Origin of the sequence: Winogradskyella vincentii (assembly GCF_020166345.1) — a bacterium.
In the GTDB taxonomy this organism is placed as follows: Bacteria; Bacteroidota; Bacteroidia; order Flavobacteriales; family Flavobacteriaceae; genus Winogradskyella; species Winogradskyella vincentii.
The window spans coordinates 346029-461371 of record NZ_JAIUJS010000001.1 but is presented as its reverse complement, the minus strand read 5'-3'; the positions used below and the strand labels follow the sequence as shown (position 1 = coordinate 461371).

General features: G+C 33.6%; 92 protein-coding genes and 1 tRNA gene (2 of these 93 cut by a window edge). 45 read left to right on the top strand and 48 right to left on the bottom strand.

The features are described 5' to 3' along the window. Nucleotides 1-619, top strand: the final stretch of a protein-coding gene (gene gltB / locus LBV24_RS02130; RefSeq protein ID WP_224476939.1) for a glutamate synthase large subunit. The gene continues 3881 nt to the left of window position 1, outside the view; 619 of the gene's 4500 nt are visible here — the last part of the coding sequence; the start codon falls outside the window, past its left edge; it ends in the stop codon at nucleotides 617-619. A 4-nt stretch (nucleotides 620-623) separates the two neighbouring features. Continuing rightward, complete coding sequence (locus LBV24_RS02125) at nucleotides 624-2090, top strand: glutamate synthase subunit beta (protein WP_224476938.1); 1467 nt, start codon at nucleotides 624-626, stop codon at nucleotides 2088-2090. A 106-nt stretch (nucleotides 2091-2196) separates the two neighbouring features. Here the strand turns inward: LBV24_RS02125 and argH are convergent, their stop codons facing one another. The 15 genes from argH to ilvD all read right to left on the bottom strand — a co-directional run bounded on the left by argH (nucleotide 2197) and on the right by ilvD (nucleotide 19773). Beyond that, nucleotides 2197-3471 carry an argininosuccinate lyase gene (argH, locus tag LBV24_RS02120; protein WP_224476937.1) on the bottom strand — a complete coding sequence of 425 codons (1275 nt, stop codon included), beginning with the start codon at nucleotides 3469-3471 and terminating at the stop codon, nucleotides 2197-2199. Beyond that, nucleotides 3468-4529, bottom strand: coding sequence for a M20 family metallo-hydrolase (locus LBV24_RS02115; RefSeq protein WP_224476936.1), 1062 nt, complete (start codon nucleotides 4527-4529; stop codon nucleotides 3468-3470). Before LBV24_RS02115 ends, argH begins: the two co-directional genes overlap by 4 nt. Beyond that, the gene (gene argB, locus LBV24_RS02110; protein WP_224476935.1) at nucleotides 4526-5302 is read right to left on the bottom strand and encodes an acetylglutamate kinase; all 777 of its coding nucleotides are present in this window, start codon (nucleotides 5300-5302) and stop codon (nucleotides 4526-4528) included. Before argB ends, LBV24_RS02115 begins: the two co-directional genes overlap by 4 nt. Continuing rightward, nucleotides 5302-6237 carry an N-acetylornithine carbamoyltransferase gene (locus LBV24_RS02105; protein WP_224476934.1) on the bottom strand — a complete coding sequence of 312 codons (936 nt, stop codon included), beginning with the start codon at nucleotides 6235-6237 and terminating at the stop codon, nucleotides 5302-5304. Before LBV24_RS02105 ends, argB begins: the two co-directional genes overlap by 1 nt. A gap of 1 nt (nucleotide 6238) precedes the next feature. Continuing rightward, on the bottom strand, nucleotides 6239-7366 hold the full coding sequence (locus LBV24_RS02100) for an aspartate aminotransferase family protein (RefSeq protein ID WP_224476933.1): 1128 nt from the start codon (nucleotides 7364-7366) through the stop codon (nucleotides 6239-6241). Continuing rightward, entirely contained in the window at nucleotides 7363-8163 is an 801-nt protein-coding gene (proC, locus tag LBV24_RS02095; RefSeq protein WP_224476932.1) for a pyrroline-5-carboxylate reductase, read from the bottom strand. The genes LBV24_RS02100 and proC overlap by 4 nt, the downstream gene beginning before the upstream one ends. A gap of 11 nt (nucleotides 8164-8174) precedes the next feature. Beyond that, the gene (argC, locus tag LBV24_RS02090) at nucleotides 8175-9152 is read right to left on the bottom strand and encodes an N-acetyl-gamma-glutamyl-phosphate reductase (protein ID WP_224476931.1); all 978 of its coding nucleotides are present in this window, start codon (nucleotides 9150-9152) and stop codon (nucleotides 8175-8177) included. Next, nucleotides 9149-10333 (bottom strand): argininosuccinate synthase, encoded by a 1185-nt coding sequence (locus LBV24_RS02085; protein ID WP_224476930.1) that lies wholly within the window; start codon nucleotides 10331-10333, stop codon nucleotides 9149-9151. The genes argC and LBV24_RS02085 overlap by 4 nt, the downstream gene beginning before the upstream one ends. Beyond that, nucleotides 10330-10953: a GNAT family N-acetyltransferase gene (locus LBV24_RS02080; protein WP_224476929.1), complete on the bottom strand. Its 624-nt coding sequence runs from the start codon at nucleotides 10951-10953 to the stop codon at nucleotides 10330-10332. The genes LBV24_RS02085 and LBV24_RS02080 overlap by 4 nt, the downstream gene beginning before the upstream one ends. Before the next feature lie 426 nt (nucleotides 10954-11379). Beyond that, on the bottom strand, nucleotides 11380-12957 hold the full coding sequence (locus LBV24_RS02075) for an NADP-dependent glyceraldehyde-3-phosphate dehydrogenase (protein WP_224476928.1): 1578 nt from the start codon (nucleotides 12955-12957) through the stop codon (nucleotides 11380-11382). A gap of 11 nt (nucleotides 12958-12968) precedes the next feature. Further along, nucleotides 12969-14237, bottom strand: a complete 1269-nt coding sequence (gene ilvA / locus LBV24_RS02070; RefSeq protein ID WP_224476927.1) for a threonine ammonia-lyase — start codon at nucleotides 14235-14237, stop codon at nucleotides 12969-12971. Between the two features lie 29 nt (nucleotides 14238-14266). After that, nucleotides 14267-15766: a ketol-acid reductoisomerase gene (gene ilvC / locus LBV24_RS02065; protein WP_224476926.1), complete on the bottom strand. Its 1500-nt coding sequence runs from the start codon at nucleotides 15764-15766 to the stop codon at nucleotides 14267-14269. Between the two features lie 12 nt (nucleotides 15767-15778). Then, nucleotides 15779-16309 (bottom strand): acetolactate synthase small subunit, encoded by a 531-nt coding sequence (gene ilvN / locus LBV24_RS02060; RefSeq protein WP_224476925.1) that lies wholly within the window; start codon nucleotides 16307-16309, stop codon nucleotides 15779-15781. A gap of 2 nt (nucleotides 16310-16311) precedes the next feature. Then, nucleotides 16312-18048 carry a biosynthetic-type acetolactate synthase large subunit gene (gene ilvB, locus LBV24_RS02055; protein ID WP_224476924.1) on the bottom strand — a complete coding sequence of 579 codons (1737 nt, stop codon included), beginning with the start codon at nucleotides 18046-18048 and terminating at the stop codon, nucleotides 16312-16314. A 45-nt stretch (nucleotides 18049-18093) separates the two neighbouring features. Next, nucleotides 18094-19773, bottom strand: a complete 1680-nt coding sequence (gene ilvD, locus LBV24_RS02050) for a dihydroxy-acid dehydratase (RefSeq protein ID WP_224476923.1) — start codon at nucleotides 19771-19773, stop codon at nucleotides 18094-18096. Between the two features lie 317 nt (nucleotides 19774-20090). On the opposite strand from ilvD, the gene LBV24_RS02045 reads away from it, so the two are divergent. From LBV24_RS02045 to LBV24_RS02035, 3 genes are read left to right on the top strand one after another with little or no spacing between them, the layout of a single operon-like run. After that, nucleotides 20091-21416: a sugar porter family MFS transporter gene (locus LBV24_RS02045; protein WP_224476922.1), complete on the top strand. Its 1326-nt coding sequence runs from the start codon at nucleotides 20091-20093 to the stop codon at nucleotides 21414-21416. Then, entirely contained in the window at nucleotides 21406-23022 is a 1617-nt protein-coding gene (locus tag LBV24_RS02040) for a glycoside hydrolase family 32 protein (RefSeq protein WP_224476921.1), read from the top strand. Before LBV24_RS02045 ends, LBV24_RS02040 begins: the two co-directional genes overlap by 11 nt. A 5-nt stretch (nucleotides 23023-23027) precedes the next feature. Continuing rightward, the gene (locus tag LBV24_RS02035; protein ID WP_224476920.1) at nucleotides 23028-23909 is read left to right on the top strand and encodes a carbohydrate kinase family protein; all 882 of its coding nucleotides are present in this window, start codon (nucleotides 23028-23030) and stop codon (nucleotides 23907-23909) included. 4 nt (nucleotides 23910-23913) lie between these two features. Here the strand turns inward: LBV24_RS02035 and LBV24_RS02030 are convergent, their stop codons facing one another. Then, nucleotides 23914-24933, bottom strand: a complete 1020-nt coding sequence (locus tag LBV24_RS02030) for a LacI family DNA-binding transcriptional regulator (protein ID WP_224476919.1) — start codon at nucleotides 24931-24933, stop codon at nucleotides 23914-23916. A 232-nt stretch (nucleotides 24934-25165) separates the two neighbouring features. Between LBV24_RS02030 and LBV24_RS02025 the strand changes: the two genes are divergently transcribed. From LBV24_RS02025 to glpK, 15 genes are all read left to right on the top strand, one after another. Next, nucleotides 25166-28156 carry a SusC/RagA family TonB-linked outer membrane protein gene (locus LBV24_RS02025; RefSeq protein ID WP_224476918.1) on the top strand — a complete coding sequence of 997 codons (2991 nt, stop codon included), beginning with the start codon at nucleotides 25166-25168 and terminating at the stop codon, nucleotides 28154-28156. A gap of 21 nt (nucleotides 28157-28177) precedes the next feature. Continuing rightward, nucleotides 28178-29782 carry a RagB/SusD family nutrient uptake outer membrane protein gene (locus tag LBV24_RS02020; protein ID WP_224476917.1) on the top strand — a complete coding sequence of 535 codons (1605 nt, stop codon included), beginning with the start codon at nucleotides 28178-28180 and terminating at the stop codon, nucleotides 29780-29782. A gap of 83 nt (nucleotides 29783-29865) precedes the next feature. Next, on the top strand, nucleotides 29866-33135 hold the full coding sequence (locus tag LBV24_RS02015) for a VCBS repeat-containing protein (RefSeq protein WP_224476916.1): 3270 nt from the start codon (nucleotides 29866-29868) through the stop codon (nucleotides 33133-33135). An 11-nt stretch (nucleotides 33136-33146) separates the two neighbouring features. After that, a complete protein-coding gene (locus LBV24_RS02010; RefSeq protein ID WP_224476915.1) occupies nucleotides 33147-33719 on the top strand; it encodes a hypothetical protein in 573 nt (190 codons plus the stop codon). Continuing rightward, nucleotides 33719-37003, top strand: a complete 3285-nt coding sequence (locus tag LBV24_RS02005) for a VCBS repeat-containing protein (RefSeq protein WP_224476914.1) — start codon at nucleotides 33719-33721, stop codon at nucleotides 37001-37003. Before LBV24_RS02010 ends, LBV24_RS02005 begins: the two co-directional genes overlap by 1 nt. A gap of 1 nt (nucleotide 37004) precedes the next feature. Beyond that, a complete protein-coding gene (locus LBV24_RS02000) occupies nucleotides 37005-40229 on the top strand; it encodes a VCBS repeat-containing protein (protein ID WP_224476913.1) in 3225 nt (1074 codons plus the stop codon). 16 nt (nucleotides 40230-40245) lie between these two features. Beyond that, nucleotides 40246-41583: a vanadium-dependent haloperoxidase gene (locus LBV24_RS01995; protein ID WP_224476912.1), complete on the top strand. Its 1338-nt coding sequence runs from the start codon at nucleotides 40246-40248 to the stop codon at nucleotides 41581-41583. Between the two features lie 5 nt (nucleotides 41584-41588). Then, nucleotides 41589-42224, top strand: a complete 636-nt coding sequence (locus LBV24_RS01990; protein ID WP_224476911.1) for a hypothetical protein — start codon at nucleotides 41589-41591, stop codon at nucleotides 42222-42224. Nucleotides 42225-42335: 111 nt separating this feature from the next. After that, nucleotides 42336-43664, top strand: a complete 1329-nt coding sequence (locus LBV24_RS01985; RefSeq protein WP_224476910.1) for an MFS transporter — start codon at nucleotides 42336-42338, stop codon at nucleotides 43662-43664. Nucleotides 43665-43676: 12 nt separating this feature from the next. Continuing rightward, the gene (locus tag LBV24_RS01980) at nucleotides 43677-44909 is read left to right on the top strand and encodes an MFS transporter (protein WP_224476909.1); all 1233 of its coding nucleotides are present in this window, start codon (nucleotides 43677-43679) and stop codon (nucleotides 44907-44909) included. Then, a complete protein-coding gene (locus LBV24_RS01975) occupies nucleotides 44899-46752 on the top strand; it encodes an alpha,alpha-trehalase (RefSeq protein WP_224476908.1) in 1854 nt (617 codons plus the stop codon). The genes LBV24_RS01980 and LBV24_RS01975 overlap by 11 nt, the downstream gene beginning before the upstream one ends. Before the next feature lie 13 nt (nucleotides 46753-46765). Further along, nucleotides 46766-47929, top strand: a complete 1164-nt coding sequence (locus tag LBV24_RS01970) for an MFS transporter (RefSeq protein WP_224476907.1) — start codon at nucleotides 46766-46768, stop codon at nucleotides 47927-47929. 19 nt (nucleotides 47930-47948) lie between these two features. Next, the gene (locus LBV24_RS01965) at nucleotides 47949-49328 is read left to right on the top strand and encodes an MGH1-like glycoside hydrolase domain-containing protein (RefSeq protein WP_224476906.1); all 1380 of its coding nucleotides are present in this window, start codon (nucleotides 47949-47951) and stop codon (nucleotides 49326-49328) included. Nucleotides 49329-49331: 3 nt separating this feature from the next. Then, nucleotides 49332-50906, top strand: coding sequence for a glycerol-3-phosphate dehydrogenase/oxidase (locus tag LBV24_RS01960; protein WP_224476905.1), 1575 nt, complete (start codon nucleotides 49332-49334; stop codon nucleotides 50904-50906). Nucleotides 50907-50912: 6 nt separating this feature from the next. Further along, nucleotides 50913-52400, top strand: coding sequence for a glycerol kinase GlpK (glpK, locus tag LBV24_RS01955; protein ID WP_224476904.1), 1488 nt, complete (start codon nucleotides 50913-50915; stop codon nucleotides 52398-52400). A 2-nt stretch (nucleotides 52401-52402) separates the two neighbouring features. Here the strand turns inward: glpK and LBV24_RS01950 are convergent, their stop codons facing one another. Genes LBV24_RS01950 through LBV24_RS01940 form a run of 3 tightly spaced genes read right to left on the bottom strand, consistent with a single transcriptional unit; the run spans nucleotide 52403 to nucleotide 55578 of the window. After that, the gene (locus tag LBV24_RS01950) at nucleotides 52403-53197 is read right to left on the bottom strand and encodes a 3-keto-disaccharide hydrolase (RefSeq protein ID WP_224476903.1); all 795 of its coding nucleotides are present in this window, start codon (nucleotides 53195-53197) and stop codon (nucleotides 52403-52405) included. Between the two features lie 16 nt (nucleotides 53198-53213). Continuing rightward, a complete protein-coding gene (locus LBV24_RS01945; protein WP_224476902.1) occupies nucleotides 53214-53852 on the bottom strand; it encodes a gluconate 2-dehydrogenase subunit 3 family protein in 639 nt (212 codons plus the stop codon). Nucleotides 53853-53865: 13 nt separating this feature from the next. Beyond that, on the bottom strand, nucleotides 53866-55578 hold the full coding sequence (locus tag LBV24_RS01940; protein ID WP_224476901.1) for a GMC oxidoreductase: 1713 nt from the start codon (nucleotides 55576-55578) through the stop codon (nucleotides 53866-53868). A 136-nt stretch (nucleotides 55579-55714) separates the two neighbouring features. Between LBV24_RS01940 and LBV24_RS15255 the strand changes: the two genes are divergently transcribed. From LBV24_RS15255 to LBV24_RS01910, 6 genes are all read left to right on the top strand, one after another. Next, entirely contained in the window at nucleotides 55715-56758 is a 1044-nt protein-coding gene (locus tag LBV24_RS15255; protein ID WP_224476900.1) for a helix-turn-helix transcriptional regulator, read from the top strand. Between the two features lie 91 nt (nucleotides 56759-56849). After that, nucleotides 56850-57806, top strand: a complete 957-nt coding sequence (locus LBV24_RS01930) for a sugar phosphate isomerase/epimerase family protein (protein WP_224476899.1) — start codon at nucleotides 56850-56852, stop codon at nucleotides 57804-57806. A 12-nt stretch (nucleotides 57807-57818) separates the two neighbouring features. Then, a complete protein-coding gene (locus tag LBV24_RS01925) occupies nucleotides 57819-59051 on the top strand; it encodes an MFS transporter (protein ID WP_224476898.1) in 1233 nt (410 codons plus the stop codon). Between the two features lie 5 nt (nucleotides 59052-59056). Beyond that, nucleotides 59057-60199, top strand: coding sequence for a Gfo/Idh/MocA family protein (locus tag LBV24_RS01920; RefSeq protein WP_224476897.1), 1143 nt, complete (start codon nucleotides 59057-59059; stop codon nucleotides 60197-60199). 25 nt (nucleotides 60200-60224) lie between these two features. Continuing rightward, entirely contained in the window at nucleotides 60225-61283 is a 1059-nt protein-coding gene (locus LBV24_RS01915) for a sugar phosphate isomerase/epimerase family protein (RefSeq protein ID WP_224476896.1), read from the top strand. 5 nt (nucleotides 61284-61288) lie between these two features. Next, nucleotides 61289-62038, top strand: a complete 750-nt coding sequence (locus LBV24_RS01910) for a 3-keto-disaccharide hydrolase (protein ID WP_224476895.1) — start codon at nucleotides 61289-61291, stop codon at nucleotides 62036-62038. On the opposite strand, the gene LBV24_RS01905 is transcribed toward LBV24_RS01910, so the two are convergent. Both LBV24_RS01905 and LBV24_RS01900 read right to left on the bottom strand, forming a co-directional pair. After that, nucleotides 62039-63700 carry an alpha-glucosidase gene (locus tag LBV24_RS01905; RefSeq protein WP_224476894.1) on the bottom strand — a complete coding sequence of 554 codons (1662 nt, stop codon included), beginning with the start codon at nucleotides 63698-63700 and terminating at the stop codon, nucleotides 62039-62041. 19 nt (nucleotides 63701-63719) lie between these two features. Further along, a complete protein-coding gene (locus LBV24_RS01900) occupies nucleotides 63720-65369 on the bottom strand; it encodes a solute:sodium symporter family transporter (RefSeq protein WP_224476893.1) in 1650 nt (549 codons plus the stop codon). Nucleotides 65370-65560: 191 nt separating this feature from the next. Here LBV24_RS01900 and LBV24_RS01895 point away from each other — a divergent pair, with 191 nt between their 5' ends. Both LBV24_RS01895 and LBV24_RS01890 read left to right on the top strand, forming a co-directional pair. After that, on the top strand, nucleotides 65561-67312 hold the full coding sequence (locus tag LBV24_RS01895; RefSeq protein WP_224476892.1) for an alpha-amylase family glycosyl hydrolase: 1752 nt from the start codon (nucleotides 65561-65563) through the stop codon (nucleotides 67310-67312). 224 nt (nucleotides 67313-67536) lie between these two features. Further along, entirely contained in the window at nucleotides 67537-68826 is a 1290-nt protein-coding gene (locus tag LBV24_RS01890) for a site-specific integrase (protein WP_224476891.1), read from the top strand. Between the two features lie 37 nt (nucleotides 68827-68863). Here the strand turns inward: LBV24_RS01890 and LBV24_RS01885 are convergent, their stop codons facing one another. The 21 genes from LBV24_RS01885 to LBV24_RS01785 form a co-directional block, all read right to left on the bottom strand. Continuing rightward, nucleotides 68864-69397 (bottom strand): hypothetical protein, encoded by a 534-nt coding sequence (locus LBV24_RS01885; RefSeq protein ID WP_069674113.1) that lies wholly within the window; start codon nucleotides 69395-69397, stop codon nucleotides 68864-68866. Between the two features lie 111 nt (nucleotides 69398-69508). Next, nucleotides 69509-69733, bottom strand: a complete 225-nt coding sequence (locus LBV24_RS01880) for a YgaP family membrane protein (RefSeq protein ID WP_224476890.1) — start codon at nucleotides 69731-69733, stop codon at nucleotides 69509-69511. Nucleotides 69734-69864: 131 nt separating this feature from the next. After that, a complete protein-coding gene (locus LBV24_RS01875) occupies nucleotides 69865-70119 on the bottom strand; it encodes a hypothetical protein (RefSeq protein WP_069674111.1) in 255 nt (84 codons plus the stop codon). A 64-nt stretch (nucleotides 70120-70183) separates the two neighbouring features. Beyond that, nucleotides 70184-70570, bottom strand: a complete 387-nt coding sequence (locus LBV24_RS01870; RefSeq protein WP_069674110.1) for a hypothetical protein — start codon at nucleotides 70568-70570, stop codon at nucleotides 70184-70186. A gap of 74 nt (nucleotides 70571-70644) precedes the next feature. Next, on the bottom strand, nucleotides 70645-71100 hold the full coding sequence (locus LBV24_RS01865; protein ID WP_069674109.1) for a heme-binding domain-containing protein: 456 nt from the start codon (nucleotides 71098-71100) through the stop codon (nucleotides 70645-70647). Continuing rightward, complete coding sequence (locus tag LBV24_RS01860; protein ID WP_069674108.1) at nucleotides 71101-71715, bottom strand: DUF3347 domain-containing protein; 615 nt, start codon at nucleotides 71713-71715, stop codon at nucleotides 71101-71103. 32 nt (nucleotides 71716-71747) lie between these two features. Beyond that, nucleotides 71748-73520: an efflux RND transporter periplasmic adaptor subunit gene (locus tag LBV24_RS01855; RefSeq protein WP_224476889.1), complete on the bottom strand. Its 1773-nt coding sequence runs from the start codon at nucleotides 73518-73520 to the stop codon at nucleotides 71748-71750. Nucleotides 73521-73524: 4 nt separating this feature from the next. Then, nucleotides 73525-74232: a PepSY domain-containing protein gene (locus LBV24_RS01850; RefSeq protein WP_069674106.1), complete on the bottom strand. Its 708-nt coding sequence runs from the start codon at nucleotides 74230-74232 to the stop codon at nucleotides 73525-73527. 6 nt (nucleotides 74233-74238) lie between these two features. Beyond that, the gene (locus LBV24_RS01845) at nucleotides 74239-74970 is read right to left on the bottom strand and encodes a heavy-metal-associated domain-containing protein (RefSeq protein WP_069674105.1); all 732 of its coding nucleotides are present in this window, start codon (nucleotides 74968-74970) and stop codon (nucleotides 74239-74241) included. Beyond that, on the bottom strand, nucleotides 74967-75692 hold the full coding sequence (locus LBV24_RS01840) for an acetolactate decarboxylase (RefSeq protein WP_069674104.1): 726 nt from the start codon (nucleotides 75690-75692) through the stop codon (nucleotides 74967-74969). Before LBV24_RS01840 ends, LBV24_RS01845 begins: the two co-directional genes overlap by 4 nt. Nucleotides 75693-75695: 3 nt before the next feature. Continuing rightward, the gene (locus LBV24_RS01835) at nucleotides 75696-76931 is read right to left on the bottom strand and encodes a TolC family protein (RefSeq protein WP_069674103.1); all 1236 of its coding nucleotides are present in this window, start codon (nucleotides 76929-76931) and stop codon (nucleotides 75696-75698) included. After that, nucleotides 76928-80635: an efflux RND transporter permease subunit gene (locus LBV24_RS01830; protein WP_069674102.1), complete on the bottom strand. Its 3708-nt coding sequence runs from the start codon at nucleotides 80633-80635 to the stop codon at nucleotides 76928-76930. Before LBV24_RS01830 ends, LBV24_RS01835 begins: the two co-directional genes overlap by 4 nt. Before the next feature lie 109 nt (nucleotides 80636-80744). Then, nucleotides 80745-81158, bottom strand: coding sequence for an HYC_CC_PP family protein (locus LBV24_RS01825; RefSeq protein ID WP_224476888.1), 414 nt, complete (start codon nucleotides 81156-81158; stop codon nucleotides 80745-80747). Nucleotides 81159-81229: 71 nt separating this feature from the next. Then, on the bottom strand, nucleotides 81230-83182 hold the full coding sequence (locus LBV24_RS01820) for a heavy metal translocating P-type ATPase (RefSeq protein ID WP_069675413.1): 1953 nt from the start codon (nucleotides 83180-83182) through the stop codon (nucleotides 81230-81232). A 10-nt stretch (nucleotides 83183-83192) separates the two neighbouring features. Further along, the gene (locus tag LBV24_RS01815; RefSeq protein WP_083236541.1) at nucleotides 83193-83399 is read right to left on the bottom strand and encodes a GDCCVxC domain-containing (seleno)protein; all 207 of its coding nucleotides are present in this window, start codon (nucleotides 83397-83399) and stop codon (nucleotides 83193-83195) included. After that, nucleotides 83399-83992, bottom strand: coding sequence for a mercuric transport protein MerTP (gene merTP, locus LBV24_RS01810; protein WP_069674101.1), 594 nt, complete (start codon nucleotides 83990-83992; stop codon nucleotides 83399-83401). Before merTP ends, LBV24_RS01815 begins: the two co-directional genes overlap by 1 nt. Next, a complete protein-coding gene (locus LBV24_RS01805; protein WP_069674100.1) occupies nucleotides 83989-84351 on the bottom strand; it encodes a DUF3703 domain-containing protein in 363 nt (120 codons plus the stop codon). Before LBV24_RS01805 ends, merTP begins: the two co-directional genes overlap by 4 nt. Nucleotides 84352-84407: 56 nt before the next feature. After that, a complete protein-coding gene (locus LBV24_RS01800) occupies nucleotides 84408-84821 on the bottom strand; it encodes a Fur family transcriptional regulator (RefSeq protein WP_069674099.1) in 414 nt (137 codons plus the stop codon). A gap of 2 nt (nucleotides 84822-84823) precedes the next feature. Further along, nucleotides 84824-87010 (bottom strand): TonB-dependent receptor, encoded by a 2187-nt coding sequence (locus LBV24_RS01795; RefSeq protein WP_083236540.1) that lies wholly within the window; start codon nucleotides 87008-87010, stop codon nucleotides 84824-84826. 49 nt (nucleotides 87011-87059) lie between these two features. Further along, nucleotides 87060-87377 carry a DUF6660 family protein gene (locus LBV24_RS01790; RefSeq protein ID WP_069674098.1) on the bottom strand — a complete coding sequence of 106 codons (318 nt, stop codon included), beginning with the start codon at nucleotides 87375-87377 and terminating at the stop codon, nucleotides 87060-87062. A 46-nt stretch (nucleotides 87378-87423) separates the two neighbouring features. Continuing rightward, nucleotides 87424-88788: a Piwi domain-containing protein gene (locus LBV24_RS01785; RefSeq protein WP_069674097.1), complete on the bottom strand. Its 1365-nt coding sequence runs from the start codon at nucleotides 88786-88788 to the stop codon at nucleotides 87424-87426. A gap of 133 nt (nucleotides 88789-88921) precedes the next feature. On the opposite strand from LBV24_RS01785, the gene LBV24_RS01780 reads away from it, so the two are divergent. The 6 genes from LBV24_RS01780 (at nucleotide 88922) to LBV24_RS01755 (ending at nucleotide 95862) form a co-directional block, all read left to right on the top strand. Then, nucleotides 88922-90400, top strand: a complete 1479-nt coding sequence (locus tag LBV24_RS01780) for a DUF2779 domain-containing protein (RefSeq protein WP_069674096.1) — start codon at nucleotides 88922-88924, stop codon at nucleotides 90398-90400. A 331-nt stretch (nucleotides 90401-90731) separates the two neighbouring features. Then, nucleotides 90732-91337, top strand: coding sequence for a recombinase family protein (locus LBV24_RS01775; RefSeq protein WP_069674095.1), 606 nt, complete (start codon nucleotides 90732-90734; stop codon nucleotides 91335-91337). A 65-nt stretch (nucleotides 91338-91402) separates the two neighbouring features. Then, a complete protein-coding gene (locus tag LBV24_RS01770) occupies nucleotides 91403-91786 on the top strand; it encodes a hypothetical protein (RefSeq protein WP_157506011.1) in 384 nt (127 codons plus the stop codon). 652 nt (nucleotides 91787-92438) lie between these two features. Further along, nucleotides 92439-94067, top strand: coding sequence for a DNA modification methylase (locus LBV24_RS01765; RefSeq protein ID WP_069674092.1), 1629 nt, complete (start codon nucleotides 92439-92441; stop codon nucleotides 94065-94067). Between the two features lie 4 nt (nucleotides 94068-94071). Continuing rightward, the gene (locus LBV24_RS01760) at nucleotides 94072-95559 is read left to right on the top strand and encodes a hypothetical protein (RefSeq protein WP_069674091.1); all 1488 of its coding nucleotides are present in this window, start codon (nucleotides 94072-94074) and stop codon (nucleotides 95557-95559) included. A gap of 12 nt (nucleotides 95560-95571) precedes the next feature. Next, entirely contained in the window at nucleotides 95572-95862 is a 291-nt protein-coding gene (locus LBV24_RS01755) for a helix-turn-helix domain-containing protein (RefSeq protein ID WP_069674090.1), read from the top strand. A 119-nt stretch (nucleotides 95863-95981) separates the two neighbouring features. Here the strand turns inward: LBV24_RS01755 and LBV24_RS01750 are convergent. Continuing rightward, nucleotides 95982-96054 (bottom strand) — tRNA-Phe (locus tag LBV24_RS01750). 102 nt (nucleotides 96055-96156) lie between these two features. Here LBV24_RS01750 and LBV24_RS01745 point away from each other — a divergent pair. From LBV24_RS01745 to LBV24_RS01715, 7 genes are all read left to right on the top strand, one after another. Continuing rightward, nucleotides 96157-96885, top strand: coding sequence for a type III pantothenate kinase (locus LBV24_RS01745; RefSeq protein WP_224476887.1), 729 nt, complete (start codon nucleotides 96157-96159; stop codon nucleotides 96883-96885). After that, on the top strand, nucleotides 96885-98207 hold the full coding sequence (locus LBV24_RS01740) for a hypothetical protein (RefSeq protein WP_224476886.1): 1323 nt from the start codon (nucleotides 96885-96887) through the stop codon (nucleotides 98205-98207). Before LBV24_RS01745 ends, LBV24_RS01740 begins: the two co-directional genes overlap by 1 nt. A 15-nt stretch (nucleotides 98208-98222) precedes the next feature. Further along, on the top strand, nucleotides 98223-99584 hold the full coding sequence (locus LBV24_RS01735) for a tetratricopeptide repeat protein (protein ID WP_224476885.1): 1362 nt from the start codon (nucleotides 98223-98225) through the stop codon (nucleotides 99582-99584). Beyond that, nucleotides 99584-100138 carry an LPS export ABC transporter periplasmic protein LptC gene (lptC, locus tag LBV24_RS01730; protein WP_224476884.1) on the top strand — a complete coding sequence of 185 codons (555 nt, stop codon included), beginning with the start codon at nucleotides 99584-99586 and terminating at the stop codon, nucleotides 100136-100138. The genes LBV24_RS01735 and lptC overlap by 1 nt, the downstream gene beginning before the upstream one ends. A gap of 33 nt (nucleotides 100139-100171) precedes the next feature. Then, nucleotides 100172-100363: a hypothetical protein gene (locus LBV24_RS01725; RefSeq protein ID WP_224476883.1), complete on the top strand. Its 192-nt coding sequence runs from the start codon at nucleotides 100172-100174 to the stop codon at nucleotides 100361-100363. 3 nt (nucleotides 100364-100366) lie between these two features. Then, nucleotides 100367-101656, top strand: a complete 1290-nt coding sequence (locus tag LBV24_RS01720; RefSeq protein WP_224476882.1) for a hemolysin family protein — start codon at nucleotides 100367-100369, stop codon at nucleotides 101654-101656. Between the two features lie 94 nt (nucleotides 101657-101750). Then, a complete protein-coding gene (locus LBV24_RS01715) occupies nucleotides 101751-103901 on the top strand; it encodes a peptidylprolyl isomerase (protein ID WP_224476881.1) in 2151 nt (716 codons plus the stop codon). A 50-nt stretch (nucleotides 103902-103951) separates the two neighbouring features. On the opposite strand, the gene LBV24_RS01710 is transcribed toward LBV24_RS01715, so the two are convergent. After that, nucleotides 103952-104866 carry a GYDIA family GHMP kinase gene (locus LBV24_RS01710; protein WP_224476880.1) on the bottom strand — a complete coding sequence of 305 codons (915 nt, stop codon included), beginning with the start codon at nucleotides 104864-104866 and terminating at the stop codon, nucleotides 103952-103954. Between the two features lies 1 nt (nucleotide 104867). Continuing rightward, nucleotides 104868-106184 carry a hydroxymethylglutaryl-CoA reductase, degradative gene (locus LBV24_RS01705; protein WP_224476879.1) on the bottom strand — a complete coding sequence of 439 codons (1317 nt, stop codon included), beginning with the start codon at nucleotides 106182-106184 and terminating at the stop codon, nucleotides 104868-104870. A 150-nt stretch (nucleotides 106185-106334) separates the two neighbouring features. On the opposite strand from LBV24_RS01705, the gene LBV24_RS01700 reads away from it, so the two are divergent. The 4 genes from LBV24_RS01700 (at nucleotide 106335) to LBV24_RS01685 (ending at nucleotide 112496) form a co-directional block, all read left to right on the top strand. Beyond that, nucleotides 106335-108566 carry a S9 family peptidase gene (locus LBV24_RS01700; protein ID WP_224476878.1) on the top strand — a complete coding sequence of 744 codons (2232 nt, stop codon included), beginning with the start codon at nucleotides 106335-106337 and terminating at the stop codon, nucleotides 108564-108566. A 25-nt stretch (nucleotides 108567-108591) separates the two neighbouring features. Next, a complete protein-coding gene (locus LBV24_RS01695) occupies nucleotides 108592-109989 on the top strand; it encodes a peptide MFS transporter (RefSeq protein ID WP_224476877.1) in 1398 nt (465 codons plus the stop codon). A 73-nt stretch (nucleotides 109990-110062) separates the two neighbouring features. After that, entirely contained in the window at nucleotides 110063-111838 is a 1776-nt protein-coding gene (locus LBV24_RS01690) for a peptide MFS transporter (protein ID WP_224476876.1), read from the top strand. A gap of 85 nt (nucleotides 111839-111923) precedes the next feature. Beyond that, entirely contained in the window at nucleotides 111924-112496 is a 573-nt protein-coding gene (locus LBV24_RS01685) for a thioredoxin family protein (RefSeq protein WP_224476875.1), read from the top strand. Nucleotides 112497-112503: 7 nt separating this feature from the next. On the opposite strand, the gene LBV24_RS01680 is transcribed toward LBV24_RS01685, so the two are convergent. The 3 genes from LBV24_RS01680 to lpxB all read right to left on the bottom strand — a co-directional run. After that, the gene (locus LBV24_RS01680; RefSeq protein ID WP_224476874.1) at nucleotides 112504-114462 is read right to left on the bottom strand and encodes a ComEC/Rec2 family competence protein; all 1959 of its coding nucleotides are present in this window, start codon (nucleotides 114460-114462) and stop codon (nucleotides 112504-112506) included. Nucleotides 114463-114563: 101 nt separating this feature from the next. Beyond that, nucleotides 114564-115073, bottom strand: coding sequence for a C40 family peptidase (locus tag LBV24_RS01675; protein WP_224476873.1), 510 nt, complete (start codon nucleotides 115071-115073; stop codon nucleotides 114564-114566). 1 nt (nucleotide 115074) lies between these two features. Beyond that, nucleotides 115075-115343 carry the final stretch of a lipid-A-disaccharide synthase gene (gene lpxB / locus LBV24_RS01670; RefSeq protein WP_224476872.1) on the bottom strand. The gene runs 841 nt beyond the window's last position, so the window shows 269 of its 1110 coding nt (coding positions 842-1110); its start codon lies off the right edge, out of view — the gene reads right to left on this strand; it ends in the stop codon at nucleotides 115075-115077.

The window sequence follows — 115343 nt, the reverse complement described above, 5'->3', positions numbered from 1 at the left end:
TGGCCAAAGTTTTGGAGCTTTTACAACCAAAGGTGTAAGTATGACGGTTCATGGCAATACAAATGATTATTTGGGTAAAGGACTCTCCGGTGGTAAACTAACCATAAAGGTTCCTGAGGGATGTACCATTGTACCACAAGAAAATATAATCACTGGTAATGTTACATTATATGGTGCTACTTCTGGTGAGGTTTATATAAATGGTAAAGCTGGTGAACGTTTTTGTGTTAGAAATTCTGGTGCTTCTGCTGTTGTAGAAGGGATTGGAGATCATGGTTGTGAGTATATGACAGGTGGCGTTGCTGTGATTTTAGGAGATGTAGGTAGAAATTTTGGAGCAGGTATGAGTGGCGGAATTGCATATGTTTTAGACAATGACAAATCATTCGTTAAAAAATGTAATAGTGCAGATTTAAATATTGATCCAATAGCCTTACAAGAGGATGAGAATCAGTTAAAAGTATTAATTGAAAATCACTATGTAGCCACAAATAGCCCGTTGGCAAAACAAATTTTAACTGAATGGGAAAGCTATTTACCAAAGTTCAAAAAAGTTTTACCAGAAGAGTATAGGCAAGCACTATTGAGATTAGAGGAAGAACAATTAAAATTAGCGTAAGAAGATGGGAAAGATAACAGGATTTTTAGAGTTTGAACGTCAGAACGAAAGTTACATTGAACCAAAAAAACGAATTAAAAATTATAAAGAGTTTACAGTTCCGTTAGAAGAAAACAAGCTTAAGGATCAAGGTGCGCGCTGCATGGATTGTGGTATACCTTTTTGTCATAGTGGTTGTCCATTGGGAAATCTTATACCAGATTTTAACGACAAGGTGTATAAAGGTAAATGGAAAGAGGCAGCAGAAATACTTCATAAGACTAATAATTTTCCAGAATTTACAGGAAGACTTTGTCCTGCTCCTTGCGAAGAGGCTTGTGTGCTTGGCATAAATGAAGACCCTGTGACTATTGAGAATATCGAAAAGAATATTGTTGAAACTGCTTTTGAGGAGGGTTGGATTGTTGCAAATCCACCAGAAAAAAGAACAGGAAAATCAGTTGCTGTAATTGGATCTGGTCCTGCTGGTTTGGCGGCGGCACAACAATTAAATAGAGCTGGTCATACTGTTACTGTTTTTGAGCGAGATGCTAAAATTGGTGGTCTTTTAAGATATGGAATTCCAGATTTTAAAATGGAGAAGTTTGTTATTGATAGACGTCTCAAAGTCCTTGAGGAAGAAGGTATTGTCTTTAAAACAAACGCACATGTTGGTGAGAATATTAAGGCAGATAAATTGAAAGAAGAATTTGATGCCATTGTTCTATGCGGTGGTGCAACAGTTAGAAGAAGTATTCCAATTCCTGGTGCAGATTTAAACGGTGTTGTACAAGCCATGGATTTTTTGAAAAAGAATAATGAATTTGTTGATGGTTTGAGGGATTTTGATGATGTTATTTCTGCAAAGGATAAAAATGTTATTGTTATTGGAGGTGGAGATACAGGATCAGATTGCATAGGAACTTCAAACAGACATGGTGCGAATAAAGTGACCAATTTTGAAATTTTAAGCAAACCAACAGAGGGTAGGCCTGCTCATCAACCTTGGCCATATTGGCCAATGAGATTAAAAACCTCCTCTTCACATCAGGAAGGAGTTGAACGCTTTTTTAGTGTATCAACAAAAGCATTTGTCGGTGATGAAAATGGAAATTTAAAAGCACTGAAAACAGTGGAGGTAGAATGGATTTTTAAAGAAGGTGAGCGTCCTCAATTAAAAGAATTACCAGGCACTGAAAAGGAATGGGAATGTGATTTAGCACTATTGGCATTAGGATTTACTGGTGCGGAGAAAACATTGGCAGATCAGTTTGGGTTAGATATGGACTTTAGAACAAATATTAAAGCTACAACAACGGATTATGCTACTAATGTACCTGGAATATTCGTTGCTGGAGATATGAGGAGAGGACAGTCTTTAATAGTTTGGGCTATTTCAGAAGGTAGGCAAGCGGCGTACCATATTGATACATATTTAATGGGAGAATCGCATTTGCCACTTAAGGATAGTAGCGATTTACCTAGAGTATAATTCTTATATTTGTAATACAAAGAACAAGCTGCTAGAGAATTATTAGGGTTAGGGCTATTAAATAACTAGTAGAGTTCAAAAAGCATCTGGAAACAGATGCTTTTTTTTAACTTGGAAATTTAGTTTTGATGTCTTCTAAACACAAATTATGTATACTTCCGATATGGGAGTGTTCCTTACCTAAATCTGGTTTGTAATTTCCGGATTGTACTTCATCTCCAATTTGTTTGTAGGCATCTCTAAAACTCATTCCGTCCACTACCAAATTGTTTATGCTGTCAACAGTAAATAGGTATTTGTATTTATCATCGTTAAGGTTTACGTCTTTTACAATGACTTGTGTTATAGAAAAATTGAAAATATCCAATATATCTTTTATACTTTCAATAGCATCGATCATGTTTTCCTTAAGTAGCTGAAAATCTCTGTGATATCCACTTGGCAAGTTGTTTGTGATTAGCAACATTTCGGTATGTAATGCTTGAATTTTATTACACTTTCCTCTAATAAGTTCAAACACATCAGGATTCTTTTTATGTGGCATAATGCTACTTCCTGTAGTCAATTCATCTGGAAAACTAATGAAATCGAAATTTTGGCTCATGTATAAACAAACATCCATAGCAAATCTTCCAAGTGTATTACTTAAGCTACCAAGGGCACTCGCCATACATCGTTCACTTTTTCCCCTGCTTAATTGAGCAGCCACAACATTATACTTCAATGTTTTAAATTGGAGTTCATCTGTAGTAATAGTTCTATCAATAGGAAAGGAGCTACCATAGCCTGCTGCTGAACCCAAAGGATTTTGGTCTACAATGTTCTTTACTGCATTAAGCAAATAAACATCATCGATTAATAACTCAGCATATGCTGAAAACCATAAACCGAAAGATGATGGCATTGCAACTTGTAAATGAGTATAACCAGGTAATAACTTAGACTTATGAGTTTCTGCTAAAACAATTAATGTGTCAAAAAGGGATTTTACTTTTTGATTTATAATATTCAGGCTGTCTTTGTAATATAACTGTAAAGCGACTAAAACTTGATCATTTCTAGATCTCGCAGTATGTATTTTTTTGCCTGTTTCACCTAATTTTTTAGTGAGTTCTTGCTCAATTTTAGAATGGATATCCTCAAAGGATTCTTCGATTATTAATTCACCTTTTTCTGCGTCTTCATAAAGCCTGTTTAGTTCATTTGTCAACGCACTTAATTCAGCATCATTTACAATACCAATAGAATTTAGCATTATAGCATGGGCTATTGAGGCTTGTATATCATATTTTGCAATGTGCAGATCTATAATTCTGTCCTTGCCAACTGTAAAGCTCTCTATTTTTTTATCTATTGAAAATCCTTTATCCCAAAGTTTCATAATACTCGTTTTAGTAATTCTATATATATTTTAACGCCTTCCTCAATTTCTTCTAAATAAATGAATTCATCTGCTGTGTGCGATCTTGTACTATCTCCAGGCCCAAGTTTTAAAGATGGGCAGCTTAATGTTGCTTGGTCCGATAATGTCGGTGAACCATAGGTTTCTCGACCCAATTCAATTCCGGCTTTAACTATTTCGTGATTCAAGGGTATAGATGAAGAGTTCAATCTAAGACTTCTTGCTTCAATACTATCACAAGGTGATTTTTTCTTTAAAATTTTAGCGATTTCTTCATTGCTATATTTGTCGTTTACTCTAACATCTATTACTAGATCAACTTCCGAAGGTACTGCATTGTGTTGTTGACCAGCATTAATCTGGGTAACGGTCATTTTCACATTTCCTAGAACAGGAGATTTTCTTTCAAATTGAAAATCTTTAAACCAATTTAAAATGTCAATTGTATTATAAATTGCATTGTTTTTGTTTGGATGTGCTGCATGGCTAGGTGTGCCTTTTACTTTAGCATCAAAAACCACAAGGCCCTTTTCTGCAATAGCCAAGTGCATTTGGGTAGGCTCACCAACAATGGCCACATCAATTTCTGGAATAATAGATAACATACTATTTAAACCATCTGGGCCACTACTTTCTTCTTCTGCAGAGGCCACTATTATGATATTATAATTTAGGTTCTTTTTAGAATAGAAGTATGTAAAACAAGCTAAAAGTGAAACCAGACATCCTCCTGCATCATTACTTCCGAGGCCAAATAATTTACCATCTTCTACAATTGCTTTAAATGGATCTTTAGTATAGCCTTTATTTGGTTTTACTGTATCATGGTGAGAATTAAGCAACAAGTTTGGTTTTGATTCATCAAAATATTTATTTGTTGCCCAAACATTGTTTTTGGTTCTCTTATAAGCTATATCGTAGTTTTTAAACCACTTCTCAAGTAAAATCGCTGTATCCTTTTCTTCAGAGGAGAATGAAGGAGTTTCAATGAGCTCTTTTAATAATTCTTTAGCGTCTTGGATTAATTTCTTTATCATTTTACAATGGTTGTATATCCTTTTTTGTTTGTAAATAATTTGTCGTGTTTACCTATGCAAACCTTATCAACATTATGGTTTACGGCATTAATGCAATTACTTATTTTTGGCAGCATACCATCAGCAATTATACCTTCGGATACTAGGTTTTTGAATGAAATAGAATCTATTTGTTCAATTACTGAATCTTCATTATTAATATCATTTAAAACACCATTTTTTTCGAAACAATAGTAAAGTTCCACATTATAGCTATCGGCAAAAGCCATTGCAATTTCCGTTGCAATTGTATCTGCATTTGTGTTAAGTAATTGCCCTTTCTTGTTATGTGTTATTGCACAAAATACGGGAGTGATGTTATTGCTTATTAGAGTTTCAATTATCTCAAAATTCACCTTTTTTACATCACCCACATAACCATAATCAATTTTTAACACAGGTCTTTTGTCAGCTTCGATTGTATTGCCATCTGCACCAGTAAGACCTAGTGCATTGCAGTTAGTTGATTGTAGCTTAGCGACAATGGTTTTATTTATTTTACCAGCATAGACCATTGTTATAATATCTAAAGTGGCTTCATCTGTAATTCTGCGACCTTCAAACATTTTTACAGGAATATCTAAACTTCTTGCCATTTCGGAGGCAATTTTCCCACCACCATGTACTAATATTTTTGGATCTTCAATTTTTGTAAAAGTCTCTAAGAATTCATCTAGACTTTTTTGGTCATCAATAATATTACCACCTATTTTTATGACTTTAAGAGATTTCATTATAATTGCTCTAAGATGTTTTTTAATACAATTTGTGCTGCAAATGTTCTATTATTTGCTTGCTGAATAACGATAGATTGATCACTATCTAATACATCGTCGTCAACCACAACATTTCTTCTAACCGGTAGGCAATGCATAAATTTTGCTTGGCCTAACTTTTCTTTGGTAATTTTCCAATTGGTATCCTGATTTAGAATTTGACCATAATTATTGTAACTGCTCCAGTTTTTCGCATAAACAAAATCTGCATCTTTTAATGCTTCATTTTGGTTATAGGTAACATTTGAGTCTTTTACTATTTCTGGATTTAATTCGTATCCCTTTGGGTGTGTAATGGTAAAATCTACATCCATTAATTGCATTGTTTCAATAAATGAATTAGCTACTGCTTGTGGAAGTGCTTTAGGATGTGGTGCCCAGGTTAAAACAACTTTAGGTTTTCTTTTTTCCGTAAATTCTGAAATTGTTATGGCATCAGTTAGCGACTGAAGAGGGTGGCCAGTAGCGCTTTCCATACTAACAATTGGTACGGTTGCATATTTTATGAAACTTTTTAAAATCAATTCTGATTCATCCTTCTTTTTATCGGTCAAAGTTGGAAATGCTCTAATGGCTATTATATCTGCATATTGCGAAATAACATGCGCTGCTTCCTTGATGTGTTCTGTCGAATTCATATTCATCACTGAGCCGTCTTCAAATTCTAATTTCCAAACATTGTTTATATCTAAGGTCATAACTGACATGCCAAGGTTTTTAGCTGCTTTCTCGGTACTCAATCTAGTTCTTAGACTTGAATTGAAAAACAACATCATCAATGTTTTATTTTTACCAATGTCTTGATTTTTAAATGGATCCATTTTCAATAAAATAGCATCCTTAATCGTAGTTTTTAAATCAGATAAGTCTTTTATGTGTGTATAGTGTTTCATATTAATTAAGTTCTTTCTGCAAAGCATTAATTAAACTGTCTATATGTTCTTTTTTTATGGTCAAAGGAGGTAATATTCTAAGAAGGTTTGGGTTTTTAGAACTTCCAGTAAAAATGTGATGCTTATAAATAAGTGTTTTTCTTAAGTCGGAAATTGGAAAATCAAATTCTAGCCCTAACATTAATCCTCTCCCTTTTACATTCTTTACTTCAGGTATAGTAATGACTGCATTTTGAAGGTATTTTGAAGTTATTAAGGCATTTGCCATTAGGTTTTCTTTCTCAAGTATCTCTAAAACAGCCAATGTTGCACTACATGCGAGATGATTACCACCAAAGGTTGTACCTAATAAACCATAAGAAGCTTCGATCTTTGGATGAATTAGAATACCACCTACGGGAAAACCGTTACCCATTCCCTTTGCTATAGATATAATATCTGGTTGGATATTGTGTGATTGAAAGGCAAAAAAATCACCTGTTCTCCCAAAACCAGACTGTACCTCGTCTGCAATGAGCAAGGTATTATATTCTTTACATAGCTTTTCTAGTCCTTGGTAAAATTCTGTTGAACTCTGTTCTAATCCACCTACGCCTTGGATACATTCAATGATTACTGCACATGTTTCATTTTCCTTTAAAATATTTTCAACTTTTTCGAGTTCACCAAGTGCAACAAAGTCCACATGTTGCTGTGCATTTACCGGCGCGACTATTTTCTTGTTATCAGTTGCTGCAACCGCAGCAGATGTTCTTCCATGAAATGAGTTATTAAATGCTAGTAATCTTGATTTCTTATTGTGAAAAGAAGCTAGTTTAATTGCATTCTCATTAGCTTCGGCACCAGAATTACACAAGAATAATTGATAATCTTTACAGCCTGAAATTTCATTTAGTTTCTCAGACAGTTTATTTTGTAATGGATTTTGCACTGAATTGCTGTAAAATCCAATTTTTTCAATTTGATTTTTGATTGAATTCACATATAGTGGGTGTGAATGACCTATGGATATTACGGCGTGGCCTCCATATAAATCAAGATACTTGTTACCATCATCACCATAAACAAAAACATCATTTGCCTTTACAGGTGTTACGTCGTACAATGGATATACATCGAATAAACTCATATTTGTTCTTTTTTGATGGTATTTATTTTCTTAAATGAAGCCACCATTCCTTGTATTAATGAAGAGCTTAATCCTTTATGTTCCATTTCATTTAATCCTTCGATAGTGCAACCCATTGGAGTTGTAACTTTGTCTATCTCTTCTTCAGGGTGATTCCCATTTGTAATAAGCAAGTTTGCAGCACCTTCGGATGCATACATTGCTAATTCTTGTGCCTCTTTAGCGTCAAATCCTAATTGAATTGCTGCTTGGGTAGTGGCGCGTATTAATCGCATCCAAAAAGCAATTCCGCTAGCACATACTACTGTTGCGGCTTGCATTTGACCTTCTGGAATTACAATTGAATTTCCAAGCCTATTAAATATAGAGATTGCGACCTTTATACGGTTTTCTCCTTTTGCATTGCTACAAAGACAGGTCATTGATTTACCAACGGCAATAGCTGTATTTGGCATTGCTCTAATTATAAAATTGTCCTCGCCAATTATATTTTCAATTTTGGAAATGCTAAATCCTGTAATGGTAGAAATAATTACATGATTTTCATTTAAAAATGGCTTAATTGAAACTAAAATATTTTCTAAATGTGCAGGTTGTACTGCAAGAATCAAGATATCTGAATTCTTTACAGCTTCAATATTGTCTGAAGAGAGGCTCACATTTTTGTAACCCTTAAATTCACTTAATTCGTCTAAATTTCTTTTGGTTAGGTATAATGTTGTTATTGCATTATTGATAATAAGTCCGTTTGCTATAGACTTACCTAAATTTCCTGTTCCTATTATTGCGATTTTCATAATTCTTAACTTTAGAAATAATTAGCTTTTAGTTTTAATCCTTCGGATTCGTCAAAACCAAACATCAAATTCATATTTTGAATGGCCTGACCAGAAGCACCTTTAAGCAAATTGTCTATCATACTAGTTATTAGGAGCTTATTGTTGTGATTATGCAAGTGAATGATGCATTTGTTAGTGTTCACTACTTGTTTAAGATGTATTGGTGAGTTAGAAATAACCGTAAATGGTGCCTTTTCATAATATGACTCGTAAAGATCATATGCCTCCTCTATACTTTCGGTATAATCAGTATATAAAGTTGCATATATACCTCTTGAAAAATTACCTCTATTTGGCATGAATAAAACCTCAGATTCAAAGTTGTTTTGTAACTTTTTTATGGTTTGATTGATTTCACCTAGGTGCTGATGAGTAAAAGGTTTATAGTATGAGAAGTTATTGTCTCTCCATGTAAAATGTGTTGTTGCTGACAACGATGTTCCAGCACCAGTAGCTCCAGTAACAGCATTAACATGCAGGTCTGATTGTAATAAACCTGAATTTGCTAATGGCAGAAGTCCCAATTGAATTGCCGTTGCAAAACAACCTGGATTAGCAATATTAGTTGCACTTTTTATGGTCTCTTTTTTTAATTCTGGTAATCCATATACAAATGTTTCTCCTTGAAAAACTTCGTCTTTTTCAAGTCTAAAATCATTACTCAGATCAATAATTTTTGTAGGTTTTGAGAATTCGGTTTTTGATAAGAACTCTTTAGAGTTACCATGTCCCAAACACAAGAACAAAACATCAATTTCCGGATTAATTACAGATGAAAATTTTAGTTCTGTAGAACCAACAAGATCTTGATGGACTTGGTACACAGAATTACCAGCGTTAGAAGTGCTATAGATAAAATCGATTTTTACCTCTTTGTGGTTTAGTAATAACCTTATCAATTCTCCAGCTGTGTAACCAGCTCCTCCTATAATACCTGCTTTAATCATAACTCCAAGTTTGTTAATTGATAAATTTTGTTGGCATTTGCATTGATTTTTATAAAACCTTTTGCTTCGTCTGCTGTCCAACCGCTATTTTCTTCTCCATAACTTCCAAATTTGGTATTCATTAAATCATGTTTTGATCTTATACCATTCAAACTAAAATGGTAAGGCTTTAAGGTTACGCTAACCTCTCCAGAGACCATTTTCTGACTACTCTGAAGCATTGCCTCCATATCTCTCATAACAGGATCTAAATATTGCCCTTCGTGTAGATGCATTCCGTAAAAATTAGATATATAATCCTTATGCTGTAACTGCCATTTTGTAAGGGTGTGCTTCTCAAGTAAATGATGTGCCTTTATGATTATCAAAGCCGCAGAGGCTTCAAAACCTACTCTTCCTTTTATGCCAACTATGGTGTCTCCCACATGGATATCTCTCCCAATAGCGTATGATGATGCAATATCATTTAGGATTTCAATATTTTTTTCAGAGTCATTTTGATTTCCATTTATTGCGATTAATTCACCTTTATCAAAAGTTAATGTTACTTCTTCATTACCTTCCTTTTTAAGTTGAGATGGATAGGCCGAATCTGGTAATGGTTGCTCTGAAGTTAAAGTTTCAGCACCTCCAACACTAGTGCCCCAAAGACCTTTATTTATAGAGTATTTTGCCTTTTCCCATGACATATCAATACCATTTTCAACGAGATATTTAATTTCCTCTTGTCTTGATAGTTGTTGGTCTCTAATTGGCGTTATGATTTTTATATTTGGAGCAAGGGTTTGAAAGATCATATCAAATCTTACTTGGTCGTTACCAGCACCTGTACTACCGTGTGCAATGAATTCTGCACCTATATTTTTAGCATATTCAATTATTTCGATGGCTTGTATAATTCGTTCTGCACTAACTGATAATGGATAGGTATTGTTCTTTAGTACATTGCCAAAAATTAAATATTTAATAACCTTGTTGTAGTAAGTTTTAATGGCATCAATATTCGTATAAGTAGAAACACCCATTTTATAGGCATTAGATTCAATCTCCTTGATTTCTTCATCTGTAAATCCGCCGGTATTTACTGAAACAGCATGAACTTCATAACCAGCTTTACTTAAACTAAGTGCGCAATAAGATGTATCTAATCCACCACTATATGCTATGACTAACTTTTTCATTTTTTATCTTTTTTTAAAAGGATGGTCTGTTTTATGTTTTTTAATCTTGTCCATACTTTTTTATCGTAATTATGTTTTTGTTCTTTTTTGTTTAATTCTTTGGCTGGATCATATAGCATTCCTGTACATAAACACATTTTTTGTTCGGTACGTTGTAAAACGTCGTAGTTTTTACAAGTTTGACAACCATCCCAAAAACTTTGGTCATCTGTAAGCTCAGAAAAAGTAACTGGTTTATATCCAAGTTCACTATTCATTTTCATAACCGCGAGACCTGTTGTTATGCTAAATACTTTTGAATCTGGGAATTTATTCCTTGAATGTTCAAAGACTACCTTTTTTATTTTTTTTGCCAGCCCTATCTTTCTGTAATCTGGATGTACAATTAAGCCTGAGTTTGCAACAAATTTTCCATGTCCCCAGGATTCTATATAACAGAATCCTGCAAATTTTTCATCATCTAATGCTATAACAGCATTGCCGTTAATAATTTTATTGATAATGTATTCTGGTTTTCTCTTTGCAATACCAGTTCCTCTAACCTGTGCAGCTTCAGCAATTGTGTCACAGATGATTTCTGCGTAAATACTATGTGATTTGTTTGCAATAACAATTTGCATTGTAATTGAATTTGAATTAAAGAATTTATTGTAATTATTGTTTTGAAAACGGAACCGGACTCACCTAAGTTCCAAGAATGAATACATACCCTTACGGGCGACGTGATAAAATACGGCGAATCAACAAATGGTTATCTTTCGAGATAACTGTGATTAGTGAGTGATATGTAAAAATTGAATTATGCACAATAAAAAATGATTAATTAATAGAGGTTTGTATTGCTAAACAGATTATTAGCGACGGCGAAATGCAGTTGTAATCCCAAAGGGAATGCGGTCTCTATTGATATTGAATTGTACAATCATAAGACTAAACTACATATTATATTTTTATTGACAATACTTAAAAGAAACATTTTAATTAAAATTATGGATTTGTAAATTATTCATAATCAATATTGTTAAAATCATATTATAACCTATCTATTAAAGAATATAATCTGTACTTACAAAGTTTGATGCTTTTGAATCTAATAGCTCTTTAAGTATTTCATTATTGTATTCATTGTCTTTAGATGCAACAAATGTTCTAATTGAAAATGATCTAAGTGCATCATGAACACTTAAGGTGGCGACAGCAGAATCTTTTCTACCGGTAAAAGGATACACATCTGGTCCTCTTTGGCAAGAACTGTTTAAATTAACACGACAAACTAGATTAACTAAGGTGTCTATTAATGGAGCTAATGTTTTTGTGTCTTTGCCAAAAAGACTTACTTGCTGTCCGTAATTAGATGATGCCATATCATCTAAAGGTTCTTCAATATCTGAAAACGGTACAATTGGAATTACCGGTCCGAATTGCTCTTCCTCGTATACCCTCATTTCTTTTGAAGTTGGATATAAAACAGCAGGAAAGATATAGTTTTCGGTGGTTTCTCCACCTTTTTTATTGATTATTTTGGCTCCTTTAGAAGTAGCATCATCAATTAATTCTTGAATATATGCTGGCTTATCAGGTTCTGGTAAAGGTGTAAGTTTTGCTCCATCTTCCCATGGGTTCCCAAATTTTAAGGCGTCGACTTTTTCAGAAAAAAGCGTATTGAATTTTTCGATAATGTCTTCATGAACATATAAAACCTTCAAAGCTGTACAGCGTTGACCATTGAAAGAGGTTGTTCCTGCGATACATTCACTAATGGCAAGTTCTAAGTCAGCGTCTGGTAAGACAATCGCTGGATTTTTAGCTTCTAAGCCCAAAACCATTCTTAAACGGTTACTTTTTGGGTGTTCATTCTGTAAAGCGTTTGCTGATTTACTGTTCCCAATTAAAGCCAATACATCTACACGGCCATCTCTCATAATAGGTGTAGCAACAGTTCTTCCTCTTCCATAAATGATGTTCACAACCCCCTTTGGGAAACTACTTTGAAAAGCTTCTAATAATGGGGTTAGTAAAAGCACACCAAATTTTGCCGGTTTAAAAATTGCAGTGTTACCCATAATCAATGCAGGAATAAGCAAAGCAAATGTCTCATTGAGAGGATAATTATAAGGTCCTAAACATAAAACAACTCCTAAAGGTCCTCTTCTTATATGGGCATGGACACCACCATGTTTTTCGAACTTAGCACTGTCTCGGTCCATTTTTTTATAGTCCTCTATGGTGTCGTAAATATATTCCACCGTTCTATCAAACTCCTTTTGAGAATCAGGTAGATTTTTACCTATTTCCCACATTAAAAGTTTCACTACCTCTTCACGTTTGGTTTTCATTTGTTCAACAAATTTTTCCATACATGAAATTCTATCAGCAACCTTCATAGTTGGCCATAATCCTTGTCCTTTACCGTAGGCCTTAACCGCAGAGTCAAGTGCTTCAAGTGCCTCAGGCTCACCTAGTGTTGGGATTGTGCCTAATAAGGTTGGTTGATAATCTTTGGTTGACGAAATGGTAGAGTAGACCTCTGAAGTATCTCCTGTCCAAGCTTTTAATTCGCCGTTTACTAAGTAAGTATTTTGATTTAAAGTCTCTTTAATTTGATACTTTTCTGGTATAGTCATTTTATTTTTCTTTAAACTAAGAATTGAAATAAATCGGGTTTGTCGTTTAGATAGTCTCCATAAAAATTATGAAGCTTCATTTTTGTAATCAATGGTTCTAAATCTTCTGGAGATTTTAATTGTAAGCCAACGACAGCAGCTCCATTTTCACGATTGGTCTTCTTGGTATATTCAAAATGGGTAATATCATCTGTTGGACCTAGAATTTCAGCTACAAATTCACGCAAAGCTCCAGATCTCTGAGGGAATTTAATTATGAAATAGTGTTTAAGATTAGCATATAATAAGGCTCGTTCCTTTATTTCTGCTGTTCTTGTAATATCATTGTTACTACCACTGACTATGCAAACCACATTTTTGCCTTTAATATGTTCCTTGTATTGTTCTAAACCTGAAAGGCTTAATGCACCTGCTGGTTCAACAACAATTGCATCTTTGTTATAAAGATCTAATATGGTTTGACAAATTTTTCCTTCGTCAACAGTAATAACATCATGCAATGTTTCTTTGCAGATAGCAAAATTTAAATCACCGACACGTTTAACAGCTGCGCCATCAACAAAGTTTTCAATTGATTTTAATTCTGTGTTTCTATTATTTTTTATTGATGTTAGCATCGATGGAGCACCCTTCGGTTCAACACCAATAATTTTGGTCTGTGGTGACAACACTGCAAATACTGAAGATAAACCAGCTGATAATCCACCACCACCAATCGGTACCAATACATAATCGATTGGATGTGATTTAAATTGATCTATTATCTCTAAACCAACCGTAGCTTGCCCTTCAATTACCTTTTCATCATTGAATGGATGAATAAAGGTTTTATTCAATTTTTCACATTCTTCAATTGCAGCGTTATAGGCGTCATCAAATGTATCACCAATTAAAACCACATTTATATAATCTTCACCAAACATTTTTACCTGCTCAATTTTCTGGTTAGGTGTTGGAGCAGGCATAAAAATTGTACCTTTTATTTTTAATAGTTTACATGAAAGTGCTACACCTTGAGCATGATTTCCAGCACTGGCACAAACAATTTCATTTTCTATTTGAGTACTACTCAAGGATGAAATTTTATTATAAGCACCTCTGATTTTATATGAACGTACTTCTTGTAAATCTTCTCTCTTGAAATAGATATTAGCATCAAAATGCTTAGAATATCTTGCATTCTTCATGAGAGGAGTTACATTGGCAATTCCATGTAGTTTTTCAGCAGCTGTTTCAACAGCTTTTAAAGAGGGTTTATATGTTGTGTCGGTTTGTTTCATCCAATATGTAATAAATACATTTTTGCAATTTATGCTAAAACGGAATCCTCCACAGATGCAGTTTTAATAACTTTCATTGCTGTCATTGCTGCACGTAATCTTTGCCCAACTTCTTCAATTGGGTGATTTTTGATTGCATCATTTACAGCAATTAATTCTACATTATCTACAGCGTTTGTATTTGAATATGGTTTACCTATTACTGATAAATCAACCGTTTTCATAAAGTCAGCTAATAATGGTTTACAAGCATGATCAAATAAATAACAGCCATACTCTGCAGTATCAGAAATTACACGATTCATTTCGAATAGTTTCTTACGTGCTATAGTATTTGCAATTAATGGTAATTCATGGAGTGACTCATAGTAAGCAGAATCTTCTATTATACCTGCACTTACCATTGTTTCAAAAGCTAATTCTACACCAGACTTAACAAATGCTACTAATAAGGTGCCGTTATCAAAATATTCTTGCTCTGTAATGTGATCTGATGTTAAAGCAGTTTTTTCGAAAGCTGTTTCGCCTGTTGCCTCTCGCCACTTTAATAAATTAACATCATCATTAGCCCAATCTTCCATCATGGTTTTTGAAAAATGACCAGAGATAATGTCATCCATATGTTTTTCAAATAATGGACGCATAATTCCCTTAAGTTCCTCAGAAATTTCAAAGGCTTTAATCTTAGCCGGATTAGATAATCTATCCATCATGTTGGTGATACCTCCATGTTTAAGTGCTTCAGTAATTGTTTCCCAACCAAATTGAATCAGTTTTGCGGCATATCCAGGTTCAATACCTTCTTCTACCATTTTATCAAAGGATAAAATAGCTCCAGTTTGTAACAATCCACATAAGATAGTTTGTTCACCCATTAGATCTGATTTTACTTCAGCAATAAATGAGGATTCTAAAACACCAGCTCTATGGCCACCTGTTGCTACAGCATAAGCTTTAGCTTGAGCCCAGCCCTTTCCTTCTGGATCATTTTCTGGATGAACAGCTGTAAGTGTTGGCACACCAAATCCTCGCTTATATTCTTCTCTAACTTCTGTCCCTGGACATTTAGGAGCAACCATTATTACCGTAAGGTCTTCACGGATTTTCATTCCTTCTTCAACAATATTAAATCCATGAGAATAACTTAATGTCGCCCCTTTTTTCATAAGTGGCATAACAGACTTTACAACGTTTGTATGTTGCTTATCTGGTGTTAAATTAAGTACCACATCTGCAGTTGGGATTAATTCTTCATATGTCCCTACGTTAAACTCATTTGAGGTTGCATTTTTATAAGAAGCCCTTTGTTCTTTAATTGCAGCTGGTCTTAATGCATAAGAAATATCCAAACCAGAATCTCTCATGTTTAATCCCTGATTGAGACCTTGTGCTCCACAACCAATAATTACGATTTTTTTACCTTTTAATGCATCAACGCCATCTTCAAATTCTGAAGCATCCATAAAACGGCATTTTCCTAATTGTTCTAATTGTTTCCTTAGTGGTAAGGTGTTAAAATAATTTGACATTTTCTTTTTGTTTTAATGTTGAAATGCTTCTAGCATTTTTGATATTTCCATTTGATTTTTTGTAACCGCTATACGTCCAGAGCGCACAAATTGCATGATGCCAAATGCACTTAACTCCCTATATAGTAAGTCTATTTCTTGTTTTCTACCTGATTTTTCTAGAACAAAAAACTCTTTGTTTACCGTGACAATTCTAGCGTTGCTTTCTTTAATGATATTTTGAATCTGACGTTCTTCAAACAACAAATCAGATTTAATTTTAAACATTGCAGATATTTGATAGATTGTTTCTTCGTCTGTATGATAGTATGCTTTTATTACTTCGACCTGTCGCTCTAATTGCCCAATGATTTTTTTCATTTGATCTTCAGTAATATCCACTACAAGAGTAAATCTCGACACGCCTTCAATTTCTGATCTAGATGTATTTAAACTCTCTACATTGATATGTCTTCTTTGGAATATTGCTGAAATCCTATTCAGCAATCCAATATTGTTTTCAGTATAAATAGATACTGTAAAATGTTTTATTTCTTTATCCATAATTATTCTAATCTTATATCTGAAACCGTTGCACCTGATGGTATCATTGGAAACACATTATCTTCTTTTTCCACGCATACTTCTAGGAAATATGGTTCTTTGCTGGCTACCATTTCTGCAACAGCATCTGCAAGTTCTTCACGTTTTGAAACGCGTTTTGCATTTAGATAATAACCTTTTGCAATAGCAACAAAGTCTGGATTGACCATTTCTGTAGATGCATAGCGTTTATCGAAAAATAATTGTTGCCATTGTCTTACCATGCCTAAGAAATCGTTGTTTAGAACCACAACCTTAACGGCAGCTTTTTGTTGAAAGATGGTGCCCAACTCTTGTATGGTCATTTGGTATCCGCCATCACCACAGATTGAAATAACTTCTCTTTCTGGAGCAGCCATTTTAGCGCCTATCGCAGCAGGTAGACCAAAGCCCATAGTACCAAGTCCACCTGAGGTGATGTTACTTTTGGTTTGATTAAACTCCGCATAACGACAAGCTACCATTTGGTGCTGGCCGACGTCGCTAACTATTGCAGCCTCTCCTTTGGTTTGTGTATTAATTTCTTTTAATACTTCACCCATGGTAAGACCTTCCTTGGTAGGGTATAAATCGTTCTTAATTACTTTTTCAAATTCAATCTTATAAAGATCTTTGAATTTCTGACGCCACTCTGCATGAGTGTTTTCTTTTAGAAGCGGAAGTAATTTTTCAAGACTGTCTTTCGCATCTCCTAAAACTGCTACATCGGTCTTTACATTTTTGTCAACTTCGGCAGGATCAATTTCAAAATGAACAATTTTAGCCTGTTTGGCATATGTCGCTAAATTACCAGTAACACGATCGTCAAATCGCATGCCTATTGCAATAAGAACATCACATTCGTTAGTTAGTACATTTGGCGCATAATTTCCATGCATACCAACCATTCCAACATTTAATGGATGTGATGTAGGTATAGCTGAAACACCTAAAATGGTCCAAGCAGATGGGATTCCAGTCTTTTCAATAACAGCTTTAAATTCTTTTTCTGCTTTTCCTAGAATGACACCTTGACCCCAAACTATTAATGGTTTTTTTGCCTCATTAATCAATTTTGCTGCTTCAACAAGCGAATTCTCATCAGTTTTAGGCACGGGTTTGTAACTTCGTATGCCTTTACATTTTTCATAATTAAAATCAAACTCTTCAAACTGAGCGTCTTTTGTGATATCAATTAAAACAGGACCAGGTCTGCCGCTTTTTGCAATATAAAATGCCTTTGCTAAAACCTCTGGGATTTCAGATGCTTTTGTTATTTGATGATTCCATTTAGTTACTGGCGTAGATATACCAACAATATCTGTTTCTTGAAACGCATCACTTCCTAAAAGATGAGATGGTACTTGGCCTGTAATACAAACTAAAGGTGTAGAATCAATTTGAGCATCTGCAATACCAGTAATTAAATTAGTTGCTCCAGGACCCGAAGTTGCAATGGCAACACCAACGTCTCCAGAAATTCTGGCATACCCTTGAGCTGCGTGTGTAGCACCTTGCTCATGTCTTGTTAATACATGATGGATCTTATCCTGATATTTATAAAACTCGTCATATAATGGCATTATGGCTCCACCTGGATAACCATAAACAGTTTTTACATTTTCTTCTAACAAGCATTTAACAATAGCTTCACTCCCTGTTATACGAACAGAAGCATCTTTATTTTGTGCTTTGTTTTTTAGAGTTTGCGTTTCTTTCATAGTATTCATTTTAATCTCTTAGAAAATTATGCCAGAGATTTTATATTAAAATTCGTCAGTCACACAGCCCTTTGATGCCGATGAAACTGTTTTTGCATATTTGTAAAGTACACCACGTTTAAACTTTAAATTAGGTGCTTTCCAATTTTGTCTTCTTTTCTGTAATTCTTCTTCTGAAACTTCTACAGAAATTGTATTTGTTTCTGCATCTATAGTGATAGTATCTCCATCTTGTACAAAAGCAATTGTACCTCCTTCTTGCGCTTCGGGTGTGATATGTCCAACGACAAAACCATGAGTTCCTCCTGAGAATCTACCATCTGTAATTAGAGCGACATCTTTGCCTAAGCCTGCACCCATTATTGCAGCAGTTGGTTTGAGCATTTCAGGCATACCTGGTCCACCTTTTGGACCTTCATATCGTATCACCACAACATCGCCTTTTTCAACTTTTCCATCTCGTATACCATCGTTTGCGGCGTATTCACCTTCAAAGACTTTTGCTTTTCCTTTAAAACTTAAACCTTCTTTTCCGGTTATTTTCGCAACACTACCTTCTTCAGCAAGGTTGCCATAAAGCATGCGTAAATGACCAGTTGTCTTAATTGGCTCTTCAATTGGTTTAATAACATCTTGTCCTTCTGTTAAATCTTCAACATCCAAAAGATTTTCAGCTAAAGTTTTGCCTGTTACTGTTAGGCATTCGCCATGAAGCAATCCTTTCTTAAGAAGGTATTTCATCACTGCAGGAATTCCACCTACTTCATGAACATCTTCCATAAGATATTTACCACTAGGCTTTAAATCTGCCAAGAAAGGTGTGTTATCGCTTATATCTTGAAAATCTTTTAATGTAAAATCAATTTGAGCAGCTCTAGCAATTGCTAGAAAGTGAAGCACCGCATTAGTAGAGCCACCAAGAATTGTAACAAGTCTAACTGCGTTTTCAAGGGATTTTCTGGTTATGATATCAGATGGCTTTATATCCTTTTCTAGTAACACTCTCATTGCTTCGCCAGCGTTAATAGATTCTTGTTTTTTAGCATTACTCAATGCTGGGTTTGATGAGTTATAAGGCAATGCCATTCCCAGTGCTTCTATTGCACTTGCCATTGTATTTGCAGTGTACATTCCACCACAAGCTCCAGCTCCTGGACATGCTTTTTCAACAATATTTTGAAACTCATTTTCAGTCATGGTTCCAGCCACTTTGCTTCCCCATGCCTCAAATGCTGATACCACATCTAATTTTTTGCCATTATGACACCCAGAATCAATAGTTCCTCCATAAACTAATATGGATGGCCTATTTAGTCTAATCATTGCCATTAAAGCTCCTGGCATATTTTTATCACAGCCTACAACAGTCACCAAACCATCATAGCTCATTGCCTGAACAACAGTTTCCATAGAATCTGCAATTACATCACGAGATGGCAATGAATAACGCATTCCCGGCGTTCCCATTGATATACCATCACTTACACCAATAGTGTTAAAAATCAATCCTACAACATCTTCATTTTGAGTGCCTTTTTTAACAAGTTTTGCCAAGTCATTGAGGTGCATGTTACAAGGGTTACCCTCATAACCAGTACTAGCGATTCCTATAATTGGTTTATTAAAATCTTCTTTGGTTAAACCAATGGCATGCAACATGGCTTGTGCTGCTGGTTGAGTCGGATCTTGAGTGACAGTTTTACTAAATTTATTTAATTGACTCATAGAATAGTTTAAGCGTAAAGTATTTATCTATGACTAAATTACTTTTGAACATTCTAAATGATTATTGAATTTTTAATTAGACGCTAAATTCAGTGTACTTTAGAGTTATTTAAGTGTCAGTATATCAGATATTTAAGTAAATAATTATATGATGTTCAAAAGACTTAATAATTGAATATTTTTTTGTGTGTAGCTAAAAATCTATGAGCAATTTCTTCCGAAATCGATTTCGGGTCTAAAAACTAGTGTTTTTGAAAAAATTGATTTATTACTCAACAATGATTTATAACTTAGGCTTTGAAATAGAGTAATTAATTATGAATAAGCGAATTTTATTGTGGTCAATAACAGCGGCACTTGCTGGTTTTTTATTTGGATTTGATACCGTTGTAATTTCTGGGGCAGATAAAAAATTACAAGCGCTTTGGGGATCATCTGATGCATTTCATGGTTCTGTTGTAATGGCTATGGCGTTATGGGGAACAGTTTTTGGGGCAATTTTTGGCGGTATACCAACAAACAGATTGGGACGTAAAACAACCCTTATTTGGATCGGTGTGTTCTATTTGATTTCTGCAGTAGGTTCGGCCTTGGTGAATGATCCTTATAGTTTTGCTTTTTTTAGATTTTTAGGCGGAATCGGTGTAGGGGTATCTACAATTGCAGCACCTGCCTATGTGTCAGAAATATCTCCAGCAAAAAACAGAGGGAAATTAGTGGCGCTGTATCAATTTAATATTGTTCTTGGCATATTAATAGCTTTTCTTTCCAATTATTTGCTGAGGAATGTTGGTGAAAATGCGTGGCGATGGATGATCGGTGTAGAAGCATTTCCGGCTTTTATTTATACACTTTTAATTTTTGTCGTTCCAAAGAGTCCTCGTTGGTTAATTTCTAAACAAAGAGAAAACGAAGCAAAAAAAGTGTTAGAGTTAATTGATTCTGATGCAGATGCAGATGCGTTTATTCAGTCTATAAAAACTGAGGCTAAAAATCAAAGTTCAGGTGAAAATATATTTATGAAGAAATATAGATTTCCTCTTATGTTGGCATTTTTAGTTGCAATGTTCAATCAGTTTTCAGGTATTAATGCTTTTTTATACTATGCACCAAGAATTTTCGAAGAAGCTGGGTTGGGCGAAAGTACAGCTTTGCTGAGTAGTATTGGTATTGGAGTCACAAATTTGGTATTCACCTTATTGGGTGTATTTTTAATTGATAGACTTGGAAGAAAAGTGCTAATGTATATTGGTTCTATAGGATATATTATTTCTTTAAGTCTGGTTTCGATAGCATTTTTTCTTAATTGGGAAGGACTAGCTGTACCCATTTTTTTATTCTTATTTATTGCGTCGCATGCGATTGGTCAAGGAGCTATAATATGGGTTTATATTTCTGAAATATTTCCTAATCATTTAAGAGCAAGTGGTCAGTCTTTTGGTACTTCAACGCATTGGATATTAGCGGCAATAATCCCTTCATTAGTTCCAGTTTTGTTCTCATCAATAGGACCAGGGACTGTGTTTTTAGTATTCGCCATAATGATGGTATTTCAGTTGTTATTCGTGATTTTTATGATGCCAGAAACTAAAGGAATATCACTCGAAGAATTAAGTAAAAAACTTATTAAAAATGATAAATAAATTCAACTTTAAAACGGCCTGTAAATTAAGTCTGATTTTACTTTTTTTCGTTTGCTTCAGTTGTAAGGAGACCAAAGAAAAACCATCAAAAGAGATTGAAGTTGCAGAAAACCTTAGTGAAGATGAATTAAAGTACAGACCTCTTTTTCACTTTACACCAAAGAATAACTGGATGAACGATCCAAACGGAATGTTCTATCTCAATGGTAAATATCATCTGTACTTTCAGCATTATCCAGACGATAATGTATGGGGCCCAATGCATTGGGGACATGCAGTTAGTGAGGACTTAATAAATTTTGAAGAACAGCCTATAGCACTTTACCCAGATGAAATAGGATTAATATTTTCTGGTAGTGCAGTAGTAGATTATAATAATACTTCAGGATTTGGAACTGAAGGTAAAGCACCTGTTGTGGCAATCTATACCTATCATAATATGGAAGGCGAGAAAAGAGGTGATATAGATTTTCAAACTCAAGGTATTGCCTATTCACTCGATGAAGGTATGACCTGGACTAAATACAGTGAAAATCCCGTAATTAAAAATCCGGGAATCAAGGATTTTAGGGATCCAAAAGTATTTTGGGACAATGAAAATTCAAAATGGATAATGTCCTTAGCCGCTGGAAATAAAATTATGTTTTATAGTTCTGTTAATTTAAAAGAATGGAAGTTTGAATCTGAATTCGGAGAAGAAAAAGGAGAGCATGGTGGCGTATGGGAATGCCCAGATCTTTTTCCTTTAAAAGTTAAAGATAGCGAGGAATATAAATGGGCATTGCTGGTAAGCATTAATCCTTCTGGACCAAATGGAGGAAGTGCAACACAATATTTTATTGGAGATTTTGATGGTCATGAGTTTACAATTGATGACAAATTCTCAGAGCAACTCGATGAGAATAAAGCTGTTTGGTTAGATTATGGTCGTGACAATTATGCCGGTGTAACATGGTCTAATATTCCTGATACTGATGGAAGAAAGTTGTTTATTGGTTGGATGTCTAATTGGGACTATGCGAGAGATGTGCCAACTTATAAATGGCGTAGTACGATGACTGTCCCAAGAGAATTAAACCTTGTAAAAAAGAATAACCAATATCTTCTAAAAAGTATACCTGTTAAGGAATTAAATGATTTTAAATCTAAGACTATTGAAAAGGATAGCATTGAACCAGGAGAATTATCAAATTTCTTTGAAACAGCAGAAATAGATTTCAATAGATTAAACTTAGAGTTTAATCTCAAACACTTAAAGGAAAACGAATATCAAATAATATTCAACAATAGAAATGGTGACTCTCTTATTATTGGATTAAATAATAATTCAAAGACTATTTATTTGGATAGAACAAAATCAGGTAAAGTTGATTTTTCTGAGAAATTTGCTCCAAACATTTCAAGAGTTAAATTGTCTGATATGATCAATGATGCTAAGTTTCAAATTTTATTGGATAAAACGTCAGTAGAGCTATTTGTTAATGATGGAGAAATTGTAATGACCGAATTATTTTTTCCAAATAATCCATTGGATCAAATTTCTATTATCAGTGACGATTCTGATTTTATTATAAAGAATCTTGTAATCAGTGAATTAAATTTTTAGTAATAGTGTCTAAAGTTGTTTGTTTTGGCGAAGTATTGTGGGACGTTTTTCCTGATGGGAAAAAAATTGGTGGTGCACCATTAAATGTTGCATTAAGGTTGAGTTCTTTAAATAATAATTCAACCATAATTAGTAGCGTTGGTAACGATGAACTTGGAAGAGAGTTGATCAGAAATTTGAAGGACACCAATGTTAATATAGAAGGAATTCAAACAACTAATAATTATAAAACAAGTAAGGTCGTTGTTACTCTAGACAAAAGTGGTTCAGCAACATATACTATTGAACAGCCATGCGCATGGGATTTTATTGAACACACCAATAGGTTAAAAAAAATTACTGAAGAAGCAGAAGTATTTATTTACGGAAGCTTAGCGTCTCGCATGCAAACTACCTATGCCACGCTTTTGAAATTGATTTCAGTTGCTAACTTTAAAGTGTTTGATGTTAATTTAAGGAAGCCACATTATAATAAGGAATGCATAATAGATTTAATGAAATATGCAGATCTCATAAAATTTAATGAAGAGGAATTAATTGAGATTTGTAATTATTACAACTTTAAGTCAGATTCAATTGATGCACTTTGTGCCCATATATCCAAGCAGACTGACACTAAACATATTTGTGTCACTTTAGGAGATAAAGGTGCCTTATATTATAAGGACAAAAAAGTATTTAGAAATTTTGGTTATAAAGTTACAGTTAATGATACTGTAGGTGCAGGTGATTCATTTTTAGCTTCATTCGTAGATGGGATTTCAAATAGATTGGATGAACAAGAGATATTGGATAGATCTTGTGCAATAGGAGCATTGGTTGCATCAAAAAATGGTGCTAACCCTAAATTAAATCAGACTGAAATTGAAAATTTGATGGCTTCCTGATTTATTAAGTAGAATTGCGTATCACAAGTTCTGTATCAATTGTAATAGTTTCATGCTTAAAAGGTTCTCCTTTTTGTTTGCTATCTATTTCTTTAAACAATAATTCAACAGACTTCTCACCCGTTCTATAGGCATTTTGTTCAACTGACGATAGTGTAGGTGTTATAACTGAAGACATAAACCAATTGCTGAACCCAAAAACTGCAATTTCATCTGGTATTTTTATGTTTTTCTCATTTAAATAGTTAATTACACCAATAGCGGTTAAATCTGTAATCGTATATATAGCATCCACATCAATTTTGTCTTCTTCTATCAATTTCTTTGCATTTGCATAACCTTCATCAAAATTTGCTATTGGACTTAAGTAAACGAGAGATGAGTCATATTTTATTCCATTATCCTCTAAAGCTTTTTTATAACCCAAAAAACGGTCAATGGAATTCTGTGGATTTAAATCTCCTCTGAAATAGGCAATACGTTTATAACCTTTATTTATTAAGTATGTTACCACATCATAGGATGCTTTTATATCATTAATAATGACTTTAGAGCATTTTAGTAGTTTGTTGATTTTATCAAAAAGCACAAGTGGTATTCCGTAATCAATAACCTTCTGTAAGTACTGAAAATCTTTTGTGCCATTCGCAAGTGAAATTAATATGCCATCAACCCCTTTATTTAATAATAGATTAATTTGTTTCTTTTCAAGCTCATGGTCTTCATTAGATTGCAGTATAATAACCATATAGCCGTTTTTTTCAGATTCCTTTATAATGGCATCTAGTATGCTCGAAAAATAATAATGAACCATACTTGGTATAATTACACCTATTGTTTTAGATTCATTACTCCGTAAACTTTGAGCAAAAGTGTTTGGTGTAAATTGTAAAGACTCTGCTAAATCAATAACTCTCTTCTTTGTTTTAGCACTGACATCTGGGTAATTTTTAAGGGCTTTCGAAACTGTAGAAATAGATATACCAAGGGTTTCAGCAATTTCTTTTAAGGTGGTTTTTTTCATGTTGAGCTTTAAAATTTGAAGTACAAATTATGGTCAATTCTAAAGTTTAAATATAAGGTGTAATTTTAAGTTTCCGAAAACCTTTTCGTAAGTTTTTTTTAAGTTTTTTTTAAGTTTTTTTTGCAGTTCTCTTAAAAAAGGGCCATTTTAGAGCTTTAATTAATATTTATTTAACTCTTTTTTGTTAATTTAATAACTCATCTAACCAAATACTAATTAAACTAAACTAAGTATGACACAAAATCTATTAAGGAAAATTTTATGTAGTTTTTTCTTTGTTTTGGGCAGTATTCTGTACGCTCAAACAGTAACAGGTACTGTCTCAGATGCTGCTGGTACACTGCCAGGAGTAAATGTGATAGTAAAGGGGACCACAAATGGTGCTCAAACTGACCTAGATGGTACGTACACCTTAGACAATGTGGCTTCAGATGCTGTACTTGTTTTTAGTTACCTTGGATTTAAAACCCAAGAGATAGCTGTAAACGGTCGCTCTGTAATTGATGTGACTCTTGAAGAAGATGTTGCTCAATTAGAAGCTGTAGTTGTTGTAGGATACGGTAATCAGGTCAGAAAAGAAATCACCACCGCTGTAACAAGTGTTAGTGAAGAAGAATTTAACAAGGGTGTGATAAACAATGCATCTCAGTTATTACAAGGTAAAGTAGCCGGACTTTCGGTTTACAACAAAGGTGGTAACCCAAATGACAATGGTATAATTAGACTTAGAGGTCTTTCTACTGTTGGTGGTAACACCGAACCTTTGGTAGTAATTGATGGTGTTTTAGGACAGTCCTTAAACAATGTGGATCCAAGTGATATTAAAAATATTACTGTATTAAAAGACGGTTCTGCAGCAGCGATTTATGGTTCAAGAGCATCGAGTGGTGTAATCTTAGTTACCACAAAATCTGGTAAAAGCAACCAGCCATTCTCAGTTGAGTATAATGGACAGTATGGTGTTTCTGATGCAATTAATGAAGTAGAAATAATGGATCGTGGACAATTCCTTGCAACTGGTGGAACAGATTTAGGAAGCGATACAGACTGGGTAGACGAGGTAACAAGATCTGCTTTTTCTCAAGTTCACAACATTGCAATGTCTGGTGGTGCGGAGAATACTAACTACAGGGTTGCAGTAAACTACAGAGATACTGAGGGTATTTTACTTAATTCTGGTTTTGAGCAATTGAATGTTAGAGGTAACTTTACTGGTAGACTGTTTAATGATAAATTAAGAATTAATTTCAACTCTGCATTTACGCAGAGAGATAGTGATTTTGGATTTAACGAAGCATTACGTTATGCAATAGTTTATAACCCTACTGCTCCTGTATTTGGTGACGATGCACCTTTTGCATTTAACTCAGATCAGTTTGGTGGATATTTCGAAACTCTTGGTTTATTTGACAGTTTTAACCCAGTTTCAATTGCTGAACAAAATAGAAATGCTGGTGCTACGACGACCATTAATTATAATGCAGATTTCAGATATTCAATTACGGACGACTTAACAGCAACATTAAATGTTGGGCAACAAGTCTCTAGAACAGATAATAATCAATATTACCCAACGACTGCATTCTTTAGAGGAGGTGCTGTAAGTCCTTTCAGAAAAGGTAGAGCTGATTTCTACAGTAATGAGGCAAGAACTAAGACTTTAGAATTATTTGGTACATATAATAAGACATTTAATGATTTCTTTAGAATGAAGTTAGATGGTGGTTATTCTTTCCAAGAAAATGATTTTAATGAGAATTATTTACAAGTTGGAGATTTTCCTCCAGGTGTAGATTTTGATTTTAGTAATGCAATTGAGGTATCTCAAGATTTAAACGAAGCAGGTAGGGTGATTGCTAATAGTGGAAGAAATGACGATGATAGAATTATTGCATTCTTCTTAAGAGGAAACTTTACTTTTGATGACGCTATTTATTTAACTGCATCTCTAAGACGTGAAGGATCAAGTCGTTTTGGTGAGGACAATCAATGGGGTACATTCCCGTCTGTAGCAGTTGGTGCAGATTTAAATAATTATCTTCAATTAGATAATGTGTCCTTGTTAAAAGCACGTTTAGGATACGGTGTAACAGGAGCTATTCCTCCAGGAGTAGGTTTATCACAAACAACATTTAATGTAACAAATGGTGCTGGTGGTTTCGGATCATCTTCTACAGGTATTGGTACAAGACTTGCTAACCCAGATTTAAAATGGGAGGAAAAAAGAGAGCTTAATTTCGGTATTGAATTCGCAATGGACAGATTATCTGCTACAGTGGATTTATATAACAGAGATATTGTCGACTTTATTACCTCGGTTCAAATTGATGCAGCTTCTAACAACGGATTTACTTCTCAGTTTCAAAACTCTGGTGAGTTAAATACTAAAGGATTTGAGTTGACAGTTAATTATGATATTGTAAGAAACGACAGAGTTAAGTATAATATGGGACTTGTTGCTTCTACCTATGAGACTGTTCTTGAAAAGAATGTTGGTGGAGATAGAACGATTGCTAACTTAGGTGCTCCAGGGCAAAATGATACGGAAGTAATTCTTGTAAGAGAAGGTGACGAAATTGGTCAAATTTGGGGACCTGTATTTACAGGCGAAGTTGATGCTAATGGAACTCCTATTCTTGCAGATATTAATGGTGACGGAAATGTAGTTGCGGATCAAGGTTCTGCGCTTGCAGAAGATGGTGACTTCAAAGTACTAGGTCAAGGTTTTCCGGATTGGGAAATCGGTTGGACACATCAAGTACAGTTTGGTAACTGGGATGTAAATGCCTTCTTTAGAGGTGCGTTTGGTCATAGTATGGTGAATACGTTTAGAGTATTTTATGAGCCAAGAATTGGATCTCAGTCGTCGTACAACTATGTTAACACTGATTTAGCTAGAGACGATATTAGAACTGCTCAGTTCAGTTCTTATTATGTTGAGAAAGCAGATTTCTTAAGATTAGACAACTTAACTGTTGGGTACAACTTTGATTTAAATGATGATTCGTTCATTAAGAGTGCAAGGGTGTCTTTAACAGCACAGAACTTATTTACTATCACTGATTACACAGGTGCTGACCCAGAACCAGCATTCCAAGATCTTGGAGCTGTGGATAACGGTGGTAATACGGGCAATCCAGAAGTTTTGGCTCCTGGTATTGACAGACGTTACAATTATTTCCAGAATCGTACTATTACACTGGGCTTAAATGTTAAATTTTAATAAAAATTGAAAATGAAAAAAATGAAAAAATTCTTATTATTATTTCTGGGTGTGATATCTATGATGTTTTACACCTGTACAGATCTAGAAGAAGTATTAGAAGATGAGTTATCAACTGAATTTTCTGATGACGGTGTACCAGACAACTCTGGTGAGACGGCAGGTGGTGTTTTCCCTTCAGGGGCATTAGCAGCGGCATATGGTAGACTAAGAAACGGTTCGGCTGGTCACGGTAGTTACTATTCAGTACAAACAGTTTCTTCTGATGAGATGGCAATTGGCCAAAAAGGTGGTGACTGGTTTGATGGTGGTATTTGGTTAGATATGCACAGACATACTGTGAATTCTTCAAATGGACCACTTAACGGAACCTGGGTTGATGCCTATGGTGGTATTGCAGAAACTAATCTTGCATTAGAGTCAGCTTTATCTCCAGGTGAAGCTGCACAAGCCAAAACTATTAGAGCATTCTTCTATTGGAGATTGTTAGATTTATATGGAAGAGTAAAACTTATTACCTCTTCTGGTTCGGATGCTCCGCAATCAGAGCGTACTGCCGTATTTGATTTTGTTGAGCAAGAATTATTAGACGCCTTAGGTATACCAGCTGTTACAGCAAGTATGGATTTATCTGGTAGTGATTTAGGTACTGGTTCAGAACCATATATTGTTAATCAATTTGCTGCATTAGGTGTATTAGCTAAGCTTTATTTAAATGCTGAGGTTTATACTGGTACAGCAAGATGGGATGAAGCTATGTGGGCCGCGAGTTATATTATAGACAATGGTCCTTACCAGTTATGTGAAGATGGTTGTTCAGTATTAAATCTTGCAAAGCGTCCAAATGTTGCTTCAGACCCTGATCAACTTTCAGGATACGCTGCAGTTTTTGCACCAAACAATCAGTTCAACCCTGAAATGATTTGGTCTATATACTATGATGAGTCAAATGCTGGAGGAATGAATTTTTCTCAGATGAACTTACATTATAGTTCTCAGCAAACTTTTGCATTAGATGCACAACCATGGAATGGTTACCAAGTTTTAGAAGAATTCTATAACAGCTATGATAATGGAGATTTAAGAAAAGAAGCTAACTTCTTGGCAGGACCACAAACTGATTTTGATGGTGCTGATTTATTAGACTATGCTTCTGATGACCCAACAATTGTTGTTGAGTATACACCTGAAATTAGTGAGCTAGAACCTAACTCTGTTAGACAGAGTGGTGTAAGAGCTAAAAAGTTCAGTTTCCAATTATTTGGTAGACCAGATATGAACAATGATTATCCAATCGTACGTTTAGGAGATGTGTACTTAATGAGAGCTGAAGCAATGGCAAGAAATGCTGGTAACTGGAATATGGCATTACCAGATGTAAATACTATTAGAGCTAGAGCTGGTCTTTCTCCATTAGCGTCAATCGATGCTGACGGTTTCTTCGATGAAAGAGGAAAAGAAATGTTCCAAGAATCTAGTAGAAGAACTGACTTGATCAGATTCGGAAAATGGGGAGATTCATGGTGGGAAAAAACTAACAGTGATGCATTTAGAACTGTAATGCCAATCCCTCAAGAACAAATTGAAGCTAGTGGTGGAACGTTAACGCAAAACCCTGGTTATTAATTTAATTTTTAAGTATTTTATTTGAGTAAAAAGGGGTACTTTTATAAGTATCCCTTTTTTTAATATATTATTTAAATGCTTAAATGAAAAACTTGTTTATTCTCTTATTTGTTGCAGTTATTTCGTGTTCATGCAACTCCGAAAAAGACGAATCTCCTAGCTTATTTCAATTAAAAGATAGTGCCACTACAGGTATAACATTTAATAATGCACTGGAATATACAGAAGCATTAAACCCATATACTTACAGAAATTTTTTTAATGGTGGTGGTGTTGCATTAGGTGATATTAATAACGATGGATTATTAGATATTTACTTCACAGGTAATCTAGTAGATAATCAGTTATATTTAAATAAAGGCAACTGGCAATTTGAAGATATAACTTCTAAGGCTGGAGTTTCTAGTAAAGGTGTTTGGTCGTCAGGTGTGTCATTTATTGATATTAATAATGATGGTTTGCTTGATATTTATGTTTGTAAAGCTGGCCCACCAAGTGATATTTCAAATAGACACAATGAGTTGTTTATTAATAATGGTGATTTAACCTTTACTGAAAAATCTAAAGATTACGGTCTTGATATAGTTGGTCTCGGTGTACAGGCAAATTTTTTTGATTATGATAAGGATGGGGATTTAGATGTTTATTTATTAAATAATTCTATAAAAGCCGTAGGCAATTTTGATTTTGTGAAAGATCAAAGAAATACTCCAACCGAATCAGGTAACAAGTTGTTGAGAAATGATGATAATATTTTTGTAGATGTTACCGAAGAATCCAATATATATTCTAGTGCCATTGGTTTTGGCTTGGGTATAACCGTAAGTGATTATAACAATGATACTTGGCCAGATATATTTATTTCTAATGACTTTTTTGAACGCGATTATTTATATATCAATAACCAAGACGGTACATTTAAAGAAGATTTAACCAATCAATTTGGTTCTATTTCCATGGGTTCAATGGGTGCTGATGCGGCCGATTTGAATAACGATTCATTTTCAGATATTATGGTAACCGAAATGTTACCGAGAACTATTGAAAGACAACGCACAAAAACCATCTTTGAGTCTTGGAATAAGTATGATATGGCTAAAAATAAAGGCTATCATCAGCAATTTTCAAGAAATGCGCTTCATAGAAATATGGGGAACAATAGTTTTTTTGAGATTAGTAGGTTGTCTAATGTTGCGGCTTCAGAATGGAGTTGGGCCTCATTATTATTTGATGCTGATAATGACGGGTTAAAAGATATTTTTATCAGTAACGGTATCTATAAGGATCTTTTAGATAGAGACTATTTAATCTATATGGCTAATGAAGATAAGATTAGGGATATGATTAAGACTGATGGTGAGATAATGAATAAATTGGTGGATTTAATGCCTTCTCAGGCAGTTCCAAATGCATCATTTAAAAATGAAGGTGAGTTTCAGTTTGTAGAGATGACTTCAAAATGGGGATTTGATACTCCTAGTTTCAGTAATGGCAGTGCATATGGCGATATAGATAATGATGGAGATCTAGATTTGGTTGTCAATAATGTAAATATGCCAGCCTTTATATATGAAAATACAATAGATACTTCCACTAATAAAAGTATTACTATTGCATTAAAAGGAGCAGATAAAAATACATTTGCTGTTGGTGCAAAAGTGGAAATCTACTATGGTGGCGACAAATATGGAAGTTTAGAAAATTTTCCTTCTAGAGGATTTCAGAGTTCAATATCATACCAATTACAACTTGGAACAAGTACTTATGATTCAATTGATAGCCTTATTATTACATGGCCAAACGGAGCTAGAAGCAAAAAACTGAATCTTAAAACAAAAGATTCTTATGTGTTTGACCAAAACGAAGAGACCTCATATATAGAAGCTACTGACCTAGTTAATGATGATAATCCAATAATTCATCTAATTGAAAGTCTTTTTCAATTTAAACACAAAGAAAATAACACAGTAGATTTTAATAAAGAACAGTTATTGCCAGAAATGTGTAATAATGAAGGACCAAAAATCGCAAGAGCAGATGTAAACAAAGACAATATAGTAGACTTTTATATTGGTGGTGCAAAAGGTCAAGTAGGGACAATATATTTATCAAATGATGATGGTAGTTATGACCAACTTACAAAGCCTTTTCAGCTAAACATAAATTCTGAAGATACCGATGCTGTATTTTTTGATAGTGATAACGATGGTGATCTAGATTTATATGTTACAAGTGGTGGGAAATCGTTTTCTAAATTTGACTATGCACTAAACGATAGGTTATATATAAATGAAGGCAATGGTAATTTTAAATTGAACTTAGAATCTTTAAAGTTTCCTGTACCAATCAGTACCTCTACAGTTTCTGTTTCTGATTATGATGGTGATGGTGATATCGATTTGTTTATAGGTGAACGATTTAAGGTAAATGTTTATGGAATTCCAACCTCTGGATATATATTAGAAAATAAGGGTAATAATGATTTTGAAGTCCAACAGCCAGAAGGTCTCAAAGATATTGGTTTGATTACAGATTCGCATTGGGCAGATATCAACAGTGATGGTGTCAAAGATTTAATCATTGCAGGAGAGTGGATGCCAATTTCAATTTTCATCAATAATAATGGCCAGTTAGTTAATGAGACTGAAGCCTATGGGTTATCGGATACTTCAGGACTGTGGAAAACCATAGAGGTTAAGGATTTAGATAATGATGGTAAACTAGATATTATAGCAGGTAATAAAGGAGAAAATTCATTCTATAAACCAGGTATGAGAATGTATTTGGCAGATTTTGATAATAATGGTACAATTGAGCAAATTATTTGTCAAAAACGAGATGATAATTACTATCCTATAGTAGATAGAGACGAGTTAGTTGCACAGTTAGCAAGTCTAAAGCAAAAGCTATTGTATTACAAAGATTATTCAGGTGCAACTATTGAATCTATTTTTTCAAAAGATCAGTTAAAAAAGGCAAAAATTTTAGATGTTAAAATGCTAAATACAGTGATTTTTTTAAATAAAAATGAGACATTTGTAAGTCAAAAATTACCTAATGAAATTCAATACTCTAATGTGTCAGCCATTGAGACAATAGATGTTGATAAAGATGGAGTTTTAGATATATTATTTGGGGGAAATCAATTCTTGGTTAAACCTCAGTTTGGTATAGATGATGCGTCAAAAGGATGGTTGCTTTATGGAGACTCAAGCAACAATTTTAATAAGGTAATTTCTCTAAAAATTGATGGTCAGATTAGAGACTTTCATGTTGAAAATATAAAGGATGAAATCATGTTGATTGCATCGATAAATAATGATAGTTTACAATTTTATAAAGTAGAAAATTAAAATTTTAATAAATGAGGTTAAGAGTTTGTAAGTCAGCATTACTTTTTTCAATTATTTTTTTAGTAGCATGCCAATCAGAATATAATTCACTCGTTGAAGATGAACTGACAAGCGGTGTTCGAAATGATTCAATATTCTACAGTTTTAAGTTTGGTCAAACTAAGACAGAGTTTTATAATGCCTGTTGGGAATATAATAGAAAGAAAATATTCACTCATGGTCCAAGCAATAATTATGTACAGGCTATTTTGCATCCAAAGGATACTACTGATGTAAAAGGGAAAATAAGAATGTTGTTTTATGCGAAATTCAATAAAGAAGAAGAGATTATTGCCATGGATGTTAAGTTCTCACATGTTGCTTGGGCACCTTGGAATAAAGATTTGCAAGCCGATCAATTGTTGCCCAAAGTAAAAGATACCTTGTTAAAGTGGTATCCAGGAAATGATTTTATTAAGGTTAAAGATGTTTTGGTTAAGGTAGATGGCAATAGACAAATAAGACTAAAGCAAGAATCTGATAAGGATGTCTCAGTGGTTATTGAAGATATGGAGTATAGATATAATAAATTAAGAAAGCAGTAATGAAGAAGTATACTCATTTTATTTTTGTTTTACTGTTGGTTTTTTCATGTAAGGATACAAATGAAGAAAATGTAGTTATTGAGGATTCACCTCAATTTAAATTACTAAGTACCGAAACTACAGGAATTGATTTCAGTAACGATTTAATATCAACAGACGACTTTAATGTCTATAAATACCGAAACTTTTATAATGGTGGAGGTGTTGCCCTTGGTGATGTAAATAACGATGGGTTACAAGATATTTATTTAACATCTAATCTAAATGAAAATAAACTTTATTTAAATAAGGGGAATTTTAAATTTGAAGATATCTCCGAAAAAGCAAATGTTGTAGGGACAAAAGCATGGTCTACTGGTGTTTCAATGGTAGATGTTAATGCAGATGGATATTTGGATATATATGTTTGCAATTCTGGTGATGTTAAAGGAGATAATAAACAAAACGAATTTTTCATCAATAATGGTGATCTTACATTCACAGAAAGAGCAAGTGAATTAGGATTAGATGATAAGGGTTTTTCGACACACGCTTCATTTTTTGATTATGACAATGATGGTGATTTAGATGTCTATCTTTTAAATAATTCGTATCAGGCAATAGGTAGTTTTAATCTTACTAAAAACGAACGTCCAAAACGAGATGTTTTAGGTGGTGACAAATTATTTGAAAACAGAGATGGTCTTTTTGTAGATGTGAGTGAAAAAGCTGGTATATATGGAAGTGTTATTGGATTTGGTCTAGGAGTTACAGTAGGTGATATGAATAATGATGGTTGGCAGGATATTTATGTGTCTAATGACTTTTTCGAAAGGGATTATTTATATATCAATAACCAAGACGGAACCTTTAAGGAATGCCTAACGTCATCAATTAATTCTATAAGTGGTGCTTCCATGGGAGCAGATGCCGCTGATATTAATAATGATGGTTACAATGATATTTTTATCACAGAAATGTTGCCTAGTGAATACGATCGATTAAAGACAGTAACTACGTTTGAAGATTGGAATAAATACCAGTACAACGTAAAAAATGATTACTACCATCAGTTTACGCGTAATATGTTACAATTAAACAATAGCGATTTAACGTTTACGGAAGTTGGTAGATTTAGTGGAGTTGAAGCATCAGATTGGAGCTGGGGAGCGTTATTTTTTGACATGAATAATGATGGTTTAAAAGACTTATTCATAGCAAATGGAATTTATCAAGACTTAACTAATCAAGACTATTTAAAATATATTTCTAATCAAGAAGTAATAGAGTCAATCATAAAGGATAATCAGGTTAATTATAAAAAGTTAATTGATATTATACCTTCAAACAAGGTTAAGAATCATTCTTACATCAACACTGGTGACTTAAAATTCCAGAGAACTGAAAATGGACTTGATACTGAAGGATTTTCAAATGGTTCTGCCTATGGTGATTTGGATAATGATGGAGATTTAGATGTAGTGGTTAATAATGTAAATATGCCACTCTTTGTCTATGATAATCAATTAAATGATTCAGATAGCCATTATTTAAAAGTGATCTTAAAAGGTGAAGGGCTAAATAGAGATGCTATTGGTGCTAAGTTGAAATTAAAAAGCGCAACAAACACATATTATTTAGAGCAACAACCAGTTAGAGGGTTTCAGTCTTCTATGGATAAACGACCTAATTTTGGATTTAAAGAGACGGAGAATTTAACTCTTACTGTTTCCTGGCCATCGGGTAAAATTACTAAGTTACCTATTACTGAAGTGGATACTACTATAACTTTAGATGAAAAAGATGCCATAGAAAACCTAGAAAATTCTGAAGAAGAGCTCGAAGAATTATTCATTAAGGATTTGGAAACAATAAATTATAGGCATAAAGAAAATAATTACGTAGACTTCAACATAGAGCGCTTGTTGCCATTTATGAGGAGTACAGAAGGGCCAAAAATGACATTTGGAGATGTAAATGGAGATGGCAATGAAGATCTGTTTATTGGTGGATCAAAAGGTAATTCTGGTAAATTGTTTATCAATAACAATAATCGCTACGTAGAAGGCAATAATTCCGTTTTTAATACTAATAAAGCTTCTGAGGATGGAGAAAGTGTTTTCTTTGATGCTGATGCTGATGGTGACCTAGACCTTTATGTATGTAGTGGAGGCATAGAATTTTCAAAATTCAGCCCAAATTATTTAGACAAACTTTATATAAATGATGGAAAAGGGAACTTTACTGTTTCAGAACAAATATTGCCTACTCAGAATGGATATCACAGTAGCAGTACAGTTACAGTTGCAGATATAGATGGTGATAAGGATTTAGATTTATTTGTAGGAGAACGTTCAATTCCAAAAAAATACGGAGATCCTGCTTCAGGTTATTTATTGATAAATGATGGTAATGGTAACTTTGCAGAAAAATCTGCTGACTTGGCATCAGAATTCTTGACCTTAGGTATGATCACTGATGCTCAATTTATGGATATTGATAATGACAATTCACAAGACTTGGTTGTTGTTGGTGAATTTATGGGAGTGAGGGTTTTCAAAAATACTAATGGTACATTTAAAGAAGTTGAAAACAATAAATTATCAAATTTAAAAGGCTGGTACAATACCGTTGAAAAGGCCGATTTGGATGGCGATGGCGATGAAGATTTAATAGTCGGTAATCATGGTCTTAATAGCAGGTTTAGAGCTTCTACCAGTAACCCTATTAAATTATATGCAAATGATTTTGATGGTAACAGCTACGTAGACCCTATTCTTACGTTTACAGCTGAGAATGGGAGACAATATCCATATGCATTAAGGCATAATTTAGTTGATCAATTAAAATATTTAAGTAAAAAATATCCAGATTACGAATCTTTTAAGGATGCAGATATCTATGATATTTTTACCGAATCACAGTTGAACACTAGTACGGTTATTGAAGCAAATAATTTAAAAACTGTACTATTGATTAATGAAGGCGATTTTAAATTCGAAATTAAAGACTTACCTAAGGAGGTTCAGTTCACGCCAATTTACGCAATAGCAACCTCAGATTTTGACAAGGATGGTGATTTAGATATACTGTTGGGCGGAAATCTTAATGGTGTAATGCCTGAGTTTGGAAGGTATGATGCCTCTTTTGGAAACTACTTAGAAAACTTAGGTGATAATAATTTTAAGAACCATAAAACAGGCAAGGGCATAAAGATTAATGGCGAAATTAGGGATATTGAAATTCTTGGTGATAAAATCTTTGTCGCTAAGAATAATGATACTCTAGAAGTATATAAATATTAATATGAAAAAGAAAATAGGTTTAATATTTCTATTAATTTTTGCTTGTGCAAATGAAGAAGGAGAGAGTAATGTTAAAGATACTACTGCTAATGCTCCCTTCAACACCGTCCCTTCCGAAGTTTCTGGTCTTGTATTTTCTAATGATTTAAAAGATACAGGAGATCTAAATATAATTGAGTTTCTTTATTATTATAATGGTGGTGGTGTTGCTATAGGTGATATTAATAACGACGGTTTAGACGATATATATTTAACCGCAAATCAAAAACCAGATAAACTTTATCTCAATTTAGGTGACCTTAAGTTCAAGGATATATCAGAAGAAGCAGGTATAAGCCAAAATAGCTCATGGTCTACAGGAGTAACTATGAGTGATGTAAATAATGATGGTCTTTTGGACATTTACGTGTGTAAAGTTGGAAAGTATAAAACACTTAATTCGTCAAATGAGTTATACATAAATAAGGGAAATAATACATTTGAGGAACAAGGAGAAAAATATGGATTGAATTTTTCTGGATTTTCTACTCAAGCATCTTTTTTTGACTATGACAATGATGGTGATATGGATATGTATTTGATGAATCATTCCATTCACACCGTATATTCTTATGCTAACTCAAAAACAAGAACTGCTAAGGATGAGTTATCAGGCGACCTTTTATTTGAAAACACCACTGTTAATGGCCAGTCAAAGTTTGTTGATGTTACTGAAGAGGCAAACATTTATAGTAGTGCTTTAGGATATGGATTGGCATTGGCAACATCAGATGTCAATAATGATGGTTTCATGGATATTTATGTAGGTAATGATTTTCATGAGAATGATTACCTCTATATTAATAATGGAGATAAAACCTTCAAGGAATCTAGTACAGAATATTTCAACCATACGTCAAGGTTTACCATGGGTGTTGATATCGCCGATATTAATAATAACGGTAAGTTAGACATTTATAGCTTAGATATGATGCCTTATGATTCTGAGATATTTTTAAAATCTGGAGGAGAAGATTCAGATAAAATCAACCAGATAAAAAACTCATTCGGCTTTCAACAACAATATGCTAGAAACCACTTGCAATTAAATCAAGGAGATTATTTTGTAGACGCGGCATTAATAACAGAAACACATGCTACTGATTGGAGTTGGTCACCGTTGTTATTAGATTATAATAATGATGGGTTGAATGACATTTTTGTTACAAATGGGATTTATAAAAGACCCAATGATTTAGACTATATTAAATATTTGAGTACTGTAGATTTTGCAAATTATAATGAAACGAAGCAAGATAGTCTAGAGTTAAAACTCATTGATTTAATGCCAACTCAAAATTTGCCTAATAAACTATTTACCAATAAGGATAATCTCTCTTTTGAATCTACACTTGTCGATTCAAAGAATAAAGGAACTTACTCAAATGGTGCAGCATATTCAGACTTGGATAATGATGGTGATTTAGACATAGTAGTCAATAATATAAATGAAAATGTTACACTTCTAGAAAATACGAGTGAGAATAACTTTCTTACAGTTAAACTTCGCAATGGCGAAAATGAAATTAATACTAACGGTGCCAAGGTATATGTCTATGCAGGAAATGAGGTTTATTTTAAAGAGCAAATTTCAGTAAAAGGATATCTGTCTAGCTCAACAAATGACGTTCATTTTGGTTTAGGGGAAAAAGAACAAATCGATTCTGTAAAAGTAGTTTGGTTAGATGGAACTAAAAGTTTAAATTCTTCTATTGAAATTAATACTAGAGTAACTATTGAGAAAGAAAATACAAAGGATAATGATTATATTTCCCTGTCTAAAACCAACTATGATGAATTTGCATTTAGGCATTTTGAGAATGTATTCTTAGACTACGAACAGGACGCACTTGCACCTGAAAATTTATCAAAGGAAGGACCATCTGCTGTACACGCGGACTTTAATGGAGATGGACTTAAAGATTTATTTATTGGTGGTGGGCGAAATCAAAAGCCAGTACTGTTTTTTATGAATAAAGATGGGAGTTTTGAAAAAAGCAGTACAGATGTATTTAATTTAGATTCAAAATATGAAGATACCGACGCCATTTCATTAGATATCGATAGCGATGGTGATCTTGATATATATGCTTTAAGTGGTGGGAATGACTACCCAAGTGGCCACCCTTTATTAGAAGACAGGGTTTATATAAATGATGGTACGGGTAATTTCTCTAAACTAAAATCAAAGTTAATAAGTACTAATGGAGGCACAGTCTCAAGTCATGATTTTGATAATGATGGATTGGTAGATTTATTTATAGGCAATAGGTCTGTACCAGGCGCTTATGGATTATCGCCTCAAAGTTATATCCTTAAAAACAAAGGAAACAATGTTTTTGAAATATACGCAAAGGCGCGATTTGGAATGATAACTGATTCTAAATGGGCAGACTTAAATAATGATGGCTTGGTAGAATTGGTTCTTGCAGGAGATTGGATGCCAATTACTGTGATGTCTTTTACTGCCGACGGTAAATTCGTCGATAAGACCAAAGATTTTGGATTGGGCGAAACAAATGGAATGTGGAATAGTGTTGAAATTTCAGATTTAAATAACGATGGAAATCTCGATATCATTGCTGGTAATGTTGGCCTTAATTTTAAGTGGAAAGCATCAAAAGATAAGCCGGTTAAAATGTATTTAGATGACTTTGATGAAAACGAAAAATTAGATCAGCTCATATTTTATGATTTCTTTGGTACATACGTACCATTTGCCTCTAAAGATAAACTGGTAGAGCAAATGCCTTATCTAAGAAAAAAATACACAGACTATAATTCATTCGCAAACGTTTCGAGCATAGGTGATCTAACAGAAAAGACTGAAGATGAAATCATAAATATCAAGTATATTTATGAATTAAGATCAATGTTATATTTAAATGACGGAGTTACTTTTTCGCCCCTTCCTTTACCAAAACAAGCACAATTAAGTACTTTAGAGGATATGATAATTGATGATGGTAATCTTATATTTACAGGTAATCATAAAAGCTATGTAACAGAGTTAGGTGAATCGTCTTCAAATTCAGGAGGAATACTTAACTTTAACGATATTGATAATATTGCTTATGAAAGCCTCAAATTGCCTAAAGGTATTAGAGGTAGAAGAATTATTAAACTAAAAGAAAACGAATATTTAATTATTTCAAATAATGGTAGGTCGTATAAGACAAACCTATAAAAAGAAGGATTGAGAAATGAAGAGATTTAAGCATTATATATACATTTTAAGTATTGTATTTGCGGTATCAAGTTGTAGTAAACCAGCGGAACCAATCGTAATATCACCAGAGGTTTTTCATGCATCAGTTGACAAAGTGATGGAAATACAAATCCATGATATATTTTCACCACCAGTAGCTAGTAGAGTATTTGTTTATCCAAATATTGCAGCCTACGAAATTTTGGCTCAGAAGACTCAAGAAATGGAATCTTTGGAAGGCAAGATAAAGGAACTTTCAGCAATTCCGTTAGCAGATAGTTCAAAGGATATTAATCTAGAATTAGCGGCAATAATTGCGCATATGGAGCTTAGTAAATCACTTATTTTTTCTGAAGAGAAAATGGAGGTGTTACAGGACAGTCTATATTCGGATTGGAAGGAAAAAAATGAACCTGAATTCAACACAGCAAAAACCTACGCTTTTGAAGTAGTAGATCATATTAAACAGTGGATGGATAAAGATAATTATAATCAAACGAGAACGATGCCTAAGTTCACGGTTGATACAGACGATCCATCGAGATGGCAACCAACTCCACCTTCATATATGGATGGTATTGAGCCACACTGGAATAAAATCAGAACCTTTGTCTTAGATTCTGCAGCTCAGTTTAAACCTACTAAACATCCTGAATTTTCTTTGGAAGAAGGTTCTAAATTTCATGAAGAACTCATGGAGGTTTATGATGTTAGTATGGAGATAACAAAAAAAGGGGATGACTCAGAAGAAATTGAAATCGCACAGTTTTGGGATTGTAATCCTTTTGTGTCTGTTACTCGTGGACATTTTATGTTTGCAACCAAGAAAATATCTCCAGGCGCACATTGGATTGGTATAGTTAAGATAGCCTCGAGAAACACAAATTCAAATGTAGCGCAAACTGTAAATGCTTATACTAAGACTTCAATAGCTATCGCAGATGCATTTATAAGTTGTTGGGATGAGAAATACAGAAGTAATCTTATAAGACCAGAAACACTAATTAATCAGCATTTAGATCCGGATTGGTTGCCAATTTTACAAACACCACCATTCCCAGAATATACCAGTGGACACTCCGTTGTTTCTGGAGCAGCATCTACAGCACTTACAGCCATTTTTGGAGATAATTTTGCTTTTGATGATGATACTGAAGTACCATACGGACTTCCAGTACGCTCTTTTAAATCTTTTAATCTAGCAGCTGAGGAGGCAGCGGTGAGTAGATTATATGGCGGTATTCACTATAGGGCTGCAATCGATGAAGGATTGATTCAAGGAAGAAATGTTGGTAATTTTGTAGTTAGCAATCTTAAAATGAAGTTTGAATAAATAGTATGATAGGTGATAAGCTTACATATCATAGTAGTTTTAAAAAGACTAACAACGAAATAATTGAAAGATTAAACTCAGAATTTGTCTCAAAGAAACGGTGTTGTATTGCAGTAGGTGGAGAATCTGGTTCTGGTAAAACATCATTGGCTTATGCCTTATTGTTAGATATTGAAGCTAAATTAGGATTGAAGGGATATCTATTTCATGGTGATGATTATTTTTACCTACCACCAAAAGATAATCATAATAAAAGGCTTGAGGATATCGCCAATGTTGGATCATCTGAAGTTAATTTAAAGCTTTTAGATAAACATTTAAGTTCATTTTTAAGCAATAAGGGTCTAATTAATAAGCCTTTGGTGGATTACGATAACAATTCTATTGGATCTGAAACAATAGACTCTAGCCGTTTTGATTTTTGTATTGTTGAGGGTACCTATACTATGCTCCTTAAGAATCCTACTTATAAAGTTTTTATTGAAAACTCATTCATAGACACAAAATCCAATAGAGTAAAACGTGCAAGAGACATTATGAATGATTTCAATGAAAAGGTTCTAGAAATAGAACATAATATTATCAATGAGCAAAGTAAATATGCTAATATGCTCGTTAAAAATGAAGTTTCAACTAGTTAATTCCTGTTGTATTATCAATTTGGAACAATTATTTGAAAGTTTGATTTAGCTATCAAATACACTTCATTTATAGATAATGTTTTAATAAAGAAACTAACTAATAAAAACAATATGAAACTAACCAAACCAAGATTATCCTTTTGGCAAATCTTTAATATGAATGTTGGATTTCTCGGCATTCAGTATAGTTTTGGACTCCAGCAAACAGCTATAAATCCAATATTTTTATATCTCGGTGCACCTGAGGATATGTTGCCAATTTTAAATATAGCTGGTCCAGTTACAGGATTAATTGTTCAGCCAATAATAGGTGCAATGTCAGATAAAACATGGTCGCCTCGTTGGGGAAGACGCAAACCTTATTTTCTTATTGGAGCACTTATCGGCAGTCTTTGTTTATTTGCATTCCCAAATAGTCCAGTGCTATGGTTTGCTGTAGGATTATTATGGCTATTGGATGTAGGTAATAATATGGCAATGGAACCATACCGTGCATTTGTTGGAGATAAATTACCAGAGAAACAATTAAGTCTTGGGTATCAAATGCAAAGTTTATTTGTGGGTGCTGGTATTCTCTTGGCTAATGGATCAATTATATTATTCCAAAAGTGGTTTGGTGGAGATATAGAAGTTGCAGGTAAAATACCACAATGGCTGTACTATTCATTTTATATAGGTGGGATTCTGTCCATAACTACTATTCTATGGTCCGTGCTAAAAACACCAGAAATTCCGCCAACAGATAAAGAACTTGCGGACATAAATCATAGTAAAAGTCTTGGTTTTGCGCATAGAGTAAAAGAACCATTTACTGAAATTATTGATGCCATTAAGGACATGCCAAAATTCATGTGGAAGATTGCAGGTGTATATCTTTTTCAATGGTATGCGCTATTTATTTATTGGCAATTCATAACACCATTATTTAGGCAAACTTTAAACTATTCTACATCTGAGGCTGCAGCGCAAGCGGCAAAAATGAATACAACATATAACGTAGTTACAATGTTGGTTGCATTAGCATTGGTCCCTTTAACAATGAAGTTTGGTGGTAAAAAAGTATATGCATTAAGTTTGGTGGGAACGGCAATAGCTTTATTCTCAATTCCTAATATCCAAGATCCAAATATGGTATTGATTCCAATGGTCTTATTTGGTATAGGTTGGGCAGCAATGATGGGAATACCTTATACTATGGTCTCAAAGGTTGTTTCTCAAGAGAGACGTGGGGTTTATATGGGAATTTTAAACATGATGATAGTAATTCCTATGGGAATACAAACCTTATCATTTGGGCCAATCTACAAGTATCTTTTAGGCGGTGTAGCAACAAATGCTATTATGTTTGCCGGAGTTTTCTTTGTTATAGCAGCTGTACTGGCTTTGCGACTTAACGAACCTAATACCTCTGTTGATGAAGTAGATATTGAAGAAAATTAAAGGATTTGAGTTATGAAGAATTTTAGCATTAAATTATCAATATACCTCAATTACTTTGTATTTGCCATTTTACTTAATAGTGTTGGAATTGTAATTGCTAAATCTATTAATGTCTATGGAGTTGTTGAGTCTGACGCATCACTATTAGAAGCATTTAAAGATTTGCCAATTGCATTTGTCTCATTTTTAGTGGCATCATTTTTACCAAGATTTGGCTATAAACGTGCAATGCTTGTTGCATTGGTAATAGTTTTTTTTGGTTGTTTAGGTATGTATTACGGAAACACCTTCGATACCGCTAAAGTTTTGTTTCTAACCGTTGGTGTCAGTTTTGCACTAATAAAATTATCTGTTTATAGCCTTATTGGTGTTGTAACAGATACTCCAAAGGAACATTCTGCATTAATGAGTTCTGTAGAAGGATTCTTTATGGTTGGTATAGCTAGTGCTTACTTTTTATTCCCAGCTTTTTATAGTGATACTGATCCTGATGCATGGCTACAGGTTTATCCTGTATTATGCGTAATAATAGCACTTTCATTTGTGTTACTGCTTTTTTCTAAGATTAATATACCAATAGAAACTTCTGGTAAAAGTGTGGTAGACGATATAAAAAGTTCAGCGGGTTTGTTGGTGATGCCCTTAGTATTAGTTTTTATTTTTTCTGCCTTCTTTTTTGTGATGGTAGAACAAGGAATAATGACATGGCTTCCGAGATTTAATGAAAAAATATTTTCATTTTCTGAAGTTTTGAGTGTACAGATGGCATCCATTCTTGCCATTTCTTTAGCACTTGGAAGATTCATTGCAGGCTGGGTTTCTAAATCAATTGCCTGGGAAAAAATAGTTATAGTATGTTCTATAATTTCGGTAGTAATATTATTAAGTGTTTTACCACAGCTCAAGATGGAGGGGAATGCGGTAGTTTTAAATGGGTTAGGTGACGTACCATTATTAGGATTTATTTTACCCTTAATTGGTCTTTTTATTGCGCCAATTTATCCTTTGTTAAATTCAACAGTATTAAGTCATTTACCAAAACGACTTCACTCTCCAATGTCAGGGCTTATTATAATTTTTTCTGCCTTAGGTGGCACTTTAGGGTCTAGAATAGTAGGTACATTGTTTGAACATATTGGAGGTGTAAATGCCTTTTATTTCTTAATTATACCAATCGCCTTATTGGTTATTTCAGTTTTAATAATTAAACGTCTTATTAAAAAACAAGACAATCATGATAGTTGATATTGATGATATATTATCAAAACTTCTAGAACAAGAAGATACTGATGGTGATAAAAAAATCACCATTGAAGACAATGGGCCAAAGCAATTTGAATTGTTGTCAAATAGCGGTGAAAAATTAATAATCAAAGGGACTTATCAGCTTTCTAATTTGTTACAAGAACTTGTAATTCAAAAACAACAAGGTAAATCTGAGGCTTTTGTAAATCAAGAATTTATTGATGAATTACCCACCAAAAGAATTTCTCGTATGATACGCGATTTCTATTGGAAAGGCTTAACTAGACGAATGGATAAATCTGGGATTGAAGGGCTTATTTCAGATTCAAAAAATGAAAGCCTAACTGCCGAAATCCTTCCAGTATATGTGCCAAATGGTGATAGTTTAGCTTTTGATTATTACAATGCTCTAGAAAAGGAATTGCCAATAAAAGCAGTAAAGCTTCCAACTGAAATTACACCAGAATATGTAAAATCTATAAATGAGCAACCTGGTATTTTAAGCCTAAAACTTGAGGTTGAAAATAATGAGGTAAAAGGTGTTCCATTTGTTGTTCCTGGTGGCAGGTTTAATGAAATGTATGGGTGGGATAGCTATTTTGAGGCTGTTGGTCTGTTATGTGATGGTAAAGTAGATTTAGCAAAAGCTATGGCAGATAATTTTCAGTATCAAATTGAGAACTATGGCAAAATATTAAATGCAAATAGAAGTTATTACCTAACTAGAACACAACCTCCATTTTACAGTAGTTTAATTTCCGAAATCTTTGAAGTAACTAAAGATAAAGGTTGGCTTGCAATTCATTTAAAAACAGCTATTAAAGAATATGAGACCGTTTGGATGGTTGAGGGAAAAAGACTCACTTCAAATGGACTAAATCGATATAGAGCTGAAGGAATTGGTATGCCACCAGAATGTGAGGAAGGACATTTTGATGAGGAATTGAAGAAGTATGCAGAAAAAGAGGGAATTTCTATAAGAGAATTCGCTAAAATGTACCAAGATGGAGCAATTATCAATGAAGAATTAGATCGTTATTTTGTACATGATAGAAGTTTACGAGAATCTGGTCATGATACGTCTTGGAGATTAGATGATGTCTGTGCAGATTTGAATACGGTTGATTTAAATAGTCTATTGTACAAATACGAATCTGACTTTGCGCATTTAATAGAAAATTATTTTGATGGTGAGTTTGAAGGATGGCATAGTACATATTGGTTTCAAATTATGGAAGAAAGAGCCGAATGTATGCAGAAATTAATGTGGAATGAAGAGCATGCTCAGTATTTTGACTATAATTTTAGAACAAAAAGCCAGACTCATTTTGAAAGTGCTTCAAATTATTTCCCGCTTTGGGCAGGTTTAGTTGATACACGAGATGTATATAAAGTAGTAGATACTTTAATGCGCCAACTAAAGGAAAAAGGCGGTATTGCGGGAACTTCAAGAAAAATGAACAGTAATCTGCCTGATGGAGCTATCCAAAGGCAATGGGATTATCCAAATGGTTGGGCACCTCATCAAATGCTCATATGGAAGGCATTAAAAATGTATGATTTCAATACTGAACTACAAGAATTAGTTTACAGATGGCTTTATATGATTACACGGAATGCGGTAGATTACAATGGTACCATTCCAGAGAAATATGATGTTGTTGAAGCAACACATAAGGTTTTTGCTGAGTATGGTAACGTTGGGACAGATTTTGAATATATAACCCAAGAGGGATTTGGTTGGATGAATGCTTCATATCAATACGGACTTAAATTATTGGATGAGACATTAGTTAACGAATTGAATCAACTCACAGAACCGGACAGCCTTTTTAAATCCTAAGATGTTTTAAAAAATGTATTCATTGCGATTAATTCTTTCAAATTGGCGATACTTCTCAGTAGTTTGGGTTTTTAGTTCTTTAAACATTATGATTGGCACTTGGGTTCTTTATATCCCAAGAGTTAAAGACAAATTACAACTCTCGGATTCAGAGATTGGTTTTGCTCTTTTTTGTTTAGCACTTGGACTGTTGTTTTTTATTCCAATTGTTCCAATTATAACCAAGAAATTTGGTCTAGGCAGATCAACTATTGTCGGTGTCTGTGTATTCAGTATTGCATTTATTGGACCGCTTATTATGCCATCTTATGAGGCGTTATGTGGCTCATTATTTTTAGTAGGCATTTTTTCAGGGTTAACGGACATAGCTATGAATACCTTGGTTTCAGAAATGGAGAAAAGAGACAGGGTTAATATTATGTCTGCCGCACATGGTTTTTTTAGTCTTGGTGGTGCAATTGGTGCTTTGGTTGGAACTGGTCTAATGAGTGTGTTTAAAATTCCTTTTTATCATGTTGCATTAATGGCATTGATAGTGATTGTTACCAATCTTTTTTTGGCACATCAATATCTAAAAATTAAGGAGACAGAAGTCGAGGTTGAGAAGGAGAAAGGTAAATTTCAGTTAAAAATATTCAAACCATTATTTATACTGGCTTTTTTGGCAATGGTTACCATGGGTAATGAAGGGGCTATAGAGCATTGGAGTTCAATATATTTAATAGATGTGGTTGAGATTTCTTCAGATAATTATGCTGGTTTTGGATTTACTATTTTTTCGATTATGATGACCGTTGGTCGTTTCTTCGGAGATGGCATAAGTGCTAAAATAGGGTCTGCAAAAATCGTTTTCTTAGGGTGTTTAATGGCGGCAATAGGTTATTTATTTGTATTAACAAGTAGTTTTGTTTTTAGCCTTTTAGGATTTGGCATTATTGGTTTGGGCCTTTCTGTTATTATTCCTGAATTAATTAGAATGGCTGGAACATCTAAAGGGATTGCAGCTTCAAAAAGTATATCTTTTGTGACTGGAGTTGGATTTTTAGGCTTTTTGTTAGGTCCAATAATTATTGGTTACATATCAGATAGTTTCACACTTAAAATGAGCTTTGTATTTTTATTAAGTATAACATTAATTGCCTTATTAATTTCTATGTTTAAATTAAGGGTAAAGTAGAACACATTATTTATGTAATATGAAAAGACGAGAATTTGCAAAGAACATTGCATTAGCTTCAGGTGCTGTAAGTACTGGTTCATTATTAATGGGTTGTGATGATGAAAAGGTTGAACATTCTGTTAATGCTAGTCTGGTAGTCAATAAAGATTTATCCCAAAGAATGTATGACAAAGCACTTGAGATAACTAAAAAAAAGGTTAGAGGAGGTGATGAGGAGCCATTTTTTAAAGAACCTTTTATTGATGCAGCCTTCTCTCCGAACATCTTTCTGTGGGATACATGTTTTATGTGCTGTTTTGCAAAATACCATTTAGACGAATTACCAGTATATCAAGCCTTAGATAATTTTTATGACCGAATGGAGGATGATGGTTATATATGTAGAGAGTATCGCCAAAATGGTGAGGCATTATGGTCAAAAGACCACCCGGTTTCTATTAATCCACCATTATTGGCATTGGCTGAATCTGAAATATTTAAAGTGTCTAAGGATATTGAGCGAATTAAAAAAGTGTACCCTATCTTAAAGAAGAATTTCGAATTTCATGTAAACACTTACATGATGGAAGATAATCTGTTTTATGGAGATACTTTGGGTATGGGAATGGACAATATACCAAGGGCACCAAGAGACTGGGAACCTACTGAAGGTAATGGTATGACACATCATGAACTTGGAGAGAAGTTAAGTGCCATGAATGCTTCTGGAGAAACAAAGCTTAATACGTTTATAGCCGAATATGTTAATACGAAACAAGGGATTTGGAATAAGCAAGGTCGATTAGTTGATTTTACGGCACAGATGGCTATGTATAGTCTTCAATTAAAGGAAATGGCAGAGACTATTGGGGAGAATGGTGATATTAAAGATTATGAGAAGTTCCATTCAAAGGTTGCCAAAGCTATTAACGAAAAATGTTGGAACGAGGCAGATGGATTTTATTATGATCTAGGATTTGATAAACAAGTTGTACGCAGACATATAGGAATGTATTGGACCCTTTTGGGTAAAGTAGTTCCCGAAGAAAGACTAGAAAGATTCTTATCATTTTTAACTAATGAAAATGAGTTTAATCGTAAAATGCCATTACCTGCATTATCTGCTTCAGATCCTGATTATTTGGGTTGGGGAGATTATTGGTTAGGAGGTGTTTGGGCACCAACAAGTTATATGGTTTTGAGAGGACTCACGGCATATGAAAAAAATGACTTGGCGAAATCTATTGCGAAAAAAACCTATAAGAATGTAGCGACCGTTTTTGAGGCAACAGGGACATTTTGGGAAAACTATGCACCAGATTTGGTGTCTTATGGTATGCCAGCAAAAAAAGATTTTTGTGGTTGGACTGCACTTTTTCCAATTGCTATGTATAATGAATATATAAAGGAGGCATAATTAATGTTCAACAGAGAAGAACAGGTTAAGCAACTAAAGACGACTTCAAAATTTGATATTGTTGTAATAGGTGGTGGTGCTAGTGGATTGGGAATTGCGGTAGATGCAGCGTCAAGAGGATTTAAAGTAGCATTGTTTGAAGCTCATGATTTTGCAAAAGGTACTTCCAGTAGAAGTACAAAGTTAGTTCACGGTGGAGTGCGCTATCTCGCTCAAGGAAATATAAAATTAGTTATTGAAGCATTACGTGAAAGAGGGTTGTTGGAGAAAAATGCCAATCACTTATTTAAACGTCAGACCTTTCTTATACCAAGCTATAATTGGTGGTTTAAATATTATTACGGTTTTGGTTTAACTATTTATGATTGGTTGTCTGCTAGACTTTCATTAGGTGGTTCTAGAATTATATCTGCTAAGAAAGCCAATCAGAAAATTAAGAACCTCATACCTAAAGGTCTGAATGGTGGTGTGACCTATTTAGATGGTCAATTTGATGATGCGCGACTTGCACTTAACCTAGCACAAACAGCTATTGAGCAAGGTGCAGTAGCCTTAAATCATTTTAGGGTTAGTGATATTTTAAAAGACCATGATAATAAGGTTTCAGGTGTTACTGTTTTAGACACAGAAACTGACGAGGAATTAAATATTAATGCTGATGTTGTGATTAATGCAACAGGTGTGTTTGCTAATAAGATTTTAAAACTAGCAGGACGAAAAAAGAAGAGTCTCAAGATTGTACCCAGTCAGGGTATTCACTTAGTATTGGATAGATCTTTTTTAGAGGGTGAAACGGCATTGATGGTTCCTAAAACCAGTGATGGTCGTGTATTGTTTGCAATTCCATGGCATAATAAAGTAGTATTAGGTACTACGGATACACCAATTGACAAACCTAGCTATGAACCTAAACCTCTCGAGGTAGAAATAGATTTTATACTAGAAACAGCAGCTCAATATTTTACTAAAGCACCAACAAGAAATGATATAAAGTCAGTTTTTGCAGGTTTAAGACCATTAGTAGCACCAGAAGGAGATAAAAGTAATACCAAAGAGATTTCTAGAGGCCATAAAATCATCCACTCAGAGAGTGGCTTAATTACAATAGTCGGTGGTAAGTGGACTACATACAGAGAAATGAGTGAAGATGTTGTTAACGATGCTATTGAAACCCATAATTTAAAAAAGGGCTCAACTAAGACGAAATCACTTTCTATTCATGGTAATATTTCTACTATTGAAAAATTAGGATTAAATGGAGTTTATTGGGTATATGGTAGTGATGCAAAGCATTTAATAAAATTTATAGAAACTGATGCAAGCTATAAGAATAAATTACATCATAATTATGAATACACTGTAGGCCAAGTTATTTGGGCTGCGAGATTTGAAATGGCCAGAACTGTTGAAGATATCTTGGCTAGACGATTTAGGTTGTTATTCTTAGATGCGCAGGTATCAATTGATATTGCAGAAAAAGTTGCTTCTATACTTCAGAAAGAATTGAATAAAACTGGAGATTGGAAACAAAATCAAGTTGAAGAATTTACAACTCTTGCTAAGGGTTATTTAATTTAAGAGAATATGTCGAATAAAATCATTTTAGCATTAGATCAAGGGACAACATCAAGTAGAACTATTGCATATAATTCTGAAGGAAAGCCTATAGCAACTGCACAACAAGATTTTGAACAACTATTTCCAAAAAATGGTTGGGTTGAACACGATCCCGAAGCTATATGGCAGTCACAGCTCAAGACTATTAATGAAGTATTTACGAAAGGTACATCCGCGAATGATGTTGCAGGAATAGGTATCACTAACCAAAGAGAAACTACGATAGTTTGGAATAAGGAAACAGGCGAGCCCATATATAATGCGATAGTATGGCAGGATAGAAGAACGGCATCCTATTGTGATGAGCTCAAATCTACTGGTCAAGAAGAATTAATTCAAGAAAAAACTGGATTAATAATTGATGCTTATTTCTCTGCGACCAAATTAAGATGGATATTGCACAATGTGCCTGGTGTAACGGATCTTGCAAAGAACGGGAAGCTATGTTTTGGTACCGTTGATACCTGGTTGATATATAAATTAACAAAAGGTAAAGTATTTGTTACTGATGTTAGTAATGCATCAAGAACCATGCTATTTAATATTCATACTTTAAAATGGGACGATGAACTTTTAGAACTTTTTGAAATTCCAAAGTCAGTATTGCCAGAAGTTAAGTCGTCTTCTGAAGTTTATGGACATGCGGAAATATTTGACCATAAAATTCCGATATGTGGTATTGCTGGTGATCAACAAGCTGCATTATTTGGACAGCTTTGTACAAAGAAAGGTATGGTTAAAAACACCTATGGTACAGGTTGTTTTCTATTAATGAATACAGACAAAAAACCTGTAAAATCACAAAACAATCTTTTAACTACGGTTGCTTGGCAAATTAACGGCAAGACACAATACGCTTTAGAAGGAAGTGTATTTGTTGGTGGAGCAGCTGTGCAATGGTTACGAGATGGGATTAATCTCATTGATGATGCAAGTGAAATCGAAGCTTTGGCTAGTTCAGTGCCAGATAGTGATAATGTTGTGGTTGTTCCGGCTTTCACAGGTTTGGGAGCGCCATATTGGGACCCTTATGCCAGAGGAAGTATTATGGGAATTTCAAGAGGAACCACTAAAGGTCATATTGCTAGAGCAACATTAGAAGGAATTGCGCTTCAAGTTTACGATATTGTAAAAGCTATGGAAAGTGACTCAAATATGCACATTACAGAATTACGAGTTGATGGTGGTGCAACTGCAAATAATTTATTGTTACAAATACAATCGGATATTTTTGATTGTGATGTTGTAAGACCTACTAATTTGGAGACAACAGCTTTAGGTGCAGCATATTTAGCCGGATTGGCTGTTGGTGTGTTTAAGAGTAAAGATGCACTCAGCGAATATTGGGAAAAAGATAAGACCTTTAAACCTCAAACAAATAAGGAAGGCCAATTAAAGCTCATTAAACTTTGGCATAAAGCTGTAAACCGAAGTAAAAATTGGTTAGAAGATTAGGGTTAATCTAACTCCAGTAATTCAATATTTTTAAAGTGTATTGGGTGGCTTTCACTTTGTAAAGAAATATAGCCTGATTTTACTGGTTTACCCTCAATAGATTTAGACAAGTCAGAGGAATACTCACCACCATATGTAGGTTTGGTATATTCCATAACCTTCGCGCCATTTATAAAGTGTTTAATAATAGAATCCTGGTAAACTTCAATTTCTAAGTGAACCCATTGCTCATCATGATATGTCTCTGAAGTAGAATTAATACAATGATCAGTAACTAATTGATTATCAATTTCAACATGAGTACCTGGAGTACATAGGTTAGCGGTTGGGCGAAGGTCAATTCCATTACCTCCTAATAATTGAACCTCAATAGAAACTGGAAATCCTTGATCTAATCCAATTTGACTTGGATCTTCACAATGAATCATCACACCACTGTTTTTATATGCCCAAGCCTCACCATCCGTAACTTGATTGTCTAAAAATCTATAATCTAATCGCAGTTTATAATTTGAAAAAGGTTTTTTATAGTAGATATGACCAAAGGTGTTATTAAAAGTGTCATTATACTTGGAGTAATCTACTTTTAGAATAGAGTCTTCAACTTTGAATGTGTTTTTGAAATTATACCCAACTGGATGACCTTTTATTTTTACAATCCAATCATCCAAATTGTTTTTAGAAAGTAAATTCACCCATTGATTTTTATTTTCAACCTTTCTTTTAGTTTCTTTTTTACAAGCCAGAATGCTTATAGCAAGAGCACCAACAAGGGTGTATCTTATAAACTTGGACATTACTAAATATTTGATTTTACCAGAATAACGAATATGCTTTGCCATCCGTTTCACTAAGGTCAATACAACCCTCTTGTTTGCCAGGTACAGGCTTATAAACCAATATCTCTTTACCAACAGTCTCAGAATTGGTGTAGGCAAAAATACATAGTCCTCGTATATCATTTAGTGCAACGTAAGAAGCCATTTCATCAGAAATTGGTTTTTCGTTTTGTATGGCCTCTTCAAAAGATTCCCAAAATATTTTCTCTTCTTCTTTGCTAATCTTTAATGTTTGAGCTAATACAGTTTCTATGTCTTCTGTTTTAACATCATTAAGGTCTTCCAAAGCAGTATTTTTTAAGAGAACATTACAAAGATTAGTAAACCCTTGTTTAAAGACGTCTTGTGCTTCGACCTCATATACTTCCTTTACAAATTTATCGATAAACTGAGGAACATTTACTTCAGTTGCACTTGGAGAATCGACAGTTTTAGGCAATATAATATCCGTAATCTTATTAAGCAATTGGGTTTGATTCTTATCAAAATACACGGGTTCCCATATTGGACCAGTTTCTTTGGAACAACTTTGTAATAAACTCAATGCACTTGATCCAACAAGCAAAGCTCCAAAAGATAATCCTAATCCTTTAATTGCATCTCTTCTTTTCATGATTCTGATATTTTTATAGTGTCCCTTTTTTCAGTTCGTTAGCAGCATGTTCAGCCGCTCTTGCAGTTAATGCCATATAAGTTAATGATGGATTTTGGCAACCCGCCGAAGTCATTGCTGCACCATCAGTTACATAGACATTTTTCACACTATGCACTTGATTGTATTTATTGAGAACTGATGTTTTGGGGTCTCTTCCCATTCTAGCTGTACCCATTTCGTGAATTCCAAGACCTGGAGCACCTATTGAGTCCATTGGTTCTATGTCTTTAAAGCCAGCTTTCTCAAGCATCTGCATAGCTTGTGCTATCATATCCTTGCGCATTTTGATTTCATTTTCTTTAAATTCTGCATCAAAGGTCACAGTAGGTAATCCCCATTTATCCTTTTTATCATAATCCAGATACATTCTATTCTCATGATAAGGTAGTGTCTCACCAAACCCGGTTAATCCCATAGTCCATCCACCAGGTTTTAAAATGGCTTCTTTTAATTCTTTACCATAACTAAGCTCTCTTATACTTTCAGACCAATCACCTCGACTTGCACCACCTTGATAGCCATAACCTCTTATGAAGTCTTTAGAATCAGTATCACCACCTAAATTTCTAAATCTAGGTATATAAATTCCATTTGGTCTGCGACCAGAATAGTACTTGTCTTGGAAACCATCAAATTTACCGGAAGCACCTGCTTTAAAGTGATGATCCATTAAATTATGACCAAGTTCCCCTGAGTCATTTCCTAATCCATTTGGAAATCTATCAGATTTTGAATTCATCAAAATATAGGTAGAAGCAATTGCAGACGCACATAAGAAAATCACTTTGGCATTAAATTCAAATGTCTCATTTGTTTCAGCATCTATAACCCTTACACCAGTTGCTTTCTTCGTAGCATCATCGTATATAACTTCATGTACAATGGAGTGTGGTCTCAGAGTCATATTACCAGTTGCTTCTGCGGCAGGTAATGTTGAGGAGTTGCTACTAAAGTAAGCTCCAAAAGGACAACCTCTCATACATCTATTTCTGTATTGGCAATTCATTCGGCCCTGACCTGGTTTTGTACCTTCTGTAATATGAGCAGTACGACCAATAGTTAGCACTCTATCATCAAAATTATCTGCTATACTTTCCTTTAGATGGGTTTCGACACAATTGAGTTCCATTGGCTTTAAAAACTTACCATCAGGTAACTGTTCTAAACCTAAATTTTCACCACTTACACCAATGTAATCCTCAACATAATCATACCACTTTTCTAAGTCTTTGTATCGTAAAGGCCAATCAACACCATTTCCATCTTTCATATTTGCGGTAAAGTCAATATCACTAAGTCTATAACTCTGTCTTCCCCACATCAATGATCTTCCACCAACATGATAACCTCTCATCCAATCAAAACGCTTATCCTCGTTATAGGGATGGTCCATATCATCAACAAAGAAATGTTTGCGAGATGGTCGTGTTGTGTAGCCTGTTCTGTTTTGTTTTTCTTGTCTTTTAATGTCATCTTGAGTCGGTCTATCTCCATTAGGTAGATCCCAAGGATCTAAGGTGGCCGTTGGGTAGTCCTCAATATGTTTTACCATTCTGCCTCGTTCAAGAACTAAGGTTTTTAGCCCTTTTTCACATAATTCCTTGGCTGCCCAGCCTCCAGAAATTCCTGTGCCAACAACAATTGCGTCATATTGGGTTGTGCTCTTATTAGTGTTGTTATTCATATTGTTAGTTTAGTATAAAAGACGAATTCATAAAAATAGTTTAATAATATTATGGAATGCTCAGAAAACATCAAAAATATTTTTTGAAAAAAGAAAATTAGTTAATTTACAAGTTATATTTGTTTAAAATATTTCAGTGAAAATAAACATACAGAAAATTGAGCCATTTAGAGCAGATGGTGTTGTCTACCATGCAGATACGTGTCTACCCTTAATTGATGCGTTCCAAAGAAATAAATTAAAGTTTAAAGCATTAGCACGGCATACCTATCCTGGAGACAGATTAGACGGCAATACTTTAGGTTTAAATAGTATTGGGTATTGGGATGCTAATGAGCCACAGGATTGGGGTTTGGATTGGCACAGGAATGAAGGTATTGAGTTTCATTTTTTGGAGTCAGGTACTATGCCGTATTCACAAGAAAATAAAGAAGTTCTTTTAACACCTAATCATTTAACAATCACAAGACCTTGGGAAGCCCATAAAGTCGGCAATCCAAATATTGGGATGGGTAAATTTTATTGGGTAATTATTGATTTAGGTGTTAGGCGACCACATCAGGATTGGGTTTGGCCTGATTGGATTACATTGACTGAGGAAGATTTAAAACAACTGACTATTTTTTTAAGGCAAAATGAAAAATCAATATTAAAGACGGATAATAAGATCCGTAATTGTTTTAAGAGAATTAATGTTGCTGTAAATACCGATAGAAATGGGAGCAATGCATCGAGAATAAGACTACTGGTAAATTATTTACTTATCTTAATATTAGACTTGCTTAAGACCGAAGATATAGAGTTAAACGAATCTCTAACCGATAGCTCAAGGAGTGTTCAGTTTTTTTTGAAAGAACTTGACAAGAATTTATCAGAAGATTGGACTATAGAAAAAATGTCAAGAAGTGCAGGTGTTGGATTGACACGCTTTACCCATCATTGTAAACAGTTGACCAATCTTACACCAATGAGGTATTTAACTATGAGAAGACTTGAAATGTCAAAAAAAATACTTTTAGAGAAGGGTAATTTAACTGTAAGTGAAGTTGCATATATATGTGGGTTTACTACTAGTCAATATTTTTCAACCGTATTTAAAAAGCATGAAAAATGCTCACCCAATGAATATCGAAAGCGAAAACTTGTTAGAAAATCATTGTCAGCATATCCAGAAACTTAATTTGTTTGTATAAATTCTTTCACTGAATAAAAATAAACAGAAATACATCCTTAATTGGTTATTTTCATTTCTTAATTCTAATAATCAGTTAATGAAACGATATTTTATTATTCCTTTTGCCCTTTGTGTTTTTATCTTAATGGGTTGCCAAAATCAAAAAAAAGAATCTGAAATGAAAGAAGAAAAATTAGAAGAAACTAATCAGATGACAAGTTACTCCTATTCATTGGCACAATGGTCGTTGCATAGAGAAATTGAAACTGGTAAGTTAGATCCCTTTGATTTTCCTAAAGTGGCGAAAGAACTCGGGTTTAATGCTGTTGAATGGGTGAATCAATTATATGAAAAAGAAATTGACAGTATGGGATTAGATGCCGTGATTGAACGCTGGAAAGAAGAAAGCGAAAAACATGGAATTGAAAACGTATTAATTATGGTAGATCACGCTGGTGATTTATCAGATAGCGATAAAGACAGAAGGGATAAAGCCATAGAAATGCATAAAAAATATGTTGATGCTGCAGCCTATTTAGGTTGTCATGCCATTAGAGTGAATACATTTGGTTCTTATGATCCAAAGGAATGGACCGAAACAACATATGATGGTCTGAAACGTTTGTCCGAATATGCTGCGACAAAAAATATAAGTGTTCTTGCTGAAAATCATGGTTGGTATTCATCTGACCCAAGGATTTTGATGCCAGTGATAGAAAAAATAAATCTTCCAAATTGTGGTACTCTTGCTGATTTTGGTAATTGGTGTATCAAGAGAGTAACGAATGAAAAATGGAGCGATTGTGCTGAGGTATATCCTGATAAATATGAGGGATTTGAACAATTGATGAAAAAAGCACAAGCAGTAAGTGCTAAAGCCTATGAGTTTGATGAAAATGGAAACGAAACTACATTGGATTTTGAAAGGTTTATGCAAATTATCAAGGATTCAGGCTATGATGGTTATATCAGTGTAGAATATGAGCACGAGACCTTGAATGAACGTGACGGTATTAGAGCTACATTGGCCTTATTGAAAAAGCATGCTAACTAAACTAAAAATTAAATGAAATCAATTACATCTGCCAAACTTTCCATTATGATGTTTCTCGAATTTTTTATTTGGGGAGGCTGGTTTGTTACAATGGGATCATTTCTGGGTAACAACTTAAGTGCATCTGGTGCAGAGACAGCAATGGCATATTCTACTCAATCTTGGGGTGCGATTATTGCACCTTTTATTATAGGCTTAATTGCTGACCGTTTTTTTAATGCAGAAAAGATTTTAGGGATATTACATTTAATAGGAGCGGTATTAATGTATTTAATGTCTCAATCCACTGACTTTAATGCATTCTATCCGTACGTATTAGGTTATATGATTGCCTATATGCCAACATTAGCCTTAGTCAATTCAGTTTCTTTTAATCAAATGGACGATCCTGCAAAACAGTTCCCATTCGTAAGAGTATGGGGAACCGTAGGGTGGATTGTAGCTGGACTTGTTATTAGTTTCGTGTTTAAATGGGACTCAATTGAAAATATTGGTAAAGGGATGTTGTCAAATACCTTTTTAATGGTTGCTATTGCATCAGCAATATTAGGCTTATTCAGTTTTACCTTGCCTAAGACACCACCGAGTAGAGGTAAAGAAGAGGAAGTGAAACTTTCGGATATTTTAGGGTTAGATGCATTGAATCTTCTTAAGGATAGAAACTTCTTGATTTTCTTCTTGGCTTCTGTGTTAATATGTATTCCTTTGGCATTTTATTATCAAAACATTAGCCCATATTTAACAGAGTATAAGGTAGAAAATTCAACCGCTTGGGCGTCACTAGGACAGATGTCTGAGGTGTTGTTTATGCTACTTCTGCCTTTCTTTTTTAAGAAATACGGTTTCAAGAAAACCATTTTGTTTGGAATGTTGGCGTGGACAATTAGGTATTTACTTTTTGCTTACGGTAATGCAGGAGAATTATTTTTCATGATAATTATAGGTATTGCATTGCATGGTATATGTTATGATTTTTTCTTTGTGTCTGGTCAGATCTATACGGACTCTAAAGCAGGTGAAAAAGTTAAAAGTGCAGCTCAGGGATTAATAACCTTAGCTACTTATGGTGTTGGAATGTTAGTTGGGTTTTGGGTGGCTGGTCAAATTGTTGATCAAAATCTAATTGGTGAAGGTCTGCATAGCTGGAAAGATATCTGGGTGTTCCCATCAATATTTGCAGCAGTAGTCCTACTATTATTTGCACTATTATTTAAAAATGAAAAAGTAGAATATAAAGATTCATAAATTTAATGAGTAATAAAATTAGACTTGGTATTTTAGGTGGAGGAGGAGATTCCTTAATTGGTGTTTTGCATCGTGTTGCCTCATCAATGTATGATAAGTTTCAGTTGGTTGGTGGTGTGTTTAATGTTAAGCTTGAGGAAAGTTTAAATTTTGCTAGAGAAATTGGAATCCCAACTGACCAAGTATACAAAGATTTAGATACTTTAATTGAAGAAGAATTAAAACTACCAAAGGATAAACGAATTGAAGTTGTATCAATTCTTACACCTAATTTTCTCCATTTCCCAATGGCGAAGAAACTTCTTGAAAATGGGTTCAATGTCATTTGTGAAAAACCAATGACAACTACTTATGAAGAAGCTAAGATTCTTCATGAAACTCTAAAAATGGCTAATACTGTATTTGCAGTTACCTATACTTATACAGGATATCCTATGGTAAGGCAAATGCGCCATATGATTGCAAATGGCGATATTGGAAAGATTCAAAAAATAGATGCACAATATTATCAAGGATGGATAAATCCCATAATTCATGATAAGGAAAAACGTAAGTCTACTTGGAGACTGGATCCTGAAAAATCAGGTATAAGCTGTTGTATTGGAGATATCGGTACTCATGCGTTTGACATGGTAGAATATATGTCTGGACTAAGAGTTAATTCGATTTTAGCTGACTTAAATTATTTATATGAAGATAACCAAATGGATATTGATGGAACCGTACTCATAAGATTTGAGGAAAATGTTAAAGGAGTGATTAGGGCAAGTCAGATTGCAACCGGTGAAGAGAATAATTTTACAGTTCAAATATATGGCGACAAAGCTGGCTTAAAATGGGAACAAGAGAATCCAAACTATCTCTATTTATTGGAAGATGGTCGCCCTATGCGAGTCTTAAAGCCTGGCCATACCTATAATAGCAATCTTTCTTTAGATGGCACAAAATTACCACCTGGACACCCAGAAGGTATTTTTGATTCAATGGGTAATATATACAAAGGTGTTGCCAAAGCGATTAGAAATGAAGATTATGACCATGGTGAATACCCTACAATCATTGATGGTTTGCGTGGTATGAATTTTATTGAGAAAGCAGTTGAATCTCATAAGCAAGGAAATGTTTGGGTAAATATTGATACTGCCTAAAAGATTGATAAAAGAATATTAGATAATGAAAACAATAAAAGGACCGGCAATTTTTTTAGCTCAATTCATGGATGAGAGTCCACCCTTTAACACCTTAGATGGTTTATGTAAATGGGCAAGTGATTTGGGTTATAAAGGCATACAAATTCCCACACTAGATAAGCATATTATTGATTTAGATATTGCTGCAGAAAGTGATACATATTGTGATGAATTTAAAGGCAGAATTAATAGTTATGGATTAGAAATAACAGAATTAAGTACGCATATTCAAGGTCAGTTGGTTGCGGTTCATCCTGCACATGATATTATGTTTGATGTTTTTGCACCTGAAAATTTAAAGGGTAAGTACAAAGAGCGTACGGCATGGGCCACAGATCAAATGAAAAAGGCTGCAGTTGTTAGCAATAAATTAGGTTTAACATCGCATGCAACATTCTCTGGTTCATTACTTTGGCCAGTTATGCATCCATGGCCACAACAACCAGCTGGATTAATAGACCTAGGATTTAAGGAATTAGCCGATAGATGGTTGCCAATTTTAGATGTGTTTAAAGAAAATGGAGTTGCTGCATGTTATGAAGTACACCCTGTTGAGGATATACATGATGGTGATACTTTTGAACGTTTTTTAGAAGCGACAGGTAATCATGAGAGTGTGAGTATCTTATACGATCCTTCACATTTTGTTCTACAACAACTAGATTATATAAAATATATAGATCATTATCATGAATTCATTAAAGCCTTTCATGTTAAAGATTCAGAGTTTAAACCAACAGGTAAAAAAGGAGCTTTTGGTGGTTACAACGATTGGAAAGATAGAGCGGGCAGATATCGCTCTCCAGGTGATGGCCAGATAGATTTTAAATCTGTATTTTCAAAATTAACAGAATATGGATGTGATGTCTGGGCTGTATTAGAATGGGAATGTGTGATAAAAAGTCCTGAGCAAGGAGCAAGAGAAGGAGTTAAATTTATTAATGATCATATTATTGAGGCTACAACAAAATCATTTGATGATTTTGCCGGAGGTGATGATAAAGACGAAAATCAATTAAGAGAAATATTAGGATTAAATTAAAATCTATGAAAATTAAATTAATAGCAGTATTAGGTGTAATATCAATTGGGCTAATGCAATGTAAGGACAGTACAAAAACTACAAAAGAAACAGTTGAAGAAACCGTAGAGATTACAGAAATGGAAAAAAATGAAAATGAATGGGAAATTTTGTTTGATGGAACATCATTAGATCAGTGGAGAGGCTATTTGGCTGAAGATATGTATCCAGAGTGGGTTATTGAAGACGGTGCTATGGCTTTTACACCAGGAAAAGAAGGTGGTAAAAATATAATCACTAAAAACACTTACACTAATTTTATTCTCTCATTAGAATGGAAGGTTTCAGAAGGTGGAAATAGTGGAATTTTCTGGGGTGTACATGAAGATAAAAAATACACTGAGGCCTATATGACCGGCCCTGAAATTCAAGTTTTAGATAATGAACGTCATCCTGATTCATTCGTTGCAAATGGGACACACAAAGCTGGTTCTTTATATGATATGATTGGTTGCCCTGATGAGCATATCAATTCTGCAGGAGAGTGGAACCTCTGTGTAATTGAAGTTAATCAAGATGCAAATATTGCCAAAATATCAATGAATGGTACTCAAGTCATGGATTTTCCTTTACATGGAGAGGGCTGGGATAATATGGTGGCAAATTCTAAATTCAAAGACTGGGAAGGGTTTGGAAAATATAAAACCGGTCACATAGGACTGCAAGACCACAGTGATAAGGTTTGGTTTAAAGACATTAAGATCAAAGCGCTATAATCATAGTTTTCTCAGTTGAGCCTCCCAAGGTCTTAGATTAATAAAAGAGTGATTGTGGTTATAATTTGAAATAACTAAATGTGATGCTTTAATATCTGTATCAATGTGTTCTGTCGTTTGAGTTTCATCGCTGAAATTTAAGAGAACTATATAGAGATCTGATTTATCCCAACGTTTGTATACAAACAGATTCTCATCTGCTTCATTTAGGCAAATATATTCGCCATATACTAGCACATTATTAGTCTTCCTAATTGCAATCATTTTTCTGTAAAAATTCAATATAGAATTAGGGTCATTTTCTTGATTTTCAACATTTATTTTTTCATAATTTGGATTAACCCTTAACCAAGGATTGGAGTCTGAAAATCCGGCATTTATTTTATTGTTCCATTGCATTGGTGTTCTTGCATTATCTCGGCTTTGCCTATGAACTAGTTTTAAAAATTCATCCATGTTTTCGCCTCTCTTAACTGCTTCTTTCCAACTGCCCAAAGTTTCAACATCATTATAGTAGTCTATAGATGGATAAGCAACGTTTGTCATGCCTATTTCATCACCTTGATAGATGTATGTTGTACCTCGTATGGTAAGTAATAGCATGGCAAGTAATTTTGCCGAATTAGCATGATGTTTAAAACCATCATCCCCAAACCGAGAAACCATTCGAGAAAAATCATGATTTCCTAAAAATATACTTCCCCATCCTTTGTCCTTAAGTTTTTTGTCCCAATCATTAAATACTTTTTTAAACTTTGGAAGAGGTACATCAATTGGGTCGTATTTACCACCTGCACCATTATCAATAAACATATGGTCGAAATGAAAAATCATGTTGAGCTCATCTCTATCTTCATGCACGTATTCTAACCCATTACTCAAGTCGATTCCAGGGCCTTCGCCAACAGTCATAATATCATATTTAGACAATACTTTTTTGTTGAGCTCATTAAGGTATTCATGAATACGTGGGCCGTTAGCATAGTAGTTTTTTATAGTTCTACCGTAGTCTTTTGGATATTCGGTATCTGGGAAATCAAGTTGTTTAGAAATAAGAGATATCACATCCATTCTAAAACCATCTACTCCTTTTTTACACCAGAATTCTACAATATCATGTATTTCTTTCCGTACTTTAGGATTTTCCCAATTTAAATCGGGCTGTTTTTTGGTAAAGAGATGTAAGAAGTATTCCTCTGTAATATCATCCTTTAGCCAAGCAGATCCGCTAAAAAATGAAATCCAATTATTTGGTTCTTTATCATTTTTAGCCGGTTTCCAGAAGTAATAGTCTCTGTAGGGATTGTCCTTAGATTTTCTAGATTCCTTGAACCACTCATGTTCGTCAGAACTATGGTTTAATACTAGATCCATAACTAGTTTAAGCCCTTTTTCATGCATTTTTTCTAATAACTCATCAAATGCACTAGAACCTCCAAATTCCTCAGATATAGCTCTATAATCAGATATATCATACCCATTGTCATCGTTTGGTGATTTATATACCGGACATAGCCAAATAATATCTACACCTAATGATTTTATATAATCAAGCTTTTCCGTAATACCTGGAATATCACCTAAACCATTTCCTGAAGTGTCATTAAAAGATCTAGGGTAAATCTGATAGACAATACCCTCTTTCCACCAAGTCTTTTTCATAAATACGAATCTAGAATTCTTAGAAAATAAAGTAAGTCGTTAAAACCAATATTGCGATTATTATACTAACGGTTATGGCATGTTTCCATGGTGTAGTATCAATAATTTCTGTTTGCTTAGGAATATACTCGTCCTTCTTTGGTTTTATTTTACCAAGTAAAAGCATAACTAAAATATTAAGTACGAACAATATTCCCATTACGTGTAGGTAATGTGGGTAGGCGTTTGCTTTAATAATACTTATTTCACCAGCATTTGATATGCCATCTGCAATAGCTTGCACTTCTGCGGCACCTCTAAAATAGGGTTCTAAGACTATTAAGCTTATTAAGTATAAAATTACACCCACAGATAGGACTAATTTCGCACCTATAGCAGGGACTTTTTTGGTATAAACACCAACTAGCACTACTGCAAGAATAGGTACACTTAAACTACCTAAAGATTGTTGGATATAACTAAATAAACCATCTGGTGCATTTGCAATAAATGGCGCAATGAGCATTGCTATTGCAGCTACAATTAAACCGAATTTTTTTCCCGCTTTTACTGTTTCTTTCTCTGTAGCATCTTTCTTAAAATATTGTTTGTATAAGTCAAATCCAAAAAGAGTAGCACTACTATTTAATAAGCTATTAAATGAGCTAAGAACAGCACCAAATAATACAGCTGCAAAGAAGCCTAAAAAAGCTGTTGGTAATACTTTTTTAACGAGGGCTGGGTAAGCTTGGTCTGCGTTTTCTAAGTTGCCATCAAAAACGTGCCATGCAATAATACCAGGTAATACTACCACTATTGGGATTATGAATTTTACAAATGCAGCAAGTAGCATTCCTTTTTGACCTTCTTTGAGGCTTTTTGCTGCAAAAACACGTTGCAGTATAGATTGGTTTGTGCCCCAATAATATATTTGTGCTAGCATCATACCTGTGAAAAGTGTTCCGAATGGTATCGAAGAATCTACTGCACCACGCACATTAAATTTTTCTGGATTGCTATTAAATAAGGTGCTTAAACCATCACCAATACTACCGTCTCCAATAAGTAACAAACCAAAAATTGGTATTAATAATCCACCAACCAATAATCCTATTGCATTGATTAAATCGGAAACTGCAACTGCCTTTAAACCACCAAAAATTGCATAAATTACACCAATAATACCAATACTCCATACGCAAATCCAAATGACTCCATTTTGAGACATCCCTAACATCTCGGGCAAATCAAACATGGTACTAAAAGCTAGTGAACCAGAATAAAGTATAGTTGGTAGCAAAACAATTGTATATGCTATCAAGAATAATAAGGATAATAAAGCTTTGGTTTGTTTGTCGAATCGTGTTTCAATAAACTCAGGAATAGTCGTAATCCCAGAACCTAGATATTTTGGTAATAAAAATATTGCTCCAAAAATTATGGCAATGGCAGCCAAAGTTTCCCAAGCCATAACCATAAGACCCTCCTTAAAAGCAGATCCATTCAACCCTACAATCTGTTCTGCAGAAAGGTTGGTTAAAAGCAAGGAACCTGCTATCGTTAGGGCTCCAAGGCTTCTACCTGCCAAGTAAAAACCATCTGCTGAAGATTCATCTGTTTTTCGTGTTGCATACCATGCAATTACAGCAACAAGTGCCGTAAATCCAATAAAGGAGATAATTGAGAGCATTTATTTATAAGTTAGTTAGTATTGCTTACCAATATATAAAAAAACGATTTAAGGCATCGTGAATTGCATAAAGGAATTAATAATAAAAGAACGAAATGCTTTTCGTTAAAAATTAAAATAGTTTTACCTAATTTTTGTTCAATGCCATTGTTATCAATTGTAAATTTATAATCTAAACTAACTTCAGTATTATGAACAACATAGAAAACCAAATCAATGAAGTATCTCATTTTAATGGTGTAATGCTTAATGCATATCCGGACAGTATCGGTGAAGCTCTTAATGATATTGTGAAAATGTTGAAGCTGCCTGAGTTTAAAGATGCTTTTTCCCTGTTTTATGTTTTACCTACTTTTTTCAATAGTGATTTAGATAGAGGGTTTTCAATTATAGACTATAATTTAAATAAAGACCTTGTGACCGAAGAGGATCTTAAGAATCTAAAAGAACTCAACATTGATTTAAAGTTTGACATAGTATTAAATCACCTTTCTGTTGCTTCTCCACAGTTTAAAGATTTATTGAAAAATGGTGCGCAGTCAAAATACAAGGACTTTTTTATTAATTGGAATGTGTTTTGGCAAGACCATGGTGCAATGAATGAAGATGGTGTTGTCATCCCAAATAAAGAGTATTTGGACAAGTTGTTTATGAGAAAGTCAGGTCTTCCGATATTAAATGTGGTTTTTCCTGACGGTACGGAGCAACCTTACTGGAATACATTCTATCAGAAAGTATCATATAATCCTTTAAAATATGATGATTTAATTCAAATTGAAGGGTTAACTCAGGATACCGCAAAATCTATATGCCATCTCGTTAATACAAGTCTTAAGCATACCGAAGATTTAGAAAATATCGATTTTGGTGAGTTTGAAAAATTCAAACCGTCTGTAGTTCAAATACTAAATAAAAACAGGAGTTACCTAGGTCAAATGGATGTTAATGCCAAGTCAGAACTTGTATGGCAGTTTTATGAAGAAACTTTGGCAAAATTAAAAACGTTTGGTTGTAAAATATTGAGATTAGATGCTTTTGCATATTTGCACAAAGCTATTGGCGAATCAAATTTCTTCAATAATCCAGGAACATGGCACTATTTAGATCGAATTAAGAAAATAGCCGATAGCAATAATTTGACCTTATTACCAGAAATCCATGCTGAATATGGGTCAAAATTACATAAAGAAGTAGCCGATCGAGGATTTCAGATTTATGATTTTTTTCTACCAGGATTATTAATTCATACTATAGAATGTAAAACAAACAAACCATTATTGAAATGGATAAATGAGATTGTTAATAATGGCTACAATGTGGTAAATATGTTGGGTTGTCATGACGGAATTCCAGTTTTGGATTTAAAGGGAAAGGAAATTGATGGAAGTTATTATGAAGGCCTATTGCAAGATTCTGAGATTGAGTCCTTAATGGATTTGATTATTGAGAGAGGAGGAAAGGTTAAAAACCTGTATGGACCAGATGGTAAAAAGATTTCCTACTACCAAATTAATGCAACTTATTTTAGTGCTCTAGGGGAAGATTCTAGAAAAATGCTATTGGCTAGAGCAATTCAGTTGTTTATGCCAGGTATACCTCAGATATGGTATTTAGATATATTTGAAGGTAGGAATGATTATGAAGCAGTAGAGAAGGCAGGTAGTGGAGGTCATAAAGAAATAAATAGAACTACTTTAAGCAATAAGAATGTTGCGCTTGGAATACAAAAAAAATCCGTCTTGAATCAGTTAGAATTAATAAGACTAAGAAACAATCATATGGCCTTTCAAGGGCAAATTAAATTAAATGCAACCTCTGAGTCCGAAATATCTATAGCTTGGAATAATGAAGGTCACTACGCTTATTTAACAGCAGATTTAAAGTCACAAAATTTTAGTGTAAAGTATTCTGGCAAAAATGAGGAGAATAAACTTGAATATTAAAACCAAAAAACCCGATTCAATTGAATCGGGTTTTTGATGGTGGTGCCTCCAGGAAGAAATTACTTTATTTCATTTAATCTCAAAAACACCTAAATCATTAAAAATTAATGATATAACATCATTTTTATTATAAAGACATAAAATGAAATAAAGACAAATAAACTACAAATAACTAAACTGCGCACACCTTTGAGCACACCCTTTATGCGCTGTATATTAGCCGTATGAAGAAAATAATTAAACCACAATTAGGAACTGTAAGGTACAATTTGAAGGAGTCCAAAGAGACATTAAAACAAAGTAGAAAAGAAAGTCCAATTTCATTGTGGTTTTCCTATGGGAAACGACAAAGATTAAGATATTCAATTGGAATATCAGTAGGTTATGCAGATTGGGATTTTGAAAGACAAAGGGTTAGAAGAAATCGAAGTCTTATAATTAATTCAGCAACAGTTAATAGGTACCTTGACAAGTTACAGAATGAACTCATTCGTGATCATTCGGAATTAGTATTGGAGGGAAAAGAAGTCAATAATGAAGTTTTAAGATCTATTCTCGATAGGTTGACAAATCGAAATATTGAATCAGAAGTAAAAGTAATTCAAGATGATTTTTTTGTTTTTGCAGATGAGTTCATCGAGGAGAAGAGGGGTAGTATTGAAAATGTTACTTTACTACTATATAAACAGTCCTTAAAGAAACTTAAATTGTTTTCAGATTCCACAACATCAATTGATTTCACATCTTTCACAAGACCTATTTTAAACGACTTTAAGAGGTTTTTGGAGGTTGAACAAGGGTTTAAATTAAACACCATTTCAAAACATTTCAAATCAATAAAAACAATTGTGTTGGAGGGGAAGAGGAGAGGTTTAATTGGAGATGTAGATTTCAGGTTGTTTTCAATTCCAACGGAGGAGCCAACAAAGATTTATTTAAGTGAGAATGAAATATGTAAGATGAAGGATTTAGATCTTTCAAATGACAAGACTATGGAGTTGGCAAGAGATATTTTCTTAGTGGGTTGTTATACTGGACAACGAATTAGTGACTACAATAGATTATCTGGTATTGATATTGTAGAAAAGGATGGGGTCCATTTTTTTGAAATTCTTCAAAAGAAAAGTGGTGTTAAGGTTAACTGTCCAATCACACAGGAACTAAAAGAAATTATGCACAGATATAATAACCAACCCCCTCCAAAACTATCAGACCAAAAGATAAACAAGTATCTCAAGTTGATTGGTAGAAGATTAGATATGAATGAAGATGTTTTATGTCATGATACAAAGGGAGGAGTAAAAAGAACCTATATTCGTCCAAAGTGGGAAATGTTGGAGTCACATACTGCACGTAGAAGTTTCTGTACCAATATGTACTTAAAAGGAATGTCAATTCAAGATATCATGCATTTTTCGGGTCATAAAACTGAAAAGGAATTTCTTAAGTATATTAGAATCACATCAGATGAGCGCACCCGACATATACTGAGACAGGGATTTTTTAATGTGTAAATTATAAAGTTATAAGGTGCTTTAGTTACCGGTAACGTTAGTCAACTTCTCTAAAACCTTTAAAAAATCCAATTGTAAAATCTACAATCCATTTAATGGATAAAAAACTAAACCACAAAATAGAGATGAAAATGTGCCAAAATACTTTAATGAAATTAACAAAGAGAATGATCAACATGTAGATCATTTGAAAAGTAGCAGCGTTTTTCCCTCTTACTTGAACACCTCCTAATTTGAAACTGGAGTAATTCGGTTTTAGGATGTTATAAGAACCTCTTTTATTTTTGAGGGAGGTACTAATCCCATTTTTTGAAACATTAAAGTTAAAAGGACCACTATTGTATCTTCCAATGAACTGAAAGTTTCCGTTTTGGAAACCCATTCTTGCTCCCTTAAATAATCGTTTGTGAAGACGAAGTCCGTGTTTAGTGTTTATAGTAGCGCCAACTCCATCTCCTTTAAATGTTTTCGTTGCAGAAACACCACCAGTTCTTGAAACTCGGACATTTTTTCCTCTGTATTCTATTCTTTTTGAAGGGTTGTCTTTATCTTTTGAATTAGTGCTTGACATGAGTCAAAATTAAGAAATTAAAATAAGGAGATTGAGATGTTTGAATTTTGATTTCCCCTCCCCCTATTAATCAAAGTTGCAGCAAAAGTAAATCTATTTGTGACTTAAGTTTTACTTACCATTCTGAATAGGGTCAGTATTTGGCATTAGTTTATTAAGGATGAAATAAACCGGGCAGAATTTTGTCATTGGACTTATAAGTTGAAGTCCGCCAACTGCTACCGCGATCCACACAAAGTTCAAGTTGGATGTGTATAGCGTTAAGCCTGCACTTATTAAATACAAGACTCCTACAATTGCATCATGTGCTCTTACTTTAGAAACATTTTTTTCCATATTGATTTATTTTATTGGTTTAGAGCAAGATAATAATTTTAAAGTAAAAAAACCGCTATACTACAATAGTATAACGGTTTTATCATTATAAGTTGCTCCCCCTATTATTCAAAGATGCAGCCAAGAATTTCTTAATTCACCTTCCTCGCTACATAGAAACCATACCCAAAGTAATCCTTAAACCTTTTGTATAGCTCTATTTCATCTTTGTAAGATTGAACAACTTCTTTTGTCTCTTCGTCTTTGGAAAGATCTTTCTTAAGAGTTGCGAGCTCCTTTTCTAAAGGACTATAGTAATTGCTGAGCCAACTTTCTTCAGATAGAATGAAATGATCAAGGAGTTGGTATCCGGATTTTATAACTATGGGATTGCTTTTAATGCGCAATTTCAAATGGGGAACAACCTTTGTAAATTTTGAAAACTTTACAGACAGAAGACAAAGTAGGTTTTCACCTTTGGTTTTGCCACCACACGACAATCCAGAATTTCCAGAAATTTATGCGCCTACGGACGGTTTTATTTTTAGTGTAGGAGTAATTATTAAACCTTTTGGTCAAAAAAGATGAAAGGTTTGCATTGTCCTGATTTTCGATTTTTTTTATGAGCGCAATTTTTATTTCCTCTATCAAAATTTCTGTTTCATCCTTTATGATTTCAAAACCGTGTTTGCTCAGCACTTTTTCTAATTCTAATGTTTGGATGCCTGTCTTTTTGTTTAGAACAATTTGTCCAAGCTCAACCGTTTTTATGTCACAACCCAATTCTTCCAACTCCCTTAATACAGTTGATTTGCATCTGTCACATACCATATTCTTTATGTTAAGGGTTTGTTTCATAATACTTTTTATAGTGCCTGAAATGGGAAGGGCTATTAACCAACCAACCAGTATTTCCTTCCCATATCAGGGCATTATTTTAATGTTTCTTTTAGGTTCTTCATATAATCAATAATCAAGGTCTTTTCAGAATTGGACAACTTAGCATCCTTGTGAATCAAGGTGTAAGATGCTAGTGGCATCTCATCATCTTTAACCTGACTAATTATTGACTTTAGTTTGCTGTTTTTTCTTCGGTTGGAATACGCATCCCATTCATTGAAATTCAATTCTTCCTTTCCTTCATTAATGTGGTCTTCTAAAAACCAAGCAACAGGTTGTACCTTATTGTACCAAGGGTATTCTGTGTTATTACTATGACAATCATAGCAGGACTCTTGTAATAATGCGCTTATGTTTTCTTGGGTGTTGTTTACCAACAAGAAGTCAGTTTTTGGCACAGTATCACTTTGATTGAGGTCTGTGGGCACAAACTGTATGCCCACAAATCCAACCAATAAAATCAGTGCTATGATTTTTACAATTTTCATTTAGTTAATTTCTCGCTGTACTTTACCACATTTCAACATCTGGCTTCCATAATATGGATTGCGTATTTCTTCCTTTGTACTCAACCAAGCTGTACCGCCATCATACATTGGACAAAATTGCTCGTATAGTTTCACTTGTGTTCCCGTAATAGCTACCATATCAGTAACATCTTTGCTCAAAACTTTAAAATGTTCGCGTTGGTGTTTAATATCACTTTCACTGATATGTTCTGCGTGCTCGATAGCATCTTCCATAATGTCCTTTAATTCTGATTGCTGAGCATCCGTATATTTTGAAATGTCAAGCTTTCCTAATGATGTTGCGAGGGTTGCACCCAATTCTTTAGCTTTGGCATTATCATCTGCCACTAAGGCATCCTTTAAGTTGAAATAGTCATTTAATATTGTTTGGGAATTTCCATCTCCGTTCATTGCCATTTCCTTTTTATCCACATCGTGGTGACCATCGGAATTATCGTGGTTCATTTTTGAATGGTCTTCCTCAGTAATCATTTCAGAATTGGTACTGTTTTCTGTTTTCGCATCTTTACAAGACATTGCTGATAAGCTTATAAATGCCATTACCATAATTGTTGTTAATCTTACTTTTTTCATTGTTTAAAATTTAATTGTTATTACTTGATTTATTATTCTATTACTTGTTTTACTTCTCCACAGGTTAGCATTGCGCTGCCAAAATATGGATTGATTACTTTTTCTTCTTTGCTCAACCAATATGCACCATTGTTGTTATCTGCCATTGGGCAAAATTCTACATAGACCTTTTCATCGACACCAAATAGTTGTACAGCATTGATTAGATGTGATGATAAATGTTTAAAATGGTCTCTTTGTGATTTTATATCGGACGTTTCAGAAATTGAAGTTGCAGAAGATTTTATTTCGCCTTCTAATGACATCCAATGGTTATGCGCCTTATTATCTGACAACAATTTCATATCTACTTTATTCAATTTATTTAATAAAGTTGTTGCGTTTGCTGAAGTACTTTTTGAATCTTCTTTTACTAAAGCATCTTTTAAATTGATATACTCATTGAAAACAGCTTTTAACTGCTCTTGAAATTTCATTGATACTTTCAAACGCTCATTCATATTAGTGTGGTCACTTTCTTTGTTGGGTGAATTGTTATCCATACCTAAATGACCTTCGTGTCCAGTCATTACTTTGCCACCATCTTTATTCATCATAGACTTTTTGCCTTGTAATTGTGCTGCTGCATCAACCGTAAATGTTCCGTTAGTCACTATTTCATTTCCAACTAATAAACCTTCTAAAACCTCATATTCATTACCTATTTGATTACCTAAAACTACTTCTTGCATTTCAAAAACGGTTTGGTCTGGATTTGTTTTTAAGTAAACCACAGAGCGTTCTCCAGTCCATAACACAGCAGATGCAGGAATCGATAAGATTTCTTTATTTTCATTCTTAACACTATCAATATTTGCAGACACAAACATTCCTGGTTTAAATACATAATCTTTATTATTTAGAACTACACGTAAGGTTATTGTTCTTGTTTTACTGTTCAAAATTGGGTCTATGAAATCGACTTTTCCTTTAAATACCTTATTTGCATTTGCATTGGTAGATACAGAAACTTCTTGACCTTTTTTAAATAACTCTATCTGGTTTTCATAGACATCAAAATTTGCCCAAACCGTGTTGAGATTGGCAATCTTCAATAACGGTTGACCTTGTTTTATGAAATCGCCTTGCTCTACTAATTTTTCGGTAACTGTTCCTGAAACGGTTGCATACACAGGAAAGTTTTCTTTCACTTTTTGGGTTTCTTCAATCTGATTGATTTGATTTTCAGAGAGCTTCCATAACTTCAATTTATTACGAACCGCTTTGTATAAAGCTGGTTGTGATTCTTTTAAAGATGCTGCTGTAATCAATTCTTGTTGCGCTGCATAGAGTTCTGGCGAATAAATGGTTGCTAATAACTGACCTTTATGAACTTCTTCGCCTGTAAAACTCACATTCAAATGTTCAATTCTACCTGAAAAGTAACTTACCTGTACCGCATTGGCTTCTTCATTTTCGGCAATCTTACCAGATAGTTTAATGGTATTGCCTTCTGCATTGCCTTTACCGACAACAGTTGTTTGAATATTAGCCAAAGCCATAGCGTTTTCTGTAAGCTTAAATTGGCCTGCTAATAAACCATCACTTCCGCTTTCTGCAGGAATTAAATCCATACCACAAATGGGGCAATCTCCTGCTGCTGGTTGCATAATCTGTGGATGCATTGAACAGGTCCACATTTGATTGGTTTCTGTAACTGCATCGTGATTATGGTCTGTATCTTCTTTTGATGAGCCACCAAACAGTATCCACCCTAAAAGTAGACCTACAGCTAATATTCCGAGATAAACTATATATTTTTTCATTTCTTTATTTTTTTCGTTTTAATAATTTCTTAATTGAAGGTGACGAGGTGTACCACAACAAAAACCCACTTAAAACGGTTATCAATCCTAAAAGTGAAAATGCTCTCAAAACAATGGTATTAAAATTGTCTCTGCCTTCATAGTCCATAGTATGTGTCATCCAAAGAAAATCAAACCAACGCCAAGAACGATGTCTTACGGTTTGAAATTTTCCGTCGCTTACAGAAACGTATGCTTTTAGTGCTTCATCTGTTTTATATGAGATAACATAAGCAGGTAGTAGTTTTTCTCGATACTCGTGGTGTTTTCCAGTTTCAGTAATTTGCTCAACAGATTCTACCTCTAAACCACTTTTCATATGGTTTTTGGCAATATAGAGTGCCTCATCCTGCGTAATACTATTTTTTGGCATTCCATCTAAAGCATTATACAATTGCTCTTTATTTATCCAATAGTACGGTGCATTATCAATATCTCTTAATTCAATAGTCTTTATTCCATTTGAAACATCCATTTCTGAAGGACTTATTAAACTATTAAATGCTTTGGGTTGATACTCCAAGTTTTTAAATTGGTCTCCGTGTATTTCATCGATGTTCGTCCAACTAAAGTATAAACCACTAATAGTCCAAAACAGGAATTGAATCCCTAAAAAGAGACCCAAATACCTGTGGGTTTTTCTAATTTTTAACGCCGTATGTCTATTTACCATAACAATTTAATTTATAAGCATTAATGTCGCCATTACAATCATAATAGCATTTTCAATAAAAGTGGCTTCTGTCATAGGTAATTTTAAAGCAGTACCTAAACACGCACATCGTATTGATTTTTTGTCCAATAATGTTTTTGTTACTCCAATTGTTGTTATCCCTAATACTATTAGTGTAATTATTAAAGCTATATTAATTTCAAACCGCATTAAAAACATCAGTCCTAAAGCTGTTTCAATAAATGGATAAACTTTCCCATAAAAAGGAACACGTTTAGCTAAAGGGTCGTACATACGAAAGGATTCTGGAAAACCTTTTAAATCTAACATCTTGAAAAAACTAAAAACGATGTAGAATAAGCCCATAAAGTCCAGCATAAACTCGCTCCAACTCCAATTTTTATAATTTAACAATACGCTTGCTGACGCTATATAGAAGATGATGAGTAATAGTGGTTTAAGTTGTTGTAATTTGCTTTTTTCTTCTTCAATCTCAAAACTTGAAGATTGCGTAGACGTAAAAACATTCTTTATTTCTTTTTGAGTTATGGTATATTTCGATGCTAAAGACTTTTGAAGTTCTACAATATCAATATGTTTATCCATAGTTATTGTTGCTTCTTGATTTTCAAGATTAACTTCGACATCGGAAACATCATCTATATCTCTTAAACTGTTTTCTACAGATGCTTTACAACTGCCACAGGTCATTCCTTTTATTTTATATATATGTTTCATTTTTTTGGTAGCTTTAATGTTACTGTTTGATTAAATGATAAATCATCAATATGACCAGCAATAGCATTATCATCAGTTTTAAAATGCATATGCATATTGGTAGTATGATGAGTGAAAACTGCTTTATGCTTTGTGGAATAGAAGCCTATAATTTGAACTCTTCTATTTGCTAAAGTTCCATTTAAACCAGATTCCTTATGCTTTTTATGGTTGTGGATAGTATCACCATCTTTCCAATTTATGACGTGCCAATCCACAGAGGCGATTATACCTTCTAATAAGAAAGGAAATGGTTCTTCAGTATTGATTCCACTATTTGTGGCGAGTTCAAAAATTTGTTCTTCTAAATCACTTTTTGTCTTACTATTCTCGATTTGAAAAGTATCCCATTCTTCCACTTCAGCATATACTAATAAAGACGCTTTTAGACTATAAGAATCTTTAATTTGCAAGCTACTATCAATCACAAAGCTGTTGCTCGGTTTACTATCAAATATTTGTATTTCACCTTTGAGATTATCTACAGCACCAAGAGCATATAGATGTTTCTTTTTTGAAAGTGTATCTAAACTAATTACGGGTTGAATGTTACCAGACATTATTGTTCTTAAAGCTCCCGAATGTTTTACTAATATTGAGACTTCTTTTTTGTGTGTGTTTTGGCAAGAGGTAAAAGCAATTACCATTATTACCAATACGATTATATATGTTGATTTATTCATAGTTTAATTAGTTAAATAATTAATTATAGTAGTTTGTACAAAGTAGGTCTTCACAGATTCTATTTGGTTCATTTGAAACTTTAGCTGTAACTCTTGAATGTCTAAAACATCATTAAAATCAATCGTTCCTGTTTCATAGCTTTTGATTAAAATATCTTCTGCATCTTTTGCTTGTTTTAGGTTTTTAGTTTGAGTAGTATAACTTATTCTTGCAGAAATACGCTCATTAATCGCCTTGCTTAAAAGTGTTTCCAAAGTGTTTAATCGTTCCTGCTTTTGAACTGTTATTTCTTGCTGTTCTAACTCGTTTTGTTTGGTTTGGGATTTATATTTCTTATTGAAAATTGGGATTGACACCGAAACCATTGGCATTACAATATCCTTTCCGTTATCGCTGAAATCCATATTTGGCCTTTCTGAAACATTGATATAATCTAATCCAAAACCAATCATTGGACTGCTTTCTTTTTGATTTAATAATTCTGATTGCTCTATGGATTGATAGAGCTTATCATATTTTAGTAATTCAGGATGTAATGCTAAATTTTCAGAAGTAATATCAAAGTCTTCAGAAGGTATCATTACACTATCTACCACATTCACGGTAACATCATTATCTCTATTCAATAGATTATTGAATTTGGTTTGTTCTGCTAAAAATTGTTGTTGCAATACATCTTTTAATTGTTGCATTTCGTTTTGACGCATTTGCAATCGCAACACATCTACTGCGGATGCTTTACCAACCTCAACAGAAGTTAATGCCAACGTCTCATAAGTTTCTAATAGTTTAATGTTTTCAGTTAAGACCTCTTGCTTTGCTTTGTTCGCGTATAGATTATAATAGGATTGTGATACCGAAGCCATTAGTTTTCGCTTTGCGATAACAATGTCCTCGTATTTAGCATCTGCCAATGAACTCACATAATTTTCTCTCGATGTAATGGTTCCGAACCACGGTAACATTTGTTTAGCAGATACTTTAAAGCGTTGTGCACCTGTTCTGGTTTCCGGTTCACTTACAAAGTAACCAACTCCAAATTCGGTGTTCGGAATGGTATTGACTTCATTCACTTTTTCAGAAGCTCTTTTGTATTGTAACTCAAACTTTTGAATTTCTGGATTGTTTGTTAAGGCTTCATCTATGAGTACTTCTAATTGTTGTGCATTTCCTTTGAGAACAAAGAATAACGAACAAAGAAAAAAGACTGTTTTTATGTGTGATTTTATGTGTTTCATTTTACAGTTCTTTTAAGTTGAACTTCGGCTTTCCAGCTATATAATACTGGTACTACAAATAAGGTTATTAAGGCTATAAGCATTCCACCAAAACTTGGTATTGCCATAGGAATCATAATATCGCTACCACGTCCTGTTGATGTTAATACTGGTAATAATGCTAATATGGTTGTAGCTGTTGTCATTAAGCAAGGTCTGATACGTTTTTCTCCTGCTTCTACAACAGATGTTCTTACTTCCTTTTTATTATCTGGTGTGTTTCTATTGAAAGTTTGCGTTAAATACGTTGCCATAACTACACCATCATCCGTTGCAATTCCGAAAAGAGCAATAAAGCCCACCCAAACTGCAACACTTAAATTAATAGGATGCATCTGAAATAAATCACGTAGATTTTCGCCAAAGAAATTGAAGTTTAAAAACCAATCTTGACCATAGAGCCATATCATTAGAAATCCGCCTGCAAATGCTACTGCAATACCTGTAAATACCATTAATGATGTACCTACAGAACGGAATTGGAAATACAGAATTAAGAAAATAATTGCTAATGCTAAAGGCACAACAACCGACAAGGTTTTTTCGGCTCGCAACTGATTTTCGTATGTTCCTGTGAATTGATAATTAATACCTTTTGGTACTACTAATTCGCCATTATCTATTTTTTCTTGAATTAAGGCTTGTGCATTTTCTACAACACTTACTTCTGCGAAACCATCCATTTTATCAAATAATACATAGCCTACTAAAAAGGTGTCTTCACTTTTAATTACTTGTGGACCTTGTTCATATTTTATTGTTGCCAATTCGCTTAAAGGAACTGGACTGCCTTTTTCTACTGGTACATAAATCTGTTTTAAGTCGGTTGGATTAGCTCTTAACTCTCTTGGGTATCGAACACGTACACCATAACGCTCTCTACCTTCAACGGTTTGGGTTAATACCATTCCGCCAACTGCAACTTTCAAAACGTTTTGAACCTCTTCAATGGTAACGCCATAACGTGCAATTTTTTCTCTATCAATATCAATTAACAAATAGGGTTTCCCTACGATACGGTCTGCAAAAACAGCTTCATCTTTTACACCTTCAGCTTGTTTCAAAATATCCTCTAACTGCACACCAAACGCTTCAATTTGTTTTAAATCTTGACCTTTTACCTTGATACCCATTGGCGCTCTCATTCCTGTTTGAAGCATTACCAATCTGGTTTCAATAGGTTGTAGCTTTGGTGCAGAGGTAACACCAGGCAATTTGGTGACTCTTACAATTTCATTCCAAATATCGTCTGGTGATTGTATTTCTGGTCGCCAATTTCTATAAAACTCACCATCATTATCTTCTATTAATTGAGAGTTTTTAATTACGCTCAAAGTAACATCTTTAGTATTATTTGGATTTGCGATGAATCGTCCATCTTTCAATTCAAACAAACCATCTTCATTTATTTTATAGCGTTGACGTTCTTCGTTTTCATTAAGCATATATTCTGGTTTGTACTGAATGATATTTTCATACATTGATAATGGCGCTGGGTCTAAAGCTGATTCTGTTCTTCCTGCCTTACCAACTACGGTTTCAATCTCTGGAATACTGGCTACTGCCATATCTAATTGCTGTAAAACACGTTTGTTTTCTTCTACACCAGAATGAGGCATCGAGGTTGGCATTAGTAGAAATGAGCCTTCATTTAATGAGGGCATAAACTCTTTGCCTGTATTTTTCATAATGAAAAATCCTGCAATGACAATAGCTGTTGGGACAGACAAAAAGAGCAACTTATTATCTAAACACCACTTTAAAATACGTGTGTAGTATTTTATAAATAATGAGAAAACACCTAATAAACCAAAGCAAATAACACTCACAAAAATGAGATTCCAAAAAATGCTTTTATCAATGCCTAATGGTCTCCAGTATTCTGCTAACAAGAATACAATAGCTGATACCGAAATAATGATATTGATAAGATTAGCTTGCTTGTCTGTTATCTTACTTTGAAGATTGAGAAGTGCTGTAATTCCAAACGCTATCAAAATCAATCCTAACCAATATCCATAGACTATTGCTACAATTCCCAATGCTATTAAAACGCCATTTAAAACATATTTAAAAGTGTTATTAATGCTTTTCTTTCGGAATAAAAATGCAGCGAAAGGCGGAATTAAAAATAGCGCTACAATTATAGAAGCTGTTAATGCAAAGGTTTTTGTGAAAGCCAATGGTCTGAATAGTTTTCCTTCTGCACCAATCATCGTAAATACAGGAATGAAACTAATAATGGTGGTCATTACTGCGGTTACGATTGCACCAGATACTTCGGCTGTTGCGTTGTAAACTACCGTGTTAATGGATTGTGTGCCATCATCTTCATCTAAATGTCGAATTATATTTTCTGATAGTATAACACCAACATCGACCATTGTACCAATAGCAATAGCAATACCAGATAATGCGACAATATTAGCATCGACACCAAAGAGTTTCATCGCTATAAATACCATTAAAACTGCTACTGGCAGTAGTCCAGAAATTAATACGGACGCTCGAAGATTAAACACCATTATGATTATAACCAAAATGGTAATCAATATTTCAAGAGTTAAGGCTTCATTGAGTGTACCTAAAGTTTCTTGAATTAATTCTGTTCTGTCATAAAAGGGTACTATGGTTACTTGGGAAGTTCTACCATCCGCCAATACCTTTGAAGGTAATCCTGTACTTAATTCATTAATTTTTTCTTTTACGTTATTGATGACTTCCATTGGATTTGCACCATAACGAGCAACCACAACAGCACCAACAACTTCTGCACCTTCCTTATCTAAAAGCCCTCTACGTGTTGCAGGACCTAAAGAGACTTTTCCAATATCTTTTATTCTGATTGATGTATAGTCTTCGGAAGTGACTACCGCATTTTCGATGTCTGAAATGGATTTCACATAACCCAAACCACGCACTAAATATTCGGCTTGGTTAATTTCCAAAGTTTGTGCACCAATATCTTTATTGCTTTCCTTAACCGCTTTTACAACGTGATGCAATCCAATATTATACTGACGCATTAGTTCTGGATTTACATCCACTTGATATTCTTGAACATAGCCACCAATAGAAGCAACCTCTGAAACACCACTTGCAGAGGACAACGCATACTTTACATAGTAATCCTGAATACTTCGTAATTCCTGTAAATCCCAACCACCAGTTACATTACCGTTTTCATCACGACCTTCAAGCGTGTACCAAAATATTTGTCCTAATCCTGTGGCATCTGGACCCAATGCAGGATTAACACCTTCGGGTAATAAACCACTTGGTAAGGAATTAAGTTTTTCGAGAATACGACTTCTACTCCAGTAAAATTCTATGTCTTCTTCAAAAATGATATAGATACTTGAAAAGCCGAACATAGAAGAACTACGGATCGTTTTTACCCCAGGAATTCCTAGCAAGGACGTCGTTAATGGGTACGTAATTTGATCTTCAATATCTTGTGGTGAACGACCATCCCATTTAGTAAATACTATTTGTTGGTTTTCACCTATATCTGGTATGGCATCTACAGCAACAGGATTGCTTGGTAAGAATCCTGTATCCCAATTGAAAGGTGCGTTGACTGTTCCCCAACCTATAAAGAGAACTAATAATAAAACTGCTACGAGTTTATTTTCTATTAAAAATTTGATGCTTTTATTTAGCATTGGCTTTGATAATTAAACAATTAGACATTGGTGTTTGAAAAACACCGAATACAGCAAATTATCCTTACGACATTGCAGTCATAGGATAAAAGAGTCTATTGTTTAAAAATCAAATTAAGTATGTCTCGTCAATCTTGTAGAGTTGCCTGACGACGAGTGGCGGTTTATATTCTTCGTAAGTAGATACATTATTGTCTAAACCTTCAAAAAGGTTAATAAAAGTATAAACAAATGAAGCGATGAATACCTGTTGCTCAAATGAGATTTTGTCAACTTGCAATTGTAATTCGTCTTGACCTTCAATTGCTAATTGTTCATCATCACAACAATTTTTCTTGGTAATAGAACATCCTTCGGTTGAAGGCTTTTCCATTTCCATTCCGCACCCTTTGGCTTTTTGAAAGATAGCAGTTTCTACTAAAGTATCTCCACAATAATGCATATTCACAGTAAATGACATTGTAGAGCATAACACTACAAAAGCCATTGCTAAAGACATTATTTTATGGAAAAACTGCTTCATATTGATTGCGAAGTTACGAAATTTTAACAACTATTGATTTTGTTTAACAGAAGTTTAATTGAATAATCTGCTTAATCCCAACTCATTCGTTGTAATCTAACTGCATTTAAAATTGCTAATAATGCTACTCCTACATCTGCAAAAACTGCTTCCCACATTGTGGCTAAACCACCTGCTCCTAATATCAATACAATAACTTTAACTCCAAACGCTAAAATGATATTCTGCCAAACAATTTTTCTTGTAGAACGACTTATTTTAATGGCTCTAACTACTTTTGAAGGCTGGTCTGTTTGAATTATAACGTCTGCTGTTTCAATAGCTACATCACTACCTAAACCACCCATTGCAATACCAACGTTACTCGCTGCTAAAACTGGTGCATCGTTAATACCATCACCTATAAAGGCTATTTTGTTTTCAGGATTTTTCTTTAAAATTTCAACTTCGTTTAATTTATCTTCTGGTAGTAAACCACCTTTAGCATTTTCGATATTCAACTCTTTAGCGACTTGTTGCGTAATGGAATCTTTATCACCGGAAAGCATCATAATATTTTTAATGCCTACTTTGTGTAATTCTGTAATAGTTTCTTTTGCATCCTCTTTTAATTCATCCGCTATTACTACATAACCTGCAAATTGATTATCGATTGCAACTAATACTATAGATTCTACAATAGTTTCCGTTTCACTTGGAATATCAATACTATTGGTAGTCATCAAGGCTTTGTTACCTACTAAAACAGTTTTATCGTTTACTATACCTTTTAATCCTTTACCAGCAATTTCAGAAACTTCTTTTGCTTCATAGCTATTTTCAGTTCCTTTATATACCATTATGGCTTTAGCTATTGGATGCGTGGATTGTTCTTCCATCGCCATTAAATATTGCATAAATTCGGTTTCTTTCCAACCGATTGCTTTTACTTCTTTGATTTTAAAAACACCTTTGGTAACGGTTCCTGTTTTGTCCATTACCAAAGTATTTATCTTGGTCATTGCATCTAAAAATGAAGCACCTTTAAATAAAATTCCATTTTTTGAAGCTGCTCCCAAACCACCGAAATAACCTAATGGTATTGAAATCACTAACGCACAAGGACAAGATATTACCAAGAAAATTAATGCTCTGTATAACCAATCTCTAAATACATAATCATCTACAAAAAAGTAAGGTATAAAAGTAACACCAATAGCTAAAAACACTACAATTGGTGTGTAGATACGAGCAAACTGTCTGATAAACAATTCTGTTTTAGACTTACGAGCTGTTGCATTTTGAACCAAGTCTAATATTCTCGCAATAGAACTATCTTCAAAGATGTTGGTTACCTCAACTTCAATAACGCTTTCTAAATTAATACTACCTGCATAAACCTTTGCATCTTTCTGAATAGAATCTGGTTTGCTTTCTCCTGTTAATGCTGCGGTGTTTAGAGATGCTTTTTCGGATAATAAAATACCATCCAATGGAATTTTTTCACCTACTCGAATTTGTATTTTCTCGCCAATATTTACAGCTTCGGGCGATACACTTATATAATCACCATCACGAAATACATTGGCTTCTTTTGGCCTAACATCTAATAAGGCTTTAATATTTCCTTTTGCTCTATTAACTGCTGCGTTTTGAAATAATTCTCCTACTGCATAAAATAGCATTACTGCCACACCTTCAGGATATTCACCAATGATAAACGCACCAATGGTGGCAATAGACATTAAAAAGAACTCGGTAAAAACATCGCCTTTTATAAGACTTTTCCATCCTTCTTTAATTACAGGAAACCCAACTGGAATATATGCTAAAGTGTACCAAACTACTCGAATCCATCCTTCAAATTGAGGAATGGCATCAAAATAATCTACAGCAATTCCTACGATTAGCATCACAAAACTTATAAGTGCTGGAATGTATGTTTTGAATGCACTTCCATTTCCGTGGTCGTGACCATCATCGTGAGAATGTTGTTCTTCTGAATTTGGTTTTAAATCTCTTAAATTGACTTTCTTTTTTTTCATCAAGTTAGTTTTAACAACAACTTTTATTTTCTTGAATTGGTGGACAGGGAACTGTTCCATAAGAACAATACACACAACAATCACCTTCGTTTGGTTTTAGAACCGTTTTACAATGCTCACACTCGTAGAAGAATTGACAAGCATTTGTTGGCATATCTTCTACTTTTTTATGTCCGCAGTTAGGGCAAGTGATTTCCGATTTTAATATGGTTTTCATTAATTTTCTTTTTTGTTAGTTACTTTATAACCTGTTGCGTTAATTGCTTTCTCAATCTCCAATTCATTGGTTTTAGTTTCGTCAAACTCAATGATTGCGTTACCATTTTCGTATGATGTTTTTGAGTTTACAATTCCGTTAAGTTTATTTACTTCGTGGTTAACGTGTGCTTCACAACTGGCACAAGTCATTCCACTTATTTTATACTCTATTGTTTTTATATTTGATTTATCAACTATTATGATTTGTTTTTCGGTTTTTGGATATAACATACTTGAGTAGTATGGGAAAGCCAACATCACAATTGCAAAAGCTGTTACAATGCCTAAAAAGGTTTTTGACTGCATAAATTTTGGTTCTTTATCCGTTTCACATTCACAGTCGATTTCTTTTTCTGGTTTTAATTTTTGATACCAAGCAAAGAGAAGAACTAATATAGTTAGCCCTATTAAGTAAGGTCTAAATGGTTCTATCCAAGAAAAAGTTGAAGCTACACCACTTGTTCCTGCAATTAATGCCAAAACAGGTGTGATGCAACACAATGAAGCTGTGATTGCTGTTAGGATACTTGTAACCGCTAATTTATTTTTCATTCTATATCTAATAATTTTTCAATGTCTTTTGGAATAGGCATACGTTTTAATGGTGGTACGTTTGCGCCACCAGTATTACCAAGTGGAACGTGATTTATAAATGATTTCCAGCCACCCACAAACAACCTAACTATTTGACCTATTACTTCTTTAGTATCTTTTTGTCTAAATCCAAATTTTAGCATTAGCCAATGTGAATAGGTATGTTCTATAGGATAAGACTGTCCTATTATATGACTACGCTCTAAATGAAACCAAGCATAACCAAACTGTTTATTTTCTAAACATAAACTGTATTGTTTTATTTCTTCGTTATAAGCCTGTTTAAGATGTTTAGGTATTTTAGTATTAAACTTCATATCCACTAATTTTGGATAAAAGTAATTTAATAGTAAGTGCAATGGAAGTGCATTTGTTATCCACTACACTTATCACATATACCTTTTACAACCAAGTTTACATTTTCCGAAACAAAGCCATCAGGCACTTTAATTTGAGGGATTTTATGGTTTGTTAAGCAAATGGTTTCATTGCAATTGTTACAATGGAAGTGTAAGTGTAAATCTGTTTTTATATCACAACTACAACCTTGTTCACACAATGCATATTTAGTAATTCCTGTGCCATCATCAATTTGATGTACAATATCCTTTTCTTCAAAAGTTTTAATAGTTCTGTATAAGGTAGTTCTATCTGCTTTTTCAAAAGCATTTTCAATGTCACTCAATGTTACTGCTATCTCTTTTTCTGCAAGAAACTTATATATAAGCAAACGCATTGCCGTTATGCGAATATCTTTTGACTCTAATAATTGTTCTATTGTTTCCATAATTAATCGTGGTGTTCGTTTCCAAATGGTTTAATAATAAGTCCTACACTAAATATAAAACCATCTGTTGGCGCATATATTTCTGGGAAAACAGGATTTTCGTGAGGTGGTAAAACCAAAGGTGAAAACCTGCTTTGTCTTCTATCTGTAAAGTTTTCAAAATTTACAAATACACTTCCTAATTTAAAGTTACGCATAACCAATAAGCCCATAGTTACAAAGTCTGTAGTCTCTGTTCCATTAGATAAAAACTGTTTGCCTGTATAAAAGGTTTCGTAACCAATTCGCCATTTTTCAGATTCGTACATTAATACACTACCTGCGTTGTGCTTTGCGGTTAATGGCTTCTGTGGATTACCAGGTAAATAATTTAGTTTAGTATCAATAAGCGCATAGTTTAAAAACCATCTAAAGTCTTTGTATGTAAATTTTATATTTGTTTCTGCTCCTTTACTAAATATTTCATCTGTTGCATTTTCAAACTGAAATAATCCATTATCTGTTGAATTTAAAAGCAATCCATCATTTATTGCAGTCACATAGAATAATTGATTTATAGAAAAACCAATCTCATCAGATAAACGTGTTTGATAATTCAAATCAAAATTAACACCATAAGAACGTTCTGCATCTACTGTAGACTTATTTATTGCAAGCACATTTTCAAAATTGATATATTCTGCTTCCTCTGTAAAAATATCTGGAATCTTATACCCTAAACCTCCACCAATTCTACTTGAAAATCCACTATTATTTTTATAGAGTAGTGAAATTCTTGGAAGTGGAAAGAAACCGAAATCAGTATTATAATCTGCTCTTAATCCAGTTTCCAATATCCAATTATCTGATATGTCGAAGATATTATTTGCAAATGCTCCAAAGGTTACATCTTTTTGGTCTCGCTGTAATGGTGCGTTATCATTTTCATCGAAATTTGAGGTATATAGATTAGCTCCAACTATCCAATCCGTTTTTTCTGATGCTGTATTATATGTGATTTCAGTAAAAGTATTTGTTTGTTTGCCATCAAAATTAAAATCAGGAACTGTTAAATTTCTATCGAAAAAAGAGACACTATTTTTAAATTCTAATGAACTTATAGAATCTAATTGAGTTTGATATACCAATTGACTGCTTAATCGTTTTGAATTGTTCTCTTCTGTGTATTGATGAATACCATCTTCACCATTTTCAATTTTGGTAATATCTCCGCCAATTCTATCATCATACGTTCCGTTTAATCCAAACCAAAGTGTTGTTTTATCTGATGGATAATAAAACAATTTAGGATTAAATGAAATTGATGTCGTTTTTGGTAAATTACTAAAACCATCATCTTCTGGGTCATACGCTTTTTGATAGTGACCAGAGCCGTAAAGTGAAACACCGAATTTTTCATTTCGTTTGCTATAAAACACATTGGCTGTACTTCCTAATGCTTGTGTCTGCGTGAGCATTATGTCTAATGCAGGTTCTTCGTCTGGTGTTTTAGATACCATATTTACTAATCCTGCAATAGCACCTCCACCGTAAAGTGTTGATGAACTTCCTTTAATAATCTCAAATTGTTGTAAGTCTAAAGGTGGTATTTGTAAAATACTTAATCCACTTGAAAAACCACCATATAATGGAAACCCATCTCTTAAAAGCTGTGTGTATCTACCATCCAATCCTTGAATACGAATATTGGTACTCCCACTACTTAATGATGTTTGTTGCATCTGTATTCCTGTACTTTCACGAAGCACCATAGAAATATTAGTAGGGTTCATTATTGCTTTTTCTCCTAATTCCTCTGCACCGATAAACTCGATACGTGTAGGTATTTTTCTTACGGTTCTCGTACTTCTTGTAGATTGCAATACTACTGCATCTAATTGATTGCCACCCTCTTTTAGTTTAAACATTAATTCATTATTACTTGGAATTTGAATTGTTGTCTCAAATGTTTCAAAACCTAAAAAGGAAATTATTATTTGATGCTGACCGTCTGGTATTTCTGTAAATTCTGCAATACCATCAAAATTAGTTACAGCACCTTTTTCTAATGCTTCAAAGTAAACCGTAGCACCCATTAAAGGCTCGTTTTCAGCTTCTGTTAGGACTTTAATTTGTATGTCTGATGTTTGTGCCTGTAACGATAGGCAAAGTATTAAAATGAGCTTTATGCTCAATATGTATTTATTCATTGAAATAAAATTGTAATTAACTAAATAATTGATTTAAAATCGTGTTGTTTTAGCTTATTACTTGTGGCGGTTGCCAAATGTTGGAAAGGAAATTAAACCTATAAATAGGCTGATATGTAGAAATTAACTCCGTTGAAATTTCAATATTGAGTTTTAAATTAAATGTCTTGATTGGTTCGTAAGTAATGGACATACCGCAACAATTACAAATACAAGTGACAGGACAAGAATCGTCACTATCTTCTTGGTGGTTGTGATTAACACCTATTTCGTCTTGATGTTGGTCTTCTATATTTTGACCATCAGAACAAGGCTTTGCTGAAAGCAATAGTATTATTAAGGATAATATGATTGTTACAAATTTCACAATTACAAAGATAAAAATTTAATGATGCAATGGTTGTGCAAATTAATTACAAAAACCATAACGCATCTTTAGCATCATCTGGAACGCCATTATTAAAACGCGGTGCTATTTGTGCTACCATTTCAGGATATTTTATGGTGATTGGTACATTTTGTTGTCGAAGTGATTTCCAATACAGTCTGCTAAACTGATACACTTGCGTTAATAATTCTAACACTACATCTGCATCTTCAAAAGCATCTTCATCTGGACTGCTTACCTTAATTTTTATTGGAAATGGATAACCATCTGTATCTGAATAAAAACGGTCACTTGGATAGCGTGCATTGTTGAACAATAGGAATTGATTTTCGCTAATACGTATGTATGTGCCACTTACAGGCATTAACTTTTTACCCCAATTGAGGTCGTAAGCAATAATATCTTCTGCTTCTGTTTTATTGATATTTAAAATGTAGAGCGGAATTTTTAACCCTAATGTATGCATCCCTCTAATAATTGGTTTTAGTTCCTCGTAACTCATTTCCTTATAAAAGTGAATGACTACTTTATCTGCTTCTGCAACGGACGTAAAATCTCTAATGGCTTTACATATACTTCCTGCCAATAGGTCTGTTTCGCTTTGGTCGAAATACTCGAACTTTCTAAACAAGCCATTGTTTTGAAAACTAAAGGCACTTGCTATATACCGCCTGTTTTCGCCTTGATTGGTAAATGCACCAACACCAATTACTAATTCTTTTTTATCGGTTACTGCAAGTTTCCAAGGTGCGCCACCTAATTTGGCGTGAATTGCCAATGCCATATTTTGTAATGAGAATTGGAAGTTGTATTGATTCTCGATATTGACCACCATTTTTTCATAATCTACAACTTGTGTAACAATACCTTCGTTTAAAAACAATTCCTTTATTTGAATATAAATTTCTCGGTCTTCGGGATCTGGTGTAAACTTATCGAATGGGCTTAAATAAAAAGCAGCATACTTTACATTGTCGTGGTCAAATTTTAGGTTTTCCAGCTTTTGGATGATGTCTGGTAAAGGGTCGTTTTCGTTTGTAAATTCAATAAAATGTTCTTTGGATGTTGATGCTTTTATGTTTACATAATCCTCTATTCCTTTAAAATATTTCTTTTGTGCTGTGACACCAAATTTTAAATTGTTATAAAAACTTTTTACAGCTTCTTTATGTGAGGTGTGGTATATAAAAAAGAATTTAATATTTGGACCTTTAGGACGTCTGTAAGGTGTAAACATATTCATAGCCAATTTAGGCACTAAATGCGTTTTTTTATTCCCATATTGGTCTTTACCAAATTCCAATAAACCTACTTCTGGATTGATGTGGTTAATACGATTACCTGATACTTTTATGTTTTCTGGAGTAACTACATCTACAGAATTATACAAGTCACGAGTAATGGTTCGAATGAAAGATTTAGAACCGTCTGTGTCATTTAAGATTTATAAACCCGAAAATATTAATAAACAAGAATGGGAGGAGTTTTTAAGACTTTATAATTTGTTATCTCTAATATAAATAATGTCAAAAAGTAGACTCTCCAAATCAACATTTATTCGTGGACTTCAATGTGAAAAGTCATTGTATCTCTATAAGCATCAATATAGATTAAAAGATCCTACACCTTCATCACTACAAGCGGTGTTCGACCAAGGAACCAATATTGGTTTATTGGCACAAGAACTATTTCCCAATGGTGCTGATGCGTCTCCTGAAAATCATTTTAAAATGTTTGAATCGGTGAGGAAAACACAGAAGTTTATTTCTCAAGGGGAGTCAATAATTTATGAAGCAACATTCCTGTACAACAACGTTCTTGCTGCATTAGATATATTGGTCAAAGATAATGATGGTTGGAAAGCGTACGAGGTAAAAAGTTCTACTAAGGTTTCGGAGACCTATATCAAGGATGCTGCCATACAATATCATACCATCACAAATTCTGGAGTTGATTTAAAAGACATATCGATTGTTCATATTAATAACCAATACACGAGAGAGGGAGAATTAGATATACATCAATTGTTTACCATTGAATCAGTGTACGATCAAGTTTTAGAGTTTCTCCCACGAATACCAAATGAAGTCAGAAGACTCAAAAATGTGATTGAGAGTTCTGAAATTCCAAATGTAGATATTGGTCCTCATTGTTCTGATCCTTACGATTGTGATTTTAAGGGAACCTGTTGGAAACACATTCCTGACTATTCAGTTTTTAATATTTCAAGACTAAACAAAGACAAGAAATTTGATTTATACAACCAGGGAGTAATCACATTAGATGATATTGATTTAAGTCAAACAGACCTGAATCCAAATCAATTGTTACAGGTTCAATCAGAAGTTAATGGGACCACTCATATTGATATTGAAGAGATAAGAAACTTCACAAATGGATTAATTTATCCTTTATACTTTTTAGATTTTGAAACAATTGGTCCCGCAGTTCCAAAATATAATGGTAGTAGACCATACCAACAATTAGTATTTCAGTATTCACTTCACATTCAAGAGACTTTAACCTCAGTAATAGAACACAGAGAATATCTTGCAGATCCATCTCAAGATCCAAGAATTGGGTTCATAGAACAACTCATTGAGGACTGTGGTACCAGTGGAGACATATTAGTCTACAATATTGGTTTTGAGAGAGGGAAACTAAATGATCTAATCGATGTATTCCCTGAGTTTTCTAATGAGTTGTTAGGGATTGTAAATCGTCTGAAAGATCTAATGATTCCGTTCCAACAGAAATGGTACTATACCCCCGAAATGAAAGGAAGTTATTCAATAAAGTACGTTCTACCTGCACTGGTTCCTGAACTCTCATACAATGATCTTGATATTAAAGAAGGAGGTACAGCATCTAATACTTTTCTTTCGATGGTAAACGGAACATTTGCGGGTGATGTTGAAGAAACAAGAAATCAACTCTTGGAGTACTGTAAGTTAGACACCTTCGCGATGGTCAAAATTCTGGAGAAACTACTACTAATATAAAACTGATTTTCTTTCAAAAAATTGAAAAATTTTATTTTTTAAAAACTCGAGTTTTTACAAAAAAAACCAGAAAAATCTGGAGCGGGGTATTCACCCCCTCTGGAGAAGTCGATTTCACCCTAAATAGAGGGGGGATACGGCAGGGGATGCTGCAGGGAGGGCCCCCACGGGATGATCCTTCACCAATTTTAATCGGCAAAATCCATTAATCACAATAATAGCGTACACTTTCATTTGTGAGTGTTTTCATAGCGATAAAATATAGGTTTTATGCGGCATGAGGGGTGTTGCTGCTATAATTTTAGGGTATAGATAGGTAAACCTTAGAATTATGAGTATTTCAATATTATATACAAGAGTTTCGAGCGTAGATCAAAAAACGGATCGGCAAAGAGTAAAAGAAAATGAATTTGATAAAGTTATCGAAGATAAATGTTCGGGAGCCATTCCAATTTTTGAAAGACCCGAGGGTTCAACCTTAAAAACCCTAATAGATCGACAATTGATCAAGTCAATTTCTGTTTGGCAAATTGATCGTTGCGGTCGTGACCTTAGAGATATTATAAATTTTATTCATTACACCACTGAGAGAGGAATCCCTGTAAATTTTTTATCGCAAGGTCTATGCACACTCAATGAAGACAAAGAGGAAAATCCAATCTCTAAAATGATAATATCAATTCTTGGAGTGGTCGCTGAGATGGAACGAAAACTATCAAAAGAACGTCAACGTGAGGGTATTGAGTTGGCTAAATTAGATCCAACAAAATATCTTGGAAGAAAACCTGGATCTAATGAAGGCCCAATTAAGTTTTTATCAAAACCACAAAATAAAAAGGCGTTAGACTTACTCAGAAAAGGATATAAAAATATTGAGGTTGCTAAGATTACGGGTCTTCATGTGAATACTATTACTAAAGTTAAGCGACATTTATAATGGATACCTTTTTTACTATTTACTTTATTGTTGTTGGGGTATTATTCACTCTAAATCTGATATCTGTGCTAACTAAATTCTTGACAGGTGACGGTGAAGACTGGCAATTTCATTTGGCAGAGGATGTTTTGAACTGGTGCCTCTATTTATATCCAATTCGAAAACAAAAACCACTACTGACTTTAGTTGAAGGTAAATCTCATCTTGCGGGAGAGTATTGTTTCTACAATAACACAATTACCATCTACAGGAACAACAATGTAATACGCAGAGAACTAATCAATACTGTTATCCATGAGTATTTCCATTACTATTTAATTACATCAGAATCTAAGTCTAAACTCTACCATGATCAATTGGAACAATTCTCATTGGCGCAACACCCGCAGGAAATTCTTTGCAACACTATGGGAGAAACTCTCACAAAGGTCTATTTGAAAAACAATTAAAAATGGTTCTTATTTGACAAATAGTACAATACCCCAACCAATCGTGCCAATTAGATTTAATTTACTACGTTATTCAAAATCAAGTACTCAGCAGATACAATCAAGAATTAATAATTATTCCTGTGGGTGCTTTGTGCCTTATAACTTTCAAATTTATTACGACAAAAAACTACCAATTCATTCAGTAAAATCATATTGAATGGTTCTATTTCGTGTTCAGTTAGAATATTTAATTTTTCATTAAAAAAATCATTTAATAACTCCATATTAGGTGGATTATTAGCCCCACAATTGATCAGGTATTGGTTATAATACTCATAGTTTAAATTATTTTTTCCTTTTATCATCTTTTCTTAGTTTTTGAAGTTTATCTCCTATAGATTCTCTTAGAATATCTGAAATTTTTATTTGTTCATCTATAACGCACTCCATCAAATTATTGAATTGACTTTCTGTTATTCGAACGATTACTCTTTTTGACTTTTTCTCTTTCATAACTGTGTTTCTCTATAAATATCATGAAATTCAAAATTTGTCAGACAGTTAATGATTTTTTTTATTGAGGGGGTTGATTTCCAAAAATAAATTGTGTATACATTACTTATGTTACTGAATATAAGTGACTTATATATAATAATAAAATCATTATACAATGAAAAAAACAATGGAAGGACAATTCGAAGTCGTTAAAATCGATCAAATCGTAAAAGTTGAAGAATTCAAGAACTTCTATGAATCACAATCAGATGATTCTGAAAATCAATTAAAATCTTCTTTGGAAAAGGAACAGTTATTACCTTTAATTACCTCGAGAGATTTTCAATTAATTGATGGTTATCGCCGACTTAAGTTACTAAGTGCTTTAGGTAGGGAAGAAGTAAAAGTTCAATTTGTAGATGTAGAACCATCTATCGACCTACGTTTATCCTTTAATATGTATCGAGTAAAGACCGCTAACGACCTTACTAAAGAAGTGTTACAGGTTTTTAAATCGGTTGAAAAACGACAAGGTCAAGGGAATAATGGTAAACCTTACGATCGTTACGCGATTATCAGAGAAAAAATTAACTACCGATGGAAATCTCCCAAGGCAATCCGCCAGTTTGATAAAATTATCGAAAATGACTTTGAGAATAATCTGTTATTAAACGGAGTTGTGAACAAAGGGTGGAGTTTATCTGACTGTGAAAAATATCTAAGTGAATTAAAAGAGATTGATTTAACCAAAAATCATGGATTCACAGAACAGTTAACAAAAGGAGACCTAACTATTAATCAAGTCAATAAATTCATCGAAGAAAAAGAAAACCTTCAAAATAATTACAAAGACACTTTTGTAATTCCGAATAAGGCAACTTCTTTTAAAATGAATTGTGTTGATATTACAGATGTTTCTGCATTCTTAAGAAAGATTGCTACACTATTCACATCTATTCCATACTACATGTTGCGTGGTTACGATAAAAATAATTTAAGCTCAGAATTGGGTCACGAAAAAACACCTGAAGAGTTTGCGGATAATGTTGGAAAGATTTTTGGGAAGGTTGAGGGAGTCCTTAATGAAACCTCAAATGTTTTTGTAAATATTGGTGACACCTATATTAATGGTTGTGCTATGGATATTCCTGGGTTGGTAAAAGCATCGATATTAAAACACACAAAACTTAAATACAAGGAATGTATCATATGGTCCAAACCAAATCCCCATCCACAGGGAGAAAAAGTAAAAAGACCGATAAATCAGATTGAATATATTTTATGGTTCGTAGTTGATCCTTCACAATCAAAATATAATTTATTAAAATATTCGGATCAGGAAAAAGAAGTAAGGATTACCACTGGTGCTAAAGACGTGGATAAAAACGGGAATGTATCTAAGAAAAGAAAATCACTTTCAAAACCCTATAAGAAGATATACAACCACATTGCAGCTCAAGATGTAGATCATATGATTAAGTGTGTCACCGGCAAAAATAAACCAGCGTACGATGCTTTCCCAACAGGACATCCAGCATTGATGGCTGAGCTACTTCCAGTAATCCCAATTTTAATGACGACCGATGAGACTGATTTGGTGTACGATCCTTTTGGGGGTGCTAATACCACTGGTAGAATCTCATTGTTATTGAATAGACAATACTTGGGTACCGAACTTTCAACTCACTACCATAGAGTGGGTTGTAAAGTTCTTGAGAACTCTATCAAACAGATTAACCACCAAGATTTTGAGGTAATCAATAGTGAGTTCAAGGAAGTAGCAGAACTAACTGTAGCAGCATAAAATAATGAAAGTTTTAGTTCCAAATAATTTAAACGTACCTGAACTGATTGAAGAATTGAATCTCTCTAATCGAAGACAGAAATATGTTAAAGAGAAAATATATCATTTGATATCCAGAGTTGTGGCAACACATAAAAATATTAAAAAGTTTGATAAAAATGGATACACCGGATTATGTTCAAAAGAACTCAATATGATCTTAAATAGAGACTATAAGTTGATTTTAGATCTATTAAAAGATAAAAATGTGGTTGAGTTAGATGTCAATTATTTAAAAGGTATGAGGTGTAATAAAATCAAGTTAAACGATCAATATCAAAAGACAGATAAGGTATTAAAAACCATAAGGAGAGAACATAAAACAGTACCCTCTAAAACTCAGTTATTAGATAGTTACTTCAACTACAACTTAGAAATAAAAAAAGAGTACAAGAATCATGTAAAACACATATACGATACCCTGCGTCAAGAATTAGCAAACGACAATCAGTTACTGGTTCTTAAAAATAAAATTGGAATCTGGTTATTGACAATAAATGATATTGAAAACAATCAGTATTGGCATAATAAATCTACAGCCAATTGGAGATATAGTTCCACATTAACGAATCTTTCCAAAACACTTAAAAAGTATTTAATTTATGAAAAACAATCATTAGTTCAAGTAGATCTTAAATGTAGTCAGGTTTATCTATTATCAAGTATATTAAACTATGACTTCTTTAAATCTAATGATGAGTTATCATTTCATCAAATAATGAATTCATTATTATCTGATAAAATTATAAAAGATGTTATATCATATCTATTTTCTCCATTAATGTTTGCGCACTTTGAGCAAAGAAAGTATTTGGGGAAAGATGAGATAACAATTAGAGATCATCACGAATTACAAAAATTTAGAGACGCACCATTTCAAGAAGATTTCTATTCACATTTATTTGAATTGGAACATGGGGTTCCTCCCACGGATGCTCAACGTAAATCAATCAAAAAGGATATCATGTATGTATTGTTTCAAAACAATAGAAAACATCGAGAATTGGTGGAAGGAGTTCGGTTATTAGAAAAATTTTATCCCTATGTAAATCAATTTATTCTAAAGATTATGGACAGAATAGGTAAAAGGAATTTCTCCCTACTTCTGCAGCGTGTGGAGAGTTATCTGATATTGGATTGTGTGGTTCCAGAATTTCATAGACGCTGTTCTGTAGCACCAGTTTTTACAATCCATGATTGTGTCATTACAACTGAACAACATAAGTTAGAACTAACGAATGTGATGTTTGAAGTACTGTATGAAAAAACAGGTATTAAACCCGGTTTATCGGTTGAAAAGTTAGATCCCTCAGATCCATTTGATGATGATTTTATAAAGGAAATAAGAGATGATATCTACAAGAAATCAACGAAGAGTAGATTTAAAAAAAAGAGTTGGTCAATACTGGACAAACATATTGAGACAACAAATGAATTTTTGAAGAACAACTAAAAAAACAAAATAATGAAAGAACAAACCATACAAATATTGAATGTAACAAAAGACGAACTAATCCAAATCGTTAAAGAAGGTGTCAAATTAGAATTGAACCGACAGAAGGCAATAGGTCAGACTACTTTTAATAACTCACATGAAAAGTATTTGAGTAGAAGTGAAACTGCAAAATTACTTCATGTAACAGAGGTAACTCTTAATAATTGGGAAAAGAAAAATATACTTGTTCCGAGTAGAATGGGTAGACGTGTCTTATATAAAGAGGCTGAAGTTTTGGAGAGATTGGACCATGCTGCTTAATTAAAGTATAACAGTATAAATGTTATGTAATGTTACAAACTGCGCACACTTTTGAGCACACCCCTAAAAAGAAAAAACCCGTAAAACCTTATAGTAAAGGATATTACGGGAATTTAAAGTGGTACCTCCAGGAATCGAACCAGGGACACAAGGATTTTCAGTCCTTTGCTCTACCAACTGAGCTAAGGCACCAATTGCTTATTGAAGCGGATGCAAATATATATTCAATTTTATTATTCACAAAAAGAAAAATGTAAAAATTGATTTTATAAATTTGCCTGATACATTCCTTATATGAATCTAATTGTAGATGTTGGAAATACTTATGTGAAATTCGCTGTGTACAAGCGAAATAAGTTAGAATGCAAAACTAGTTTTGAATTGCCTGAGTTTAAAAAGCAATACAAAAACCTTAAAAAAAAGTATCCAACTATTAAAAGAGCCATCGTTTCTTCTGTAGGTCGCCTCTCTAAAAAACAATTAGAAACTATTGAAGAAGATTTAGAAGTTTTAGAATTAAGTCATAGGCTCAAAGTACCATTTAAGAATTCATATAAGACCCCAAAAACCTTAGGAGTAGACAGAATTGCATTGGTTAGTGCTTCAGTGGATCAATTTCCAGATAATAATGTTTTAATTATTGATGCTGGTTCCTGTATTACATATGATTTTATTACTAATGAAAATGAATACTTGGGAGGCGCTATTTCACCTGGTATTAGATTAAGATATAAAGCATTAAATAATTTAACCGCAAATCTACCGTTATTAGAAACAAGCCAACCAAAATCAATTATTGGTAACTCTACAGAAGAGTCAATTCATTCTGGTGTTATAAGTGGTGTTTTAAAGGAAATTGATGGTCTAATTGAGTATTACAAAGAAAATCATCAAGATTTAACAGTTATTTTAACAGGAGGTGATGCCAATTTTTTGTCAAACCAATTAAAAAATAGCATATTTGCGAATTCAAATTTTCTATTGGAAGGGTTGAATTTCCTCCTAGATTATAACACAAAATAATGATAAAACGACTTATTGTAATAGCAATTACAATTATTAGTTCTTGTTCTTTTGCTCAGCAAGGAACGGCTTCACCTTATTCTTTTTACGGTATTGGTAGTTTAAAATTTAAAGGAACTGTAGAGAACAGAAGTATGGGTGGAATCAGTGTGTACTTAGACAGTATCCATGTTAATTTGAATAACCCTGCATCTTATGTTAGTAAAAATGTAGATGCTTATCCTTTCGATGGAGAAAGTAGACCTGTAAAGTTCACAGTTGCTGGTACAGTTTCTGAAGTACGTTTAAAAGGAGACAATTCTGATGTAAAAACTAACTCGGCTACTTTTGATTATCTTGCACTTTCCGTACCTTTAGGAAGAAAGTTTGGTTTTGGATTTGGTCTTTTGCCATATACAGCTGTAGGCTATAAGATAGATGATATTAACGACGATGGAGATCTTATTTATAGATTTAATGGAGAAGGTGGCACGAATAGGGTTTTTGCCGGATTTGGATATCAATTGTCTAAATCATTAGGAATTGGTGTAGATTTTAATTATAATTTCGGTACAATTCAAAACTCTGCGTTAGCTTTTGAGTATACACCAGAGGGTGAGTTGGTACAATACCAAACAAGACAGAATACGCGTTCTGATGTTAGTGGATTGAATTTAAATTTTGGATTGTCATTTAAAACAATGTTGAATAGTAAGTTAGAGCTTTCTACAACAGCGACTTATGCTCCTGAAAGTGAATTAACATCAAATAACGAAAGGTCATTTTCTACCTTGTTGTTTGATTCATTTACTGGTAATGAGCTTATAAGGAACACCTTAGATGATGATTTAGAGTCGCAAGGATTAAAACAAACAAAAATTACTATTCCTTCTAGGATGTCAATTGGTGCTGGAATTGGAAGACCGCAAAAGTGGTTTGTTGGTGGTGAATATACCTACAGAAACACCAGTAATTTTTCAAATCCAATATTTGGTAGTGATATTTCCAGCTATGAAAACTCATCGAGAATAGCGGTTGGAGGATTCTATATTCCTAACTATGATGCGTTCTCTGGCTATTTTAAGCGTGTGGTTTATCGTGCAGGTGTTAACTTTGCAAACACAGGTTTAGTAATAAAAGATGAGTCGATTAAAGAGTTTGGCATATCTTTTGGGTTAGGTTTACCAGTTGGCGATAGAAGTTTATTTTCAAATGCTAATTTAGGCATAGAATTGGGACAGCGTGGCACAACTAATGAAAACTTAATTCAAGAGAATTTTATAAATTTCAATGTAAGTTTATCTTTGAACTCTAGATGGTTTCAACAAAGAAAGTATAACTAACAATAAATAATAAAGATGAAGACGAGAATTACATTATTGATGATTGCACTTTTTATGGGCTTCAATTTAAGTGTGGCTCAACAAGACGAAGAGTGTATGAACAATCTATCAATATTTGATAGTTATGTTAAGAGTAAGAAATATGATGATGCATATGGACCTTGGAATATTGTGCGCAACAAATGTCCAAAATTCAATAGAGCCATATATGCTCATGGAGAAAAGATTTTAAAACATAAAATCAAGAATTCTACTGGAGCAGATCAAGTTGCACACATTAAAGATTTAATATTACTTTGGGATCAAGCAAGAGAGAACTTTGCATCTAAATACCCAGTTGGTGAAGTTGAGTCTGACAAAGCTCAGTTGACTTATAAGTATAGAAAAGAGCTTAATGCATCGGCAGATCAAATTTATAATATGTTTGATGATGCGTACACTAAGGATGCGGCAAACTTTAAAAGTGCACAAGGGTTATATACTTACTTCTCCTTAATAGTAGATTTATACGATGCTAAAAAGAAGTCGGCACAACAAATGTTCGATAAGTATGATGATGTTATTGAGGTAATCGAGAAACTCGAAAAAAGCTATACTGAGAAATTAAATAAGCTTGTTCAAAAAGAAGAAGGTGGAGCTACATTAACTAAGAAGGAAAGTAGTTACAAGAAGAATTATGAGGCTAACCTTGGAGCATTTGAAAAAGTAACTTCTAGTATGGATACTAAGTTAGGTCAAAGAGCTAACTGTGAAGTATTAATACCACTATATCAAAAAGACTTTGAAGAAAATAAGAGTAATACAATATGGTTGCAACGTGCAATGAACAGAATGTTCGCTAAAGGTTGTAAGGATGATCCATTATTCTTGAAGTTAGTTGAACAGAAAAATAGCATTGAGCCAAATGCAGATACAGCATTTTACCTTTACTTACTTACTGGTGAACAAAAGTATTTTGATCAAACGATTCAGTTAGAAACAGACCCACTAAGAAAGGCAAAGCTTTATAAGAAATTAGCTGATGATTTCAGAAAGAAAGGAAGTTATAGTAGAGCAAGACAATATTTTATGGAGTCTATAAAACTTAATCCTTCTGATGGTTCACCATATTTGAAAATCGCAAATATGTATGCTAAGAGTGCTAATAACTGTGGCACGGACAACTTTAGTAAAAGAGCAGTATTTTGGTTAGCAGCAAGTACAGCTGAAAAAGCTGGACGCGTAGATGGTCGTTTAAGAAAAGCAGCGTCACAATCTGCCGCAAGTTACAGAGCTAGTGCACCATCTAAAGCAGATATCTTTACAAAAGGTAATTCAGGTCAAACTATACAAATAGGTTGTTGGATTGGGCGTTCTGTAAAGGTGCCAAACATTTAATGAAATCAAATAAAATACATATATTCAAAAACTTAGTCATAGCAATTGCTGTGACTTTGTTTTTTTCATGTAAAAATAATTTTGACGAAGTACAAAAAGTAGGTGTGCTTCAAAATCAACCTGTAGGTGAAGCTGAGAACATAGATTTAAAATACACAGAGTATGAAGATGACTCTGTTAAGCTCTTGGCAAATCTTTTAAGTCCCAAAATGCTAGATTATTCTAATAGGAATTTCTCATTTTCCGAATTTCCAGAAGGTATAGAGCTCATTGTATATGGCGAAGATAATAAGCAAACAAAAATTTTTGCTGACTATGCAATCATCTATAACGATACTGATATTATAGATCTTAGAGATAATGTGATAATCGCCACACATGAAAACGACACCTTGTTGACAGACCAGCTTTATTACAATGAAAAGTTAGAGTGGGTTTTTACAAATGAGCCATTTACATACGGACCATTACATGGAAATGGTTTTGATTCTGACAAAGATTTTAAGAACTTTCAGATGTTAGAAATGGGTGGTGAATTTGAAATTGATAATTGACTATCTTTGTTCTATAATCGATTTTCTTAAATAATGAAATTATTAAAATTCTTCCAATACGCATATTTGGTAATTGCGTTTCTATTTCTTTACAAGGGTATTTCAGAATGGAGTAACGATAGAAATAGTGCTTATTTAAGCTTCCTTTTTACAGGATTGGCTGTTTTTATATTCTTTTTTAGAAAGAAGTTCAGGAAAAAATTCGAGGATCGAAATAAACAATAATTGATGACTACTGATATAGTCATAATTGTAATTTCTTTACTACTGTCAGCATTCTTTTCAGGTATGGAGATTGCTTATGTGTCCTCTAACAAAATCCATATAGAGTTAGAGAAAAAACAAGGAGACTTCTTAGGTAGGGTTTTAACTAAACTTACAGCAAAACCTTCAAAATATATCGCCACTATGCTAATCGGCAACAATATAGCATTGGTTATATATGGTTTAACAATGGGTGATGTTTTGGTAAGATGGTTTCAGTCAATGTTGCCAAATGATAGTGTGACACTGCAGTATTTACTTTTGGATCTACAGTTATTTACTCAAACGGTTATCTCTACTTTAGTTATTTTAATAACAGCAGAGTTTTTGCCTAAGGTTTTCTTTCAGATTTATGCTAATACCCTATTGAAGGTTTTGGCATTTCCTATGTATGTTTTTTATATGATTTTCTCCTTGATATCAGATTTTGTTATTTGGCTATCAGATATAATTTTAAAGTATGTTTTTAAAACAAAAGGTGAGGATGTAGCACTTGCTATGACTAAGGTTGAGCTTGGTAATTATATTAGCGAACAAATGGAAGCTGTTGAAGACCATGAAGAGGTTGATAGCGAAATACAAATCTTCCAGAATGCGCTAGAGTTTTCAGATGTTAAGGCTCGTGAAGTAATGATACCTAGAACTGAGATTACAGCGGTAGATATTAATGAGTCTATTGAAAATCTTACCAATCTTTTTATTGAAACAGGAAGGACTAAGATTATTGTATACAAGGATAATATTGATGATATCTTAGGTTATGTCCATGCTTTTGAATTGTTTAAAAAACCAAAAGATATAGGTTCAATTATTATTCCCGTAAGTTTTGTGCCTGAGACCATTTTAATTAAGGATGTACTAAACATTCTAATTAAAAAAAGTAGGAGTATGACCGTTGTAATTGATGAATATGGAGGTACTAGTGGTATTATGACTGTTGAGGATATCATTGAAGAATTGTTTGGAGAAATTGAAGATGAACATGATACAATAGAGTTGACTGAAGAGCAAATTGATGACTCGCACTTTAGATTTTCTGCAAGGTTAGAGGTAGACTACATAAACGAGACCTATAAGTTAAATCTACCTGAGAGTGAAAATTACGAAACCTTAGGAGGTTTAATTGTTCATGTGGCACAAGAAATTCCACAAGAAAAAGATGATGTGCAAATCGATAATTTCCAATTTACTATTGAGGAAGTGTCGAGTACAAAAATTGATGTGGTTTTACTTAAAATTATGGATGTAGAATAAATCCATGCAACTGGCGTAAAAACTAGAATTCTCCTTTTATTATTTACTAGAAAATGCTATTTTCGCAGACTTATTTATAGCAAATCAAGAGACTATGGCAGTTTTAAATAAAATTAGACAACGTTCACTCGTTTTAATCCTTGTAATAGCAATGGCATTATTTGCCTTTGTAATTGGTGATTTATTCAGAAATTCGGATGCATTAGCAGGAGGAAATCAAGATGTTATTGCAACCATTAATGGCAAGGACATTAATAGAACAGACTTTCAACAGAAAGTTAAAAATTATCAAGACAGGTCTGGAGGTAGACAAACATCTACTCAGGCAATGAACGCTATCTACAATCAAGAATTACGTAAAATTTTATTAGATACAGAATTCGAAGAATTAGGATTAGCCGTTGAGAAGGATGAAATGAGAGATTTGTTAAAAACTAGTTTCTCCTCATATCCAGAATTCCAAGATGAAAATGGTCAGTTTGATGTAAATCGTTTGAATGCATTTATTGCAAACCTTAAAGATCTTAATGGTGAAACTGCTCCATTGGGTAATTTCTTGGTTAATTATGAAAGCTGGGCTAATAATGAGCAAACTATAGCTTCAAATGCTGTACAGCAATCATATTACAATTTAATTAAGGCTGGTATCGGTACAACAATTACTGAAGCAGAGGATGATTATTTTGGTGATGCTAAAACAGTAGATGTTCGTTATGTGCAAATACCTTATACTAGTATTGCAGATAGCTTGGTTAAAGTTTCAAAATCAGACATAAAAGAGTACATTAAGAACAATGAGGATAAGTTTAAAGTTGATGCTAGTAGAGAACTTGTTTACGTTGAGTTTAAAGAAGAAGCATCAACTGCAGACGAGGAAAAAATCAAATCGGATTTACTTGCTCTTAAATCTGACAGATTAGAATACAACGATAGCAGTAAAAACACTGACACAATTCCAGGTTTTGATAATGCTATTGATATTGAGGAATTCGTTAATTATTATTCAGATATCAAATATAGTGATGCATTCTTAAGAGAAGCACAGTTGCCAGGTGTTGCTAAGGACAGTTTAATGAAATTAGAAGTAGGTGATTATTATGGTCCTTACAAGGATGGAGAATATTACAAGTTATCAAAATTAGTAGAGGTAAAGCAATTACCAGATTCTGTTAAAGTGCGCCATATATTAGTTCCTTATATTGGTGGACAGAGAGCAGATGCTTTAGTTACAAAAACACCAGAAGAGGCTAAGAAAACAGCTGATAGTATCCTAGCTGAGATTACAAGTGGACGTAAAAAGTTTATGGATTTGCTAGAGTTATCCTCTGATAAAGTAAGTAATGAGCAAGATGGAGAAATAGAGTTTGCATATAATGCAGGTATGGCTCCAGAATTTAAAGCATATGCTTTTGATAATAAGGTTGGTGATGTTGATGTCGTTGGTACGTCATTTGGTTATCATGTCATTGAAGTATTAGAACAAAAATCTTTTAACAAGACATATAAATTAGCAACTATAGCTGATAAGATTGAACCATCAGAGCAAACACTTCAAGACGTATTTAACAAGATGTCTAAATTTGAAATTGCCGCCAAGGATGCTGATTTTAATGAACTAGCAAAAGAGCGTGAATTAACGGTGAAGCCAATTACCTTTAAAGAATTAGATGAAAATATTCCTGGTCTGGGTAGCCAAAGGGAAATTGTAAGATGGGCATTTGAGGAGGATACAGATGTAAATGACTATAAAAATTTCCCAATTTCTGGATTTGGATTTGTAGTGGTAAAATTAGTTGAGAAGAACGAAGAAGGATTAATGAGTGTTGAAGATGCTTCAATTACAGCTTTACCTGAAATCAGAAAACAAAAGAAAGCGCAATTGATTCGTGAGAAAATCACAGCATCCACAGTTAATGAAATAGCTTCAAACCAAGGACAAAGCCCACGTACTGCTGCTGCACTTACAATTAAAAATACTACTTTATCTGGTGCAGGTGTTGAACCAAAAGTGGTTGGCGCAGCATTTGGTCTTGCAGAAGGAGGAACTTCTAAACCAATTGATGGTGATAGAGGTGTTTATGTTGTTGAGGTAACTAAAATTAATGATGCTACCAAGTTAGATAACTATAATGCTATCATTAATAGGTTAAATAACGAGATTAGAAATACGGTTCAGTCTAAGGTATATAAAGCACTAGAAAATGCAGCAGATATTGAAGACAATAGAGCTAAAACAGTATACTAAAAGTAATTAGTAAATTTAAATATTAAGCCTTACAGTAATGTGAGGCTTTTTTATTTTACCATTTTCGAATAAGGTATTATCGTGCCAAAACCTTTTGAGCTAAAGTATTCGGTAGGATCTGTCAGAGATGTGGCTAATACAAAATCCCCGCCCCAAGCACCAAGGCTTTTAACATTGCCATTATAGTCACTGAATAGGCGTGTTTTTATTGGTTCTGCATCAATAAGCTTTGATATAATACCCTCATGCAGATTTAAAAGCTGATTGAATTCCTCAATTGTACCAGCATCGATAATTTTTTCAGTAATTAAGTTAATCTCATTTAAAACTGAATAATTCAATTTGCCCTTGCTTTTGTATTTGGCAATACCATCTCTGCTATCTTGTTTCTGTTCTAAGTAAACAAAATAAAGATTATCAGAAAAGGATGGTCTAAAATGTAAAGATTCAACTTTAGGATCGTATTTAGAATTCAATTGATAGGTAATTGGATTGTCATTTTGAGCACATGCAATGTCATAACCGCTACCACCAAAAGTGAATTCCAATAATTCGTACGCATTTACATTAGCCCAATTAGCAATATTGTTTATTAGTGTAGATGAGGTTCCTAGTCCCCATAATCTATTGAAATCTTGTTTTGTTGTTATATTAAATCCAAGATTGTTTTTAAGGAAATCTGGATTAAGCTTTTGAACTGCTTTTAATATTTGAAGTAATCGATCTGAAATTGGATTTTTAGAGGCTTCATTACCATATTCAATCCCTTTATTTAGAACAAAACTGTCTTCATACCAGACCTCATTCAATTCATTAAAACTCTTCCAGATAATGTTGCTAGTGTTGTTTTCAATAATTTCTAGGCTCTGGCCATATTTAGTTGGGACTGCCAAAGCTTTGGCGCCATCAAGTACAGCATATTCTGCTGTAAGTAATAATTTGCCGTTGCTTCTAAAGGTTTTCAAATTAACGTCTTAGATTTTCTATAGCCTCTACAACAGCACTGTGAGTAACGGTATTTGTTTTAAAGTGTTCTATCAAATTAGTTTTCTCTTCTGAAGTTGCTTCAAATTGATTTAAAATATTCATTAAATGCATTTTCATGTGGCCTTGCTGAATTCCTGTTGTTGTCAAGGATTTAACAGCAGCAAAATTTTGAGCTAATCCAGCTACGGCTACTATTTGCATTAGTTCTTTTGCTGTTGGATTTTTAAGCATTTCTAAAGAGAATTTTACTAAAGGATGTAAACTGGTCAGCCCACCAACGGTTCCTAAGGCAAGTGGTATCTCAAGCCAAAATTTAAAAACCCCATCATCAATGGTACAATGTGTTAAGCTTGAATACTTACCTTCTCTTGCCGCATATGCATGAACACCTGCTTCAACCGCTCTAAAGTCATTGCCAGTAGCTAAAACAACCGCATCTATACCATTCATTATTCCCTTGTTATGTGTTACTGCTCTGTATGGTTCTACTTCTGCGATATTAACGGCTTGTTTGAATTTGCTTGCAAATATTTCTGGATTTGGAATATCCTTACTTTTTAAATCTTCAATTGCACACGAAACTTCTGCTCTAACTAAACAATTTGGAACATAGTTAGATAAGATGCTCATAACAATATCAATAGATTTTTCTTCTTCACTAAATTTATCATAGATCAATGCCTCATCTTTCAACGTACTTGCAAATTGCTCTAAGCAAGAATTAATGAAATTAGCACCCATCGCGTCAAGAGTTTCAAATGTAGCATGTAATTGATAGTAATTATCAATGTCTGTAGTTTTATTTCTTAACTCAATACCTAATATGCCACCACCACGGCGCTCCATGTTTTTTGTTATGTCGTTGGTAGATTCAATTAGTTTTGACTTTACACTATCAAAAAAAGAACTAAGCTTATCATAATCACCATTGTAAATAAAATGTACTTGCCCTATTTTGACAGTAGAAATAACTTTTGTTTTAAACCCACCTCGCTCCAACCAAAATTTGGCGGACTTACTGGCTGCCGCAACAACTGAGCTTTCTTCAATAGCCATAGGTATAGCATATAATGAATCATTGATAGAGAAATTCGGAGCAATTCCTAGAGGTAAGTAATAATTGGTTATTGTATTTTCAATAAACTCGTCATGAAGCTTTTGTAATTTCTCATTGGTATTCCAATATTGTTTTATAAGATCTCTAGATGCTTCAATATTGGTGAAATATGTATTTAGAAGCCATTCAATCTTTTCTGTTTTTGAAAGCTTTGAAAAGCCTGCTATCCTATTAGACATAATCCATTAATTTTTAAAAAACACAAAGATACTGAGGATTGCCATAAAACATGTGTTTTTACTTCCATTATTGCGCATTTACTGTTAATAAAGGCGGTTTTTTGCATAATTTTTAGTAAACTTGACATCGTTATTTTGAAAATTGTATATATGAATTTGAAATATGCTCTAGCTATTATTGGCTTTCTTACTACTTCTTTAATTTACTGTCAAAATAAACAAATAACACTTGAAGAAATATGGAGTGGCACATTTAGAACAGAGGGAATGCAAGCCCTTCATTCTATGAAAAACGGAAAGCAATATTCTATTTTGAATTTTGATAGACAGACAAGAAACTCAACCATAGATATTTACGATTATAAAACCTTGCAAAAAGAAATAACCTTAGTGTCTTCTGAAGAAATTGAAGATATTGAAGGTTTTTTTGATTATACCTTCAGCGAAGACGAGTCTAAAGTAATATTAACTACAAACGAAGTGCCTGTTTTTAGACGCTCAAGATTAGGTGAATATTATGTATATGATATAAACGATAAGTCTTTGATAAAAGTTTCAGAGGAATTGGTTCAAGAGCCAACACTATCACCAGATGCCTCAAAAATCGCATATGGATATAAAAATAACCTGTATGTGAAGGATCTTGTAACTGGTAAGGTGGAGCAGATAACCTTTGATGGCGAAAAGAATAAAATTATCAATGGAATAACAGATTGGGTATATGAGGAAGAATTTAGTTTCGTTAGGGCTTTTGATTGGAACAAAGACAGCAATCAAATTGCATTTATACGGTTTGACGAAACAAACGTACCTGAATTTTCAATGGATGTTTATGGTTCTGATTTATACCAGACGCAACAAGTATTTAAGTATCCTAAGGCTGGTGAAACCAATTCTATTGTGTCATTACATCTTTATGACCTAAATACTAAAAAATTAAGCGAAATAAAGGTAGATAAATCTTATAATGATTTTTACATACCAAGGATTCAATGGACTAATGACACTAATGTTTTGAGTGCTCAATACATGAACCGACACCAAAACGAACTGGATCTTTGGATGATTAATACGAGTTCTAACGTATCCAAATTAGTGCTGGCAGAAAAAGACAAAGCATATATTGATGTGACATTTGATCTCACCTTTTTAAAGGATAACAGTTTTATTTGGACAAGTGAGAAAGATGGTTTTAATCATATTTATCATTATTCTAGAGAGGGAGAGTTAATAAATCAGGTAACGAATGGTAATTGGGAAGTAACCAATTATTATGGTTATAATGACAAGGCAAATACCATTTATTTTCAGTCTACGGAAAATGGATCTATCAATAGAGATGTTTATTCAATTAAACTTAATGGCAAGAATAAAAAACGATTAACCAAAACTACTGGTTCTAACAGTGCCTCATTCAGTGCAGATTTCACTTATTTTATCAATACACATTCAAGTGCAATCACACCTCCTGAATATACATTGAACAGTGCAAAATCTGGTGAAGTGGTAAAAAGTATTAAGGATAATGATAAGCTTGCTCAAAAAATAGGTGACTATAAGACCTCTAAAAAGGAGTTCTCCACAATAAATGTGAATGGTAATGATCTCAATATGTGGATGATTAAACCTGCAGATTTTGATGAGACTAAAACATACCCACTTTTTATGTATCAGTATTCTGGTCCTGGATCTCAGTCTGTTGCAAATCGCTGGAACGGAACTAACGATTATTGGTATCAAATGCTAGCTCAAGAAGGCTACATCGTTGTTTGCGTAGATGGTAGAGGAACAGGTTTTAAAGGTGCAGAGTTTAAAAAGGTAACGCAAAATGAACTTGGTAAATATGAGGTAGAAGATCAAATAGCTACAGCAAAGAAACTAGGAGAATTACCTTATATAGATGAATCTAGAATCGGAATTTGGGGATGGAGTTATGGTGGTTTTATGAGTAGCAATGCACTTTTTAAAGGAAATGATGTCTTCAATATGGCAATAGCTGTTGCACCTGTCACAAGTTGGAGGTTTTATGATACAATTTATACAGAACGGTATATGACGACACCACAAGAAAATCCTAGTGGTTATGACGAAAATTCTCCAATTAACCATGTTGATAAATTGAAGGGTGATTTCTTGTTAATACATGGAACAGGTGATGATAATGTTCATGTGCAGAATACAATGAGAATGGTTGAGGCTCTAATACAAGCAGATAAACAATTTGAATGGATGATTTATCCAGACAAAAATCATGGTATTTACGGTGGAAATACAAGACTTCATCTTTATAAAAAAATGACAAACTTCATCCATGAAACTTTGGGTGATAAGCGTGAAACTAGAGTGGAGAAGGAGCAAGAGTCCTCAAATATTAAAGGATAACTAATAACTAACTAAATTAAATAATATGTCAACATTAATTAAACAACCATACCAAAAAGAGCTATTTGGGCATCCAGTGGGATTATTCGTTTTATTTTTTACCGAAATGTGGGAACGTTTCTCCTATTATGGAATGCGAGCAATACTCGTATTGTATTTAGTGGCGCAATCAACAGGTGATAATGCAGGATTAGGGTGGACAAATGGCGAAGCATTGGCGCTTTATGGATGGTATACCATGTTAGTTTATGTAGCATCTATTCCAGGTGGTTGGATAGCGGATAAATTTTTAGGTCAGAAGAAATCAGTACTATATGGTGGAATTTTATTAGTTGCAGGTCACAGTATTTTGGCTGTTGAGCAACTTTGGGCCTTTTATTCTGGTTTAGGTTTAATTATAGCTGGTGTTGGTATGTTAAAACCAAATATCTCAACTATGGTTGGAGGTCTTTATAAGCAAGGTGATATCAGAAGAGATAAGGGGTTCACAATTTTCTATATTGGTATTAATGTAGGTGCGTTTTTATCAAGTTTAATTGTTGGATATGTTGGAGAAGTACACGGTTGGCATTATGGATTTGGACTTGCCGGAATCGGAATGGCAGCTGGATTAATTCAGTATTTAGCTGGTATGAAATACTTAACACAAGTAGGTAATTTCCTTGGTGCTTCTGAGAATAAAGTAGAAAAAGAGGCAATGGATAAACCTCTTACTAAAATAGAAAAGGATAGAGTAATTGTACTTTTTATATCGTTTTTACTTGTAATAGTATTTTGGGGTGCTTTTGAGCAAGCAGGTGGATTAATGAATATCTACGCATCAGAAAAAACCAATCGTATGCTAATGGGTTGGGAAGTACCAGCATCTTGGTTCCAATCACTTAATGCTATGTTTATTATCTTTTTAGGTACTTCAGTTGCTGGGTATTGGGCAAGTAGAAAACTAAAAGGAAAACTATCTACGGGATTATTTAAAATGATCGTAGGTCTGATTATAATGGGTACAGGATTCTTTTTTATGACAGCAGCTGCAGGTCAATATGAGAGTTCAGGAGCATCTGCAATGTATTGGTTAGTACTTGCATATTTATTCCATACTATTGGTGAACTTTGTATTTCTCCAGTCGCATTATCCTATATCACAAAATTGGCACCTATAAAGTATGCTTCATTAATGATGGGTGTATATTTTGCGATGACAGGATTCGGAAATAAATTAGCTGGATTACTTGGTGAGGCTTCTGAAAAATTAGGAGAATTCACAATTTTTACGGGAATTGCAGTATTCTGCGTTGTATTTGGATTACTAGTAATGGTGTTCAGAAAGAAATTAGAAAGCCTTACACATGGTGCCGAAGATGATGAGCACGAAATGCTTGAAGCTGAGAAATATGAGCTTGCAGATCCAGACATCAATAACTAAATATTTAAATAATAAACCCTTGTGCAATGCTATTGCATAAGGGTTTTTCTTAACTAACTAAACAATCTATTTTATGAGTACTTCATCCGAAAATTTTTTCGCGACAAAGGTAATGGGACATCCAGCAGGTCTGTTTGTTTTATTCTTTACTGAAATGTGGGAGCGTTTTTCGTATTACGGAATGCGTGCAATCCTTGTAATTTTTCTAACCGGAGTGGTTACTGGAGATAATCCTGGTTGGGGCTGGGATAAATCTGCGGCTTTGTCGCTTTTAGGTACTTATGCCATGTTTGTATACCTTACACCGATAGTTGGTGGGTGGTTGGCTGACAACAAGATTGGGTACAGACTTGCAGTTGTTATAGGTGCACTTCTAATGACTTTAGGACATGCATCCATGGCTGTAGAAACACCTACTTTTCTCTACATTGGTATAGCGCTTTTAATATTAGGAAATGGTTTTTTTAAGCCAAATATGACATCTATTATTTCAAAAATGTACGAAGGGCATGACGATAAAAAAGATGGTGCTTATAACATCTTTTACATGGGTGTAAATGCCGGAGCATTTATTGGAATTATGCTTTGTGGTTGGGTTGGTGAAAAAGTTGGTTGGAGTTATGGATTTGGTTTAGCCGGTATTTTTATGTTTTTAGGTATGGTTCAATTTTATTATGCCCAACCGTTATTCGGTGATGTTGGAGCAAAACCTAAGGACGAAGATAAAGGCATAATTGATACCCTAACTGATAATTTAGATGACACCAAAGAAAAAATCAGTGGTAAGCTTAATAAGTTTGTAACGATAGACTATGTTTTAATTACCATTTTTGTTCTTTCGGCATTGATATTTATTGTTAATGACCCATTAAGTAAAATAGGTAACATTGATGTGCTTAGTTTTGATATTGCTGGGATGACAGATTCTCTGTTTTTTGCCTTGCTAGCTGCACTTCTGTTTATTGTTATACTTATTGTGAGAATACCTAGATATGAAAAGGTTGTAAGAGACAGAATGATTGCTTTTACCATCTTCTGTATATTCACTATTTTCTTCTGGGCAGCGTTTGAGCAAGCAGCAGGTTCATTACCACTTTACACAAGAGATTTTACGGATAGATTATTGGTCGGTAATGCCGCAACAACTTTTAAAGTCGTAGATTTAATAGTTACAGTTGTGCCATTAGCCATAATTACTTATGTTTTATTAAGTCTCTTTAGACAGACATTTAATAGAATTAGTTTTTCTAATATTGTTTTAGGAATCAGTTTCTTAATAGTTTGGGCTATTGTTATTTTTAAATTGTATACAGAATATCAAGCAACAGAAACAGAAGTACCTGTAACATGGTTCGCCATTTTAAACTCATTATTTATAATAATTTTTGCACCATTATTTACGAAATGGTGGGATAGTAAATACAATCCACCAGCTTCTGTAAAATATGGTTTGGGATTAATAATAATGGCCATAGGATTTGGTTTTCTGGCATTCGCAACAAGAAATGTGCCTCTAGGTGCATCTACTGCTAAATTGAGTATGATGTGGTTAGTTTTAGCTTATTTGTTCCATACACTTGGTGAATTATGTTTGTCACCAATGGGATTGTCTTACCTAAGTAAACTTGTGCCAGCGAGAATGGTAGCATTTATGTTTGGTGTGTATTATTTGGCAATTGCAATTGGAAATAAAATGGCGCATTATGTAGGAGGTGATATAGAGAAAATAACAAACGAAAGCGGTTTGTCATATTTCTTTTTAATCTTTACAATTGTACCTATTGTATTGGGTCTAGTGTCTTTTGCTCTACATCCATTATTAAAACGATTAATGCACGGTGTACGCTAATGTATAACCGTTAAAATAACTTAAAATGCTCCTGTATTGGAGCATTTTTTGTAAGTTCGGAACGAATATTGCAACAAATCGAAATATGAAAAAGCTACAATACATAATTGCTTTCTTAATGTTTGGGTCCTTGGTATCCGCACAAAATGCTGCTATAGAGACCAAAGGTGAAATTAATTGGATTACCATTGAGGAGGCATTAGAATTACAGAAAAAAGAACCCAAAAAGATATTTATGGATGTGTACACCAATTGGTGTGGGCCATGTAAAATGTTAGATAAAAATACCTTCCATAATCCAGATGTGGTTGATTATGTAAACGAAAACTACTATGCCGTTAAATTTGATGCTGAAGGTAACTCTACAGTAAATTTTAAGGAACATACATTTAGCAATCCAAATTTTGACCCAGCAAAGGTTAAAAGAAGAAACGGAGTACATGAGTTTACTAGGTTTTTAAAAGTAAGTGCCTACCCATCCATGCTGTTTTTTGATGAGGCGGGTAATTATTTAACACCTGTTACTGGGTATTTAAAACCACAGCAATTAGAGTTATACCTTAAGCTGTTTGGAGAAGATAAGCACAAGGAAATGACAACTCAAGAAGCATTTAACGATTATTACAGAGCCTTTAAACCATCGTTTAAGGCGCAATAAGTATATTTTATTTTAAAATTAAAGCTCCCTTTTCATTGGTATAATGGAAAGGGATTTTTTTGTCCTCACATGTAGTTTTCCAGCGAAATGCATAAGATTTAAAATTACTTGCGTCTGCAATAATAAGTTTGGGATTGATGTTGTCAATAAGTCTGTTTAGGTTAATTTTTGGTGAGTTTCTCAATAGTATCATATCTGGTTTAAAACTCAAATTTTTGTATACTCCAAGACTGTCAATTACTAAGATTTTATAGTTTTGGAAATTATATAAATATTGAATGCTATCCTCAACAACTTCAGAAATAGATTCACCGATCTTATAATTTGATATAACATTATCAGATTTCCTTTTTTCAGAGTTTAAATTGTGATGGACTATTAATTGACTATTTAGTTTTTGTCCAATCATTGTAAATCTACTTTTATTAAAAACGAGAAATACATCACTTAATGACTGATGTTTGGTATTTAATTGTATGACCTGAAATCCAATAACTCCTAAACAACAAATAGCTAACCATTTAAAAACACGCTTCTTATAGGTTTGTATCGCTCCTATAATAATTAAATAAGCCAACAATACTTGAAAAATAGTAAAAGGAATATCTTTTAATAGAAAAGATTCAAATTGTGCAATCCAACTAATAAAATCATTTAATGACTCAATTATGAAACTATAAACATCAACAATAGTTTCATTTAATCCATCTAGTAATGCCAGAATGATAACAAATAAACCAAACCCTAGTATTAGACTTAAAAATGGAATAACTACAAGATTAGAAATGAAAAATAGGCCAGGGAATTGATGAAAATAAAACAGACTAATTGGAACAACTCCAATTTGGGCTGCTAAGGTTACGGTGAATATTTGCCATAGCTTGTCAGTAATTAAAAACTTTGGTTTCCATAGTTTATATAATATGGGTTGGACACTCACAATTCCAAAAACTGCCAAATAGCTTAATTGAAAACCAACTTCGAACAAAAATGTAGGTTTAAATAATAGTATTAAAAATGCCGAGATGAAGAGCGTGTTGTAAATGTTGGTTGGTCGTTTGTAATGCATAGCAATACTAATAATGCTAAACATAGTAACTGCTCTTGTAACTGAGGGTGATAAACCGGCAATAACTGCAAATGACCATAAAAGAATAATAATAATCAAAGGCCTTAATATCCTGCCATTTCTAAGATATAGTAATGGTCTAAAAATGAAGTTAAGTATCCATAATAGGATACCAACATGTAAGCCAGAGACCGCTAAAATATGTATTGTCCCGGAGTTGACATAACTATTATAAATACTCTTGTCTATAGATTGTCTTTGGCCTAATAAAAGCGCATTCATTATTCCTAAAACATCATTCTTAAAACCAGCTTCAATCAGGTTTTCATTAATTGTCACTCTCAATTTATCAGCATATCCGTAGATAGTGGTTTTATTATTTGTTATAATCTTAAGAGCGTCTGAATTTAAATACAATTGATGGTAAACTTGTTTTAGCTCTAAATAATTCCTGTAATCAAATTGATATGGATTTAATGGTTTCTGAATATCATTAACAATTGTTGAGGCAAATACAATATCGTCAATACCTAGTGTGCTTTTTAAACTGTCATGTTTTATGTTAATTAGTATTTTACCAGATGACTCCTGATTATTGACCGACTTTAATTTTACGATATACTTATCGTTATAGGCGTCTGGCTTAAGTCGCTCAACAACTTGGAAAATGAACAGGTTGTTTTTATCTTCTATTATTTTATGGCTATAGTGAGATGTTTTAATTTTTTCATCTTGTAAGTTATAGGCATTAATACCAATACCAATCATACATAGATAAGTAAGAGCACCAAAAAAAGGTAGTCTGTCAATTTTATTTTTTAGTATAAACAGTATTATCCCAATTGCAACCAATAATACAGTTGTGGTAACTAAAATCAGATTTTGATTTAGTTTCAAATAATGTGCTAGTACTATGCCAAGAATTAGACAAAACGTAAGTTTAATGATATTGAAATTGAGGAGCTTCATTGAAACGAAACCCTAAAATAAGAAAAGTATTATAATACACGTCTCGCCTGTACAAAGGCAAAATACCAATAGCGTTCTGCCAGAGAAGAAACCATTACACCCTTACTACTGGATGCATGTATAAATTCTATGTTACCAGTACGTACATTAGTAACAATACCAACATGGTTTACTTTTCGAGAATTTTTCTTGGTTGCAAAAAACACCAGGTCGCCTACATTGACTTCTTTAATGTCTATCCAACTGCCAGTAGATTTTAAGTGGGCCGTAGTACGTGGAAGGTTAATATTGTGCTCTTTGAAACTAGTGTAAATTAAACCAGAGCAGTCCATGCCTCGTTTTGTTGTACCTCCATATTTATAACGTGTACCATTAAATGACTTAGCGTATTTTACAATGGCATTGGCTTCTTTAGTAGGCTTGTTGGTGGTAGTAACATTTATAGTTTTAGTTGATGTTTTAGAGGCTGTATATTTCTTTTTTGACTTACAGCTACTCAGGCTCAAAACCATAAGGATAATAAGTAGTAGTTGTTTCATACTAAGAAATTGCTTCATAAATTAATTTGGCAGCCTTGTCACTAGCGCCTTTTCCACCGAGTTTCTGCTCTAGCTCATAATAATCCAAATATAGTTGTTCACGCTTTTCAGAATTTAAAATTGCCTTAAGCTCTTGTGTCAATCGCTCTTTATTTAAATCCCCTTGTATTAGTTCAGTAACAACTTCTCTGTCCATTATTAAATTCACTAACGAAATATACTTTAATGTTATTATTCGTTTTGCGATATGATAGGATATTGGGTTTGCTT

Bases quoted from the DNA above. Each gene is read 5' to 3' on its own strand.
- LBV24_RS01985 (WP_224476910.1), top strand. From the start codon at position 42,336: ATGAAACTAACCAAACCAAGATTATCCTTTTGGCAAATCTTTAATATG.
- LBV24_RS02005 (WP_224476914.1), top strand. From the start codon at position 33,719: ATGAAGAAGTATACTCATTTTATTTTTGTTTTACTGTTGGTTTTTTCA.
- LBV24_RS01960 (WP_224476905.1), top strand. From the start codon at position 49,332: ATGTTCAACAGAGAAGAACAGGTTAAGCAACTAAAGACGACTTCAAAA.
- ilvA (WP_224476927.1), bottom strand. From the start codon at position 14,237: ATGAAACAAACCGACACAACATATAAACCCTCTTTAAAAGCTGTTGAA.
- LBV24_RS01685 (WP_224476875.1), top strand. From the start codon at position 111,924: ATGAAAAAGCTACAATACATAATTGCTTTCTTAATGTTTGGGTCCTTG.
- LBV24_RS02080 (WP_224476929.1), bottom strand. From the start codon at position 10,953: ATGCAAATTGTTATTGCAAACAAATCACATAGTATTTACGCAGAAATC.
- LBV24_RS01915 (WP_224476896.1), top strand. From the start codon at position 60,225: ATGAAAACAATAAAAGGACCGGCAATTTTTTTAGCTCAATTCATGGAT.
- LBV24_RS01885 (WP_069674113.1), bottom strand. From the start codon at position 69,397: ATGTCAAGCACTAATTCAAAAGATAAAGACAACCCTTCAAAAAGAATA.
- LBV24_RS02000 (WP_224476913.1), top strand. From the start codon at position 37,005: ATGAAAAAGAAAATAGGTTTAATATTTCTATTAATTTTTGCTTGTGCA.
- LBV24_RS01805 (WP_069674100.1), bottom strand. From the start codon at position 84,351: ATGAAGTTTAATACTAAAATACCTAAACATCTTAAACAGGCTTATAAC.
- LBV24_RS02030 (WP_224476919.1), bottom strand. From the start codon at position 24,933: ATGAAAAAAACCACCTTAAAAGAAATTGCTGAAACCCTTGGTATATCT.
- LBV24_RS01965 (WP_224476906.1), top strand. From the start codon at position 47,949: ATGAAAAGACGAGAATTTGCAAAGAACATTGCATTAGCTTCAGGTGCT.
- LBV24_RS02020 (WP_224476917.1), top strand. From the start codon at position 28,178: ATGAAAAAATTCTTATTATTATTTCTGGGTGTGATATCTATGATGTTT.
- LBV24_RS02105 (WP_224476934.1), bottom strand. From the start codon at position 6,237: ATGAAACACTATACACACATAAAAGACTTATCTGATTTAAAAACTACG.
- LBV24_RS01725 (WP_224476883.1), top strand. From the start codon at position 100,172: ATGAAATTATTAAAATTCTTCCAATACGCATATTTGGTAATTGCGTTT.
- LBV24_RS01925 (WP_224476898.1), top strand. From the start codon at position 57,819: ATGAAATCAATTACATCTGCCAAACTTTCCATTATGATGTTTCTCGAA.
- LBV24_RS01795 (WP_083236540.1), bottom strand. From the start codon at position 87,010: ATGAATAAATACATATTGAGCATAAAGCTCATTTTAATACTTTGCCTA.
- LBV24_RS01720 (WP_224476882.1), top strand. From the start codon at position 100,367: ATGACTACTGATATAGTCATAATTGTAATTTCTTTACTACTGTCAGCA.
- LBV24_RS01880 (WP_224476890.1), bottom strand. From the start codon at position 69,733: ATGGAAAAAAATGTTTCTAAAGTAAGAGCACATGATGCAATTGTAGGA.
- LBV24_RS01860 (WP_069674108.1), bottom strand. From the start codon at position 71,715: ATGAAAAAAGTAAGATTAACAACAATTATGGTAATGGCATTTATAAGC.
- LBV24_RS02100 (WP_224476933.1), bottom strand. From the start codon at position 7,366: ATGAGTTTATTCGATGTATATCCATTGTACGACGTAACACCTGTAAAG.
- LBV24_RS01815 (WP_083236541.1), bottom strand. From the start codon at position 83,399: ATGAAAACCATATTAAAATCGGAAATCACTTGCCCTAACTGCGGACAT.
- LBV24_RS02075 (WP_224476928.1), bottom strand. From the start codon at position 12,957: ATGACTATACCAGAAAAGTATCAAATTAAAGAGACTTTAAATCAAAAT.
- LBV24_RS01990 (WP_224476911.1), top strand. From the start codon at position 41,589: ATGATAGGTGATAAGCTTACATATCATAGTAGTTTTAAAAAGACTAAC.
- ilvN (WP_224476925.1), bottom strand. From the start codon at position 16,309: ATGGATAAAGAAATAAAACATTTTACAGTATCTATTTATACTGAAAAC.
- LBV24_RS01745 (WP_224476887.1), top strand. From the start codon at position 96,157: ATGAATCTAATTGTAGATGTTGGAAATACTTATGTGAAATTCGCTGTG.
- LBV24_RS01735 (WP_224476885.1), top strand. From the start codon at position 98,223: ATGAAGACGAGAATTACATTATTGATGATTGCACTTTTTATGGGCTTC.
- LBV24_RS01910 (WP_224476895.1), top strand. From the start codon at position 61,289: ATGAAAATTAAATTAATAGCAGTATTAGGTGTAATATCAATTGGGCTA.
- LBV24_RS01970 (WP_224476907.1), top strand. From the start codon at position 46,766: ATGTATTCATTGCGATTAATTCTTTCAAATTGGCGATACTTCTCAGTA.
- LBV24_RS02010 (WP_224476915.1), top strand. From the start codon at position 33,147: ATGAGGTTAAGAGTTTGTAAGTCAGCATTACTTTTTTCAATTATTTTT.
- LBV24_RS02025 (WP_224476918.1), top strand. From the start codon at position 25,166: ATGACACAAAATCTATTAAGGAAAATTTTATGTAGTTTTTTCTTTGTT.
- LBV24_RS01775 (WP_069674095.1), top strand. From the start codon at position 90,732: ATGAGTATTTCAATATTATATACAAGAGTTTCGAGCGTAGATCAAAAA.
- LBV24_RS01980 (WP_224476909.1), top strand. From the start codon at position 43,677: ATGAAGAATTTTAGCATTAAATTATCAATATACCTCAATTACTTTGTA.
- LBV24_RS01995 (WP_224476912.1), top strand. From the start codon at position 40,246: ATGAAGAGATTTAAGCATTATATATACATTTTAAGTATTGTATTTGCG.
- LBV24_RS01755 (WP_069674090.1), top strand. From the start codon at position 95,572: ATGAAAGAACAAACCATACAAATATTGAATGTAACAAAAGACGAACTA.
- ilvB (WP_224476924.1), bottom strand. From the start codon at position 18,048: ATGAAAGAAACGCAAACTCTAAAAAACAAAGCACAAAATAAAGATGCT.
- argC (WP_224476931.1), bottom strand. From the start codon at position 9,152: ATGATTAAAGCAGGTATTATAGGAGGAGCTGGTTACACAGCTGGAGAA.
- argB (WP_224476935.1), bottom strand. From the start codon at position 5,302: ATGAAATCTCTTAAAGTCATAAAAATAGGTGGTAATATTATTGATGAC.
- lptC (WP_224476884.1), top strand. From the start codon at position 99,584: ATGAAATCAAATAAAATACATATATTCAAAAACTTAGTCATAGCAATT.
- LBV24_RS01740 (WP_224476886.1), top strand. From the start codon at position 96,885: ATGATAAAACGACTTATTGTAATAGCAATTACAATTATTAGTTCTTGT.
- LBV24_RS02085 (WP_224476930.1), bottom strand. From the start codon at position 10,333: ATGAAAAAGTTAGTCATAGCATATAGTGGTGGATTAGATACATCTTAT.
- LBV24_RS01890 (WP_224476891.1), top strand. From the start codon at position 67,537: ATGAAGAAAATAATTAAACCACAATTAGGAACTGTAAGGTACAATTTG.
- LBV24_RS01760 (WP_069674091.1), top strand. From the start codon at position 94,072: ATGAAAGTTTTAGTTCCAAATAATTTAAACGTACCTGAACTGATTGAA.
- LBV24_RS01765 (WP_069674092.1), top strand. From the start codon at position 92,439: ATGAAAAAAACAATGGAAGGACAATTCGAAGTCGTTAAAATCGATCAA.
- LBV24_RS01800 (WP_069674099.1), bottom strand. From the start codon at position 84,821: ATGGAAACAATAGAACAATTATTAGAGTCAAAAGATATTCGCATAACG.
- LBV24_RS01820 (WP_069675413.1), bottom strand. From the start codon at position 83,182: ATGAAAAAAAAGAAAGTCAATTTAAGAGATTTAAAACCAAATTCAGAA.
- LBV24_RS01930 (WP_224476899.1), top strand. From the start codon at position 56,850: ATGAAACGATATTTTATTATTCCTTTTGCCCTTTGTGTTTTTATCTTA.
- LBV24_RS01840 (WP_069674104.1), bottom strand. From the start codon at position 75,692: ATGAATAAATCAACATATATAATCGTATTGGTAATAATGGTAATTGCT.
- LBV24_RS02045 (WP_224476922.1), top strand. From the start codon at position 20,091: ATGAATAAGCGAATTTTATTGTGGTCAATAACAGCGGCACTTGCTGGT.
- LBV24_RS01900 (WP_224476893.1), bottom strand. From the start codon at position 65,369: ATGCTCTCAATTATCTCCTTTATTGGATTTACGGCACTTGTTGCTGTA.
- LBV24_RS02040 (WP_224476921.1), top strand. From the start codon at position 21,406: ATGATAAATAAATTCAACTTTAAAACGGCCTGTAAATTAAGTCTGATT.
- ilvD (WP_224476923.1), bottom strand. From the start codon at position 19,773: ATGAGTCAATTAAATAAATTTAGTAAAACTGTCACTCAAGATCCGACT.
- merTP (WP_069674101.1), bottom strand. From the start codon at position 83,992: ATGAAAAATAAATTAGCGGTTACAAGTATCCTAACAGCAATCACAGCT.
- LBV24_RS01675 (WP_224476873.1), bottom strand. From the start codon at position 115,073: ATGAAACAACTACTACTTATTATCCTTATGGTTTTGAGCCTGAGTAGC.
- LBV24_RS02115 (WP_224476936.1), bottom strand. From the start codon at position 4,529: ATGATAAAGAAATTAATCCAAGACGCTAAAGAATTATTAAAAGAGCTC.
- LBV24_RS01700 (WP_224476878.1), top strand. From the start codon at position 106,335: ATGAATTTGAAATATGCTCTAGCTATTATTGGCTTTCTTACTACTTCT.
- LBV24_RS01950 (WP_224476903.1), bottom strand. From the start codon at position 53,197: ATGTCCAAGTTTATAAGATACACCCTTGTTGGTGCTCTTGCTATAAGC.
- LBV24_RS01695 (WP_224476877.1), top strand. From the start codon at position 108,592: ATGTCAACATTAATTAAACAACCATACCAAAAAGAGCTATTTGGGCAT.
- LBV24_RS01835 (WP_069674103.1), bottom strand. From the start codon at position 76,931: ATGAAACACATAAAATCACACATAAAAACAGTCTTTTTTCTTTGTTCG.
- proC (WP_224476932.1), bottom strand. From the start codon at position 8,163: ATGAAAATCGCAATAATAGGAACAGGAAATTTAGGTAAGTCTATAGCA.
- LBV24_RS01865 (WP_069674109.1), bottom strand. From the start codon at position 71,100: ATGAAAATTGTAAAAATCATAGCACTGATTTTATTGGTTGGATTTGTG.
- LBV24_RS01945 (WP_224476902.1), bottom strand. From the start codon at position 53,852: ATGAAAAGAAGAGATGCAATTAAAGGATTAGGATTATCTTTTGGAGCT.
- LBV24_RS01940 (WP_224476901.1), bottom strand. From the start codon at position 55,578: ATGAATAACAACACTAATAAGAGCACAACCCAATATGACGCAATTGTT.
- LBV24_RS01825 (WP_224476888.1), bottom strand. From the start codon at position 81,158: ATGAAGCAGTTTTTCCATAAAATAATGTCTTTAGCAATGGCTTTTGTA.
- LBV24_RS02015 (WP_224476916.1), top strand. From the start codon at position 29,866: ATGAAAAACTTGTTTATTCTCTTATTTGTTGCAGTTATTTCGTGTTCA.
- LBV24_RS01780 (WP_069674096.1), top strand. From the start codon at position 88,922: ATGTCAAAAAGTAGACTCTCCAAATCAACATTTATTCGTGGACTTCAA.
- ilvC (WP_224476926.1), bottom strand. From the start codon at position 15,766: ATGTCAAATTATTTTAACACCTTACCACTAAGGAAACAATTAGAACAA.
- LBV24_RS01975 (WP_224476908.1), top strand. From the start codon at position 44,899: ATGATAGTTGATATTGATGATATATTATCAAAACTTCTAGAACAAGAA.
- LBV24_RS01895 (WP_224476892.1), top strand. From the start codon at position 65,561: ATGAACAACATAGAAAACCAAATCAATGAAGTATCTCATTTTAATGGT.
- LBV24_RS01830 (WP_069674102.1), bottom strand. From the start codon at position 80,635: ATGCTAAATAAAAGCATCAAATTTTTAATAGAAAATAAACTCGTAGCA.
- LBV24_RS01870 (WP_069674110.1), bottom strand. From the start codon at position 70,570: ATGAAACAAACCCTTAACATAAAGAATATGGTATGTGACAGATGCAAA.
- LBV24_RS01845 (WP_069674105.1), bottom strand. From the start codon at position 74,970: ATGAAACATATATATAAAATAAAAGGAATGACCTGTGGCAGTTGTAAA.
- LBV24_RS01715 (WP_224476881.1), top strand. From the start codon at position 101,751: ATGGCAGTTTTAAATAAAATTAGACAACGTTCACTCGTTTTAATCCTT.
- argH (WP_224476937.1), bottom strand. From the start codon at position 3,471: ATGAAACTTTGGGATAAAGGATTTTCAATAGATAAAAAAATAGAGAGC.
- glpK (WP_224476904.1), top strand. From the start codon at position 50,913: ATGTCGAATAAAATCATTTTAGCATTAGATCAAGGGACAACATCAAGT.
- LBV24_RS01850 (WP_069674106.1), bottom strand. From the start codon at position 74,232: ATGGTAAATAGACATACGGCGTTAAAAATTAGAAAAACCCACAGGTAT.
- LBV24_RS02125 (WP_224476938.1), top strand. From the start codon at position 624: ATGGGAAAGATAACAGGATTTTTAGAGTTTGAACGTCAGAACGAAAGT.
- LBV24_RS01920 (WP_224476897.1), top strand. From the start codon at position 59,057: ATGAGTAATAAAATTAGACTTGGTATTTTAGGTGGAGGAGGAGATTCC.
- LBV24_RS01855 (WP_224476889.1), bottom strand. From the start codon at position 73,520: ATGAAAAAATATATAGTTTATCTCGGAATATTAGCTGTAGGTCTACTT.
- LBV24_RS01905 (WP_224476894.1), bottom strand. From the start codon at position 63,700: ATGAAAAAGACTTGGTGGAAAGAGGGTATTGTCTATCAGATTTACCCT.
- LBV24_RS01705 (WP_224476879.1), bottom strand. From the start codon at position 106,184: ATGTCTAATAGGATAGCAGGCTTTTCAAAGCTTTCAAAAACAGAAAAG.
- LBV24_RS01690 (WP_224476876.1), top strand. From the start codon at position 110,063: ATGAGTACTTCATCCGAAAATTTTTTCGCGACAAAGGTAATGGGACAT.